Origin of the sequence: Streptomyces sp. NPDC005803 (assembly GCF_040630435.1) — a bacterium.
Lineage (GTDB): Bacteria > Actinomycetota > Actinomycetes > Streptomycetales > Streptomycetaceae > Streptomyces.
This window is the reverse complement of record NZ_JBEXXO010000003.1, coordinates 57,672-172,487: the sequence shown is the minus strand read 5'-3', so window position 1 is coordinate 172,487 and position 114,816 is coordinate 57,672. Positions and strand designations below refer to the sequence as shown.

The following is a 114,816-nucleotide window of genomic DNA, read 5'->3' as shown; positions in this document are numbered from 1 at the left end:
CGGCACGGAGTGCACCGCCCACAGGCCCGACGCGGTGAGGGTCAGAGCCGCGTACCCGGCGATGAGCCGGCGGCGCGGACCGGTCTTCCAGGCGATGGCCCCGCAGGCGATCCCGGCCAGCATGTTGCCGGCCGCGAAGATCCCGTAGAGCAGGCCGTTCGCCCCCGGGCTGCCGATCTCCTCGGCGAAGGCGGTCAGCGAGACCTGCATCCCGCCGAAGACCGCGCCGATCCCGAGGAAGGCCACCGCGAGCACGCGCACGCCGGGGACGGACAGTGCGGAGGCGTGCCGCTGCGATCCCGCGGGCCCGGCGGCGCGCACCGCGGGCTGGGTGGCGCGCTGCGCCGCGAAGAGCAGACCGCCGGACAGGGTCAGGGCGGCTTCGGCGATCAGTCCCGCGGCCGGGTGCACACCGGTGCACAGCGCGGTGGCGAGGACCGGACCGATGACGAAGGTGAACTCGTCCGTCACCGATTCGAAGGCCGCCGCCGTCGACATGAGCGGCGAGGCCTCCCGGCCCGGCGCAGCGCCGAGCACGGCCGCCCAGCGGGCCCGCACCATCGGGCCGACCTGCGGGACGGAGGCGCCCGTCGGGACGGCGGCGGCGAACAGCGCCCACATCGGGGCGCCCGCCAGCGCGAGCGCGGTCAGGCCCGAGACGGACGCGGTGTGCACGAGGACGCCCGGCAGCAGCACGGCACGCTGGCCGAAGCGGTCGGCGAGCTTGCCGGTCTGCGGGGCGAACAGGGCCATGGAGACCCCGGTCACGGCCGCGACCGCGCCGGCGCTGCCGTACGAACCGGTGGTGTGCTGCACGAGCAGGACGATGCCGATGGTCAGCATCGCGAAGGGCTGCCGTGCGGCGAAGCCCGGCAGGAGGAAGGTCCACGCACCCGGGGTGCGCAGCAACTGCCCGTATCCGGGGCGGTCGGAGACCGTGGACGCCACGGTCCATGCCTTTCTGCCGCCTGGTGGCCGTGCCCCCGCGGAGCGGGCCGGCACGGGGGTGCGGACCCGGTCAGGAGCTGCCGAGAGCTGTCCTCTGCGCGCGGAACTGCGGTAGATGCCGGGCGCTCGCAACTGAGGCGGAGGACGCCACGACCGCCATACGGTCGCGCCAGCTCTGCGTCAGGCAGAGTTGGTGGATCAAACAGGTCGATCTAGGTTCCCTTTATGCTACAGGCAAAGGTCCCGGGGCACCTACGATCGTGGGTGGGACGGCCTCTGCCACCCGATGAACGCGGTGTGCTTCAGCGATGGGCCTTGGTATCCCGGGAAGCCCGGCCCTCGTGCTTCCTGACGTCGTCGGTCCTGCCCAGCTTCTTCACCGCCTTCAGCGCGTTGCTCACGTGGGGTCCGGCGAGGGTCTCGTCGCCGGGGACGCCGGTCCCCAGCCAGCCGGCCAGCTTGCCGCCCTCGCCGATCGCGCGCAGCCGGGCCTCGGCCGCGTCGCGTACGGGGTCGGTCGTCACGACCAGCAGTTCGTCGCCGCGGCGCAGGACGGTCGAGGGCCCGGGCACGAAGCTCTTGCCGTCCCGGACGACCAGCGTCACCGCCGCTCCCGCCGGCAGGCGCAGTTCGCCGACCTCGACCCCGTGCATCTTCGACTTCGCGGGGATGGCCACCGAGAGCAGATGCCCGCGCAGCCGCTCCAGGGGCGCCGACTCGATGCCCAGGTCGGCCGTCTCGGACGGGTCCTCGGCGATCTTGAGGGCCTTCGCGAGCCAGGGCAGGGTGGGTCCCTGGATGAGCGTGTAGACGACGACGAGCACGAAGACGATGTTGAAGACCCGGGTCGAGCCCTCGATCCCGGACACCATGGGGATGGTCGCCAGGATGATGGGCACCGCGCCGCGCAGCCCGGCCCAGGACATGAGGGCCTTCTCCTGCCAGGGCAGCCGGAAGGGCGCCAGCGAGACGAACACCTCCAGCGGCCGCGCCACCACGGTCAGGACCAGCCCCACCACGACGGCGGGCCAGAAGTCGTCGAGCAGGTCGTGCGGGGTGACCAGCAGGCCGAGCAGGACGAACATGCCGATCTGGGCCAGCCAGCCGAGCCCGTCGGCGAAGCCGCGCGTGGCGGGCCAGTGCGGCAGTTTGGCGTTGCCGAGGATCATGGCGGCGAGGTAGACGGCGAGGAAGCCGCTTCCGTGGAGCATCGCGCCGGCCGCGTAGGCGGAGACCGCGATGGCCATCACGGCGATCGGGTAGAGGCCCGAGGCGGGCAGGGCCACATGCCTCATCGCGTACGAGCCGAGCCAGCCCACGGCGATGCCGAGCGCGGCGCCGATCGCCAGCTCCAGGGCTATCTCGCCGACCAGCATGTACCAGCTGTCGACGGGCCCCACGGTCGAGAAGGCGACGACCAGGATCACCACGGGGGCGTCGTTGAAGCCGGACTCGGCCTCCAGGACACCGGTGATCCGGGCGGGCAGGGGCACCTTGCGCAGCACGGAGAAGACGGCGGCGGCATCTGTGGAGGAGACGACCGCGCCGATGATCAGCGCCTGCCGCCATTCCAGACCGACCAGGTAGTGGGCTCCGGCCGCGGTCACGCCCACGCTCACGCCGACGCCGACGAGTGAGAGGACGACGGCCGCGGGCAACGCGGGTCTGATCTCCTTCCACTTCGTGCCGAGGCCGCCCTCGGCGAGGATCACGACGAGGGCCGCGTATCCGATCACCTGCGTCAATTCGGCGTTGTCGAACTTGACGTCGAAGAACCCGTCCTGCCCCAGGGCGATACCGATGCCGAGGTACAGGAGCAGGCTGGGGAGCCCGCTGCGCGACGAGATGCGTACCGCCGCCACCGCGACGAGCAGGACGAGTGAGCAGACGAGCAGGAGTTCGTTGAGCGCGTGGACAGTCAGTGGCCGGTCCTTCCCTGCGTACGCCTGCCGGATCGACTTCCGGCGGCCGGTACTTCGTTACCTTACCTAATCTTTAACGTTTTCTTGATGCGTTCGCCCATCCGTGCGATCGCTACGCAATTCGAGCCATCCTGATACCGCGTCGGAGTGGCCTCGGCGCTGCGCCTATGGTTGCTCCTGCACTCCCAGGACCACCCTGCCCCTCGAAGGACAGCGATGCCCGCCAACACAACCGCCTCTTCCGGCTCCACCGGTACCGCCGGCGGCGGGCCGCACAAGAAGAAGAAGGGGCGACGCGCCCGCCTGATCGTGCTCGTTCTGGTGCTGGCGCTCGTCGCGGGTGTCGGTTACGGAACGTACTGGTCCGTATCCACCGTGCGCGCCTCGTACCCGCAGACCAACGGGACCGTCCACCTCGACGGACTCGACGGCAGCGTCGAGGTCAAGCGCGACAGCTACGGGATCCCGCAGATCTACGCGGACTCCGACGCCGACCTCTTCCGCGCCCAGGGCTTCGTCCAGGCGCAGGACCGCTTCTGGGAGATGGACGTCCGCCGTCACATGACGGCCGGCCGGCTCTCCGAGATGTTCGGCTCCGGCCAGGTCGAGACGGACTCCTTCCTGCGCACGCTGGGCTGGCGCAAGGTCGCCCAGGAGGAGTACGACACCGTCCTGTCGGACGAGACCAAGAAGAACCTCCAGTCGTACGCGGACGGCGTCAACGCCTACCTCGAGGGCCGCGACGGCAAGGACATCTCCGTCGAGTACGCGGCCCTCGGCTTCACCAACGACTACAAGCCGACCGAGTGGACCCCGGTCGACTCGGTCGCCTGGCTGAAGGCCATGGCCTGGGACCTGCGCGGCAACATGCAGGACGAGATCGACCGCTCGCTGATGACGAGCCGGCTCGACGCGAAGCAGATCCAGGACCTGTACCCCGCCTACCCGTACGACAAGCACGAGCCGATCGTCGGCGAGGGCGCGATCTCCCCGGCCACCGGGAAGTTCGACCCGGAGGCGGCCCCGTCCGACGGCACCGGCTCGTCGACCGCCCAGGGCGCCACCGAGGGCCTCACCTCGCAGCTCGGCGCGCTCTCCGACACCCTCGACGAGATCCCCGCGCTGCTGGGCCCGAACGGCACCGGCATCGGGTCGAACTCCTGGGTCGTGTCGGGGAAGTACACGACCACCGGCAAGCCGCTGCTCGCCAACGACCCGCACCTGGCGCCGCAGCTTCCCTCGCTCTGGTACCAGATGGGGCTGCACTGCCGCGCGGTCTCGGCGACCTGCAAGTACGACACCGCCGGCTACACCTTCTCCGGCATGCCCGGTGTGATCATCGGACACAACCAGGACATCGCCTGGGGCTTCACCAACCTCGGCGCCGACGTCACCGACCTCTTCCTGGAGAAGGTCTCGGGCGACGGCTACCTGTACGACGGCAAGGTGAAGCCGTTCGTCACCCGCGAGGAGACCATCAAGGTCGCGGGGGGCAAGAGCCGGCACATCACCGTGCGCGAGACCAACAACGGCCCGCTGGTCTCCGACCGCAGCGGAGAGCTGGAGAAGGTCGGCCAGAAGGCCCCCGTCAGCAATGCCGCTCCCGACCGGGCGGACGGCTACGGGGTCGCGCTCAAGTGGACCGCGCTGGAGCCGGGCCACTCCATGGACGCGGTCTTCGAGCTCAACCGGGCCAAGGACTTCACCACCTTCCGCAAGGCGGCCGAGCACTTCGAGGTCCCCTCGCAGAACCTCATCTACGCCGACACCAAGGGCCACATCGGCTACCAGGCACCCGGCAAGATCCCGGTCCGCAGGTCCGGTGACGGCACGCTGCCCAGCCCCGGCTGGTCCTCGTCGTACGGCTGGAAGAAGGACCCGGTCCCGTTCGACGAGCTGCCCTACGAGTACGACCCGGAGCGCGGCTACATCGTCACCGCCAACCAGGCCGTGATCGACGAGGACACGTACCCGCACCTGCTCACCAAGGACTGGGGCTACGGCAGCCGCAGCCAGCGGATCAACGACCTCATCAAGTCGAAGACCAAGGGCGGCGGGAAGATCTCGACCGAAGACATGCAGAAGATGCAGATGGACAACACCAGCGAGATCGCCGCGCTGCTGGTGCCCGAGCTGATGAAGATCAACATCTCGGACAAGAACATCCGCGAGGCGCAGAAGCTGCTGGAGGGCTGGGACTACACCCAGGAGGCCGACTCGGCGGCCGCCGCGTACTTCAACGCGGTCTGGCGCAACATCCTCAAGCTCGCCTTCGGCGACAAGCTGCCCAAGGAGATGCGCGTCGAGGGCGAGTGCCTGAACGTGCCCCCGGCCAAGAGCTCGGGCCCGGTCGACGAGCAGAACCGGCTGGTGCGCGAGTGCGGCCAGCGCGACCCCGACTCGGCGCAGCCGGACGGCGGCGACCGCTGGTACCAGGTCGTCGCGAACCTCATGGAGAAGCCGGACAGCGACTGGTGGAAGGCGCCGGCGAACCGCAAGGACAAGGCGACCGAGAACCGCGAGGAGCTCTTCGCCCGCGCCATGGAGGATGCCCGCTGGGAGCTGACGGCCAAGCTCGGCAAGGACATCACCACCTGGAGCTGGGGCCGGCTGCACCAGCTGACCCTGAAGAACCAGACCCTCGGCACGGAAGGTCCCGGACTGCTCCAGCGGGCGCTCAACCGGGGCCCCTGGAACCTCGGCGGCGGCGAGGCCGCGGTGAACGCCACCGGCTGGAACGCGGCCGGCGGTTACGAGGTCGTCTGGGTCCCGTCGATGCGGATGGTCGTCAACGTGGGGGACTGGGACAAGTCCCGCTGGATCAACCTCACCGGCGCCTCCGGACACGCGTTCAGCGCGCACTACACCGACCAGACCGACAAGTGGGTCAACGGTGAACTGCTCGACTGGTCCTTCGGGACGAACGCGGTGGCCGGCGCGACGAAGGACACGCTGACGCTGAAGCCGTAGGGGCCCTCGGGCTCCAGGGGCCGCCGCGGAGCGGGTACTCAACGCTCCGGGCGGCTCCCCGGATCTTCGCCCGCCGTGGCAGCCCCGGCTCCCCGGATCTTCAGCCGCCGCCGAAGCGCCGGGGGCCGGCCGGTGTCACCACGGCGTGCACGGGGTGGTCGTGCGGTTCCTCCGGGACCCGCCCGGCCACCTCGTCGTCGTACAGCAGCACGATCAGCGCGGGATGCGCCCCGGCCGCCGCGAGGCGTGCCAGCACCCGGTCGTAGCTGCCGCCGCCGCGGCCGAGCCGCATCCCGCGCCCGTCGACGGCGAGGCCCGGCAGCAGCACCACGTCCGCGTCCAGGACGGCGTCGGGGCCGAGCCGGGCCCCGGTGGGCTCCAGCAGCCCGCGGCCGGCCTTCTCAAGGCTCCCGGCGCCCTCGTACGGCGCCCAGTCCAGGTCGTTGTCCGCGAGGAGCACCGGCAGCAGGACGCGTACGCCCCGCGTGCGCAGCGCGTCCAGCAGGGCGCGGGTGCCCGGTTCGCTCCCCACCGAGACGTACGCGGCGACCGTACGGGCCCCGGCGACCTCCGGGAGTTCCAGTGCGCGACGGGCCAGTACCGTGGCGGCCTGCGCGACGGCCTCGGCGGACAGGAGGCGACGCGCGGCGAGCAGTTCGCGTCGCAACAGGGCCTTTGCGGACATGTCGGTGTTCAACGGGGCACCCACGGATCTCCTGTATCGGCATATTTAAGTACGAAGTTAACCGGAGGCTCATCTTCCGCCCATGTGCGCCGGTTAGGGTTCTGCGCATGACTCAGTCGAACCTCAGGATCAGCAAGGCTGTCATTCCGGCGGCGGGCCTCGGTACCCGCTTCCTGCCGGCCACCAAAGCCACTCCCAAGGAGATGCTGCCTGTCGTCGACAAGCCTGCCATCCAGTACGTCGTCGAGGAGGCGGTCGCCGCCGGGCTCTCCGACGTCCTGATGATCACCGGTCGCAACAAGCGCCCCCTGGAGGACCACTTCGACCGCAATTACGAGCTGGAGTCGGCGCTGACCCGCAAGGGGGACGCCGAACGGCTGCGCAAGGTCCAGGAGTCGAGCGACCTCGCCACCATGCACTACGTCCGCCAGGGTGACCCCCGGGGGCTCGGCCACGCGGTGCTGTGCGCGGCTCCGCACGTCGGCGACCAGCCGTTCGCGGTCCTCCTCGGCGACGACCTGATCGACCCGCGCGACCCGCTGCTCGCGCGCATGGTGGAGATCCAGGAGCGTGAGGGCGGCAGCGTCATCGCGCTCATGGAGGTCGCGCCGGAGCTGATCCACCAGTACGGCTGCGCGGCCGTCGAGGCGACCGCCGAGGACGACGTGGTGCGGATCACCGGCCTGGTCGAGAAGCCCGAACCCGCCGACGCGCCCAGCAATCTCGCCATCATCGGCCGTTACGTCCTGGACCCCGCCGTCTTCGGCATACTGCGCAGGACCGAGCCGGGCCGCGGCAACGAGATCCAGCTGACGGACGCCCTCCAGCTCCTGGCGGAGGACGAGAAGGCCGGCGGCCCGGTGCACGGCGTCGTCTTCAAGGGCCGCCGCTATGACACCGGTGACCGGAGCGACTACCTCCGTGCCATTGTCAGACTCGCGTGCGAACGTGAAGACCTGGGGCCGGAGTTCCGAACCTGGCTCCGCAGTTACGTCACCGAGGAGATGTAGCACCTTGAGCAGCACGATCTGGTCGGTGGACGAGCACCTGGAAGACATCCTCGCCGCGGTGAGGCCGCTCGAACCCATCGAGCTGCAACTGCCCGAGGCCCAGGGCTGCGTCCTGGTCGAGGACGTGGTGGTGGAGATCGCCCTGCCGCCCTTCGACAACAGCTCGATGGACGGTTACGCGGTCCGCGTCGCCGATGTGGAGGGCGCGACCGAGGAGTTCCCCGCCGTTCTCACCGTCATCGGGGATGTCGCGGCGGGCGACGCCGGCCTGCTCGGCGACCAGCGCGTGGGCCCGGGCGAGGCCGCCCGCATCATGACGGGCGCCCCGCTCCCGGCCGGCGCCGAGGCCGTGGTCCCGGTCGAGTGGACCGACGGGGGCACCGGTGGCGGGCCCGCCGCCACCATGCGCGCCCACAGCGACGCCCCCGAGGGCGCGCACGGCGAGGTCCGCGTCCACCGGCCGGCCGAGGCCCGCGCCCACGTCCGGGCCCGCGGCAGTGACGTGCGGCCGGGCGACCTGGCGCTGCGCGCCGGCTCCGTGGTGGGGCCGCCCCAGATCGGCCTGCTCGCCGCGATCGGCCGCTCCACGGTGAAGGTGCGGCCCCGGCCACGGGTCGTCGTCATCTCCACCGGCAGCGAACTGGTCCAGCCGGGCGAGGAACTGACCGGCGGCCAGATCTACGACTCGAACAGCTTCGCCCTGACGGCCGCCGCGCGCGACGCCGGGGCGATCGCCTACCGGGTCGGCGCCGTCTCCGACGACGCGGAGACGCTCCGGTCCACGATCGAGGACCAGCTGATCCGCGCGGACATCGTCGTCACCACCGGCGGCGTCAGCGTGGGCGCGTACGACGTCGTCAAGGAGGCCCTGTCCACCGTCGGTGACGAGGACGAGCCGGGCGGCGGCGTCGACTTCCGCAAGCTCGCCATGCAGCCCGGCAAACCGCAGGGCTTCGGCTCCATCGGCCCGGACCACACCCCGCTGCTCGCGCTGCCGGGCAACCCGGTCTCCAGTTACGTCTCCTTCGAACTGTTCGTACGGCCCGCGATCCGCACCCTGATGGGCCTTCCCGAGGTGAACCGCCCGACCGTCAGGGCGTCGCTGGCGGTGGACAAGGCCCTGTCCTCGCCGGCCGGCAAGCGGCAGTTCCTGCGCGGGACGTACGACCCCGAGGCGGGCACCGTCACCCCCGTCGGCGGTGCCGGATCGCATCTGATCGCCGCTCTCGCCCAGGCGGACGCGCTGATCGTGCTGCCCGAGGACGTCACCTCCGCGGAGCCCGGCGCGGACACCGAGGTGATCCTGCTCCGCTGACCGGCCTCCGGTGGCGGTACGGTATCTGCCGCTGTGCCTTCCGGGGGACACCCCCCGGGCCCCGGGCCTGCACCCCGGTGCAGCACCGGGGCAACCGGCGCCCTACCGCTAGGCGGAGTTAGTTGAGTACGCAGAACAGGCTGACGCACATCGACGAGGCGGGGGCCGCCCGCATGGTCGACGTCTCCGCGAAGGACGTCACCGCGCGCGTCGCCCGCGCCAGTGGCCGGGTCCTCGTCTCGCCGCGTGTCATCGAGCTGCTCCGTGGCGAAGGGGTTCCCAAGGGCGACGCCCTCGCCACCGCGCGCATCGCCGGGATCATGGGTGCCAAGCGCACCCCGGACCTGATCCCCCTCTGCCACCCCCTCGCCGTCTCCGGCGTCGTCGTCGACCTGAACGTGGCCGACGACGCGGTGGAGATCACGGCCACCGTGCGGACGACGGACCGCACGGGCGTGGAGATGGAGGCCCTGACCGCGGTGTCCGTCGCCGCGCTCACCGTCGTCGACATGATCAAGGCGGTCGACAAGTCCGCGGTCATCACGGACATCCGGGTCGAGGCGAAGTCGGGCGGCAAGTCCGGCGACTACCGGCGCACCGCGCCCGGCGGGGCGGACGCGTGAGCGCCCCCGGGGCACGTTCCGACGGCTACCGCGCCCTCGTGGTGACGGCCTCCAACCGGGCCGCCGCCGGGGTCTACGCGGACAAGGGCGGCCCCCTGATCGCCCAGGCGCTGGCCGGACTCGGCTTCACCGTCGACGGGCCGCAGGTCGTCCCCGACGGCGACCCGGTCGAGCAGGCGCTGCGGGCCGGGGTGGCCGCCGCGTACGACGTCATCGTCACCACCGGCGGGACGGGCATCTCGCCCACCGACCGCACCCCCGAGGTCACCCGGCGCATCCTGGACCACGAGGTCCCCGGCATCCCCGAGGCGATCCGTGCCGAGGGCCGGGACAAGGTCCCCACGGCCGCGCTCTCGCGTGGTCTGGCGGGCGTGGCCGGCCGCACCCTCGTCGTCAATCTGCCCGGTTCCACCGGCGGGGTGCGCGACGGCCTCGCGGTCCTGACCCGACTCCTGGTGCACGCCGTCGACCAGCTCCGCGGCGGCGATCACCCCCGACCCGGGAGCCCGAGCTGAACGTCCCGACCTGGCCGGTGATCCTGGTGGACGGCGACGTCGCCCTCCGGCCGATAAAGGCGCGCGACCAGCGCATGTGGCGCGAGGTCAACCGGCGCAACCGGGACTGGCTGCGCCCCTGGGAGGCGACCGTGCCGCCGCCCGCCCCCGGCGGCCCGGTGGCGCAGCGCCCCACGTACCGCCAGATGGTCCGCCACCTGCGGGCCGAGGCCAACGCGGGCCGGATGCTGCCGTTCGCGATCGAGTACCAGGGCCGGCTGGTCGGGCAGCTGACGGTGGCGGGGATCACCTGGGGCTCGATGTGCTCGGGCCACGTCGGCTACTGGGTGGACCAGGAGGTGGCGGGCCGTGGGGTGATGCCGACCGCGGTCGCCCTCGCCGTCGACCACTGCTTCCGCGTGGTCGGACTCCACCGCATCGAGGTGTGCATCCGCCCGGAGAACGGGCCCAGCCGGCGGGTCGTGGAAAAGCTCGGATTCCGCGAGGAAGGGCTCCGGCCGCGCTATCTGCACATCGACGGCGCCTGGCGGGACCATCTCATCTACGCGCTGACCGCCGAGGAGGTGCCCGACGGGCTGCTCCGGAGGTGGCACCGCACGCGCCCGGAGCCACGGGACCGGCCGGAGGCAACGGCGCGTCCGGAGGGAACGGAGCGGCCGGGGCGATCGGAGTGGCCTAACCGCCCGGAGCCCGGCACGAAATAAAATATGTGTTCGAAATTGATCGGGTGAGAACCGCTAACGACCGCCCACATGCCGACTGCTGATCCGAACAATCACAAAAAAAGTCCGTGATATCAGCCGGATCGTGCGACACACCGCGCCAATTGGCGGATGCCCCCATGCAAACCCCTCTACGGTGTGAGATGTGAGCAGCAGCGGCCTCATCTACGCAGTCATTGTCGGGGCCTGGGCCGCCTACTTGGTACCGATGTGGCTCCGCAGGCAGGACGAGCTCAACGAAGCCCGTCCGACGGAACGCTTCAGCACCGCCATCCGGCTGCTGTCCGGACGGGCGGCGATGGAGCGCCGGTACGCCAAGGAGCTGCGGGAGCGCACCGACGAGGAGGCGGCGCCCGACGCCGACCCGGAAGCAGTCACGGACCGAATGGATTCCGTCGACGTCCGGGCCTTTTCCGCGCCTCCGGCGCACACCGAGCTCCGGGTGCACGACCCGGCTCGGCCGCCGGAGCATTCCGCCGAGGAGCGCGCGGCGCAGAAACGCCCGCCCCGCGAACGCCCCGAATCGACCTCCGATTCATCCGCCCCCGCAGCCGACCGGCGCTCGCGCCCCGGTGGGATCGACGCTGAGCGCGCCCGGCGTGCGCAGCGCCTGCAGGTCCTCGCGCGCCGGCGCCGCACCACCGTCGTCCTCTTCCTCGCGTTCACGCTGGGCGCGGTCGTCGCGGCGGTCGGCGGCCTCCGCCTCCTCTGGGCGCCCGCGGTTCCCGCGGTGCTGCTGAGCACGTACATCGTGCATCTGCGGGCCCAGGAGCGGCGCAGGTTCGCCTTCACCATGGACCGGCGCCGGGCGGAGGTCGCGGCGCAGCGGCTCCGCGAGAGCCGCCCCCGCCGTCACCAGCCGGCCGCGACGGTCCCCGCCGAGTCCGACGAGGACCCCGAAGCCCGCCACCCCGCCCCCGAGCCCGCCCCCACGGTCTCCCCGCAGGAGGCGGGCCGACGCGCCCTGGTCGAGCAGACGGACCACGCGGAGTGGGTCGACCAGCAGCGCGAACGCGGCCGGGTCCAGGGCGACAGCTGGGAGCCCGTCCCGGTCCCCCTGCCGACGTACGTCACCGCCCCGGTCGCCCCGCGCGCCACGGGCGGCATCGAGGTCGGCAACCCGGAGACGTGGAGCGCCGCCCGCTCCTCCGCCGCCGAACCCACCCAGCCGGCCGGCCCGCAGACCGCGACCACCCCGGTGGACCCGGCCCCGCGCCAGCGCTCCGCCCAGTCCCGCCGCTCCCGCGACCGGGGCCGGACGCCGCTCTTCGACCAGTACGAGGACGGCGACCGTCCACGTGCCGCCAACGAGTGAGACCCCGTGCCGCCCGCTGCGACGCCGACTCGGCTGACCAGCACGGAACGGATTTCAGAGCACCCCGGTCGAGGTGCTAGAGTTTCACTCGTTGCAAGGGCCTGTGGCGCAGTCTGGTAGCGCACCTCGTTCGCATCGAGGGGGTCTGGGGTTCAAATCCCCACAGGTCCACCGCACAACGAAGATCCCGTCCGATCGCAAGATCGGGCGGGATCTTCGTCGTTCACGGGTGTTCGGCCTCCGCGGCCGATGAACGCGAAGCGCGGAGACCGTGCCGCGCGGCTGTGCCGCTGACCGGTCAGGGGCCGGTCGGAGATCGGCCGGAGGGCGGTCGGAGAATCGGCCGGCCGGTGGCGGCCGGTGGCGGGCCGGGCCGAGAGCCCGGACCTTCTGGCCGTGGCGGTCGTCGAAGCGGAGGCGTGGCGAAAATCCGTTTGGTGGACCGTCGCGACCGCTGCTACGTTGCCGGAGGCCGTGCGAGAAACGAGGAGGTGGTACCCGTGAACGCAGTATCGACATGGGTGCTCCTCTCCGGGGTCACGGTCGGGCGATAGGTCGTCCGGGAGCGCCGTTTCTGAGCCCTCCCGAAAGGCACGACCATGCACGTCACTTCCGAGCAGCGCCTCGACGACGGCGTCCTCGAACGCGACTTCACCCTGGGCGAGATCCCCGGCATCCTGTGGACGCCCGTATCCGCGTCCGCGTCCGCACCGGTTCCGCTGATCCTGCTGGGCCTTCCCCCGCTCGGGCTGCGCAGGATGTACCCCCGACTGGTGGCGCGGGCCCGGCGCGCCGCGGCGGACGGGTTCGCCTCGGCCACCATCGAACTCCCGGGGAGCGGTGACCGGCCCCATTGGCCCGCCCTCGATCAGGCCCGCGCCGACCTGCGCCGGGCGATGCAGGCCGGCGAGCCGGTCAGCGACGAGATCACCGACGCCCTCGTCCTCCCGCTCGTCGACCGGGCGGTCCCGGAATGGCAGACCGCCCTTGACGCCCTCCTGTCGCTGCCCGAGATCGGCGGCCCGGTCGGATACTCGGGGGGAGTGATCTCCATCGGCGTTCGCCTTGCGGTGGTCGAGCCGCGCATCGTGGCCGCCGGCTTGTTCGCCGGCAGTTTCGTGCCGCGCGCCACATTCGAGGAGGCCCGCCGGGTCACCATTCCGCTGCACGTCCTGCTGCAGTGGGACGACGAAGGCAACGACCGGCAGGCGGCCCTGGACCTCTTCGAAGCCTTCGGCTCCGAGGAGAAGACGCTGCACGCCAATATGGGCGGGCACACCGGCGTCCCGGAGTTCGCCGGGGAAGACGCGGCCCGGTTCTTCGCCCGGCACCTGAAGTGAGGCCCGGGCCGTAGGACCGGCAGCGGACGGCAGGCAGCGGAAGGCAGGCGGCGTCGGCACGCGGCGTCGGCAGGCGGCCAGGATGCCGCCGACGGAGGGTGAACGGCGGGTCTCCTCCGCCGTTCGCCGCGGCGGGCCCCCGCCCGCTCGGCGGGGGCGGCGGGTCCGCGCCGGCCTCAGTGCGCCCGGTCGAGCCGCTGCCGCTGTTCGCCCGTCAGTTCCACGTCGACCGCCGCCAGGTTCTCCTTCAACTGGGCGACCGACGACGCCCCGGCCAGGGGGATGACGGGAAGCCGGCTGCCGATCTGCCAGGCCAGGACCACCTGGTTCACGCTCGCCCCTGTCTCGGCGGCGACCTCGCGCAGGACCGCGAGGCGGGCGGGCGTGCCGGGGTGGTCGTAGTCCTGGGGGAGCGGCTTGTCCGGGCGGGTGTACGCGCCGGCCAGCAGGGGCGAGTAGGCGATCAGGGTCAGGTCCGGTTCGGCGCGCAGGTAGCTGAGCAGTTCAGGACCCGCGTGGCCCAGGCTGCCGTCCTCGAAGAGGGGGCTGGGCACGTCGAAGCGGGGACGCAGGTGGCTGTGCTGGTACTGCAGCACCTCGTAGCCGGGCAGTCCGGCCGCGGCGGCCAGTGCGCGGGCGCGTTCCACCCGCCAGACGGCGTGGTTGCTGGCGCCCAGGAGGCCGACCGCGCCGGACGCGCTCAGCTCGCTGAGCGCCTCGACGGTCTCGGCGAGCGGAACGGTCCGGTCCTCTATGTGGGCGTAGAGGAGGTCGAGCCGTTCCACCCCGAGGCGCTCGCGGCTGCGCTCGACGGCCTCGCGGACCGCCTTCGCCGACAGGCCCTCCGGGTTGTCGACGAACCCGGTGCCGGGCGCGAGCGGTTCGGCGCCGAGCTTGGTGGCGATGACGATCTCGTCCCCGATGCCGCGGCTGCGCCGCCAATCGCCGAGCAGCCGCTCGCTCTGGCCGCCTAGGCCTCCCTCGACCCAGTACGCGTAGTTGTCGGAGGTGTCGATGAAGGTGCCGCCGGCCTCGACGAAGTGGTCCAGGATCGCGAACGACGTCTTCTCGTCGGTGACCGAGCCGAAGAGCATCGCGCCGAGCGCGAGGACGCTCACCTCGCGGCGGGTGGCGGGATCTGTGCCGATGGTGCGGTACTTCATGACGTTCCCCTCCGGGTGCGGTCGCCGTCGTTCGGTGGCCGTGGGAGGCAGTGTTCTTGTTGAAGTGCACTTCAACGCAAGGGCGTCGGCGGGCTCAGCGGTCCGCGGGCCGGGCACCGTCGCTTAGGCTGCACGCGTGTGAAGCGTTTACCCGATCATGAAGTTCCGCGCACCGAGGAGTGACCTGTGACGGCAGGCATACCCGAGCCCCAGCCCCGTATCGACACCAGCAAGCCGCATCCCGCCCGCGTCTACGACTGGTTGCTCTGCGGCAAGGACAACTACCCGGTGGATCAGCAGGTGGCGGAGAGCCTGCCGGAGGAGGCGCGCGGGAACGCCGCGCGGAACCGGGCGTTCATGCACCGGGCCTCCGCCTGGCTTGCGCGCGGCGGGATCGACCAGTTCCTCGACATCGGCACCGGCATCCCCACGGAGCCCAATCTCCACCAGATCGTCCAGGCGATCACGCCGACGGCCCGGATCGTCTACGCGGACAACGACCCGATCGTCCTGCGCCACGCGGAGGCCCTGCTCGTCAGCGCTCCCGAAGGGGCCACCGACTACCTCCACGCCGATGTGCGGGAGCCGGAGACGATCCTCGAACGGGCCAGGAAACTGCTGGACTTCGAGCGGCCCATCGCCCTGTCGCTGATCGCGCTGATGCACTTCCTGCCGGACGACCAGGACCCGTACGGCATCACCCGCACGCTGGTCGACGCGCTGCCCACCGGCAGTTACCTCGTCCTCTCGCACGGCACCGCCGACCAGCACCCGGAGTTGAAGCAGGAGACGGAGACGGCGTACAAGAAGGGCGCCATCGCGCTCCGGATGCGTACGCGTGCGGAGGTCGAGCCGTTCTTCGAGGGGCTGGAGCTCGTCGAGCCGGGGCTCGTCCCCGCGACCGAGTGGTACCGGGAGGAGCCGGCGCCGGTCGTCGAGCGCAGCGGCTTCTACGTGGGGGTCGGACGGGTGGTCCGGTGAGCGTCCGGTACACGGCGGTGGACGGTACGGCCCTGGCGTACGACGACCTGGGGGCGCCCGGAGATCCGCCGCCCGTCGTGCTCGTCCACGGGCATCCGTTCGACCGGACCATGTGGCAGCCGCAGACCACCGCGCTCGTCGCGGCCGGGTACCGGGTGATCGTGCCCGATCTGCGGGGGTACGGAGAAAGCGGCGTCGTCCCCGGGCGCACCCTGCTCGCGGACTTCGCCGACGACATCGCCGCGCTGCTGGACCACCTGGGCCTCGCGCGGGCCGTGGTCGGCGGGGTGTCCATGGGCGGGCAGATCGCGATGGAGTTCCACCGCTCGTACCCGGGGCGGGTGGCGGCGCTGGTCCTGGCCGACACCTCCCCGGTCGCCGAGACCGAGGACGGCAAGGCGTTCCGCAACCGGCTCGCCGACCGGCTGCTTGCCGAGGGGATGGACGGGTACGCGAGCGAGGTGATCGACAAGATGCTGGCCCCGTACAACGTCACCGCCTTGCCCGACGTCGCCGCGCAGGTGCTGGGGATGATGCGCTCCACCGCTCCCGAGGGGGCCGCGGCGGCGTTGCGGGGCCGGGCGGAGCGGCCCGACTACCGGGAATCGCTCGCCGGGGCGGGGGTGCCGGTCCTCGTGGTCGTCGGCGCGGACGACGTCTACACGCCCGTCGCGGAGGCCCGGGTCCTGCACGGGCTGATTCCGGAGGCGGAGCTGGCCGTCGTCGAGGGGGCCGGGCACCTGCCGAACCTGGAGCGGCCCGCCGTGTTCAACGACGCGCTGACGGGGTTCCTGGCCAAGCGCGGTTAGAGCGGCTTGGCGAAGCAGAGACTGCTGTCGTACGTGCGGTAGTGGCCGAACTTCTCGCAGAGCGCGTAGCCGCTGGAGCGGTACAGCGCGATGGCCTCGGGCTGCTGGTCGCCGGTCTCCAGCACCATGCGGGTGCGGCCCGCCGCGCGGGCGTCGGCCTCCAGGGCGGCCAGGATGCGGCGGGCGAGGCCCTGCCCGCGCCCCTCGGGTATCACGAACATGCGCTTGAGCTCGGCATCACCGTCCGAGTAGCCCTCGGCGTTGCGCTCCTGCGAGCGCCAGCCGCCGGTGGCGACCGGGCGGTCGGACGCGTCGTAAGCGAGCAGGTACAGACCGTGCGGCGGGTCGAACATCGTGGCGTCCAGCGGTGTGATGTCGCCCTCGTCCCCGTAGCGCTCGGCGTATTCGAGCTGGACGAGATCGTTGAGTTTGACGGCGTCGGGGTGATCGAACGGGCGAGGCTGGATAAGCATGCGATAGATGGTACATGTATGCGCGCGGCAGGGTCGATATCGTGCCGGAATGCTGACTGTGACCTCCGTGAATGTAAACGGTCTCCGCGCCGCCGCGAAGAAGGGCTTCGTCGAGTGGCTGGCGCGGACCGACGCCGATGTGATCTGCCTCCAGGAGGTACGGGCCGAGCCGCAGCAGCTGCCCGAGGAGGTGCGGGAACCCGAGGGCTGGCACACCGTCCACGCGCCGGCCGCCGCCAAGGGCCGGGCCGGCGTCTCGCTCTACTCCCGCCGGGCGCCGGAGCGTGTGCAGATCGGGTTCGGCGGCTTCGGGGGCGCGGGCGGCGAGGAGTTCGACGCGAGCGGCCGGTACGTCGAGATCGACCTGCCGGGTGTCACGGTCGCGAGCCTGTATCTGCCCTCCGGCGAGGTCGGCACGGAGAAGCAGGACGAGAAGGAGCGCTTCATGGCGGCCTTCCTGCCCTACCTCACGGGTCTGAAGGCGCGGGCCGCCGCCGGGGGCCGCGAGGTCGTGGTGTGCGGTGACTGGAACATCGCGCACCAGGAGGCCGACCTCAAGAACTGGAAGGCCAACCGGAAGAGTTCCGGCTTCCTCCCCGAGGAGCGGGAGTGGCTGACCCGGGTCTTCGACGAGGCCGCGTACGTCGACGTCGTACGCGCCCTGCATCCGGGCGTGGAGGGGCCGTACTCGTGGTGGTCCTACCGCGGGCGGGCCTTCGACAACGACACGGGCTGGCGCATCGACTACCAGGTGGCGACCCCCGGGCTGGCGGCGCGCGCCGTGAAGGCCCTGGTGGAGCGCGCCGCCACGCACGGGGAGCGGTGGAGCGACCACGCGCCGGTCACGGTGGTGTACGAACGCTAGGGTTCGGGCCCTGCGCCGGTGGTGTGCGAGCGCCAGGGCGCGGGTCCTGCGCCGGTGGTGTGCGAGCGCCAGGGTTCGGGCCCTGCGCCGGTGGTGTGCGAGCGCCAGGGTTCGGGCCCTGCGCCGGTGGTGTACGAGCGCAAGGGTTCGGGCCCTGCGCCGGTGGTGTACGAGCGCCAGGGTTCGGGCCCTGCGCCGGGGGTGTACGAGCGCCAGGGCGCGGGGCCTACGACGGTGGCTGCGACGCCTCCGCGTCGCGGCGCAGCCGCCGGTCCAGGGCCATGGACAGTTCCGCGTCCACCACCGCGCGGGCCAGCGGGCGCAGTTGGGGCGGTTCGGACTCCGTGCTGTGGGCGCGCAGCGCGGTGACGAAGAGGTCGGCCAGTGCGTCGGCGTGCTCGCGGACCCGGCGGCCGGAGGCGAGCACCTCGGCGAGCGGGACCCCTTCGCGTACGAGCTCGGCCGACACCTCCAGCAGGCGGCGGCTGATGTGCACGATCTCGTCGCCGTCCGTTCCGAGGTAGCCCAGCTCCATGGCCGTCGCCAGGTTCTCCGGGGTGGACTCGCCCTCGAAGTGGTCCGCCAGCTGCTCGGGCGTGAGCCGGACCGGGGTCTCCTCGGTCGGCTCGCCCAGGCCCAGCACCTCGGCGACGTCGCGGCCGCTCTCGAAGGTGCGGGCCAGGTCGGCGATGCCGGTGAGGGTGTGGCCGCGCTCCAGCAGGCCGGCGATGGTGCGCAGGCGGGCCAGGTGATGGTCGTCGTACCAGGCGATGCGGCCCTCGCGCCGGGGTGGCGAGATCAGGCCGCGTTCCCGGTAGAAGCGCAGGGTCCGGACGGGGATGCCGGCCTCCTTGGCCAACTCCTCCATGCGGTATTCGCGGTGCTCGCGTCCTTCTGCCACCCCCGCACCCTACCGGCCGCCCTCGCGCCGGGGCGGCAGGTTGTACCGCCGGTAACTTTCTCTCGCGGCCCCCTACCCATCGGTACGAAGCTGCTCTAGTCTCCCAACAACGCCAGTGATTGCTGGCAGAGTCGTGTGACGTACCGCGGGAGGCGGCAGCATGGCCCAGCACGAGCACGTACGAGTGGCGGTGATCGGATCCGGGTTCGGGGGCCTCGGGGCTGGTGTCCGGCTGCGCCGCGAAGGCATCACCGACTTCGTCATCCTGGAACGGGCCGGCGCGGTCGGCGGCACCTGGCGGGACAACAGTTATCCGGGCTGCGCCTGCGACGTACCGTCCCACCTCTACTCGTTCTCCTTCGCGCCCAACCCCGAGTGGCCGCGCACCTTCTCCGGGCAGGAGCACATCCGCGCCTACCTGGAGCACGTCGCGGACACCTTCGGGCTCCGGCCGCACCTCAGGCTCAACCATGAGGTGAGCGTGATGCGTTGGGACAACGACGAACTGCACTGGGTCATCGAGTGCGCGAACGGCGCGACGGTCGTCGCCGATGTCGTCGTCTCCGCGACCGGCCCGCTCTCCGATCCCAAGACCCCCGGCATCCCGGGGCTCGCCGACTTCCCAGGCAAGGTGTTCCACTCCGCCCGCTGGGACCACGACGCCGACCTCACCGGCAAGCGCGTCGCGATGATCGGCACCGGCGCCTCCGCGATCCAGATCGTGCCGTCGATCCAGCCCCAGGTGGGCAAGCTGACGCTCTTCCAGCGCACCCCGCCCTGGGTCATGCCCCGGATGGACCGCAAGATCAGCGGCGTCGAACGCTGGCTGCACCGCGCGCTCCCCGTCACCGGCACCGCGCGCCGCGGACTGCTGTGGGGCATACGGGAGTTGCAGGTCAGTGCCTTCACCAAGCACCCGAACGAACTGGGCCTGGTCGAGCGGATAGCCAAGTCCAACATGGCGCGGGCGATCAAGGACCCGGCGCTCCGGGCCAAGCTGACGCCCTCGTACCGCATCGGCTGCAAGCGCATCCTGCTCTCCAGCACGTACTACCCGGCGCTCGCCCGGCCCAACGTGGACGTGGTCGCCTCCGGCCTGGCCGAGGTACGCGGTTCCACGGTCGTCGCCTCAGACGGCACGGAGGCCGAGGTCGACGCCATCGTCTTCGGCACCGGATTCCACGTGACCGACATGCCCATAGCCGAGCGGGTGGTGGGCGCGGACGGCATCACGCTCGCCGAGTCCTGGAAGGACGGCATGCAGGCGCTGCGCGGCGCGAGCGCGGCCGGCTTCCCCAACTGGATGACGATCATCGGTCCCAACACCGGGCTCGGCAACTCCTCGATGATCCTCATGATCGAGGCCCAGTTGAACTACATGGCCGACTACATGCGGCAGTTGAACGTGCTGGGCGGCCGCGTCGCACTCGACGCCCGCCCCTCGTCCGTCGGCGCCTGGAACCGCCGCGTCCAGGAGCGCATGAAACGCACGGTCTGGAACACCGGCGGCTGCGACAGCTGGTACCTGGACGCCAACGGCCGCAACACCACGGTCTGGCCCGGCACCACCGCGGAGTTCCGCAAGGTGACGCGGGACGTCGACCTCACGGAGTACCAGGTCGTACGGGTTCCCGCGCAACGGCACGCGGAGAAGGCCGTCGCCGAGGAGGTGGCGGGATGAGCTGGCCGCCGCGCAGCGCGCACCCCCGCCCCGTGCCCGCCCGCGAACTGATGGCCGTCTCCGCCGACGGCTCCCGCCTCCACGTCGAGGTGCACGGACAGGACGGGGCCCCGGCCGTGGTCCTCGCCCACGGCTGGACCTGCAACACCCACTTCTGGGACGCCCAGATCCGGGACCTCGCCGTGGACCACCGCGTCATCGCCTACGACCAGCGCGGCCACGGCACGTCGCCCGCGGTGGGGCGCGCCGGGTACAGCACCGACGCGCTGGCCGACGACCTCGAAGCGGTGCTCGCGGCCACCCTCGCCCCGGGGGAGAAGGCCATACTGGCCGGGCACTCCATGGGCGGCATGACGATCATGTCCGCCTCGCGCCGGGCCGGGCTGCGCGAGCACGCGGCCGCCGTCCTGCTGTGCAGCACGGGCAGCTCCCGGCTGCTCGCGGAGTCCCTCGTCGTGCCGCTGCGGCCCGGCGCCGTGCGGACCCGGATGACGCGTGCGATCCTCGGGGCGCGGGCGCCGCTCGGGCCGGTCACCCCGATTTCCCGGCGGATCCTCAAGTACGGGACAATGGGGGCCGGTTCGGCCCCTGATCGGGTCGATGCCTGCGCACGGATCGTGCACGACTGCCCGCGAGCGGCCCGGGTCGCCTGGGGGCATGTGCTCGCGGACCTCGATCTCGAAGAGGGCGTACGGGAGTTGCGGGTGCCCACCGCGGTGATCGCGGGGACGGAGGACCGGCTGACGCCGCCCGTCCACGCCCGGGCCATCGCGGCGGCACTGCCCGACTGCCTCGGCCTCACCGAACTGACGGGCATGGGCCACATGACGCCGGTCGAGGCGCCGGAGGTCGTCACGGCGAAGATCCGGGAACTGGTGACCACGTACCTCCCGGTGCGGGGCGCGGCCGATGTCGAGGGCAAGGAGGAGGTCGTATGAGCGGCAGGGGCAGTCTCGAAGGACAGGTCGTCGTCGTCACGGGCGCGGCGCGCGGCGTGGGTGAGCTGCTGGCGCGCAAACTCTCGGCGCGCGGGGCGAAGCTGGCGCTGGTCGGCCTGGAGCCGGACGAGCTGAAGAAGGTCTCCGAGCGGCTGCACGGGGACAGCGACCACTGGCACGCCGACGTCACCGACCACGAGGCGATGGAGCGGGTCGCGCAGGAGGTCAAGGAGCGGTTCGGGAAGGTCGACATAGTCGTCGCCAACGCGGGCGTCGCCACGGGCGGCCCGTTCGTCGACTCCGACCCCGTCGCCTGGCGGCGGGTCATCGAGGTCAACCTGATCGGCGGCGCGGTCACCGGCCGGGCGTTCCTGCCGGTCCTGATGGAGAGCCGCGGCTACTTCCTCCAGATCGCCTCCCTCGCCGCGATCACCCCGGCGCCCATGATGACGGCGTACTGCGCCTCCAAGTCGGGCGTCGAGGCGTTCGCGCACAGCCTGCGGGCGGAGGTCGGCTACCGGGGCGTGAAGGTCGGCGTCGGCTACCTCTCCTGGACCGACACGGACATGGTGCGCGGCGCGGACGAGGACGACGTGATGCGGGAGCTGCGTCAGCGGCTGCCGTGGCCCTGCAACCGCACCTACCCGCTGGGCCCGGCCGTCGACCGCATCGTGGCCGGCATCGAGCGGCGCTCGGCGCACGTGTACGCCCAGTGGTGGCTGCGCGGGATGCAGTCCGTGCGCGGCTACCTGCCGAGCCTGATCGGTGCGGTCGGCCAGCGGGAGATGCGGCGTTTCGGACCTCGCCTGGAGGGCGTCAGCAAGGGCCTCGTGGGCGCCGGAGGGGCCGCCGACCAGGACGAACGGGCGTCCAGGGCCGCGTCGCCTACGGAGCGTAAGTGATCGAAATGCGGTGAATGTGCCCCCGTGTAACTCTGGTCGAGGCCCCGCCGGGGCCATCCCCCACGCACCACATAGGAGTGAACAGCATGGGCATCGCCGACCAGTTCAAGGACAAGGCGCAGGAGCTTGCCGACCAGGGTCAGAAGAAGATGAAGGGCGGCAAGGGCGAGGACCAGCGTCAGGGTCAGCGCCAGGGCCAGGGCCAGGGCCAGCGCCCGGGCCAGGGTCAGGACCGTCGCCAGGACGCGTCCGACCGGGCCCGCCAGGCGTCCGAGCAGGGTCGCGACCGCGCCCAGGGTGCGGCGGACGACATGCGTGAGCGCTTCGACCGCTGACGTACGCACGACTGACGCGTTCCGCGCGTCGCACGGTGAGGGGCGCGCCCGGTTCGTACCGGGCGCGCCCTTTCCGCTGGGCGGGTGCGCGCGCCGCGGGGCGCTGCGGGGCGTGGGCGGCCCGGGACCGGGCTCGCGCGGTGGTCAGGCGGCACTCCAGTGCTGGTTGTCACGGCCGTTGCACTCCCAGAGCACGATCTGGGTGCCGCTCGCGCCTCCGAACAGATCCAGGCATTTGCCGGTGGACGCGGACACCAGCGCCGTACCGGAAAGGCTGATGCGCTGGACGGAAGACCGGTCGCAGGGGGCCAGGACGACCGGGGTCCGGTCCTCGGTTCCGGTGACGGTCACGCAGAGGCCGCCCTGGCGCAGACTGCCGTCGGGCTGGGGACTCCAGGACTGGCCGGCCGAACCCCCGCAGGCGGATGCCAGCAGTTGTGATCCCGAGCCTGCGCCGGTCAGGCACTTGCCCGAGGCCTGGACGGTCAGAGCGACGCCGGTCACCGTGGTCGAGCCGCCGGGGCCGTCGCTGCCCGGTTTCGCGACGCTGTCGGTTGCGGGATCGTCCGCGGCCGGCGACGAGCCGGACCCCGCGGAGGCGGTACTCCTGCCCGGGCGGGGCGTGCCCTCGGCTCTCTTGCCCGACGACGAAGAGGGGGCGGCGGACGGGGTGATGGAGGGGGATGCTGACCGCTCCGCCGTCGGAGTTCCCGGCAGGAGCGACTGCCCCCCGGCACCTTCGTCCTCCCCGTCGGACCGGACGAGCCCGCCGGCGGGCGCGTCGGCCTGGCGGCCGGAGCCGTCGGAGCCCCCGCCGACCGTGACGGCCACCCCCGCGACGACAGCGACGACGGCCACGCCGGCGGCCGTGGCCAGGACCCACCTCCGTCGTAGTAACGCCCAGCGGCGGGGGGAAGAGGTCGGCGCTATCTCGTGCGTCGACTCCGCGGCGCCCGCGAGGCCCTGCGCCGGTGCGCTCCGGGCCGCCTCGGCTTCCGCGCTTCCGGCGCTCTCGGCCCGCTGCGCCGCGATGGCGCGAGCGAGTGCGGCACGGGCGGAATCGAGGTTCAACGCATCGTTGCTTCGAGGGGGCTTGGCCGGCCGTGAGCTGTCGGGCCTGTTGACGTTGCGCTTCGGCAGCTCTGGCATTCGGTTGTGCTCCTTGGAATATGAGGTCGAGCCCTGAGGAGTGCCCGGGAACGGAGAGGCGACCAACGGCGCGTGCCTCCCCCTGACGCGGCAGGCGGTTCACAGGGCGCTTTCCCGGCGGGCAGAGGCCCTCGGGGCGCGTGAGGAGGAGCGCAGTGGATCAATCCCATCTCATCGCTGCACACCCTGCCGAGGGAAGGTGAACACGCCGATGGGAAGACGGTGAGTTGGGGGGATCGGTTCGCGATGCGTTGTACGGGCTTCGGCCGGCGACTCCTGGACCGTCCCCGGCATCGACGCCCGCCCGTGCCGCCCGGCCCCCGCCCACATGCGTACGGGTACGTGCCGCCGGCGCCTACCGCGGCGGCAGCGGCGGCCGCCGTCGGTTCGGGGCGGTGTCGTACGTCGGGGCCGTCGCCGGCGGGTGCGCCGCCAGCAGGTCCAGGGCGACGCGGACCGCGTCGTCCAGCACCGCGTGGCGGCCCTCCGCCCAGTCGAGCGGGGTGCGCAGGGCCTCCAGGTCAGGTTCGACGCCGTGGTTTTCCACCGACCAGCCGTACGTGTCGAACCAGGCGGCGTTCATCGGGACCGTGATCACGGTGCCGTCGCCCAGGCGGTGGCGGCCGGTCATGCCGACGACGCCGCCCCAGGTGCGCTGGCCGACCACCGGGCCCAGTTTGAGGAGCCGGAACGCGGCGGTGATCATGTCTCCGTCGGAGGACGTCGCCTCGTCGGCCAGGGCGACCACCGGGCCGCGGGGGGCGTTGGAGGCGTACGACACCGGCTGGGCGTCGCGGGTGAGGTCCCAGCCGAGGATCGTGCGGGTGAGCTTCTCGACGACCAGTTCGCTGATGTGGCCGCCCGCGTTGCCGCGTACGTCGACGATCAGGGCCGGCCGGGAGACCTCCAGGCGCAGGTCGCGGTTGAACTGGGCCCAGCCGGAGCCGCCCATGTCGGGGATGTGCAGGTAGCCGCAGAGGCCGCCGCTCAACTCCCGTACGACCTCGCGGCGTTTGGCCACCCAGTCCTGGTAGCGCAGCGGGCGTTCGTCGACCAGCGGGACGATCGCGACGCGGCGGGAGCGGCCCTCGCCCTCGGCGGGGCGGAAGGTCAGCTCGACCGTGGTGCCGCCCGCCGCGGACAGGAGGGGGTAGGGGCCGGTGACCGGGTCGACCGGGCGGCCGTCGACATGGGTGAGGACCGCGCCCTCGCGGATGCCCGTACCGGCCAGCGGGGAGCGGGCCTTGGAGTCCGAGGAGTCGCCGGGCAGGATGCGCCGCAGGGTCCAGTCCCCGTCCCGGCACACCAGGTCGGCGCCGAGCAGGCCGATCGCGCGCTGGTAGTGCGGCGGGCCCTCGTTGCGGCGGGCGGGGGAGACGTAGGCGTGCGAGGTGCCCAGTTCGCCGAGGACTTCGCGGAGGAGGTCCGCGAACTCGTCGGGGGTGGCGACCCGTTCGACCAGCGGGCGGTACTGGTCGAGGATGGCCGGCCAGTCGATGCCGCACATGTCCGGCTCCCAGAAGTAGGAGCGGATGAGGCGGCCCGCCTCGCCGTACGCCTGCCGCCACTCCGCCGCCGGGTCGGCCTCGTGCAGGACGCGGCGCAGGTCGAGGTAGACGGTGGAGTCGTTGTCGCCGGGCTCGGTGGCGGGGACGGCGCGCAGTTCGCCGTCGTCCATCACCACGAGGCGGGAGGCGTCGCCGCTGACGGCGAACCAGTCGAGGTGGTCGACGAGTTCGGTCTTCTTCGCCTTCGCGATGTTGAAGTGCTCCAGGGTCGGCCGGCCCGACATGTCGGCCGGGTTGGCGAACGTCTCGCCGAGCGCGCCGGAGATCGGCCAGCGCAGCCAGACGAGGCCGCCGCCGCTGACCGGGTACAGCGCCGAGTACTTGGAGGCGGAGACCGGGAACGGCGTGACCCGGCTCTCCAGGCCCTCGAACTCGACGCTGACCGTGGAGCCTTCGGCGGTACCGGCCTCGGCGGAGTCCACCGGATCGAGGCCGCCCGCCGCCGGCCGGCCGTCGGGCAGGAGGGCGAAGGGGGAGGGGGTCGCCGAGGACAGCGGGACGAGGTAGGGGCGGCAGCCGAGCGGGAAGGAGAGGTCTCCGGTGTGCACGTCGTACACCGGGTCGAAGCCGCGCCAGGAGAGGAAGGCGAGATAGCGGCCGTCGCCCGTGAAGACGGGGTTCTCGTCCTCGAAGCGGCCGTTGGTGACGTCGACGATCACGGGGGAGCCGGTGCCTTGGATGCGGGCCAGCTTGATCTTGCGCAGCGAGCGGCCGATGCCGGGGTGCGACCAGGTCAGCCAGGCGCCGTCCGGGGAGAACGCCAGATCGCGGACCGGGCCGTTGACGGAGCGGATCAGTTCGGTGGGCTCGCCGGTGGACGTCTCCTCGTCCGTGTCCAGGAGGAGCAGCCGGCCGTCGTGCGCGGCGATGGCGAGCCGTTCGCCGTCCGGGTCGGCGATCAGCTCCTGGACCCGGCCGATCCGGCCGGAGGCGAGCCGGCGCGGTGGGCGGTCGCCGCTGGCGCGCGGCAGGGAGGCGATCTCGATCGCGTCCTCGCCCTCCGCGTCGGTCACGTACGCGACCTGGCCGCCGCTGCCGAGCATCTCCGGCAGCCGGACCCGGACGCCGGGGGTGTCGGCGATGGTGCGGGCGGGGCCGTCGCGGTGGGTGAGCCAGTAGAGGCTGCCGCGTACGGCGACGGCGCTGGCCCGGCCGGTCTCGTCCACGGAGAGGGAGTCGATGTTGCTGGCGGCCGGTACCTGGTAGGTCCGGCGTCCGGCGCGCGGGCCGCCGAGCCGGACCTCCAGCCTGCGGGGCACGGCGTCGGGCGAGGCGAGGTCGTCGACCAGCCACAGTTCGCCCGCGCACTGGTAGACGACCCGCCGCCCGTCGCTGGAGGCGTGCCGGGCGTAGAACGCGTCGTGGTCCGTGTGGCGGCGCAGATCGCCGCCGTCGGGCCGGCAGGAGTAGAGGTTGCCGACGCCCTCGTGGTCGGAGAGGAAGGCGATGCGGCCGGCGACGAACATCGGTGAGTCGAGGTGCCCGCCGATGTCCGGGAGCAGCCGTTCGCCGTGCAGCCACAGGCGCCCGGTCGCGCCGCCCCGGTACCGCTTCCAGGCGGCCGGCTCGTGCGGCGGCTTTCCGGTGAGCAGCAGGGTGCGGCGTTCGCCGTCGATGTCCGCGACGGCGATGTCGGAGACCGGGCCCCAGGGCAGCCGGCCGCCGGGGCTGCCGTCCGTGGGCACGCTGTAGGCCCAGGAGAAGTACGAGAACGGCTGGCGGTGCGAGGACACGGCGAGGATCTGCGCGCCGTCCCCGGGGTCGCAGGTCCAGCCGCAGACCCGGGCGTCCGTCGACCCCCAGTAGGTGAGCCGGCGCGCCGGTCCGCCGTCGACCGGCGCCAGATGGATCTCCGGGTCCAGGCTGCGCCAGGTCGTGTAGGCGATCCGGGTGCCGTCGGGCGAGAAGCGAGGATGGCTCACCCGGGTGCGGTCCACGGTCACGCGCCAGGCGCGTCCGGGCGCCTCGCCCTCGGGGGCGAGGGGGGCCACCCAGAGATCGTCCTCCGCCGCGAAGCAGAGCAGATCCTCGTGGAGGTGCGGGAACCGGAGATACGAGACGTCGTCACTCACCCCCCAATGCTTTCCGTGCGAGGGGGCAGCGGCAACTTGTGGTGCGGAACACAAGCGAAACGGTTTCGTTTCGCTGGGTGCACGGGGTAACGTCCTGGTGTACGAAACAGTTTCGTTCGATTGACTGACGTACGCATCGCACGCGAGCTCAGGAACAGGAGGTCGACCCATGGCACGCACACGGCTCACGCCCGAGCGTGAGAGCGAGCTGTACGCCGCCGTACTCGACCTGCTGCGCGAGGTCGGCTACGACGCCCTCACGATGGACGCCGTCGCCGCGCGCACCCGTTCCAGCAAGGCCACCCTCTACCGCCAGTGGGGGAGCAAGCCCGAGCTCGTCGTCACGGCCCTGCGGCACAACAAGCCCGTGAGGCTGGGCGAGGTCGACACCGGGTCCCTGCGCGGTGACTTCCACGCCGTCCTGGGCCGCAGTGACGACTGTCAGATGGAGAAGGACGCCGCGCTGATGCGGGGTCTGAGCCATGCCGTCCACACCAACCCCGATCTCCTCCAGGCCCTGCGCGAACTGCTGGTCGAACCGGAAATGACCGGTCTCGACGTGCTGTTGCGCCGTGCCGTGGACCGAGGGGAACTGCGTCCGGACAATCCGGCGCTGAAGTACGTACCGCACATGCTGATCGGCGCCTTCGCCGCCCGGCAACTGGTCGAGGACCGCGCCGTCGACCAGGCGTTCCTCTTCGATTACGTCGACTCCGTGATCCTCCCCGCTCTCGGAGTCTGACCGCCGTCCCCACGGCACCCGCACGGCCCTCTCCCCAAGCCCCACCTGACACGCCGCTCTCGTCGTCGGGCTGGTTCCTCACGCCCTTTTCCACTCAACGACCTGACCGGGAGTACGCCCCCGTGGCCACATTCCTCTACAAGCTCGGACGGCTCGCCTTCCGGCGCCGCCGCTACGTCGCCCTGATCTGGGTGGCGCTGCTGGCACTCGCCGGATTCGGCGCGGCCACCGCGTCCACCGCCACCTCGAGCTCCTTCTCGATCCCGGGTACGGAGGCCCAGAAGGCCTTCGACCTGCTGGAACAGCGATTCCCCGCGGCCAGCGCCGACGGCGCGACCGCGCGCATCGTCTTCAAGGCCCCCGAGGGCGAGAAGATGACGGACCCGGCCCACAAGGCCGACGTCCAGAAGTTCACCGGCCAGCTGAAGGCGGGCTCGGACCAGATCGCGTCGGTCGCCGACCCGTACACCGGCAACGCCGTGTCCAAGAACGGCACGACGGCGTACGTCTCGGTGACCTACAAGGTCAACTCCATGGAGCTGACCGACGCCACCCGGGACGCCCTGGAGGACGTGGGCGAGTCCGCGCAGAAGACCGGGATGACCGTGGAGATCGGCGGTGACGCGCTCCAGGTGATGCCGGAGACGGGCGCTACCGAGGTCATCGGCATCGCGCTGGCCGCGGTGGTGCTCGTGATCACCTTCGGCTCGCTCATCGCGGCGGGGCTCCCCCTGCTCACCGCCCTGATCGGGGTCGGCATCGGCGTCTCGTCGATCACCGCGCTGGCCAATGTGCTGGACCTGGGTTCCACCACCTCCACCCTCGCGATGATGATCGGCCTCGCGGTCGGCATCGACTACGCGCTCTTCATCGTCTCCCGCTACCGGGCCGAACTGGCCGAGGGCCGGGAGCGGGAGGAAGCGGCCGGCCGTGCGGTCGGCACCGCGGGATCCGCGGTGGTCTTCGCCGGGCTCACCGTGGTCATCGCCCTGGTCGGCCTGGCCGTCGTCAACATCCCGATGCTGTCGAAGATGGGCTTCGCCGCGGCCGGCACGGTCGCGATCGCCGTCCTCATCGCCCTCACCCTCGTCCCGGCCATGCTGGGCTTCGTGGGCAAGCGGGTCGTGGGACGCAGGGCGCGCAAGGCCGCCGAGGCGGAGAACAAGCCCGAGGCCAAGCCGAACATGGGCACCCGCTGGGCGCGGTTCGTGCTGCGCAAGCCGGTGTGGGTGCTGCTGGTCGGTGTGATCGGACTGGGCACCATCGCCGTACCGGCCGCGTCCCTGGAGATGGGCCTGCCGGACGACGGCTCGCAGCCCACCAGCACCACCCAGCGCCGCGCCTACGACCTGCTCTCGGACGGATTCGGCCCCGGCTTCAACGGGCCGCTGATGGTGGTCGTCGACACGGCGAACAGTTCGGACGGCAAGGCCGCCGCCAAGCAGGTCACCGACGAGATCTCCGCCATGAAGGGGGTCGTCGCGGTCTCCCCGGCCAACTTCAACAAGGCCGGCGACGCGGCGATGGTCACGGTCGTCCCGAAGGACCGGCCGAGCTCCGTCGAGACGGAGAACGTGGTCCACGCGATCCGCGACGCGGGCAAGGACATCAAGTCCGACACCGGTGCGGAGGTCCTGGTCACCGGTGCCACCGCGATGAACATCGACTTCTCGCAGAAGATGAACGACGCGCTGCTGCCGTACCTGGCGCTCGTCGTCGGCCTCGCCTTCCTGCTGCTGATGGTGGTGTTCCGTTCGGTGCTGGTACCGCTGAAGGCGGCGCTCGGCTTCCTGCTCTCGGTCGTCGCGGCCCTGGGCGCGGTCGTCGCGGTCTTCCAGTGGGGCTGGCTCGGCTCGCTCTTCGGGGTCGAGCAGACCGGTCCGATCATGTCGATGATGCCGATCTTCATGGTGGGTGTGGTCTTCGGTCTCGCGATGGACTACGAGGTCTTCCTCGTGACCCGGATGCGTGAGGCGTACGTCCACGGGGAGAAGCCCGGCCAGGCCATCGTCACCGGCTTCAAGCACGGGGCCCGGGTCGTCACGGCCGCGGCCGTGATCATGATGGCGGTCTTCTCCGGCTTCATCGGGTCCAGCGAGTCGATGATCAAGATGATCGGCTTCTCGCTCGCCATCGCCGTCTTCTTCGACGCGTTCGTCGTCCGCATGGCCATCGTGCCCGCGGTCCTCGCGCTGCTCGGGAAGCGGGCCTGGTGGCTGCCGCGCTGGCTGGACCGGGTGCTCCCCAACGTCGACGTCGAGGGTGAGGGCCTGCGCAAGGAGCTGGCCGGTGCCCCCGCCGGCGGCGCCGGCCCGGACGCCGGCGGTGAGCGCGAGCTGACCCGCGTCTGACGCGCGAACGCGAGCCGACCCGCGTCGAGCCGGTCGGTGAGCCGCTGACCTCCGGGGCCGCGTCTGAGCGGAGCGCGGCCCCGGAAGCGCCGGTTACCTGTGGGGACGGGGGACCGGGGCGACGAGAGCCCCCGTGCACCTGGTGCACGGGGGCTCTCGGCATGCGGGGGAGCGGGCCCGGGGGTCAGGTGCGCGCGGTCTCGGCCCCCGCCCGGCTGTGCGTGCGCCCCAGGAAGCGGATCAGGGGCGCGCAGTCGAACTGCACCACCTCGACGCCGTCCGCCGCATGACGTTCGACGATCAGCTGGGCGCGGCCGCACGGCCAGATCCGGTAGCCGTCGCGTTCGGCGGGGGAGCGCAGGCCGCGCTCCAGCAGATCGCGGGCGACCACCCACTCCGTGCCGCCCGGGAACGCGACGTGGATCGTGGCGGGGCCGTCGGCGGGGTCGTAGCGCAGCTCGACGGGCACCACGGGCAGGTCGCCGGCGTCGGTGACGAGCCGGGCTCGGGCATGTTCTCTGATCACGGGGGACATGGGCCGGCTCCTCCTGTGTATGCGTCTTCGTCATCTAATGTCCCATATTTTCGCAAAAGAGCACTGTGAGAGGCCGGGGCAGTTGTGACACCCCTGCTCTTGCGAACGATTTGCAACAAGGCCCTATCCTTGAGAGGTTCATGACCCCGCGCAGCAACGCAGGAACGCAGGAAGCGGAGCCTCCCCCATGCATGTACCCGACGGATTCATCAACGCGCCTGTATCCGCCGTCGCCGGAGTCGTGGCCGCCGGCGCGGTGGCCGTCAGCCTGAAGGGGGCCCGACGCGAGCTGGACGAGCGCACCGCGCCGCTGGCCGGGCTGGTCGCCGCCTTCATCTTCGCCGTGCAGATGCTGAACTTCCCCGTCGCCGCCGGCACCAGCGGGCACCTGCTCGGCGGGGCGCTGGCCGCGATCCTGGTCGGGCCGTACACCGGAGTGCTCTGCATATCCGTCGTCCTGCTGATGCAGGGCATCCTCTTCGCCGACGGCGGGCTCACCGCGCTCGGCGTGAACATCCTCGACATGGGCGTCGTGACCACCGTCGTCGCGTACGCGCTGTTCCGCGGGCTCGTGCGCGTGCTGCCGCGCACCCGCCGCTCCACGACCGCCGCGTCCTTCGTCGCCGCACTGGTCTCCGTGCCGGCCGCAGCTGTCGCCTTCACGCTGATGTACTGGGTCGGCGGCACCACCGACATCCCCATCGGTAAGGTCTTCACCGCCATGGCCGGCGTGCACGTCCTCATCGGCATCGGCGAGGCCGTGATCACCGCGCTGACCGTCGGCGCCGTCATCGCCGTCCGGCCCGACCTGGTCCACGGCGCCCGCGGCCTCACCGCCCCGCTCAAACTCCGCGTCGACGGCGAACTCGTCGACGCGCCCGCGCCCGCCCGGGAGCCCGTCGCGGCCGCCTCCCGCTCCCACCGGGGCGTGTGGGCGACCGGCCTGGCCAGCGCCCTCCTGCTGGCCGGCGTCGTCTCCTTCTACGCCTCCGCGAACCCGGACGGCCTGGAGAAGGTCGCCACCGACCAGGGCATCGACAAGCAGGCCAAGGACCACGCGGCCAAGGACTCCCCGCTGGCCGACTACGGCGTCAAGGACGTCTCGGACGCCCGGCTCTCCGGCGGACTGGCCGGAGTGATCGGCGTCGGCGCCACCCTCGTCGTCGGCAGCGGCGCGTTCTACGTCGTCAGCCGCCGTCGGCGCACGAACGACGACCCCGTCGGCAGTGACTCCGGCAGCGGCTCCCGCAGCGGCGAGAAGGTCTGATGGGCGCCGGGCACGCCCACAAGCTCTACCGGCACGGGCACTCGCCGGTCCACGACCTGCCGCCGCACTGCAAGCTCGCCGCGGTCTTCTGCTTCGTCGTGATCGTCGTCACCACCCCGCGCGAGGCGGTGTGGGCCTTCGGGCTGTACGCGCTGCTCATCGCCGGCGCCGCCGCCGCGGCCCGCGTCCCGGCCGCCTTCCTGCTGAAGCGGCTGCTGATCGAGGTGCCGTTCGTCGCGTTCGCCCTGCTGATGCCGTTCGTCGTACCCGGCGAGCAGACGCACGTCCTCGGGCTCTCCGTCAGCGTCCCCGGCCTGTGGGGGGCCTGGAACGTCCTCGCCAAGGGCACCCTCGGCGTCGCCGCTTCCGTGCTCCTCGCCTCCACCACCGAGCTGCGCTCCCTGCTGCTCGGTCTCCAGCGCCTCAGGCTGCCGCCGCTGCTCGTCCAGATCGCCTCCTTCATGATCCGGTACGGCGACGTGATCACCGACGAGATGCGCCGGATGTCCATCGCCCGCCGCTCGCGCGGCTTCGAGGCGCGCGGGGTACGGCAGTGGCGCGTCCTGGCCACCTCGGCGGGGGCCCTGTTCATCCGGTCGTACGAACGCGGCGAACGCGTCCACCTCGCGATGGTCAGCCGCGGCTACACCGGCTCCATGCCGGTCATCGACGAGGTGACGGCCTCGCGCGCCCAGTGGGCGTACGCTTCCGCCCTCCCCGTGCTCGCCCTCGTCGTGTGTCTGCTGGGATGGACCGTATGAGCCCCACCACCGACCCCGTACCGCCCTCCCTGGAGGTCAGCGGCCTCGCCTACGCCTACCCCGACGGTCACCAGGCGCTCTTCGGCGTCGACCTGACCGTCGCACGCGGCGAGCGCGTCGCCCTGCTCGGCCCGAACGGGGCCGGCAAGACCACCCTCGTCCTCCACCTCAACGGCATCCTCGACGCGGGGGCAGGCACTGTCCACGTCGCCGGGCTCCCCGTAGCCAAGCGCAACCTCGCCGAGATCCGCCGCCGCGTCGGCATCGTCTTCCAGGACCCCGACGACCAGCTCTTCATGCCGACCGTCCGCGAGGACGTCGCCTTCGGGCCCGCGGCCGGCGGGATGCGCGGCGCCGAACTGGAGGAGCGGGTCACCGACGCCCTCAGGCAGGTCGGCATGGAGGAGTACGCGAACCGGCCCCCGCACCACCTCTCCTTCGGCCAGCGCCGCCGCGTCGCCGTCGCCACGGTCCTCGCCATGCGCCCGGAGATCCTCGTCCTGGACGAGCCCTCCTCCAACCTGGACCCGGCCTCCCGCCGGGAACTCGCCGACATCCTGCGCTCGTTGGACGTCACCGTGCTGATGGTGACGCACGACCTGCCGTACGCCCTGGAACTCTGCGGCCGGGCCGTCATCCTCAGCGACGGGGTCATCGCCGCCGACGACCGCACCCAGGACCTCCTGTGCGACGAGGAACTGATGCGCGCCCACCGGCTGGAGCTCCCCTTCGGGTTCGATCCACGTTCCGTGACGGTGAACTTGGGGTGACCCGCCCCACCCGCGACCTGCGGCGCAATGCACCATGGAGGGATGAGCGGCAGCGCAGGAGCAGGCGTGGACGTACGGGGCACGGCGGCGCCCGGATTCGAACCGGTCCGGGACGCCTTCATCCGTAACTTCGAACAGCGCGGGGAGCGCGGGGCAGCGGTCACCGTCTACCGGCACGGGACCAAGGTCGTCGACCTGTGGGCCGGCACCAGAGACGTGGACGGCGCCGAACCGTGGGCCGTCGACACCGTGCAGATCGTCCGCTCGGCCGGCAAGGGCATCGCCGCCGCCGTCCCGCTGCTGCTGCACCAGCGCGGGCAGATCGACCTGCACGCCCCGGTCGGCACGTACTGGCCGGAGTTCAAGGCGAACGGCAAGGAACGCGTCCTCGTCCGCCACCTCCTCGCCCACCGGGCCGGCCTGCCGGCGCTGGACCGGCCGCTCACGCCCGACGAGGCGGCCGACGGGATGAGCGGCCCGCAGGCGGTCGCCGCCCAGCGCCCCCAGTGGGAGCCCGGCGCCGACCACGGCTACCACGCGCAGACCTACAGTTGGCTCGTCGGCGAACTGGTGCGGCGCGTCACCGGGCGGACCATCGGCCGCTGGGTCGCCGAGGAGATCGCCCGCCCGCTCGGCCTGGACTTCTGGTTCGGCATCCCGGCGGACGAGGCGCACCGGGTGGGCCGGATCGGCCCGGTCGAGGCGCCGGCCGGGGACGGCACGGGCGCGCTGCGGGTACGCCCCAAGCGCTCGGTGGCCGACGCCTACCGCGACCCGGAGTCACTGACCCGACGGGCGTTCGGCGCCATCGACCCGTTGCCCGACGAGAACGACCCCGGCTACCGGGCCGCCGAACTCCCCGCGTCCAACGGCACCGCCACCGCCCGCGGCCTGGCCCGCTGCTACGCCGCGATGATCGGCCCGGTCGACGGCCACCGGCTGTTCGCCCCGGCCACCCTCACCCTGGCCCGCACGGAGGAATCGGCGGGTCCGGACCGGGTCCTGATCGTCTCCACCCGCTTCGGCCTCGGCTACATGCTGCACGGACCGGCGGCCCCGCTGCTCGCCCCGGGTTCCTTCGGCCACCCCGGCCGGGGCGGATCGCTGGGCTTCGCCGACCCCGAATCCGGTATCGCCTTCGGCTATGTGACGAACGGTCTGCAGAAGGGAGTCACCGCCGACCCCCGTGCCCAGGCACTGGTGCGCGCAGTACGTTCGGCGCTATGACTTCTGCCGCTCTCTCGCGATTCGACGGATACCACGTTCTCGTCACCGGTGCGGGCCAGGGCATCGGCGCCGCCACGGCCCGCCGCCTGGCAGCCGAGGGCGCCCAGGTCCTGGTCACCGACCTGGACGGCGAACGGGCGGAGGCGGTGGCGGCGCAGATCCGGGGAAGCGGCGGCGTGGCCGAGGCCCGGCCCTGCGACGTGGCCGACCGGGCGGCGGTCGACGCGGCGGTGGCCCACGCCGTCTCGGCGCTCGGCGGGCTCGACGTCCTGGTCAACAACGCCTACGCGTGCACACCGGACGCCGCGCTCTTCGAGGACGAGCCGGACGAGAGCTGGCAGCGCGACCTGGACATCACGCTCTCCGGCGCCTACCGGTGCGCCCGCGCCGCGCTCCCGCACCTCGCCGCGTCCGGCCGGGGCGCGATCGTGAGCATCGGCTCGGTCAACGGGGTGCAGGACTTCGGCAACCACGCCTACAGCGCCGCCAAGGCGGGCCTGGCGAGCCTCACCCGCACCCTCGCCGGCCACGCAGGACCGCGCGGCGTGCGGGTCAACCTGGTCACACCCGGCACGGTCCGCACGGACGCCTGGGCGGGCCGGGACGCCGAACTGGCCCGGGTGAGCGGCCTCTACCCGCTCGGCCGGGTCGGCGAACCGGAGGACATCGCGGCCGCCGTCGCCTTCCTCGCCTCGTCCGACGCGGCCTGGGTCACCGGCACGACGCTGTGCGTGGACGGGGGTCTGACCGCGGTGAACACGGGCTTCCGGCAGGCACTCATCCGGGACTGAGTCCTCGGCTCCGGGCGTGACGTCCCGGCGCGATGTCCGAGCGTGACGTCCCGGCGCGGCGTCAGTGCGCCACCTGAGGCCGGCCGCGGCTCAGCTCGTGTGCGGCATCAGACGCCCTCGCCGGAGCCGCGGATGCCCCGGAGCAGCTGTCCTTGATCGCGTGAGCGATGGCGTTCCAGCCGGCGTGCGTGAAGGCGGGCGGTCAGGGCGACGAGCGGTGTCACGCGGTCTGCTCGCGCACGTCCACGAGTGTTCCGCCGGCGTGCTCGATCAGCGTCCGCGGGGCGAGCGGGAAGACCGTGTACGGGGTGCCGGCAGCCGCCCACACCACCTCGTGGGCGAGCAGCCCGCGGTCGGCCAGGACCCGGGTCCTGGTGCGGTGCCCGAAGGGCGGCACACCGCCGATCGCGTAACCGGTGGCCTCCCTGACCACGTCCGCTCCGGGCCGCCGCACCTTCGCCGCTCCCAACTCCTGCCGTACGAGCTCCACATCGACGCGGGAGGAGCCGTCCATCAGGACCAGTACCGGCACCCCGTCGGCCTCGAAGATCAGCGACTTGACGATCTCGCCGAGCTCGCAGCCGAGGGCTGCCGCGGCCTCGGCCGCGGTCCGGGTGGCCTCCGGGAAGCGGCGGATCTCGACGTCGAGGCCGAGTTCGCGCAGCGCCTCGGCGAATCGGGGATGGGCGGCGGTGTCGTTGCCCGCCGGGGCATGGGCGTCGGAAGTGCTCATGCCCCGCACGCTATCGGCCGGGCTCCGGGGCGTGCGACCGAGTTCGGCGGGACGGACGGCACGGGCTGCCGGGGCCATGGCCCCGGACCGCGGGCGGTCCGGCCCCCCTCGTCACGGTCCCGCGCGCAGGACTTCCGCGACGACCGGGCCGGCCGCGGTCCCGCCGTGGCCGCCGGACTGGACGAGGGCCGCCGCCGCGAGGTCGTTGCTGAAGCCGGTGAACCAGCTGTCGGACGTGGCGTGGCCGTCGATCTCGGCCGAACCCGTCTTGCCGCCCTTGTCGCCGCCCACGCTCGCCATCGCCTGGGTGGCCGTGCCCTCGCCGCTGTTCGCGGTGTAGCGCAGCATCTGCTTCAGCTGCGCCGACACCCCGCCGGGCAGCGGGGCGGCGGTGGCGAACGTCCTGCCGTCCAGGTCCTTCGGGACGATGTAGGGCTGCAGGAACCGGCCGTTGACCGCGGTGGCGGTGATGGACGCCATGTTCAGCGGGTTCATCCGGATCTTGCCCTGACCGATGTACGAGGCGGCGGTCTCCGCGCCTTGCGAGGCGGGCACGTCACCGTCGAAGGTCTTCACGCCCGCCTGCCAGTTCCGGCCGATCCCGAAGTACTGCGAGGCCTCGTCGACGAGGGCCGTATCGGCCTTGTCCTTCTGGTCCAGCGGCCCTATCGCCTTGATGAACGCGGTGTTGCAGGACCGGGCGAACGCGGTCTTCAAGGTGGGGTGCGGCATCGAGAAGTTGTCCAGGTTGTGGAAGGGCACGCCCAGCCACGTCACGTCGGAGGGGCACTGGACCGGCGAGTTCGCGCTGCCCAGTCCGTTCTGGATGATCATCGCGGCCGTCACGATCTTCATCGTCGAGCCGGGGGCCACCGCGGCGAACCGGGCCGACTCGAAGCCGCCCGCCGGGTTGCCGGCGATGGCCCGGATCGCGCCGGTCGACGGTTCGACGGCCGCCACGGACGACTTGTCGTACTTCTTCACCGCCGTCTCGGCCGCGGCCTGCACCTTCGCGTCCAGCGTGGTCGGGACCCGGCCCGGCTTGCCCTCGACCAGGGTCAGGAGCGTCTGGTCCGCGCCGTCGGCGTTCGCGTTGTTGATCCACGTCTCGATGCCCGTGGTGCCGCCGGCCTTCTGGCCGTACTTCTCGCGCAGCTCGTCCAGGATGCCGCCCAGCGAGGGGTACTTCTCCTTGCTGAGCACCTCGCCGTTGCGGTCGACCGCCTCGATCGACGCGGTCTTCGACTCGCCCGTCTCCAGCGACTCGCCCTTGTCCAGGTCCGGGTGGATCACGGAAGGCGCCCAGTCGACGAGCGCGTGACCCGTGGTCAGTCCCCGCACCACGGTCAGCTTGGAGGCGTACGACCAGGGCTTCGTCTTCCCGCCGTAGGAGACGGTCGCCTTGACCGTGTACGGGACCGTCGAGCCGGTCGCCCGGCCGGGGGTGATCACGGCCTGGGTGACGTGGGCCGATTCGCTGAAACCGGTCAGGGCCGGCCCGGCGTCGCCCTCGTTGTTGGTGAGCTGGGCCGCGGCGGCCGCGTCGCCCTTCGCCCACGCCGCGAGGAACTTCTCGGACGTCTCGGCGATCTCGTCCTCGGTGACAGGACCGGTCCGCACCTCGGACGAGGTGGCCTTGCTGTCCGTACCGCCCCCGACGCCGCTGTCGCCGAGGCCGTCCAGGACGTTGTAGGCCCCGTAGCCCACCCCGCCGACCACGACCGCGAACACCCCGCCGACCACGGCGACCTTCACTCCGCTGCGCATTCCTGCTGTCCCCCTCCCCAGGAGGCCACCTTGAACATGTTCAAGGAGGCTCTTCCCGGCACCCTACGGGAGTGCCGTGACAGCGGAGCCGGTTGTTATCGGAATGCGATCAGGCGGGGTGCGAACAGACCGGTCAAATCCAGGTATCCAGCCACATGCGATCACGCCAGGAATCCTCAGGAATGGATGTTCCGGTATACAGCGGCCAGAAATAGATGAAATTCCAGATGATCAGGAGGACCAGTACACCGGCCGCCACGGCCCCCACGGTCCGGCGTCGTTCACCCGAGGGATCGCTCTTTTCCAGACCCAGTCGATGGGCCGTTCCGGTGCCCGCCGCCGGGCCCAGCATCGCACCGATCATCATCGAGACCGCGAGACAGAGGAAGGGAACGAACACGACCGCGTAGAAAAGGAAAATGGTGCGTTCCTGGTACAGGAACCACGGCACCCACCCCGCGGCCACCCCGCACGCGATCGCGCCCGCCCGCCAGTCGCGGCGGAAGAACCAGCGCCACAGCACGTACAGCAGGGCGAAGCACGCGGCCCACCACAGCAGCGGCGTGCCGAGCGCCAGCACCTCGCGCGCGCACTTGCCGGTCGACGAATCGGTGCAGCCGTTCTGCTCCTCGTAGAAGTACGAGACGGGCCTGCCCAGCACGATCCAGCTCCACGGATTGGACTGGTAGGTGTGACCGGACGTCAGGTGCACGTGGAAGTCGTAGACCTGGTTCTCGTAGTGCCACAGGCTGCGCAGCCAGTCCGGCAGCCAGGTCCAGTGGCCGCCCTTGCCGTCGGTTGCCGCCCAGTCCCGGTAGTAGCCGTGCCGCTCCGGGTCGTCGTGGATGATCCAGCCGGTCCACGAGGCGAGGTACGTGAGGACGGCGACCGGCACCGTCGAGACGAACGCCGGCACCAGGTCCCGCTTCAGCACCGCCTTGTACGGCCGCACCGCCCCCGCGGTCCTGCGCGCCCCCACGTCCCACAACACCGTCATCAGGCCGAACGCGACCATGATGTACAGCCCGTTCCACTTGGTGGCGAAGGCCAGCCCCAGCGAGATCCCCGCCGCGATCCGCCACGGCCGCCAGCCCAGCCGCAGCCCCTCCGCGACCCCGGCGTCCGGGCGCAGCACGCCCTCCTCGTCCACCGGCAGCGCGGCCGCCAGCCGGCGCCTCGCCCAGTCCCGGTCGATCAGCAGACAGCCGAACGCGGCCAGCACGAAGAACATCAGCACCAGGTCGAGCAGCGCGGTGCGGCTCATCACGAAGTGCAGCCCGTCCACCGCGAGCAGCGCGCCCGCCAGACAGCCGAGGAACGTCGAGCGGAACAGCCTGCGGCCGATCCGGCACAGCATCAGCACCGACAGCGTGCCGAGCACGGCGACCATGAACCGCCAGCCGAACGGCGTGAACCCGAAGATCTGCTCACCGATCCCGATGATCCACTTGCCGACCGGCGGGTGCACCACATAGCCCGGATCGGTCGGGACGGGCACCTGCGACGGGTCGCTGAGGATCAGCTTGTCGACGTCCTTGGGCCACGCCCCCTCGTACCCCTGCTTGACGAGCGCCCAGGAGTCCTTGGCGTAATACGTCTCATCGAATATCACCGCGTGCGGGCTGCCCAGTTTCCAGAACCGCAGCACCCCGGCGACCGCCGCCACCAGCAGCGGACCGCCCCACGCCGACCAGCGCACCAGCCGGTCCGCGAGCAGCGGGGGAATCCCGAGCACCGCCCACAACTGCCCCCCGGGGCGGGTGTACGGCGGAACCAGCCGCTCCCGCAGCCCGGTACCGGGGCGCGGGACATGGCCGAAGCGGCGCAGCCGCTGCTGCCAGGAAGTCGGCTCCGGGCCGTGCTCTTCCCCGGCGTCTTGGCCCTGCCGGGCTTCGGGCGCAGTACTCGTCACCGCGCCATCGTAGGGAACGCATCTGTGCGAGTGCTGCCGCCCGTGCTGGGAGGATGGACGTTGTGACGGAGACGACTGGAACGCTGGTACTCGCAGGGACCCCCATCGGCGATGTGGCGGACGCCCCGCCACGCCTCGCCGCCGAACTGGAGACGGCCGATGTCGTCGCCGCCGAGGACACCCGCCGGCTGCGCCGGCTGACCCAGGCGCTGGGCATCCACACCACGGGGCGTGTCGTCTCCTACTTCGAGGGCAACGAGTCCGCCCGTACGCCCGAGCTCGTCGAGGCGCTCATGGGCGGGGCCCGGGTGCTGCTGGTCACGGACGCGGGGATGCCGTCCGTGTCCGACCCCGGCTACCGGCTGGTCGCCGCGGCCGTGGAGAAGGACATCAAGGTCACCGCGGTGCCCGGTCCGTCAGCGGTGCTCACCGCACTCGCGCTGTCCGCCCTGCCGGTGGACCGGTTCTGCTTCGAGGGCTTCCTGCCGCGCAAGGCCGGTGAGCGCCTCGGCAAGCTCCGCGAGGTCGCAGACGAGCGCCGCACCATGGTCTTCTTCGAGGCCCCGCACCGGCTCGACGACACCCTCGCCGCGATGGCCGAGGTCTTCGGCGCCGACCGGCGCGCCGCGGTGTGCCGGGAGCTGACCAAGACGTACGAGGAAGTGAAGCGCGGTCCGCTGGGCGAGCTCGCCGTCTGGGCGGCCGAGGGCGTACGCGGCGAGATCACCGTCGTCGTCGAGGGCGCGGCGGACTCCGGAGCCGAGGAACTGGACGCGCAGGAGCTGGTGCGCAGGGTGCGGGTGCGCGAGGAGGCGGGGGAGCGGCGCAAGGAGGCGATCGCCGCCGTCGCCGCGGCGGCGGGGCTGCCCAAACGCGAGGTGTTCGACGCGGTCGTCGCAGCAAAGAATGCGGAGCGGACCGGCCCAGCGGACGGCAAAGGACTATCGTGAAAGGCAAAGCGCGAGCCGCGTTCCGGCCCCTTTTACCACGGCAAGGCCAAAACCGCTCCAACACTCGACAGGGCCCGGTGCGCTCCCGCCGGTAAAGGCGTCCACTGGATCCAGGACGCATTCTCCGGAGTGCTTGTCCGGCGGACAAGAGGAGCAGGCATGAGCGAGATCGCAGCAACCACCGTCCACGAGGCATATGCCTTCGCCTGCATGAGGTGTGGACACGGCTGGGAACAGGCCTACGAAATAGAGCACCACGTCGACGCGTCGAACCACGCATTCGTGGTCTACAAGGCCGACGGCGAACGCGTGCCGTCCCCGCTCTCGACGCCGACCTGCGCGAACTGCGGCGGGCACGTCGTGCGGATCATGCGGGCCGGCCGCGTCTCCGGGGTGCAGCAGCTCCTCCAGAAGAGCCGCGCGCAGGCGCCGGCCGGGCCGCTGCCCGCGCAGGAGCCGCAGGACGAACCCGTGGCCGCCACCGCCGCCCCCAGGGCCGACCACCACTGGCACCTGGCCGACCTCCTGCACCCCTTCCACCGCAAGTGACGTTCCCGGCCACGGTCCTCGTACGATCGTGGCCATGAGCCGTACCGAAGCCCCGCCGCTGCCCGAGCCCCTGCGGGTGCCGGTCGCCGATGCGCACACCCACCTGGACATGCAGGACGGCACCGTCGAGGAGGGCCTGGCCAGGGCCGCCGCGGTGAACGTGACGACCGTGATCCAGGTGGGCTGCGACGTGAAGGGCTCCCGCTGGGCGGCCGAGACCGCCGCCGCGCACCCGAATGTGTACGCGGCGGTCGCGTTGCACCCCAACGAGGCGCCGCGGATCGTCCACGGGGAGCGAGGGGGCGCCTCCCAGCCCGCTGCGTCGCTGCCGGGCGCCCGCGAGGGCGGCGGGAGCGCCGCGCTCCACGAGGCGCTCGCCGAGATCGACGCGCTGGCCGCACTCGACCACGTACGCGGGGTCGGCGAGACGGGTCTCGACTACTACCGGACCGGTCCCGAGGGCATGGCGGCCCAGGAGGAGTCCTTCAGGGCCCACATCGAGATCGCCCGACGGCACGGCAAGGCGCTCGTCATCCACGACCGCGAGGCGCACGCCGACGTGCTGCGGATCCTGGCCGACGCGGGCGCCCCCGAGCGGACCGTCTTCCACTGCTACTCCGGCGACGCCGACATGGCCCGGATCTGCGCGGAGGCCGGGTACTTCATGTCCTTCGCGGGCAACGTGACGTTCAAGAACGCCCAGCCGCTGCGCGACGCGCTGGCCGTCGCCCCCATGGAGCTGGTCCTGGTCGAGACGGACGCCCCCTTCCTCACCCCCGCCCCGTACCGCGGACGGCCTAACGCGCCGTACCTGATTCCGGTCACGCTGCGCGCCATGGCGGAGGTCAAGGGCGTCGACGAGGACACCCTGGCGTCGGCGATCGCCGACAACACGGCCCGCGCCTTCGACTACTGACCACGCACCGGCGACGCTGGGTAGTCGCGCCGCTTTGGAGAGTGACGCGCGCTCCGCTATCGTCCCGGGCGCCGAGAGTGAGCCGGGCCGGTACGGACCTTCTGGAGCGAGCGTCGTGAGCAATTCGCAGGGCAGTCACCGCGCGGCACGCGGCAGGGGGCGCACGGCGGCCGCGACGCGCGGGCCCGCCACCGTCGTGGTCCCGGGCCCGTCCCCCGTACCGCCGCACGAGGCGCTGACCCTCGCCGCGTGGCCCCGGCGCACACCGACCGCCGTCGACGTGCCCACGGGGCGGACCGCGACGGCGTCCGGCTCCGCGGGCCGCACCGCGCAGGCCCCCACCGTCACCGCTCTCACCGCGCCGGGGCCCGGGAACAGGCCCGGGGCGCGGCGGGGCGCCCGCAGGCGACGGGCCCCCGACCGTCCCGAGCAGCTGCGCCGCCTGGTGCCGCAGGCCCTCGTGGTCGCGTTCCTGGCCGGCGGGACGACCGCCTTCGTCGCCGAGGACAAGGCGGTGACGCTGGACGTCGACGGGGAGCCCCGCACCCTGCACACCTTCGCGGACGACGTGGGCGAACTCCTCGCCGAGCAGGGCATCGACCCCGGCGACGGCACGGCGGTGTCCCCCGCCCCCGGCACCCGCCTCGCCGACGGCGACGTGATCACCGTCGGCGGCCCCCGCCCGGTGACGCTCACGCTCGACGGCGTCCGGCGCCGGGTCTGGACCTCCGAACCCACCGTCGGCGCCGCCCTGCGCCGGCTGGGCGTGCGGGCCGAGGGCGCCTACCTCTCCGTCTCCCGGTCGGCGCCGATCGGGCGCACCGGGCTGACCCTGGACGTGCGCACCGAGCGCACGGTCACGGTGATGGCCGACGGCCGCGAGCACACCGTCCGCACCACCGCTGCCACCGTCCGCGAGGCCGTCGCCCGGGCCGGGGTCGTCCTGCGCGGCGAGGACACCACGTCCGTGGCCCCGGAGAGCTTCCCCCGTGAGGGCCAGACCGTCTCGGTGCTCCGGATCGCCACCACCAGGACGGTGCGCGAGGAACTGCTGCCCTACGCCGTGGAACGGACCGGGGACGGGTCCCTGCCCGCCGGGACGGAGGTCGTCGAACGCGAGGGACGGGACGGCTCGCGCCGGGTCATGTACGCCGTGCGGACGGTCAACGGCGTCCGGCAGAAGCCCCGCGTACTGGCCACCGAAGTCGTACGGGAACCGGTCAGCCGGGTCGTGAAGGCCGGCACCGCCCCCCGGACGGCCGGGCGGGAGGAAGAACCCGGACGTCCGGCGGAGGACAGCCCTTAGGCTTGACGGGTGAGCACCACAGAGCCCGACGCCCTCCTGGGCCCCGCAGACATCCGCGAGCTGGCCGCGACGCTGGGCGTACGCCCCACGAAGCAGCGCGGCCAGAACTTCGTCATCGACGCCAACACGGTCCGCCGGATCGTGCGCACCGCGGAGGTCCGCCCGGACGACGTGGTGGTGGAGGTCGGCCCCGGTCTGGGCTCGCTGACCCTGGCGCTGCTGGAGGCGGCCGACCGGGTCGTCGCCGTCGAGATCGACGACGTGCTGGCGGGCGCCCTGCCGGCCACGGTCGCCGCCCGGATGCCGGAGCGCGCCGGCCGTTTCTCCCTCGTCCACTCGGACGCGATGCTGGTGCGGGAGCTGCCGGGACCGCCGCCGACCGCGCTGGTCGCCAACCTTCCGTACAACGTCGCGGTGCCCGTGCTGCTCACCATGCTCGACCGCTTCCCCAGCATCGAGCGGACGCTGGTCATGGTGCAGGCCGAGGTCGCCGACCGGCTGGCCGCCAGGCCCGGCAACAAGGTCTACGGCGTGCCGTCGGTGAAGGCCAACTGGTACACCGACGTCAAGCGCGCCGGCTCCATCGGCCGCAAGGTCTTCTGGCCCGCGCCGAACGTCGACTCCGGGCTGGTGTCGCTGGTGCGCCGGACCGAGCCCGTCGCGACCACGGCGAGCAAGGCCGAGGTCTTCGCGGTCGTCGACGCCGCCTTCGCCCAGCGCCGCAAGACGCTGCGCGCGGCCCTGTCCGGCTGGGCGGGCTCCGCGCCCGCCGCCGAAGCGGCCCTGGTCGCCGCCGGCATCTCGCCGCAGGCCCGTGGCGAGGCGCTCACGGTCGAGGAGTTCGCCGCCATCGCCGAGAACAAGCCGGAGCCGTCCGCATGAGCGGGAGCGTCACCGTCCGGGTACCCGCCAAGGTCAACGTGCAGCTCGCGGTCGGCGCCGCGCGCCCCGACGGCTTCCACGACCTCGCCAACGTCTTCCTCGCCGTCGGCCTGTACGACGAGGTCACCGTCACCCCGGCCGACGCGCTGCGCGTGACCTGTTCGGGCCCGGACGCCGACCAGGTGCCGCTGGACGCCTCCAACCTCGCCGCCCGCGCCGCGGCCGCGCTGGCCGAGCGGCACGGCATCGCACCCGCCGTGCACATCCACATCGCCAAGGACATCCCCGTCGCGGGCGGCATGGCCGGCGGCAGCGCGGACGCGGCCGGGGCCCTGCTGGCGTGCGACGCGCTCTGGTCCACCGGCGCCGGCCGCGAGGAGCTCCTCGCCCTCTGCGCCGAGCTGGGCAGCGACGTGCCGTTCAGCCTGGTCGGCGGGGCGGCCCTCGGGGTCGGCCGCGGCGAGCAGCTCACCCCGGTCGAGGCCGGCGGCACCTTCCACTGGGTCTTCGCGGTCGCCGACGGCGGCCTCTCCACCCCGGCCGTCTACCGCGAGTTCGACCGGCTCACCGCGGACACGCGGGTGCCCCCGCCCGCCGCGTCCCCCGCACTGCTGGCCGCACTGCGGGCCGGTGACCCCACCGCCCTCGCGGGAGCCCTCAGCAACGACCTCCAGGCCCCCGCGCTGTCGCTGCGGCCCTCACTGGCCGCCACCCTCGCGGCGGGCACCGCCGCGGGTGCGCTGGCCGCGCTGGTCTCGGGCTCGGGGCCGACCACCGCGTTCCTGACCGAGGACGAGGCATCGGCCCACAAGGTCGCCGACGCGCTGACCGCCTCAGGGACCTGCCGCACCGCCCGGATCGCGACGTCCCCGGCGCCGGGGGCCACGATCCTGCGTCCGTAGGAAGACGTACGGAACGCTGTGCGTACGGGTACGGGTACGCGCGGCGTTCCGGGAGTGGACGCGTACGCGTACGCACGGTGTTCCGGGGCGGAGGCACGGCCGAGGCGCGCGGCCCGCGGCCGCCACAGCCCGGGCCGGCTCCGGCGGCGTGACAGCCACCGGGCACCCTCCGGCCGACGGCTCAGCCGAGCCGCACGCTCCGCTTCGCCAGCTCGAACGCCGGCAGCATCCCCTCGTGCTCCTGGGCGTCCAGTCCGCCCAGGTGCACCACGACCGGCCCGTCCGGGGTGGCGACGGCGAAGGCGCGGGCCGGGCGCGACTCCTCCATGATCTTGCTGTAGACGGTGTAACCGGCCTCGGTCACGGACAGCTTCCCCACCGTGGTCTGCGTGTACGTGATCTTCGAGGCGTTCTCGTCGGCCTTCACGAAGCCCTCCAGCGCCTGGCGCGCGGTGGTCCCCTTGCCGTCGCCCTGCCACACCCGCAGGAAGCCGATGTGCCCTGCGGGCTTCGCGTCGATCTCGCAGACCATGCTGACCGGGCCCTGCCTGCTGAGGGCCGCGAACTCCGAGTCCGGCTCCACCGGGGCCACGGCCTTCGCCTTCCAGGACCGCGCCAGGTCGAAGGAGACCGGCAGCTCGCACCCGGAACCGGCGCCGCCGACCGTGCCGCCCTTGGCGGCGGCCTGCGCGTCCGCGCCCTGTGTGGCCGCCCCGCCGCCCGGCTCGGTGTCCACCCGCGCACCCTCGCCGGACCCCGACGAGCAGCCGGTCAGCGCGACGGCCGCCAGCAGGAGGGGCGCCAGGCCGCGAACCGTACGTCGTGTCATGAAGTTACCCACCCCGGTGAGAGCCGGGGACCGCCCCGGGCCTTGATCGATCCGGGCAAGGTACCGCACGGATGTGCCGGCGCGAAGTCCGTGCCCGGCCCCGTCCCGCACGGGTGAGCGGGCGCTCGTGAGGAGCCCGGCGCCGTGGCGACTACGCTGAAGGTCAGTGTTTCTCCTTCGAGCTGGAGCGTTCGTGGCCGTCAACCTCGTCAATGTCGAGCAGGTCAGCAAGGTGTACGGCACCCGTGCACTGCTCGACGGTGTGTCCCTCGGCGTGTCCGAGGGGGACCGGATCGGTGTCGTCGGCCGTAACGGAGATGGCAAGACGACCCTCATCCGGATGCTCGCCAAGCTGGAGGAGGCGGACACCGGCCGGGTCACCCACAACGGCGGACTGCGTCTCGGCGTCCTGACCCAGCACGATTCGCTCGACCCGAAGGCCACGATCCGCCACGAGGTCATCGGCGACCTCGCCGACCACGAGTGGGCGGGCAGCGCCAAGATCCGCGATGTGCTGACCGGACTCTTCGGCGGCCTCGACCTGGCCGGCTTCGAGCAGGGTCTGGACACCGTCATCGCCCCGCTCTCCGGTGGCGAGCGCCGCAGGATCGCGCTGGCCAAGCTGCTCATCGCCGAGCAGGACCTGATCGTCCTCGACGAGCCGACCAACCACCTCGACGTCGAGGGCATCTCCTGGCTGGCCGGACACCTGCGCGCCCGCCGCTCCGCACTGGTCTGCGTCACCCACGACCGCTGGTTCCTCGACCAGGTCTGCACCCGCATGTGGGACGTCCAGCGCGGCACGGTCCACGAGTACGAGGGCGGTTACAGCGACTACGTCTTCGCCCGGGCCGAGCGGGAGCGGATCGCGGCCACCGAGGAGTCCAAGCGGCAGAACCTGATGCGCAAGGAGCTGGCCTGGCTGCGGCGCGGAGCCCCCGCCCGCACGTCCAAGCCGCGCTACCGCATCGAGGCGGCCAACGAACTGATCGCCGACGTGCCGCCGCCGCGTGACACGAGCGAGCTGATGAAGTTCGCCAACGCCCGGCTCGGCAAGACCGTCTTCGACCTGGAGGACGTGACCGTCCAGGCAGGCCCCAAGACGCTGCTCACCCACCTCACCTGGCAGCTCGGCCCCGGCGACCGGATCGGTCTCGTGGGCGTCAACGGCGCGGGCAAGACCTCGCTCCTGCGGGCCCTGGCCGAGGCGGCCCGTACGCAGGGCGACGAACAGCCCGCGGCCGGGAAGATCGTCGTCGGCAAGACCGTCAAGCTCGCCTACCTCTCCCAGGAGGTCGCCGAGCTCAACCCGAACCTGCGGGTGCTGGAGGCCGTGCAGCAGGTGCGCGACCGGGTCGACCTCGGCAAGGGCCGGGAGATGACCGCCGGCCAGCTCTGCGAGCAGTTCGGCTTCTCGAAGGAGAAGCAGTGGACCCCGGTCGGCGACCTCTCGGGCGGTGAGCGCCGCCGGCTGCAGATCCTGCGGCTGCTGATGGACGAGCCGAACGTCCTCTTCCTCGACGAGCCCACCAACGACCTCGACATCGAGACCCTGACCCAGCTGGAGGACCTCCTCGACGGCTGGCCCGGGTCCATGATCGTGATCTCCCACGACCGGTTCTTCATCGAGCGGACCACGGACCGGGTGATGGCGCTCCTGGGCGACAAGGCGCTGCGGATGCTGCCGCGCGGGATCGACGAGTACCTTGAGCGCAGGCACCAGCTGGCCGCGTCGGCGCCGCCCGCCGCCGCTCCCGCCGCGAGCGCCCAGGCCGCCGCCCCGGCCCCGGGCGTCTCGCCGCAGGCCGCCCGCGCGGCCAAGAAGGAGCTCCAGAAGGTCGAGCGCCAGCTCGACAAGATGTCGACCCGCGAGACGACCCTGCACGCGCAGATCGCCGACAACGCGACCGACTTCGAGAAGGTCGCGAAGCTGGACGCCGAACTGCGCGAACTGGTCGCGGAACGCGACGTGCTGGAGATGCGCTGGCTGGAACTGGCCGAGGACGCCTGACCGTCCGGGGCCGCCGTCGGGCGTCCCGCCGCGTGGTCCGTACAACTTCCGTGACCGGTGTGGCCGATGAGGCACGTGGGGCGGGTGGTAGAAAGAAACCGCGCCCCGCGTGAGCCGGGCCGCCTCGCACCACCGGCACCGACGGAACGACAACGGAACAGGGGGACGGGCCGATGAGCCAGCCGCCCGGACAACAGCCGCCGCAGGGCGGGTTCGGAGCTCCTTACGACCCGCCGCCCGGGGCGTACCCGCCCCCGGCCGCCCAGCCGCAGCCGACCGGCCCGTACGGACAGCCGGCCGGGCCGTACGGCAACCAGCCAGGCCCGTACGGCAGTCAGCCCGGCCCGTACAACCAGCCGGCGCAAGGCTCCGGGTACGGCTATCCGCCCCAGCAGCAGCCGGGTTACGGCTATCCGCCCCAGCAGCAGCACCACCAGCCGGGTTACGGCTACCCGACGCAGCCTCCGCAGCCCGGCGGGCCGCGGGGCGGCGGCCGGTTCCGCGGCCGGACCGGGATGCTCATCGGCGGCCTGCTCGCGGTGGTGCTCCTGGCGGGCGGCGGCATCTGGCTCGCCACCGGCGACGACGGGGACGACCCGAAGCCCACGGCGAACGGCGGCCACAGCTCCGCGCCGCCGGCCCCTTCCCCCACCGGGAGCGGCGGCAAGGGGGACGACGAGGGCGGCGACACGACCGACCTCCGCGCCGAGGCGGACGCGATCAACGCGAAGCGCAAGGCGGGGGAGGCGAAGGTCCTCTGGCTCCGGAAGGGCGGCGTCGACCTCCCGGAGGGCGGCAGGGACGTCTACGGTCCGTGGTTCGCCGGCGACACCGTCGTCACGGCCATGTACCACACCGTCACCGGCTACTCGGTCACCGACGGCACGGTCAAGTGGAGCGCGCGGCTGCCCACCGAGGCCTGTGCGGCGCCCACGCGGCCCACCGCCGACGGCAAGATCGTCGTGGGCATCGCGCACAGCACCGCGGACGACGCGACCTGCGACAACCTGCAGATGGTCGACCTGCGGACGGGCAAGCTGGGCTGGCGCAAGGGCTACGTCCGCGAGGGCGCCTGGGACGGGCTCTCCGACCTTGCGATGTCGATCAACGGCGACACCGTGACCGTGGGGCGCACCAGCAGGACCGACGCCTTCCGGGTCAGCGACGGCAAGGTGCTGTTCGGGAAACTGCCCGGCAACTGCCAGCCGTTCGGCTTCGCCAGCGGCCCGGTGGCGATCGCGGCGGCCAGTTGTCAGACCGCCGCGGACGACCACAAGGAACACCAGGTGCAGCGGATCGACCCCGCCACCGGCAAGGTGCAGTGGACGTACAAGGTCAAGAAGGGCTGGCAGGTCGAGCAGATCTACTCCGCCGACCCCATCGTGGTCTCGCTCACGCAGGGGAACGCCAAGTGGGGCGTGCTCGTGCTCAACGCCGACGGCACCTACCGCACCCAGCTCTCCGGCGGACCGGCCAACTACCTGCGCAGCTGCGACAAGGACCTGCGCGTCCAGGGGTCCAACCTCGACAGCTGCGTCGGGGTGGCCGCCGGTGGGAACACCTTCTACATGGCGACCGGGCCGGTCGACGCCAAGGCCGGCGCGGGCAACAAGGTCGCCGCCTTCGACCTGTCGACCGGCAGGTTCAAGTGGGCGGTCGCCTCCCCGGCCGACCAGCCCCTGACGCCGCTGCGGACGGAGGGCGGCAAGCTGTTGATGTCGCTCGCGGCGGCCGGGAACAAGGGCGGCGGCATCGCCTCCCTCCCGCCCACGGGCGGCGACTGGGACATGGTGCTGCGGCACCCGGTGGCGGCGGCCCCCCTCGAACGCGACTTCCTCACCCCGTTCGTCTCCTATGTGGACGGACGCTCCTTCTTCACGCACAAGAGGATGAGCGGGATGGACGACGACGAGGTGGAGGCGCGATCCATCGCGGCGTTCGGCGACTGACGGCCGATGAGGCGTAACGGCGGCATCACGGGGCGGTTCTCCCTTGGGAACAGGGGCGGACCGAACCGGAGCCGGTGACGTGCCGGGTGGTAGAAAGAAGCCCCGCTCGACTGACGTGACACTGCGGGATCCATGCCCGATTCGCTCCATTTCGCCGGTGGTTCAGGGGTCTTCGCCGACTCCCGGAGCCGCCGGTGCGATCGCGGGGGAGTCCGGACCGGGCACCGGACCGCATGAAGGGGGACGCGCTGATGACCCAGCCGCCCAGCCAGCAACCGCCGCAGGGAGGCTTCGGCGCTCCGCAGGAGCCGCCGCAGGGGGTTCCTCAGCCGCCGCAGGGCCCGCCGCAGACGCCGCCGCCGGCGCAGCCGCCCCAGGCGCCGGCCGCCCAGCCGGGCTACGGCTACCCCCAGCAGCCGGGTCCGTACGCCCAGCAGCCCGGCCCCTACGGTCAGCAGCAACAGCCCGGCCCCTACGGTCAGCCCCAGCAGCCGGGCCCGTACGGTCAGCAGCAGCCGGGCCCGTACGCCCAGCAGCCGGGGCCCTACGGCCAGCCGCAGCAGCCCGGTTACGGATATCCGCAGCAGCAGTACCCCGGCGCGCCGGCCCCGGTGGGCGCCGGTGGCCGCGGCCCCTTCAAGGGCAAGCCCGCGGTGATCATCGGCGCGGCGGTCGCCGCGCTCCTGGTCGTCGGAGGCGGCGTCTTCCTGCTGTCGAGCGGGGGCGACGACGACAAGAAGCCCGTCGCGAAGAAGAGCGACGAGGCCGTGCAGCCGACCGCCTCGCCCACCGTCGACGAGGGCGACGGCAACGGCACCGGCCGGGAGGGCGACGACGACCTGAACGGCGGGCGCAAGCCCGGCGAGGCGAAGGCGCTCTGGCTCCAGAAGAACGACGTCGACCTGCCGCGCAACGGCGCGGACGTGTACGGGCCGTGGATCGTCGGCGACACCCTCGTCAAGGGCATGTACCGCGCCGTCTCCGGTTACTCGGTGGCCGACGGCAAGCAGAAGTGGACGCTGAAGCTGCCCGCGGACATCTGCTCCGCGCCGGCCCAGACCACCACGGACGGCAAGATCGTCATCGCGGTCAAGAACGGCACGACCGACAAGGCCGACTGCTCCGACCTCCAGCTGATCGACCTCAACACCGGCAAGGCCGGCTGGAAGAAGCCCGTCAAGAGCAGCGGGCTCTTCGACCTGATGTCGGACATCTCCCTGGCCATCAGCGGTAACACCGTGACGGTCGGCCGCACCGGCGCCTCCAACGCGTTCCGGGTGAGCGACGGCAAGGAACTGTTCGGCAAGCGCGACGGCATCTGCCAGCCGTTCGCCTTCGCGGGCGGCCCCCGGCTGATCGCCGCCACCAGCTGCCGCACCGACGACCTCGACAACCCGCAGCACCAGATCGAGCGGGTCGACCCGAACACCGGCAAGCCCCTGTGGACCTACAAGCCCGCACGCGGCTGGGAGGTCGACAAGGTCTACTCGGTGAACCCCCTCATCGTGTCGCTGACCAAGGGCAGCAGCGGCGACGACAAGCAGTGGAGCATCCTCGCGCTCCGGGAGAACGGCACGCTCCGCTCGCAGATCGTCAGCGACAAGGGCGACAAGTTCGCACCTGACTGCGGCGGCGCGTTCGCCGTCTTCGGCCAGCGCCTCGACGGCTGCACCGGTGTCGCGGCCGACGCCAACACCTTCTACATGGCGACGCAGGACGACACCAGCGGCTCCGCCCGCACCAACCAGGTCGTCGCCTTCGACCTGAACACCGGCAAGACGAAGTGGAAGGCGAAGGCCCCGGCCGAGCAGACCATGAAGCCGCTGCGGATGGAGGGCGCGGACGTGCTCCTCTACGTGGACGCCGGTTACAACAAGGGCGGCGGGATCGCCACCCTCGCGCCCTCCGGCGGCAGCCCGAAGATGCTGCTCCAGCACCCGGCGTCGACGGCGCAGATCGAGAGCTCCTTCTGGGACGAGAAGGTGCTCTACGCGGACGGCCGCTCGTTCATCGCGAGCGGGCGGATCAGCGCGAGCAACGACGAGGAGGAGCTGGAGACCAAGACCGTGATGGCCTTCGGCAAGTAACCGCTCCCCACGGCATCCGCAGGAACACCCCGGTCGCGGGCGGCGGCAGACCCGCCCGCGCCCGGCTCCGGCCCACCGACCGACTCCCCTTCTCCCGAGGTACGCAACGCCATGACGCAGCCGCCCCAGCCGCCGCCCCACGACCCGCCGCCCGGTGGTTTCGGCGCCCCGCAGGACCCGCCGCCCGGTGGTTTCGGCGCGCCCCAGGACCCGCCGCCCGGTGGTTTCGGCGCCCCGACACCGCCGCCCGCCGCCCCGTATGGCACGCCACCCGCCACCCCGCCGGCCCCGGGCGGCTACGGCTCGCCGCCCCCTGCGGGCCCGCCCCCGCAGCAGCCCGCCTACGGCTACCCGCAGAGCCCGCCGCAGCAGCCCGGGTACGGGTTCCTGCAGGCGCCCCCGCAGGGCCAGCCGCAGCAGGGATACGGTTTCCCGCCCGGCCAGCCGCCCCAGCAGGGCTACGGCTACCCGACCACCCCGATGCAGCAGCCGTACCAGCCGCAGCAGCCGGGCGGCAACGGGCCGAAGAAGTTCTCCACCCAGTCCCGGATCATCGTCGCCGCGGTGGTCGCCGTGGCGCTGATCGTCGGCGGCGGTGTCTGGTTCGCGTCGAGCGGCGACGACGACAAGAAGGAGGAGGCCTCCAGTTCCGCCGGCACCACCGGGGGCGGGGGCGAGGACAAGGGCGGTTCGGACACCCCCGGCGGCGGGGGCAAGGAGAAGGCCCCGGCCGACGTCAAGGCCCAGGTCGGCTTCCAGCTCCCACAGCCCAAGGTCACCGACGTCACGACGGTCGCGGGCTCCTGGCTCACCGACAAGGCGTACGTGAAGACGGGCGTCAACGAGATCGTCGGCTACGACCTGGCCAAGGGCACGAAGCTCTGGTCGATCCCGCTGGCTGGTCAACTGTGCGCCGCCTCACGGCACATGACCAAGGACTTCAGGACGGCCGTCGCCTTCGAGGAGGGCAAGCGGTCCGCGACCGACAAGTACCCCTCCTGCAACCAGGTGGGCGCCCTCGACCTGAACACCGGCAAGCTCCTGTGGAGCAAGTCGGTGACCGCGGCCACCGGCGGTGACCGCCCGGTCCGCTTCGACGAGGTCACCCTCAGCGGCACCACGGTCGCGGCCGGCGGCACCGAGGGCGGCGCGGCCTTCGACCTGAACACCGGCGCCGAGCGCTGGAAGCCGAAGGTCAGCACCGACGGCTGCTACGACAAGGGGTACGGCGGCGGCGAGGCACTCGCCGTGGTCCGCAAGTGCGGTACGTACGACGACCCGCAGCTCATCATCCAGGCCCTGAACCCGACCACGGGGGCCCCGCTCTCCTCGTACAAGATGCCGCCCGGCGTCGACTACGCGAGCATCGTCTCCACCAAGCCGCTGGTCGTCGCCGCCGACGTCGGTGACACCGCGGGTGACGGCAGCGGCATCTCGGACTTCTTCTCGATCGACGCGGCCAGCGGCAAGCTGCTCACCCGGATCGCGGCGGACGGCGACAAGTACGCGGCGAGCTGCCGCTCCACCAAGGTGGAGAGCTGCCAGCACCTCGCCGTCGGCAACAACCGCGTCTACGTGCCCACCGAGGAGCACGAGGGCACCGGGGACTACGGCAACACCAACGAGATCGTGTCGTTCGACCTGACCACCGGCAAGCAGACCGGTGACCGGGCCGACGCCGGTGACCGTTACTCGATGTTCCCCGTCCGCATGGACGGCGGCAACATCATCGCGTACAAGGAGCCCCCCTACGACAAGGGCGGCCAGGTCGTCTCCATCGACGGCGCCACGTTCAAGCAGACCGTGCTGATGGACAACCCCGGCGACGAGTCCGTGCGCGACGCGGAGACCAGCTTCTCCTCGGATTACGCCGAATACCTGTACGCCGGCGGCAAGTTGTTCATCTCGGAGACGATGGTCAGCAAGCCGCGGACGAGTTCGCTGGACGACAAGGAGTACCTCGTCGTCTCGTTCAGCACGAGCTGACCGCCCGCGACACGCGTGAGGGGGTGGAGCCGGCCGGCTCCACCCCCTCACGCGTGTCCTGCCCGAAAAGGATCAGGAGTTGGTGCTGTCGTCGAACGCCGGGTACATGATGCCGGACGAGACGCACTTCAGGATCGTGCTGCCCTCCATCTGGCACAGCTCGATCCGCGCCGTGCTGATCCAGCCACCCGGGTTGGCGTAACTGGTCGCGCCCCAGGCCGTTCCGGCGCCGGTGGAGACCCGGTGGATCGGGAAGTAGTGGGTGCCGGCGTCGCCGGTGGTGATCAGACGCACGCCCACCGAATGACCGTCGGCGTCCTTGTCCTTCACGTACAGGTAGAGCGGGTCGAGCTTGTACGGGTTGAGCCGCCAGGCGGCCTGCACCTCGGCGTATCCCCACGTGGTGGAGACGTCCTCGGCGGTGACGTTGGAAGCGGCGGCGGCCGTACCGGTGAACGCGGGCCCCGCCAGAACGGCACACGCGGCAGCGGAGACGAGCAGAGTCTTCTTGAAGCGCAAGGTTCCCCCAGGAGGTGATCCGTAACGGACAGAGTGCAGGTTACAACAGGCTGAATTCGGCCATGATGAGCCATCAACTCGCCCTGAAGGCAACCGAAGTCAGCTATCTCGATCCTTCTGTCCGCTAAGACACCCGCCGCCTCGAACAAGCGTGTAACTTGCCGGGTCTAGAGAGGGCCGGGGGGCCTGCCGGTGCTATGGGGGGTTGCTCGATGGGCGTGCGGCTCATGGTGATCGATGACCACCGACTGCTCGCCGAGGCGCTCGCCTCGGCACTGAGACTGCGCGGGCACCGGGTGCTCGCCGCCGCCGCGCCCACCTCGGGGGCGGCGGATCTGGTCGTCAGCAGGGGACCGGAGATCTGCCTGTTCGGTACGGCGGCACCCGCCGAACCGGGCACCTTCGACCCGGTCGTCAGGATCAGGCGTGAGCGCCCGCAGACCGCCGTGGTGGTCCTCGGCCCGGTGCCCAGCCCGCGCGGCATCGCGGCCGCCTTCGCGGCCGGCGCCGCCGGGTACGTCCGGCACGACGAACGCATCGAGGGCGTCGAGCGGGCGATGGTCAAGGCGCGCGCCGGTGAGACGGCGATCGCGCCGCAGCTGCTCCAGGGCGCCTTCGCCGAGCTGCTCAACCCGGCGGCGCAGCCGGACGACGAGGGCAGGCGGCTGCTGCTGATGCTGACCCCGCGGGAGGTCGAGGTCCTGGTGCGGGTCGCCGAGGGCGAGGACACCCGGCTGATCGCGGCCGGGATGCGGATCGCACCCAGCACCGCCCGTACCCATGTGCAGCGCGTGCTGATGAAGCTCGGCGTCGGCTCCCGGCTGGAGGCGGCGGCGCTCGCCGCCCGTACCGGGCTGCTGGACCGGGCGGCCCTCGGGACGCCGCAGGGGCCGGACGCCGTCGGCTGACGGTGTCCGGCCCCTGCCGGTGGTCACGGGCGCTTCAGCTGCCGGGCGCGTCCGTGGTCTCCGGCGCGGCGGCCGGCGGCTGGACCGGGCGCAGCTTCAGCCAGACGAGGAAGAACAGCCCGAGGACCAGCATGGCGAGCCCGGTCCACAGGTTGATGTGGACGCCCTCGGCCTTCTTCAGGTCCGCGTCGGACGGGTTGATCCCGGCGATGGTGACGATGATCCCGTAGACGACGAAGAGGCCGCCGATGATCCGCCGGATGTCGAACAGCCGGGCCGCCGTGGCGGACTTCTGCTCCAGGTCGGAGACTTCCTTGTGCAGGTCGGACATGGTGGGTGACTCCGATCAGAACGAGTAGGGGACGTAGCACAGGGCGGCGAGCACGATCGCGCCCCAGCCCAGCAGCGCGGGCCTGCGGTACCAGGCGTCGTCGCCCTCCTCGGGCACCTCGTCGGCGTCCGGGGTCTCGGTTCCGTAGACGAGCCCGGCCAGTTCGGCCTCGGGCTTGGGAGCCGTGAACAGGGTGACGGCGACCATGACGACCGCGCCGGCGACGAAGCCGACGATCGCGGAGACGAAGTTCGCTCCCTGGTCGGTCGGGATGTCGATGACACCCTGCTTGTAGATCACGAAGTAGTTGATCATCGCGGCGGTGGTGCCCGCGACCAGACCCCAGACGCCCGACTTCATCGAGGCGCGCTTCCAGAACATGCCGATGATGAAGACGACGAACATCGGGACGTTGAAGAAGGAGAACAGCGTCTGGAGGTAGCTCATGATGTTGGAGAAGCTGGCGGCGATGAACGCCGTGCCGATGGAGGCCAGCACCCCGAGCGCCGTGATCAGCCGGCCGAAGCGCAGGTAGTACGCGTCCGGGCGGTCCTTCTTCACGTAGCGGGCCCAGATGTCCGTGGTGAACACGGTGTTGAACGAGGAGACGTTGGCGGCCATGCCGGCCATGAACGCGGCCAGCAGACCCGTCACCGCGATGCCGAGCACGCCGTTGGGCAGCAGCTCCTGCATCAGCAGCGGGATCGCGTCGTTGTAGGTCAGGTCCGAGCCCGGGGTGCCGATCTTCGGTACGAGGACGGCGGCGACCAGGCCCGGGATCATCACCAGGAAGACGATGAAGATCTTCGGGAACGCGGCGATCAGCGGGGTGCGCTGCGCGGCCGAGAGGTTCTTCGCGGACAGGGCGCGCTGCACCTCGGCGAAGTTGGTGGTCCAGTAGCCGAACGAGAGCACGAAGCCGAGGCCCAGGATGATCGTCAGCCAGTTGGCGCCGAGCGGGTTGGCGTCACCGATGCCCGTGCCGCCCCAGGCGGACAGGAAGTCCTGGCCGTGGCTCTTCTCCAGCGAACCGGTCAGCCCGTCCCAGCCGCCGACGCGCTTGAGACCCAGCAGGGTCAGCGGGATCAGTGCGGCGAGGATGACGAAGAACTGCAGGACCTCGTTGTAGATCGCGGAGGAGAGCCCGCCGATCGTGATGTAGATCAGCACGAAGAGGCCGGCGACCACGATCGCGACCCACTGGGGCCAGCCGAGGAGCGCCTCCACGACGATCGACAGGGCGTACAGGTTGACGCCCGCGATCAGGATCGCCGCGAAGGCGAAGAGTATGGAGCTCAGCAGGTGCGCCGACCTGTCGAAGCGCTGGAGGAGGAACTCCGGTACGGAGCGCACCTTCGACCGGTAGTAGAAGGGCATCATCACGAGGCCCAGGAAGACCATGGCGGGGATGGCGCCGATCCAGTACCAGTGGACGACCGCGACGCCGTACTGCGCGCCGGTCGCCGCCATGCCGAGGATCTCGGTGGCGCCGAGGTTCGCCGCGACGAAGGCCAGACCGGTCACCCACGCGGGCAGCGACCGACCGGACAGGAAGAAGTCGAGGCTCGTCTTCACGCTCGCCCGGGCGGCGAAGCCGATGCCGAGGACGACGGCGAAGTAGATCGCCAGGATCGTGTAGTCGAGCCCGTTCGTGGGGAGCCGGAGCCCTGCAGCCAGATATTGCATGTGGGGGTACTCGCTTCTTTGCGCGAACTGAACCCGAAGGAAACTACGCTCTTGTGTTCAGAAACTGAACACTTCCGATGCAGTTCTTTGTTGGATTGTGATCGTATTGCCTCGTACTCCGTCCTCAACCCCGCGAGATTCCCGGCACGGCCACCGACGGCGACTCATTGACGCGTCTGTTGATTTGTGGTTCATTGTGTTTGGTTCTGTTTGGGAGGAGTCTGGTGAAGAAGACGGTTACGACGCTCGCCGACGGCCGGGAGCTGATCTACTACGACAGCCGTGACGACGTCGTGCGCGACGCGGTCGACCGGCGTCCGCTGGACCCCGTCTCCACCTCCTCCGAGGTGCGCCGGGACCCGCTCCTCGGCGACAGCGTCGCCATCGCCTCGCACCGCCAGGGCCGCATCTACCACCCCCCGGCCGACGAGTGCCCCCTCTGCCCCTCGCGCGAGGGCCGGCAGAGCGAGATCCCGGAGCCGGACTACGACGTCGCCGTCTTCGAGAACCGCTTTCCCTCGCTCGCCGGCGACTCCGGCCGCTGCGAGGTCGTCTGCTTCACCTCCGACCACGACGCGTCCTTCGCCGACCTCACCGAGGAGCAGGCCGCGCTCGTCCTGGAGGCGTGGACCGACCGCACCGCCGAGCTCGCCGAGCTTCCGCAGGTCACGCAGGTGTTCTGCTTCGAGAACCGGGGCGCCGAGATCGGCGTCACGCTCGGCCACCCGCACGGCCAGATCTACGGCTACCCCTTCGTCACCCCCCGCACCCAGCTGATGCTCCGCTCCGCGGCGGCCCACCGCGCCGAGACGGGCGGCAACCTCTTCGACGACGTGGTGGCCCGCGAGGAGGCGGACGGTTCGCGGATCGTGCTCGCCACGGAGCACTGGGTGGCCTTCGTGCCCTACGCGGCGCACTGGCCGTACGAGGTCCATCTCCACCCGCGCCACCGCGTCCCCGACCTGCTGGGACTCGACGAGGCGGCCCGCACGCAGTTCCCACAGGTCTATCTGGAACTCTTGAGGCGATTCGACCGGATCTTCGGCCCCGGCGAGCCGCCGACCCCGTACATCTCCGCCTGGCACCAGGCGCCGTTCGGAGTCGACGGCCGGGAGGACTTCGGGCTCCATCTGGAGCTTTTCACCATCCGACGCACCTCCGGCAAGCTGAAGTTCCTCGCGGGTTCCGAATCCGGCATGAGCGTGTTCATCAACGACGTGCCGCCGGAGACCGCGGCCCAGCGACTGCGAGAGGTAGCGAGCGAGTGAGCAAGTCCCCGAAGAAGTACCTGGTGACCGGCGGCGCGGGATACGTGGGCAGCGTGGTCGCCCAGCACCTGCTGGAGGCGGGGCACGCCGTCACCGTCCTCGACGACCTCTCCACCGGCTTCCGGGAGGGCGTTCCGGCCGGCGCCGGCTTCATCGAAGGCCGCATCCAGGACGCGGCCAAGTGGCTGGACGCCTCCTACGACGGGGTGCTGCACTTCGCCGCGTACTCCCAGGTCGGCGAGTCCGTCACCGACCCGGAGAAGTACTGGGTCAACAACGTCGGCGGGTCCACCGCGCTGCTCGCCGCGATGCGCGACGCCGGGGTGCGCACCCTGGTCTTCTCCTCCACCGCCGCCACCTACGGCGAACCGGTCTCCAGCCCCATCACCGAGGCCGACCCCACCGCCCCGACCAGCCCGTACGGCGCCACCAAGCTCGCCGTCGACCACATGATCACCGGTGAGGCGGCCGCCCACGGCCTGGCCGCGGTCTCGCTGCGCTACTTCAACGTGGCCGGGGCGTACGGCAGCTGCGGTGAGCGGCACAGCCCCGAGTCCCACCTCATCCCGCTGGTCCTCCAGGTCGCGCTCGGGCAGCGCGAGTCGATCTCCGTCTACGGTGACGACTACCCCACCCCCGACGGCACGTGCGTCCGCGACTACATCCACGTCGCCGACCTCGCCGAGGCCCACCTGCTGGCCCTGGAGGCCGCCACCGCGGGCGAGCACCTGATCTGCAACCTCGGCAACGGCAACGGCTTCTCGGTCCGCGAGGTCATCGAGACGGTCCGCCGGGTCACCGGCCACCCGGTCCCCGAGACCGTGGCCCCGCGCCGCGGCGGCGACCCGGCCGTCCTCGTCGCCTCCGCCGCCACCGCCCGGGAGCGCCTCGGCTGGCAGCCGTCCCGCGCCGACCTGGCCGCCATCGTCTCCGACGCCTGGACGTTCGCCCGCCGAGAGGAGCCCACCGCACCATGACCGACCTCACCGAGCCGGTAGCCGCAGCCACCGAGCCGACCGACGCTTCCGCCGACCTGACCGCCTCCTTCACCGCGCTGTACGGGGCCGCGCCCGAGGGGGTCTGGGCCGCTCCCGGCCGGGTCAACCTGATCGGCGAGTACACCGACTTCAACGACGGCTTCGTGATGCCGCTCGCGCTGCCGCACACCGCACGGGCCGCCGTCGCCCGGCGCACCGACGGCGAGCTGCGGCTCCACTCCACCGATGTGCCCGGCGGCGTCGTCCAGCTCCGCGTCGACGAGCTGACCCCGCGTTCCGGCCACGGCTGGGCCGCCTACCCGGCCGGCGTCGTCTGGGCGCTGCGCGAGGCCGGACACGCGATCACCGGCGCCGACATCCAGCTGTCCTCCACCGTCCCCACCGGCGCCGGGCTCTCCTCGTCCGCCGCCCTCGAAGTGGTGACCGGGCTCGCCCTGAACGACCTCTTCGGGCTCGGCCTCGCCCCGGCCGAGCTAGCGGTCCTCGCCCAGCGCGCCGAGAACGCGTTCGTCGGCGTCCCCTGCGGCGTCATGGACCAGATGGCGTCGGCCTGCTGCACCGACGGCCACGCCCTGCACCTGGACACCCGCGACCTCACCCAGCGCCAGGTCCCCTTCGACCTGGCCGCGCACGGGCTGCGGCTCCTGGTCGTCGACACCCGCGTCAAGCACGCGCTCGGCGACGGCGCGTACGCGGAGCGGCGGGCCGGCTGCGAGGAGGGCGCCCGCCTGCTCGGACTGCGGACCCTGCGCGAGCTTCCGTACGAGGGCCTGGGCGCCGCGCTCGGCCGGCTGGCCGACGCCGGCGCGGACGAGTCCGTCGTGCGCTACGTACGCCATGTGGTCGGCGACAACCAGCGCGTCGAGCAGGTCATCGCCCTCCTCGACGCGGGTGACGTGCGCGCGGCCGGCCCGGTCCTCACGGCCGGACACCTCTCGCTCCGCGACGATCTGCGGGTCTCCTGCGTGGAGTTGGACCTGGTCGTCGAGACGGCGAACGCGGCCGGGGCGCTCGGCGCGCGCATGACCGGCGGCGGCTTCGGCGGCTCGGCGATCGTGCTCGTGGAGGAGGCGCGGGCGGACGCGGTCACCAAGTCCGTGCACGAGGCGTTCGCTTCGGCGGGCTACTCGGCGCCGGGCGTCTTCCCCGCGGTGCCGTCCGCGGGGGCCCGCCGGCTCGTCTGATCCCGGGCGGTCCGGTCAGGGGTGCGCCCCCGGCCGGACCGGCCCGAGCTCCTTGACGAGGGTGAACTCGGTGATGCCCGGCGGGTAGTTCTCGACCCGCCCCCGCTCCTCGTACCCGTGCTTGCGGTAGAAGCCGGGGGCCTGGAAGTCCCAGGTCTCCACCCGGGAGCGGGCACAGGAACGGTCCGTGCGGGCCACCCGTTCCGCCTCGGTGAGCAGGCGTGAACCCAGACCGGACCCCCGGTGGCGGGTGTCGACCCAGAGCAGGTCCACATGGAGCCAGTGGGCCCAGGTACGGCCGGTCAGCCCCGCGGCGACCACGCCGTCGGTGTCCAGCGCCCAGACCTCCAGCGGTACTTCGAGCGCGGCGGACGTGTCGCGCAGGGCGCGGAGCCGCGGTGAGCGTGCCGTGTTGTCGTCACGCAGCCACTTGGTCAGCAGCTGACGTCGTTCTTTGTCCACTTCTGTCTCAAGACGGAACATGGACCACACACTAGGACCCGACTGACCGTCAGTTCTGCGATTCTCCTTCCCCCCGGGGCCGCCGCCCGTACCCTGATGCACAGCACCGGTGGGGGCCGGTGCTGATTCAGGGGTACGAGACAGCCGGGTGCGACGCCCGGGCGGGGTGGCAGTCGGTACACGGCGGCGGCCGTGGACTGCGGTTCGACTCTCCGTCCGGGCGCCGCACCCGTGCCGGTCCGCCCCCGCCGGGCGCCGCGGGTCGCGAGCGCCCCAGAACGCACAGCATGGGGGTGCCTGTGGCCCGTATCCGGGTTCTCGTCGTCGACGACCACCGCATTTTCGCCGAGTCGCTCGCCGCGGCGCTCGCCGCCGAGCCGGACGTCGACGTGGCCGCGGCGGGCAGCGGACCGGCGGCCCTGCGCTGTCTGGAACGCGCGGCGACCGAGGGACGCGGTTACGACGTGATACTGGTCGACGCCGAACTCGGCGTCCCCCGCCCGCCCGGCCACCAGGCCGTCGCCCTGGTCCCGGCGCCCGCCGCGCCCCCCGGCGAGAACGGCCTGGCCGACGGCATCTCCCTGGTCGCCGGCATCCGGTCGCTGCGGTCCCCGGTGCGCATGGTGGTGCTCGCCGAGAAGGACGATCCGCGCCGGGCCGCGCGCGCACTCCAGGCGGGCGCCTGCGGCTGGGTCGCCAAGGACAGCTCGCTGCAACGACTGCTCGCGGTGATCCGGGGGGTGCTGCGCGACGAGACGCATCTGCCGCCCGCGCTCCTCACGGGGGTGCTGCGGGAGCTGATGGCGGACCGCAAGCACCGCACCGAGAGCGAACAGCTCGTCGAGTCGCTGACCCCGCGCGAGCGGGAGGTGCTGCGCTGCATGGTGGCGGGGCTCGGCCGCAAGGCGGTCGCGGAGCGGCTCTTCCTCTCCCCGCACACGGTGCGCACCCACATGCAGAACGTACTGGGCAAGCTGGGTGTGCACTCCACGCTGGCGGCCGTCGCGCTGGCCCGGCGGGCGGGCGTGGGCCCGGCCGACCTGGACGCACCGGCCCCGGTGCCGGCCCTAACCGGGGACGTTGTCGAACGGGGCGGTCAACTGGCGTAGCAGACCCGCCAGTTCGCCCCGCTGCTGGCGGGACAGCTCGCCCAGGATGGCGCGCTCCTGGGCGAGCAGGCCGGCCAGCGACTGGTCGGCCTTGTCGCGGCCCTCGGCGGTGAGCCGGACCAGGACGCCACGGCGGTCGCTGGGGTCGGGGAGCCGCTCGACGAGGTTCTTCTTGGTCAGCCGGTCGATGCGGTTGGTCATCGTGCCCGACGTGACGAGGGTCTGGGTGAGGAGCTGGCCGGGCGAGAGCTGGTACGGGGCGCCGGCGCGGCGCAGCGACGTGAGGACGTCGAACTCCCACGGCTCCAGCTGATGCTCGGCGAAGGCGATTCTGCGGGCCCGGTCGAGATGGCGGGCCAGGCGGGAGACGCGGCTGAGGACCTCGAGTGGTTCCACGTCGAGGTCGGGGCGCTCCCGGCGCCATGCAGCGACCAGTCGGTCGACCTCGTCCTCCATGTGGATCAGTGTAGAGGGTCTGTCGACATGAAGTCTCTTGAATTCAAGTGTCTTGACATCAAGATACTTTTTCGCCGATCCTGATCCCATGACCGCACCCACCTGGGATCCGCAGCAGTACCTGCGCCACGCGGACCATCGCACCCGCCCCTTCCACGACCTCCTGGCCCGCGTCCCCGAACTTCCGGACGCCGCCGCTCCCCGTATCGCCGACCTCGGCTGCGGTGCGGGCAACGTCACCGTCCTGCTCGCCGAGCGCTGGCCCGGGGCCCGTATCACCGGCTACGACAACTCCCCGCAGATGCTGGAACGGGCCCGCGCCCACACCACCGCCCTGCTCGGCTTCGCCGAGGCCGACGCCGCGACCTGGACCCCCGACCGGCCCCACGACCTGATCATCTCCAACGCCCTGCTCCAGTGGGTCCCCGGCCACGCCGACCGCCTCCCCGACTGGCTGGACGCCCTCACCCCCGGCGGGATCCTCGCCCTCCAGGTCCCCGGCAACTTCGACCAGCCCTCGCACGTCCTGATGCGCGAGCTCGCCGACTCCCCGCGCTGGCGCTCCCGCCTGGGCGGCCGCCTGCGCCACACGGACGCCGTCCTCAGCCCCGCCGGCTACCTGGACCGCCTCACGGCCCCCGGCCGCACCGCCGACGTCTGGGAGACCACCTACCTCCACCTCCTGCACGGCGAGGACCCCGTCCTCGACTGGGTGAAGGGCACCGGACTGCGCCCGGTCCTCACCGCCCTCGCCGACGACGAGGAGGCCCGGAGCGCCTTCCTCGCCGAATACCGCGACCGGCTGCGCGCCGCCTACCCGGCGGGCCCGCACGGCACCGTCTTCCCGTTCCGCCGCATCTTCGCCGTCGCCCGCCGGGAGAAGTGATGATCGCCGCCGTCGACCACGTCCAGCTGGCCGCCCCCGCGGGCGCGGAGGAGGCGCTGCGCACGTACTACGTGGCCGTTCTCGGGATGACGGAGATCCCCAAGCCGCCGGTCCTCGCCGCCCGCGGCGGCTGCTGGTTCCAGGCCGGCCCGGTCCAGCTCCACCTGGGCGTCGAGGCGGACTTCCGCCCGGCCCGCAAGGCGCACCCGGGCCTGCGGGTGCGGGACATCGAGGCGTACGCGGCCCGGCTGGCGGAGCGCGGCGTTCAGGTGCGGTGGGACGGGGACCTGCCCGGCCACCGCCGCTTCTTCAGCGAGGACCCGGTGGGCAACCGGCTGGAGTTCCTGGAACCGGACGGGGCCCCGCCACCGGAGAACCGGTGACGGGGCCCGTCGGACGCGGTCACGGCCGTGGCGACGGCCGCGCGCCGTGGATCAGCTGAGGCTGCTGTACGTGCTCCAGCCGCCGCCGAGCCCGACCCGCGGGGGGAACTGACCCGCCCCGTTCGAGGTGTAGAGGTAGAGACCGCCGCTGCGGTCGACGCCGACCAGGTCGGCCTTGCCGTCCCCGGTGAGGTCACCGGGAGCGGCCAGCTTCGCGTAGGTGTTCCAACCGCCGCCGATGAGGTACGACGACCCGAACGGCTTGGCCGCCTGGCCCGTGCCCCGGTACATGTACAGGTTGCCGGCCGAGTCGCGGGCCACCAGGTCGGTGCGCCCGTCCCCGGTGAAGTCGCCGGCGCCGACGATGGCGGTGTACGCGTTCCAGCCGCCGCCGACCTTGACCCGGGCGCCGAGGGCGCCGCCCGTGCCGTTGCCGGGGTGGAGGTACAGGGAGCCGCCGCTGTCACGGGTCAGCAGGTCGCCCTTGCCGTCGCCGGTCAGGTCGCCGGGGCCGACGGTGAGGTTGTAGCCGCCCCAGCTGCCGCTGATCCGGGGGGCGTCGCCGGGGGCGTAGCTGTAGTTGTAGAGCCCGCCGTCGTACACCTCCATGAGGTCCACCAAGGCGTTCTCGTTGAGCGAGGACGAGTAGAACGGCTTGGCGCCCTTCCACCCGCCGACGTCGCTCATCTGGGAGCGCGGGCTGAGCTTCCCGTTGTTCAGCGACCAGTAGGCCCAGAGCGTGCCCTTGGTGTCGAGCCCGAGGAGGTCGTTCTTGCCGAAGTCGGGCGCGCCGCCCGCGCCGGCGAGGAGCGAGGCCACGTTCAGGCCGGTGCCGCCCGCGACGCGCGGCGCGAGCGCGCCGCTGTCGCCGGTGGCGAGATAGACGTAGACGTCGCCGTTGACCGCGCGGGCGAGCAGATCGCCGCGGCCGTCGCCGTTCAGGTCGTCGGCGCCGACGACCTGGTTGTAGGTCTGCCAGCCGTGACCGACTTTGACGCTGTGCGCGAACGGGGCCGCCGCGGACCCGGTGCCGGCGTAGAAGTACAGGTCGCCGGACGTGTTCCGGCCGTAGAGGTCGGCGATGCCGTCCCCGTTGACGTCGTTCGCCCCGATGAGGTGGTCGAACAGCTGCCAGCCCTTGCCCACCAGGACCCGTGCGGAGAACGGGGCCGAGGCCGTGTCGCCGGTGGCCGCGTACAGATACAGCTCGCCCGCGGGCGTGCGGGCCAGCAGGTCGGAACGTCCGTCGCCGGTCAGGTCGCCGGGCGTCAGGACCTTGTTGTAGATCTGCCAGCCCTTGCCGGTCCAGATCGCGCCGCTCGCACCGGAGACGGAGTAACCGGTGTGCAGCGAGAGCTCGCCGTACGGCGACAGGGTCAGGAGGTCCGCGATGCCGTCGCCCGTTCGGTCACCGGCCGGAATGATGTCCTTGAACGCGGACGGAGGCCCACCGGGGATGTCGAACGCCGACTCCCCGGCGTTGTTCGGCGTGATGTACAGCTCCGAGTCGTACGACCGGTAGATCAGGTCGGAGTAGCCGTCACCGTCGAAGTCCGCACGGGGCTTCGCCGCGACGGCGGCGTCGCCCGCGCCCGGAGCGGCGGCCGCCTTCTGCTTCCGGGCGGTGTGCTCCGGCAGGGTCAGGGCCGGCCGCGGGCCCGCCGATGCCGTGGGCCGCTCGGCGACCGAGCGGTGCGGTGCGGTGTCATCGGCCGAGGCCGGGGCGGCCAGCAGCATGCCGGCCGAGAGGACGAGAGCGGTGCAGGCAGCTATGCGGCCCGCGCGCTTCGAGCGCGCGGGCAGGGCACGACGGCCGGGTTCCACAGAAGACAAAGCCCCCCCAGGGGTACGTGTGGGAACCGGGAGAAACGTCTTCACAGGTGCGATACATGCGCACGGAAGCGTTCCCGGGATGCTCACAGACTCTACAGCTGTGACCAGTGGGACTGAAGTGATAAAGAACTGAACGATCTCCTGGACCGGCCGCCCGACGGACGGGGCCCCGCCACCGGATGACCGGTGACGGGGCCCCCCGCGCGTGGGTGCGGTCGTGCCGTGGATCAGTACAGGTTGACGTAGGTCTGCCAGCCGCCGCCGACCTTGGCCCGGGCGCCGAACTTGCCGGTGCCGGTCGAGGCGTAGCGGTACAGGTCGCCCTTGCCGTCGACACCGAGGACGTCGGCCTTGCCGTCGCCGTTGATGTCGCCGGGCGCTGCCAGCTTCTTGTACGAGTTCCAGCCGCCGCCGATGGAGACGCGGGACTTGAACGGCTTCGACGCGACGCCCGTACCCGGGTACAGGTACAGCGTCCCGCCGGAGGTGCGGGCGAGCAGGTCGGTGAGGCCGTCGCCGTTGTAGTCACCGGCGCCGAGCAGCTTGTTGTACGCGTTCCAGCCGGCGCCCACCTTGATCCGGGAGGCGAACGCGGTGCCCGTGCCGTTGCCCCGGTACAGGTAGAGGTTGCCGGAGCGGTCGCGGGCCAGCAGGTCGCCCTTGCCGTCACCGCTGAGGTCGCCCGGGCCGACGAGGCTGTTGTAGACGCCCCAGCCGTTGCCGATGGGGCTGCCGTTGTTGTACAGCGTGCCGGCGTAGAGCTCCATCAGCTCGGCCCGGCCGTCGTTGTCGAGGGACGACGGGGTGGTGATGTCGGCCCCACCCCAGTTCTCGCCGACCAGCTGGCGTGCGGCGAGCAGGCCGTTGTTCTTCGGGTAGTACCAGAACAGGTTGCCCTGGGTGTCCAGGCCGAACATCTCGTTCTTGCCGAAGTCGGGGTTGCCGCCCGCCCCGACGAACAGCGACACCGCGTTCCAGCCGGTGCCGCCTCCGGAACGGGTGAGGAAGCTGCCCACTCCGGTCGACTCGTAGTAGTACAGCGCGCCGGCCGTCGTCCGCGCGAGGATGTCACCGAAGCCGTCACCGTTGGCGTCGTCGACGCCGATGATCTGGTTGTAGCTGTTCCAGCCGCTGCCGACGTGCACCCGCCCCGCGAACGGCGCGGCCGCGTTGCCGGTGCCGGGGTAGAAGTAGAGATCACCGCCGGGCGTGCGGGCGAAGAGGTCGGCGATGCCGTCGCCGGTCACGTCGTTCGCACCGACCAGCTGGTCGTAGACGCCCCAGCCGTTGCCGACCTTGACCCGGGACTTGAGCGGGCTGCCGGTGACCGCGCCGGTGGTGACGTACAGGTACAGCTCGCCCGACGGCGTGCGGCCCAGTACGTCGCCGCGGCCGTCGCCGTTCAGGTCGCCGGCGCCGACGAGCTTGTTGTACACCTGCCAGCCGTTGCCCGACCAGGTGCGGGAGCCGGTGTAGGAACCGACCGGGCTCTGGAAGAGCGAGAGCGTGCCGGTGGCGGACAGCGCCAGGATCTCGGGGCTGCCGTCCCCGTTCAGGTCGCCGGGGGCGACGAGGTCCTTGTACTGCTCCGCTGAGTCGCCGCCGCTGAGCGTGTACTCGTAGGCGTCCGCCCCGCTCGACGGCTCGACGTACACCGTGCCGTTGATCGCGCGGTACATCGTGTCGCTGAAACCGTCGCCGTCCACATCGAGGCGCGGCTTCGCGGGCACCACCGCGTCCGCCGCGCCCGCGACACCGGCCGCACGCGACTTCTGGGCCGAGCGCTTCGGAAGGGTGAGGGACGGCAGCCGGCCGAGAACCGGCGCGGGCTGCTCGACGGCGGTGCGGTGCGGTGCGGTGTCATCGGCCGAGGCCGGGGCGGCCAGCAGCATGCCGGCCGAGAGGACGAGAGCGGTGCAGGCAGCTATGCGGCCCGCGCGCTTCGAGCGCGCGGGCAGGGCACGACGGCCGGGTTCCACAGAAGACAAAGCCCCCCCAGGGGTAAGTGGTGGAACCGGGAGAAACGCCTTCACAGGTGCGATACGTGCACACTGAAGCATTCCCGGGATGGTCACAGACTCTACAACTGTGACCAGCGGGACTGAAGCGATTTAGCGATGAACAATCTCCCGGTTTTCCGGGTCTCCCGGATGCCGGGACGCCGCCTGTCCGCGGGGGGACGCGCCGCGGACAGGCGGCCGTGGGCCGCCGCCCCTCAGCTCCTGCGGTGCCCTATCAGCCGCGGCTTCGACTCCAGGTTCTCCAGACCGTGCCACGCCAGATTCACCAGATGCGCGGCGACCTCCGCCTTCTCGGGCTTACGGGCGTTCACCCACCACTGCCCCGTCAGCGCCACCATCCCGACCAGCGCCTGCGCGTACAACGGCGCCAGCTTCGGATCGAAGCCCCGGGCCTTGAACTCCAGACCCAGGATGTCCTCCACCTGCGTGGCGATGTCGCTGATGAGGGAGGCGAACGTACCCGTCGACTGGGCCACCGGCGAATCACGGACCAGAATGCGGAAACCGTCCGTGGAGGTCTCGATGTAGTCCAGCAGCGCGAACGCCGCCTGCTCCAGCAGCTCACGCGGATGACCGGCGGTCAGCGCACCGGTCACCATGTCCAGGAGCTGACGCATCTCCCGGTCCACCACCACGGCGTACAGCCCCTCCTTGCCGCCGAAGTGCTCGTACACCACCGGCTTCGAGACCCCGGCACGCGCCGCGATCTCCTCCACCGAGGTGCCTTCGAAACCCTTGTCGGCGAAGAGGGTGCGACCGATGTCCAGCAGCTGCTCGCGGCGTTCCTTCCCGGTCATCCGCACCCGGCGGGTCCGCCGGGCGGAGGGTGCACGGGTGTTCTCGCTGCCTGCGCTTGAGTCGGTCGCCACATCGTCAATCATGCCGCGTCGGCCCGCGCGGGGTAGCGCCGGGACTCGATACGGGCCGCGTCCGGCCAGCGCACGTCGTGCGCCCAGCCCAGCTTCTCGAACCAGCGGATCAGCCGGGCACTCGAATCGATCTGACCCCGCATCACCCCGTGCCGCGCACTCGTCGGGTCCGCGTGGTGCAGGTTGTGCCAGGACTCGCCGCACGACAGGACCGCCAGCCACCACACGTTCCCGGACTTGTCACGGGACTTGAACGGGCGCTTGCCGACCGCGTGACAGATCGAGTTGATCGACCAGGTCACATGGTGCAGCAGCGCCACCCGCACGAGCGAACCCCAGAAGAACGCCGTCGCCGCACCCCACCACGACATCGTGACCAGGCCGCCCACCAGCGGGGGAATGGCCAGCGAGACGATCGTGAAGGAGAGGAAGTGACGCGAGATCCCGCGGATCACCGGATCCCTGACCAGGTCGGGGGCGTACTTCTGCTGAGGCGTCCGCTCCTCGTCGAACATCCATGCGATGTGCGCCCACCAGAGCCCCTTCATCAGGGCCGGCAGCGTCTCGCCGAAACGCCACGGCGAATGCGGATCACCCTCCGCGTCCGAGAAACGGTGATGCTTGCGGTGATCGGCCACCCAGCGGACCACCGGACCCTCCACGGCCAGCGAACCGGCCACGGCCAGAGCGATCCGGAGCGGACGCTTGGCCTTGAACGAACCATGGGTGAAGTAGCGGTGGAAGCCGATCGTGATCCCATGGCAGCCGATGAAGTACATCGCCACCATCAGACCCAGATCGAGCCAGCTCACACCACGGCCCCACGCCAGCGGCACCGCCGCGACCAGGGCCACGAACGGCACGACGATGAACAGCAGGAGCGCGATCTGCTCGATGGACCGCTTGTTGTCCCCGCCGAGCGTGGCGGAGGTAAGGACCTGACCATCGGCCGTCTGAGCGGCCTCGATCACTTCGGGGCTGGACTTCATGGGGAGTCCCCTGTGGAGTGAGAATGCGGCGGACAGGCAGGGCCCCGAACGAGGGACCCCAGGGCTACGCACCCGTAACCTACGGCGTCGTAAGTATGGCAGCGAGGAGGCCCGCCACACGCGAAGACGACGGACCGCGCACGGACGGACGCCATACGGGGTAGGGCACCTCTCGTGTACCCGCACATCCCCCGTACGAACAACGGGCACCTCTCGGGGCGCGAACAGCGCCGACAGCACGGACACCTATCCTGGGGAGGTCGGACAGCGCGGTCCGCACCCTGCCACCCGGGGGGTCGCGTCGGCACCGCAGCCGGCCGCGGGCCCCGGATCCCGTGCTCAACCACTGCAAGGAGCCGCACACTGTGAGCAGTGCCGACCAGACCCCTGCCGCCAGCCCCGAGCTGCGCGCCGACATCCGCCGCCTCGGCGACCTGCTGGGCGAGACCCTCGTACGCCAGGAAGGCCAGGAGCTCCTCGACCTCGTCGAGCGCGTCCGCGCCCTGACCCGCACCGACGGCGAAGCCGCGGCCGAACTCCTCGGCGACACGGACCTGGAAACCGCCGCACGACTCGTGCGCGCCTTCTCCACGTACTTCCACCTCGCCAACGTCACCGAGCAGGTCCACCGCGCCCACGAGATGCGCGACCGGCGCGCCGCCGAAGGCGGACTCCTCGCCCGCACCGCCGACCGGCTCAAGGACGCCGACCCCGAGCACCTGCGCGAGACCGTCAAGAACCTCAACGTACGGCCCGTCTTCACCGCACATCCCACCGAAGCCGCCCGCCGCTCGGTGCTCAACAAGCTCCGCCGCATCGCCGCGCTCCTCGAAACCCCCGTCATCGAGGCCGACCGGCGCCGCCACGACCTGCGGCTCGCCGAGAACATCGACCTCATCTGGCAGACCGACGAGCTCCGCGTCGTCCGCCCGGAACCCGCCGACGAGGCCCGCAACGCCATCTACTACCTCGACGAACTCCACGCCAACGCCGTGGGCGACGTCCTGGAGGACCTGGCCGCCGAACTCGAGCGCGTCGGCGTCGAACTTCCCGCCGGCACCCGCCCCCTCACCTTCGGCACCTGGATCGGCGGCGACCGCGACGGCAACCCCAACGTGACGCCCGCCGTCACCTGGGACGTGCTGATCCTCCAGCACGAGCACGGCATCACCGACGCCCTCGACCTCGTCGACCAGCTGCGCGGACTGCTCTCCAACTCCATCCGCTACACCGGGGCCACCGAAGAGCTCCTCAACTCCCTCCAGGCCGACCTGGAGGCGCTCCCCGAGATCAGCCCCCGCTACAAGCGGCTGAACGCGGAGGAGCCCTACCGGCTCAAGGCCACCTGCATCCGGCAGAAGCTCGTCAACACCCGCGAGCGCCTCGCCACCGGCACCCCCCACCGCCCCGGCTGCGACTACCTCGGCACCTCCCAGCTCATCGCCGACCTCGCCCTCATCCAGACCTCGCTGCGCGCGCACAAGGGCGGCATCGTCGCCGACGGCCGGATGGACCGCACCATCCGCACCCTGACCGCCTTCGGCCTCCAGCTCGCCACCATGGACGTGCGCGAGCACGCCGACGCCCACCACCACGCCCTCGGCCAGCTCTTCGACCGCCTCGGAGAAGAGTCCTGGCGCTACGCCGACATGCCCCGCGACTACCGGCAGAAGCTCCTCGCCAAGGAACTCCGCTCCCGTCGCCCCCTCGCCCCGACCCCGGCCCCGCTGGACGCCGCGGGCGAGAAGACCCTCGGCGTCTTCCACACCATCAGCCAGGCCTTCGAGCGCTTCGGCCCCGAAGTCATCGAGTCCTACATCATCTCGATGTGCCAGGGCGCCGACGACGTCTTCGCCGCCGCCGTCCTCGCCCGCGAAGCCGGACTCCTCGACCTCCACGGCGGCTGGGCCAAGATCGGCATCGTCCCGCTCCTGGAGACGACCGACGAGCTCAAGGCCGCCGACGTCATCCTCGACGAGATGCTCGCCGACCCCTCCTACCGCCGCCTCGTCTCCCTCCGCGGCGACGTCCAGGAGGTCATGCTCGGCTACTCCGACTCGTCCAAGTTCGGCGGCATCACCACCTCCCAGTGGGAGATCCACCGCGCCCAGCGACGCCTGCGCGACGTGGCCCACCGCTACGGCGTACGCCTGCGCCTCTTCCACGGCCGCGGCGGCACCGTCGGCCGCGGCGGCGGCCCCTCGCACGACGCGATCCTCGCCCAGCCGTGGGGCACGCTGGAGGGCGAGATCAAGGTGACCGAGCAGGGCGAGGTCATCTCCGACAAGTACCTCATCCCGGCGCTCGCCCGCGAGAACCTGGAACTGACCGTCGCCGCCACCCTCCAGGCCTCCGCGCTGCACACCGCGCCCCGCCAGTCCGACGAAGCCCTCGCCCGCTGGGACGCGGCCATGGACACCGTCTCCGACGCGGCCCACAACGCCTACCGCAAGCTCGTCGAGGACCCGGACCTGCCCGCGTACTTCCTCGCCTCCACCCCGGTGGACCAGCTCGCCGACCTGCACCTGGGCTCGCGGCCCTCCCGCCGCCCCGGCTCGGGCGTCTCGCTCGACGGACTGCGCGCCATCCCCTGGGTCTTCGGCTGGACCCAGTCCCGGCAGATCGTGCCCGGCTGGTTCGGCGTCGGCTCCGGCCTCAAGGCCCTGCGCGAGGCCGGACTCGGCTCCGTCCTGGAAGAGATGCACGAACAGTGGCACTTCTTCCGCAACTTCCTCTCCAACGTCGAGATGACCCTCGCCAAGACCGACCTGCGCATCGCCCGCCACTACGTGGACACGCTCGTCCCCGACGAGCTGAAGCACGTCTTCGACGGCATCGAGGCCGAACACGCGCTGACGGTGAAGGAAGTCCTCAAGGTCACCGGTAACAGCGAACTGCTCGGCACCAGCCCCGTGCTCCAGCAGACCTTCGCCATCCGCGACGCCTACCTGGACCCGATCTCCTACCTCCAGGTGTCCCTCCTGGCCCGCCAGCGCCAGGCAGCCGAACGCGGCGAAGAGCCCGACCCGCTCCTCGCCCGCGCCCTGCTGCTCACCGTCAACGGCGTCGCCGCGGGCCTGCGCAACACCGGCTGATCAACGCGACCGCGGGCGGGGTCCCCTCACAGGGCGAAGAACGTCGCCACGAGCAGGACCCCACCCGCGATCCCGGTCCCCCAGCCCGTCCGCGGCAGCCGCAACCCGCCGCCGATCACCAGCCCGGCCAGGACCAACGCCCCGCCCAACGGCACCCACGCATGCAGAAAACCCGGCACGCCGGTGCGCACGACCTCGAAGGTGTCCGGCTTCACGACGACCGGGAAACGATCCCCCTTCTTCGCCGCCACGGACTTGACGACCGACACCCGCGAGCGCGCGGCCCCGCCGTCGGACGGCGCGTAAGGGCCCGTGCAGACCTCGCTGCCGCACCCCGTCACCGTCATCGTCCCGTGCTCACGGCCCTTCGCCAGCACGATGTGCTGCGCCGACGCCCACGAGGACCACACACCCGCGACGAGCACCACCAGGACCACGCAGCCGAGCGCCGCGCCGCGGCCGTACCGCAGGGCACGGTGGGAAGAGCTGTGTTTCATGGGGGCCGATCCTTGGTCAGGCCCCCGCACCCGGTCAAGCCGTGGCTGAAAACAGCCCGGTTACCGGTAGGTATGTCGGTTTCGGCGCAGACCGGGACTCATGCGTTGTACGCGCTCTGCGCGCGCTCCAACCCCTCCGCCAGCAGACACTCCACCGCGTCCGCGGCCCGGTCCACCACGAAGGCGAGCTCCTTGCGTTCCGTGGAGGAGAAGTCCTTCAACACGAAGTCCGCCACCTGCATCCGCCCCGGCGGACGCCCGATCCCGAACCGGACCCGGTGGTACTCCGGCCCCATCGACTTCGTCATCGACTTCAGCCCGTTGTGGCCGTTGTCGCCGCCGCCCAGCTTCAGCCGCAGCGTGCCGTAGTCGATGTCCAGCTCGTCATGGATCGCCACGACATGGTCCAGCGGCACCTTGTAGAAGTCGCGCAGCGCCGTGACCGGGCCGCCCGACAGGTTCATGTACGACATCGGCTTCGCCACCACCACCCGGCGGCTCAGCGGCCCGGGCGGACCGATCCGCCCCTCCAGCACCTGCGCCTGGGCCTTGGGGGCCCGCTTGAACTTCCCGCCGATGCGCTCCGCGAGCAGGTCGGCGACCATGAAACCCGCATTGTGCCGGTTCGCCGCGTACTCGGGACCAGGATTGCCCAGGCCCACGATCAGCCAGGGGTCGGTGGCGTCGGACATCGCGCAGGGTCTCCTCGCGTACGAACGGGCGGCGAAAGGGAAAAACGGGGCGGCGGATCCCCCGGAAGGAGACCGCCACCCCGTCAGTCAAGCAGGTGGGGCAAGGCTCACGCCTCGGCGGGAGCCTCCTCCGCGGGGGCCTCCTCGGCCTGCGCGGCGACGACCTGCAGCACGATGGCGTCCTCGTCGCCGGCCAGCACCGAACCCTTGGGCAGCGGAACGTCCTTGGCCAGGATCGAGTCACCGGCGTCCAGGCCCGCGACGGAGACGGTGACCGACTCGGGGATGTGCGTGGCCTCGGCCTCGACGAGCAGCGTGTTCTGCACGTACTCGAGCAGGTTGCCGCCCGGGGCCAGGTCGCCCTCGGCGTGCACCGCGATCTCGACGTTGACCTTCTCGCCGCGCTTGACGGTCAGCAGGTCGACGTGCTCGATGTTGCCCTTGAGGGCGTTGCGCTGCACGGCCTTCGGGATGACCAGCGCGTCCTTGCCGTCGATCTCGAGACCGATCAGGACGTTGGCGGTACGGAGCGCGAGGTGCAGCTCGTGGGCCGGCAGCGTGACGTGGACGGCCTCGGCGCCGTGGCCGTAGACGACCGCGGGAACCAGGTTGGCGCGACGGGTACGGCGGGCAGCGCCCTTGCCGAACTCGGTACGGACCTCGGCGTTGAGCTTGATCTCGGCCATGACTGCACTCCTCGTAAGGTGAAGAACTACGGATGGTCACCCGGCCCACGACAGGCCTGCTACGAAGAGCGCGCCGATAACGGATCGCCGTACCTATGAGTACGGCCTCCCTCGCCGAGCAACTCGCTGAGTCTACCCGGCGGGGAGGCCGCACCCAAAGTGGATCTTCCGTGACCCTCTTCGCCTACTGCGAGAGGTCCTACTGCTCCTCGAAGAGGCTCGTCACCGAACCGTCCTCGAACACCTCACGCACCGCACGCGCGATCGTCGGCGCGATGGAGAGCACCGTGATCTTGTCGAGCTCCAGCTCGCCCGGGGTGGGCAGGCTGTCCGTGAACACGAACTCGCTGACCTTCGAGTTCTTCAGCCGGTCCGCGGCCGGGCCCGAGAGCACACCGTGCGTCGCCGTCACTATGACGTCCTCGGCACCGTGGGCGAACAGGGCGTCCGCGGCGGCGCAGATCGTGCCGCCGGTGTCGATCATGTCGTCGACCAGGACGCAGACCCGGCCCTTCACGTTGCCCACGACCTCGTGGACGCTGACCTGGTTGGGCACGTCCTTGTCGCGACGCTTGTGCACGATCGCCAGCGGAGCGTCCAGGCGGTCGCACCAGCGGTCGGCGACGCGGACGCGGCCGGCGTCCGGGGAGACGATCGTCAGCTTCGAGCGATCGACCTTCGCACCGACGTAGTCGGCCAGGATCGGCAGCGCGAAGAGGTGGTCGACCGGGCCGTCGAAGAAGCCCTGGATCTGGTCCGTGTGCAGATCCACCGTGAGGATGCGGTCCGCGCCCGCCGTCTTCATCAGGTCCGCGATCAGACGGGCCGAGATCGGCTCACGGCCACGGTGCTTCTTGTCCTGACGGGCGTAACCGTAGAACGGCACGATCACCGTGATGGAACGTGCCGACGCGCGCTTCAGCGCGTCCAGCATGATCAGCTGCTCCATGATCCACTTGTTGATCGGAGCGGTGTGGCTCTGGATCAGAAAGCAGTCGGCCCCGCGGGCCGACTCCTGGAAGCGGACGTAGATCTCACCGTTGGCGAAATCGAAGGCCTTCGTCGGCACGAGGCCCACACCCAGCTGGTGCGCAACCTCCTCGGCCAGCTCGGGGTGGGCGCGGCCGGAGAAGAGCATCAGCTTCTTCTCGCCGGTCGTCTTGATCCCGGTCACAGCACAGTCTCCTCAGACGTGTTCCTGGCGCTGCACGCAGATGTCCCGAAGTGCAACGAGCCAGCCGAAATGGGGTGAGCATCTATCACGGTACGCCGTGCGCGACGCACCTGTTTCCGGTCAGCTTTCGCTGTCGGTGTCCTCCGCCACGGCCTGGGCCGCCTGCGCGGCCGCACTCCCCGGACGCTTACGGGCGACCCAACCCTCGATATTCCGTTGCTGGCCACGGGCCACGGCCAGCGAGCCGGCCGGCACGTCCTTCGTGATCACCGAGCCCGCCGCGGTGTAGACGCCGTCCCCGATCGTGACAGGCGCCACAAACATATTGTCCGAACCGGTACGGCAGTGCGATCCGATCGTCGTGTGGTGCTTCTTCACCCCGTCGTAGTTCACGAAGACGCTCGCCGCACCGATGTTCGTGTGGTCGCCGATCGTCGCGTCCCCCACGTACGACAGGTGAGGAACCTTCGTCCCCTCCCCGATCGTGGCGTTCTTCATCTCCACGTACGCACCGGCCTTGGACTTCGGACCCAGCTTCGTGCCCGGCCGCAGATACGCGTACGGACCCACCAGCGCGCCCGGACCCACCTCGGCCCCGTCGGCCACCGTGTTGCTCACCCGCGCGCCCTCGTGGACGACGGTGTCCGTCAGCCGCGAGTTCGGACCCACCTCGGCGTCCTCCGCGACGTGCGTCGCACCCAGCAACTGCGTACCCGGGTGCACGACCGCGTCCCGCTCGAACGTCACGGTCACGTCGATCAGGGTCGACGCCGGATCCATCACCGTCACGCCCGCCGTCATCGCCCGCTCCAGCAGCCGCTGGTTCAGCAGCCGACGGGCCTCGGCGAGCTGCACCCGGTTGTTGATCCCGAGGATCTCCCGGTGGTCGGCGGCGACCGACGCCCCGACCCGGTGTCCGGCCTCCCGCAGGATGGACAGCACGTCGGTGAGGTACTCCTCGCCCTGGCTGTTGTCCGTACGGACCTTGCCGAGCGCGTCCGTGAGCAGCCGGCCGTCGAACGCGAACACCCCCGAATTGATCTCCCGGATCGCACGCTGCGCGTCCGAGGCGTCCTTGTGCTCGACGATCTCGGTGACCGCGCCGGTCGCCGGGTCGCGGACGATGCGGCCGTAACCGGTGGCGTCGGGGACCTCGGCGCTGAGCACGGTGACGGCGTTGCCGTCGGCGGTGTGGGTGGCGGCCAGCGCGGCGAGCGTCTCACCGGACAGCAGCGGGGTGTCGCCGCAGACGACGATCACGGTGCCGTCGACGGTCCCGCCCAGCTCGTCGAGCCCGACGCGCACCGCGTTCCCGGTGCCCTTCTGCTCGGGCTGGAAGGCGGTGCGCACCTGGGCGTCCGCGGCGGTGAGGTGGGCGGTGACCTGCTCGCCGGCGTGGCCGACGACCACGACGAGGTGCTGCGGGTCCAGCTCACGGGAGGCTGCGACGACATGTCCGACGAGCGAGCGCCCGGAGATTTCGTGCAGGACCTTGGGGGTCTTCGACTTCATGCGGGTGCCCTCACCCGCTGCGAGGACGACGACGGCTGCCGGGCGAACGGAGCTCACGGATATGCCCTTCGGCTTCGGGTGGTGGACATCCGCAGGATACCGGGGGGCGTTGAGGCGGACATGAGTGCGGGCCCCGACCGGTTGGTCAGGGCCCGGCGCGCCGAGCTCCCCCACCAGGACTCGAACCCGGACAAATAGCACCAAAAGCTACTGTGCTGCCAATTACACCATGGGGGAATGAAGGCGAACAGACCGGACATCGCGTCAGGTCGCCGGATGGCACCCAACACTATGCCGTACCACCGGCCCTCGACGCGACGGTACAGGTCCGCGCTTTCGTTCACGCGGACCCCCGCCTATTCGAATCCGTTCGACGCCACGACGTGCTGTGCAGGTCACCCGAAAATGAGGTGCGCCCGCCCGTACGCTGGATGCCATGACCGCAACGGGGGCAGACCGGGAGGCGGCGGGTCTGACCACCCGCGGCTACTGGTGGTGGGAACGGCGACGGAGTGTCGCACTGGACGGGGGACTGGCGCTGGCATCGGCGCTGGAGTGCGCGCTGGAAGGCGTGGCGTTCGCCGGGGACACCGGGCTGCCGGTGCCGCTGGGAGTGGTGTTCGGGCTGCTGGCCGGGTCCGTGCTGCTGGTGCGCCGGAAGTGGCCCATCGCCGTGGTGCTCGTGTCGATCGCCACGACGCCGGCCGAGATGGGCTTCCTGATGGGCCTGGTCGGCCTGTACACGCTGGCCGCGTCCGAGGTGCCGCGGCGGATCACCGCGGTGCTGATGAGCATGGCGCTGGTGGGGACGTTCCTCGTCACGTACGTGCGGCTGCGGCAGGGCGTCGACGCCGACGCGGACTTCGGTCCCGGCGACTGGTACGTGCCGATGCTGTCCCTCTTCATGGCGGTGGGCCTCACCGCGCCGCCGGTGCTGTTCGGCCTCTACATAGGGGCGCGGCGCCGGCTGATGGAGAGCTTGCGGGAGCGGGCGGATTCCCTGGAGCGGGAGTTGTCGTTGCTCGCGGACCGGGCGGAGGAGCGGGCGGAGTGGGCGCGTACCGAGGAGCGGACCCGGATCGCGCGTGAGATGCATGACGTGGTGGCGCACCGGGTGAGTCTCATGGTGGTGCACGCGGCGGCTCTGCAGGCGGTGGCGCCGAAGGATCCGGCGAAGGCGGTGCGTAACGCGGCGCTGGTCGGTGACATGGGGCGGCAGGCGTTGACGGAGTTGCGCGAGATGCTCGGCGTGCTGCGGACGGGGGAGCCGATGGTGACGCGGGTGGCGAAGGTGCCGCTGGCCTCGGTGGGCCGGGTGGTGCCGGCGGCCGAGGACGGGCCGCGGCTGGACGAGATGGAGACGCTGGTCGGGGAGTCCCGGGCGGCGGGGATGACGGTGGAGCTCTCGGTGGAGGGCCGCTCGCGTCCGTACGCGCCGGAGGTCGAGCAGACGGCGTACCGGGTGGTGCAGGAGGCCCTGACGAACGTGCACAAGCACGCGGCGGGTGCGAAGACGTGGGTGCGGCTGGCGCACCGGGACTCCGAGGTCGCGATGCAGGTGGAGAACGGTCCGTCGGACGCGGCCACCGCGGATGCGGGGCTGCCCAGTGGGGGTAACGGTCTGGTGGGGATGCGGGAGCGGGTGCTGGGGCTCGGCGGTGTCTTCGTGTCGGGTCCGACGGACGCGGGCGGGTTCCGGGTGTCGGCGGTGCTGCCGGACGGGGAGGCGGTGTAGGGCGGCCCCGCCCCGGCCGGTCCGGCGTGTAGGGGCGGGCCCTTGTGCCGGCGGGCGGACGGCCGTTCGGCCGGGCGTCGGGGCGTCGGCGCCCTCGCTCAGCCCGAGACCAGGCGTTCCGGCTGCATTCCGGTGATCAGGGTGGCGAGGGCGTGGTCGATGTCGGGTCCGAGGTACCAGTCGCCGGTGTGGTCGATGCTGTAGACCCGTCCCTCGCTGTCGATGGCGAGGACGGCCTGTCCGTCGCCCTCTTCGCCCAGGGGGGCGACCTCCGTCTGCAGGGCGCGTCCCAAGTCGCCCAGGGTGCGGGCGAGGTGGAGTCCGCTCAGCGGGTCGATCCGCACGGGCGCCGGTGCGATCTGGCGCCCCGGTGCCGTCGCGGTGATGAGCAGTCCGCCGAATTCCGCCCATGCCTCCACCGCCGCCGGGAAGACGGCGTGCTGGTGTCCGGCGGGGGAGGCGTGCGAGCGCAGGGCGTCGGCCCATTCCTCGGCCTGGCGGATGTCCCAGCGGCCGGGGTGCCAGCCGGCGGTGCGCAGGGCGGCGTCGATGGCGACGGGGAAGCGGGTGGAGCTGTGGCGGTCGTGCTGGGCGCGGCCTGTTTGTGCGGGCAGTTCGGTGCGGTCGTGCATGGGGGCGGGGTCAGCCCTTCTCGGCGGTGGTTGCCGTTCCGGTCGTGGTGAGGTCGACGGGACGTACGCCGAAGTGGGCGAGCATGACGGTGCAGGAGCGGCAGGGTGCGGCGTAGCTGCCGTGGAGGGGGTCGCCGTCCTCGCGGATGCGGCGTGCGGTGAGGCGGGCGTGCTTCAGCGCGCGGCGGGCCTCGCCGTTGGTGAGCGGTTTGCGCTGGGCCCGCTTGGAGCGGCTGCTCTCCGCGGCGGTGAGGTGCCGGGAGAGCAGTATGGCTTCGGGGCAGCGGCCGGTGAAGCGTTCGCGCTGGCCGGTGGGGAGGGTGTCGAGGAAGTCCTGGACGAGGTGGTGGAGTACGGGGGGCTGGTCGCCCTTGCCCGCGGTGCAGGTGAGGGTCTCGCCGCGTACGGACAGTGCCGCGGCCACGGCGGGCAGGATGCCGTCGCGGCGGTGGGTGAGGCGGGGGGTGTGGCCGCTCTCGTTGCTGCTCCAGCTGAGTCGTGGGTCCCCGGTGGTGACGGTCTGTGCGGAGTGTGCGGTGTGCATGGTGCTTGTCCCTCCCGTGCCCGCAGCGGCTGGTGCCGGATGGGCACGCCCCCGTGTATGCGGGTGACAGCCTGCCAAATGTGCCGGGTTCTGTGAAAGCTGGGTCGGTGAAACGTGTCTGCGTGTCGCGTATCAGAAGCCTGTTCGTCGCTCGTGCGTCACGTTGTTGTGACGGTTGGTGACGGAAGTGGCTGGGGGGCGGAGGGGCGGGGTGTGTGACGGGCTCACCGCATAGGCTGTGCCTGGACCGCCCCCATGGGCAGGTCGGTCCTCATCAGCCAGACGCAGCAGGGGGCAACCGCCATGACGACAGGTCGGCTCGGGCAGCAAGCCGCGCCACCGAACGCGGCCTACGCCGGGCAGCTCGTGCACTTCCCGGATCCGGTCCGGGCGTCCCGCCACCCGAGGGGTGTGCGCATGGACGGGAACGGCTGTCCGGACTTCGCGCCGTACGCGCGCGCCGCCGCTGAGATCGCGGAGCCTCCGCAGGGGTTCGGTGTGGATGAGCTGCGGCTCACGGACTACGTGTCGGCGAACGCGGCGTCGGCGGCGAGCGGCCATGAGCTGTGGGACACGATTCCGGCGGTGGCGACCCCGCACGGCTGGACCTGGCATCACGTGCCGGGTGGCCGGCGGATGGAGTTGGTGCCGGTCGAGGTGAAGGCGTTGCTGCGGCACCACGGTGGTCTGGCGACGACCGCGGTGGACCAGAACAAGCGGGGTACGCGGCCGCTGCAGGAGACGCGGCCCGCGCACTTCCGGTTGCCGAAGGGCGCCGTGGCGGTGAGCGAGCAGCAGATCCAGGGGGTCGAGGAGGACCTCGGCTACCGGTTGCCGGGTGCGTACCGCTCGTTCCTGAAGGCGGCGGGTGGTTCGGCTCCGGTGGGTGCGGCGCTGGACGCGGAGCTGGGGCTTCTGGTCGATCAGCCGTTCTTCACGGTGCGTGAGGAAGCCGGCGTGAACGACCTGGTGTATGTGAACAAGTGCCTGCGGGATCACCTGACGAAGGACTACCTGGGGGTCGGTTTCGTCCAGGGCGGCATTCTGGCGGTGAAGGTCCGTGGGGACGGCGTCGGTTCGGTCTGGTTCTGTGCGTACGACGACGCGCGCGACCAGGACGGCTGGAGCGTTCAGGAGCGGGTGGAGCGGCTGTTGTTGCCGTGCGGCGCCGATTTCGACGCGTTCCTCCAGCGTCTGGCGGGTAATCCGCCGGAGCTGGAGACGGTGGCGAACCTGATGGTGGACGGCGGCTTCGCGCGTGCTGTCCCGGTGGAGGGGTGAGCGCGATGGTGACCTTTGCGCAGGCGCAGGAGCGCGCGGACGAGTGGGTCAACGGCGATGTCGCGGCGTATCAGCACCGGGAGGTGCGGGTGCGTGAGTTCGAACTGGGTTTCGTGGTGTGGGCCGAGGACCGTGCCGAGGGTCCGGTGTCGGACGGCGGGCGCCAGCGGTTGGTGATCGCCCGGGACAGTGGCGAGGCCACGCTGTGGCCGGGGTTGCCGGTGGGCGAGGTGATCCGGCGGTACGAGGAGGAGTACGGCTCCGCGGTCGGCGCGCCGTCCGCGCCCGAGCCGCCGCAGCGTATCGACCTGAACCAGACGTCTTTCCTGCTGAGCCCGCCGGAGTGGCTCCAGGAGGCGGCGGACAAGCTGGGTATTCCGGACCGGCGGGCCGAGGCGGCGGGCCAGGCGCCCGCTCCCGCCGTCCCTTCCCCGTCTTCTCCCTCTTCCCCTTCGTCCCCCTCCGCGCAGGGCGGGCCGGTGCCGTACGAGCCGACGGCTTCCCCGGGTGTGCGGGCGTCCGCGCCGCAGCCGCCCGTCGGGGCCACTCCGTGGGCGGGTACCGACACGAACGCGGGTTCCGACGAGGGTGAGGTGGGGTTGCCCGCCACGGTGTTCGCGCCGCCGCTCTCGGGTGCGGACGACGAGGGCGTGCCTCCGCGGGTGGTGTCGGCCGACGCTCCGACGGCGCTGATGTCGGGTGGCAGTCAGCTGCCCGCGACGGCGATCGCACCGGGTCTGCCTCCTCGGGGTCCCGGGGCTCCGGGGCCCGTGTCCGGTGGTCCTGGTGCTCCGGGGCCCTCGGCTCCGGTGCCGGGCCGTCCGGCCGGTCCCGGTGACATCGCGGACGAGGCCACCAGCAAGGCGGTGGTCCGGCCGCGCGGTGCGCGTGGAGGCGGTGCGACGACTCCGCCGCCGCCGGGTGCTCCCGGTACACCGGGCGCCCGGCCGGGCGCGCCGCTGCCGCCGCCTTCGGGTCCGGCCGTGCCTCTGCCGCCGCCTTCGGGGCCGGGTGCTCCGGGTGCTCCGGCGGGGGGTTACGTGCCGACGCAGCTGGTGTCGCAGCTGGGCCCGCCCGGTGCTCCGCAGCCGCCGGCGCCACCGCCGCCGCCCGGTTCCACACCGCCGCCCGGCGACGGCCAGGTGCACCACGCGGCGACGATGCTCGCGGGTCCGGGCCCGGTGGGGCCGTCGGCTCCGCAGCCGCCCGGTCCGCCGGGCAGGCCCGGTGCGCCCGGTGTTCCGCAGCCTCCGGCGCCACCGGCGCCGCCCGGTTCCACGCCGCCGCCCGGTGGCGATGTGCACCATGCGGCGACGATGCTCGCGGGTCCGGGGCCGGTGGGGCCGTCGGCTCCGCAGCCGCCGGGTCCGCCCGGTCCGCCCGGTGCGCCGATGGGCCAGGGCGGGTCGCTCGGCGGGGCCCCCGGTCCCGTACCGCCGCCCGCGTACGGGTATCCGCAGGCGCCGGCCGGTCAGCCGACCGTCGGTCCGGGCTACCAGGCCGTGCTGCGGTACCGCGGGCCGGACGGCAGTGAGCAGCAGCTGATCCGTCGTTCGGCGCCGGGCACTCCGCATCCCGAGTGGCAGATGCTGCACGAGTTGCGGGCGATGAACGTGCCGCCGCAGCAGGTCATCGAGCTGCACACGGAGCTGGAGTCGTGTGAGCTGCCGGGTGGTTACTGTGCCCGGATGATCCGGGAGACGTGGCCGCAGGTGCGGATCACGAGCGTCGCTCCGTACGGCACCGACCACGCCAGCCGGCAGCAGGGCATGCAGCATCTGCTGACGCACCAGGGGGAGCTGCACCAGGTCGCTGACGGCCCGGCGCGGCCGGCGCCGGTGCGGGCTCCGCTGCCGCAGGTGCCGCCGGCGATGCAGGTTCCGCCGGAGGCGATCGCGGAGGAGATGCTGCAGACGTTCGGGCCGCAGGGCGTGCTGCGTTTCGATCAGCGTGCCGTGTCGCGCCAGGGTGTGCCGGAGATCGTGGCGCGGACCTTGGTGTGGGCGGGGCTGCCCGCTGATTTCGGGCCGTTCTTCTGGGCGCAGCCGGGTCAGCCGGTGGTGCCGACGCTGGCGGAGCTGGCCGCGCAGCGGCAGGTGCAGGCGGCTCCTGACGCGGGGTCGTACCTGGTGATGGGTTCCGACTTCGGCCGGGCGATCTGTGTGCAGTACGGGACGGCGCACATGGTGGCCGTGCCGGTGGAGGCGGGTCCGGGCGGGCAGTCGGTGCCGCCGCAGTTCGTGAACACGGGGCTGCCGGAGTTCGCGCGGTGCATGGCGTTGCTGGGAAGGATGTGGCGGCTGCGGTTCGGGTTGAACCCCGAGCAGGCGGGTCGTTGGACGGTCGACTTCCAGGCGCAGCTGGTGGCGCTGGACCCGGCGGCGTTGGCGTCGCCGGAGAGCTGGTGGTCGGTGCTGCTGGAGCAGATGTGGGACGGGCTGATCTGACGGCCGGTCTTCGCGGCGGTGCCGGGGTGTGGCGCTCCTTCCCTGCGGGGGAGGGGCGCCACACGTCTTTCCGTGGGCTGTGATGCCTGTCGCTTCCGTCCGGAAAGCGTCGAAACGATTCCGACTTCTTGGCCAATTGCCGCATCCTTGACGGAGTGCTGGATGGGTCGGTGAGTCGGAAAGAGGCGTCAAGGATGAGTTCTGCACCGGTGTCCGCGCACGGCTTCGTCGGGGTGCGTGGCCGTGGTTACCGTCCGGACCAGGTGGACCGGACGGTGGCCGCGCTGTCGGCGGAGCGGGACGGGGCGCGGGAGCAGGAGGCGCGGCTGGCGGCGCTGGCGGAGCGGCTGGTGGCCGAGTCGGCCCGGCTGGACGCGGCCGTTGCCGCGCTGGCGCCGCAGGACTACGCGTCGCTGGGGGAGCGGGCGCAGCGGATTCTGGCGCTGGCCGAGGAGGAGGCGCAGTCCGTGCGGTCCGCCGCCCAGGAGGAGTCGCAGGCGCTGCGGGACGAGGCGGATGCGGCGGCGCGGGCCTTGCGCGAGTCGGCGCGGGCCGACGCGGAGGCGATGCGTGCGGCCGCGACGGGCCATGCGGAGCAGGTGCTGGCGGCTGCCGAGCGGACGGCCGGTGAGGTGCTGGCCGCGGCCCGGCTGGAGGCGGCGAAGGTGCGGGAGGAGGCGGAGGCCGCGATGGCGGCGACGCGGAGCCGCACGGCGAGTGTGCTGGCGCACCAGGAGCAGGAGCACGGGGAGCGCTGGAAGGCTGTGGAGCAGGAGCTGTCGGCGGCCGAGGCGGCGCAGTCGGCGGAGCACGGGGAGTGGACGGAGCGGGCGGAGGCGGTGCTGGCCGCGGCGCGGCGGGCGCTGGCGGAGGCCGAGGAGGCCGCGCGGCACGGCCAGGAGGACGCCGAGGCGCGGGGGGCCGAGCTGATCGCGGAGGCTCGGGTGCGTGAGGAGCGGGTGGTGCGGGAGACGGAGCGGATCCTGCGCGAGCACGAGGAGGGGCGCGAGGACGTGCAGGCGCACATGGCGCACGTACGGAACTCGCTGGCGGCGCTCACCGGGCGGGCGGCTCCGTCGGAGGACTGAGGCGGTGCCGCGTCCGGCGGGTCACGGGCGTGGCCAGGGGCGCTTGGAGAGTTGTTCGATGCTGCTGTTGAAGCGCTTGAGGTAGCCGGCGAAGGCGGCGATGTCGGCGTCGGGCCAGTCGTGCATGACCTGGTCCAGGGACTGGACGACGCGGTCGCGTTCCGCGTCGAGGAGCTTGGTGCCCTTGTCGGTGATGCGGAATTTGCGGGCCATGCCGCCGTCGGGGTCGGGGATGCGGTCGGCGAGTCCGGCGCGGGTCACCGCGGCGGTCTGGCGGTTGAGGGTGGAGGTGTCGAGGCCGAAGGCGTCGCTGAGTTCGCCGTTGGACATGGGGCCCTGGACGCGCAGGCGGCTCAGCAGGATGTAGGCGCTTCGGTCCAGGAGGGCGTACTTGTGGCGTCCGCCCCGGTGGTCGGCGAGGCTGTGGCGTCCGAGCAGCATCTGCTCGTACTCCACTTCTTCGGTGGGCCTGGGCACGTCGGCGGCCTCCTGTTTCTGTGCCGGGGTTCGGCCGTACGCCGGAATCCGGGCGGCGGCTCATGGTCTCACGTGGTGTGTATCAGACACGTGGTGTGTATGACACAACAGACATGTACGATGCACGTCGCTGTCCCGGTAGCCGGGATCACGACTTCGAGGAGTTCCCCTTCATGGATGCCCCCCAGCCGACCGCCAGATCAGGCGGTGTGGTCGCCACGCTGGCCTTCGCCGGCACCGTGGCGGCGGTCATGCAGACCCTGGTCACCCCGCTCATCGCGGAGCTGCCGCAGCTCCTGGACACGTCGTCGTCCAACGCCGCCTGGGTGATCACCGTGACCCTGCTGGTCTCGGCCGTGTGCGTGCCGGTCTCCGGGCGGCTGGGCGACCTGCTGGGCAAGCGCCGGATGCTGCTCGTGTGCTCGGTGCCGCTGTTCGTCGGTTCGGTGGTGTGCGCGCTCTCGTCCACCGTCGTCCCCATGATCGTCGGACGTGGCCTGCAGGGCATGGGCATGGGCATGGTGCCGCTCGGCATCGCCCTGCTGCGTGACGTGGTGCCGAAGGAGAAGCTGAGCTCCTCCATCGCGCTGGTCAGCGCCTCCCTCGGCATCGGAGGCGCCCTCGGCCTGCCGATCGCCTCGGCGGTCGCCCAGTACGCGAACTGGCGGGTGCTCTTCTGGGGCTCCGCGGTGCTGGCCCTCACCATCTCCGCGCTGATCTGGTTCCTGATCCCGGACGTGCCGGCCGCCGCCAAGGGGCAGCGCTTTGACGTGCCCGGCGCCCTCGGCCTGGCCGTCGGCCTGGTCTGTCTGCTGCTCGCCGTCTCCAAGGGCGCCGAGTGGGGCTGGACCTCCGCGACGACCATCGGCCTGTTCGCCGCCTCCGTCGTGGTGCTCATCGGCTGGGGCTTCTGGGAGCTGCGCACCACGGACCCGCTGGTCGACCTGCGCACCACGGCCCGCCCCCGCGTCCTCATCACCAACCTCGCGTCGCTCTTCGTCGGCTTCGGCATGTACGCCGGCATGCTGATCGCGCCGCAGCTGCTGCAGTTCCCCGAGGCGACGGGCTACGGCCTGGGCCAGTCGATGCTCCAGGCGGGCCTGTGGATGGCCCCCGGCGGCATCATGATGATGATCGTCTCCCCGTTCGGCGGGAAGCTCACCGACGCGCGCGGCCCGAAGTTCACACTGATCTCCGGTGTGCTGGTCATCGCCGCGGCCTACGGCATCGGCATCCTCCTGATGGGCTCCGCCTGGGGCCTGATGCTGTTCCTCATGGTCAGCAGCAGCGGTGTGGGTCTTGCCTACGGTGCGATGCCCGCCCTGATCATGAGCGCGGTCCCGGCGTCCGAGACGGCCGCCGCCAACGGGTTCAACACCCTCATGCGTGCTCTCGGCACCTCGATCGGCGCCGCGGTGATCGGTGCGATCCTCGCGCAGATGACCACCGAGACGGCCGGCTTCACGTTCACCTCCGAGGCCGGATTCCGTACCGGCCTGGTGTTCGGCTGCGGTGTCGCCCTCGTCGCCGTGGCCATCTCCGCCTTCATCCCGGCCGTGCGCGGCGCCGCCGCCACCGGCGAGAAGGCCGACGCCGCCGCCTCGCCGGAGGTGGCCGCGGCCAAGGGCTGACCTGGCCCGCGCCCGCGTACGACGACGGCCCGGCTCCGACCCCTGAGGGGGTGCGGGGCCGGGCCGTTCGCCTGCGGCGGTGCCGACGGGCCAGCTGGGCCGGCCGGTGACGGTCCGGCGCGGGGGCGACGGCGGCCGTCCGTGCCGCGAGATCCCGGCAGATCGTTGTCGGAGGGAGCCCGCTCCGTCGGAGAGCAGCACCTCGGGCAGCGCGAGATCTGGGTCGGACTCGGCGATCACCGCGTTGGACGGGCGGATGGCCGGTCGAAAAGCGGGCCGGCCGATTCAGCCTTGACCGGGAAGTACCGGTGGAAAGGGGTGGTCGGTCGATGCGGTTACGTACCGGGGGGGCAGGGTCGGGTGGTAAGTGCATCAACTTGCCTCTCAGGGTGGGCGGGGCTATGTTTCAAAGGTGAGTCGATCGACTTACCATTCGCCGTAAGGAAGTAAGGCAGTGACGAATCGTCTGGCGGGCAAGCGCGCCCTCATCACCGGTGGCACGAGCGGAATCGGTCTGGAGACCGCGCAGCGTTTCGTTGCGGAGGGGGCTCGTGTACTGGTCACGGGGGTCACTCCCAGGAGCATCGAGAAGGCGCGGCAGATCCTGGGGGAGGGTGTGCCGGTGGTGCGGGCGGACGCGCGTGATCTCGACGCGCAGCGCGCTCTGGTGGAGCAGGTGCGTGAACACTTCGGGCAGCTGGACGTCGCGTTCCTCAACGCCGGCGTCTCGGACTGGCGGCCTTTCGAGGCGCACACGGAGGAGAGCTTCGACCGCCTCTTCGACATCAACGTCAAGAGCGTCTTCTTCCTCACCCAGGCCCTCGTACCGGTCCTCGCCCATCCGGCGTCGGTGATCCTCAATTCCTCCAACAGCGCACACGGCGGCTACGGAGCGTCGAATGCCTACGCCGCCACGAAGGCGGCCGTCAGCTCGTTGATGCGGTCGTGGAACGCGGACCTGCTGACCTCGCACGGCGTCCGCTTCAACGCGATCAGCCCGGGGCCGGTGGACACGCCGCTGTACTCCTCTGCCAAGCTCGGGATCGAGGACCCCGCGCAGCAGGCCGCGGTTCTGGACGGGATCAGTTCCGGCATCCCGCTGGGGCGCATGGGCCGGCCCGAGGAGATAGCGGAAGCCGTCGTCTACCTCGCGTCCGACGCCTCCGCGTTCACCGTGGGCCAGGATCTGGTGCTGGACGGCGGTCAGACGATTCTCTGACGTGGGAGTGGAGGGAGCAGGAGTGGAGACGGGTGCGGAGGTAGGCGTCGCTTCCTGTGGCGGGAAGGGACAGACCGGGTACCACGAGCGGGTCAAGGCCCAGAACCTTGAGCGCATCATCTGCGCTGCGCGGGACCTGTTCCTGGAGCAGGGCTACGACCGGACCTCCCTCGCACAGATCGCCAGGAAGGCGGGCGTCTCCACCGGCACCCTGTTCAAGCGTCACCCCTCCAAATCCGCCCTGTTCAAGGCTGTCGCGGCCCAGCAGTGGCAGCTGGACGTGCAGTACGCCGAACCGCCCGCGCCGGGCGATCCCCAGGACGGGCTCACCCGGATCGGCCGCGACTACGCCTGCCTGCTCGGGCGGCCGGGCACCGCGGCCCTGTTCCGTCTGGTCGTTGCCGAGCTCCCCCGTCTGCCGGAACTCGCGGACAGCGTCGGCACCGGTTTCGCCATCGACCGCGGCCCGTTCTTCGAACGGCTCCGCAGCTATCTGGAGGCCGAGGCGGAGGCCGGCACGCTGCACTTCCGCTCGGCTGACGGCCGAGGTCTGACGGCGGCGGAGGTGGCCCAGCAGTTCCTGAGCCTGATCGGCGGACAGCTCATGTGGCCCCAGATGATCCAGAACGACTTCATCCCGCCCGGCCCCGAGGAAACCACGATCGTGGACGAAGCTGTCGCCCTCATGGTCAGCCGCTACGGCACCGTCGTCTGACGCACGGAGAACTTCACCCGGGAAAGCACGATCGGCAGGTGTGAACGGCGGCGATTCTCTCCACCCGCGGCGTCACGCGATGGGCCATGGGATCGAGGAGCCGATGCCGCGCTCATGTCCGGCCCAGGTGACGAAGGCGCGGCGAGGGGGGATTTCCGCCACCCGCTCACAGGCCTCGTCGGTGGCAGTCATCTTCGGACCGCGCGCCGGCCACGTTCGCCTCATGCCCGCCTGCGACAGCGTCCACGACGCCGTGCTCGCGGGCCGCGCGGGCGTCATGGACGGCCCGAGGCCGTCGATATCCTGGCCGCGCTCGCCCCGACTCTCGCCGGCAGAGCTGGACACGTCCAGCCCGGACGGATAGACAGGGCCCTGCTCGGTCCCGCAGTGCGGCCGAATCCGCGATCGCCGCCATCGGCGAGCATCACTGCCAGATCGGTGGCGATCCGGCCCGGATCATGCCCGGTCCCGCGCGGCCGAAGCGGCCCGGGCGCGGTGGAAGACGCGGCGGTGAGCCCCGTGGCATCAGCGAGATCCGCCGGCAACCGTGCCCGGCGTGAGCGACCACCCCCGAACCATCGGCAGTGACCTGGCTCTTGGGACGCAACCCCATAGCCTGCACGTGGGAAGGGCCCTCCGCCTGGACCGACAGAACCCCTCAGCAAGGTTCATCGCCCCAGTTCAGGAAGGCGCTTTCGCGTTTCCGCCCCGTAGACAGCCGTCCTCAAGAGAAATGGCGCGGCTGAGGGCCCGCACCAGAGCCGTGACCTCCGCACGGGCGCGGCGGTGACCGGTCGTGGCCACCCCGATGTGGCGGACCGGAGCCGGCGGCCTGACGGGGACGGTGCTCAGCCCCGGCACCGGTGGGGTCAGCGCGATGGACGGGATCAGCGAGACGCCCATGCCCGCGGCGACGAGCGAACGGGCGAAGAAGTAGTCGCTCGTCGTGCCGCGCACCTCGGGATCGAAGCCCGCCCGCTCGGCGTAACGGCGCAGGTACGCCTCGGTCTTGAGGCAGCCGAGCACCCAGGGTTCGGCCGCGAGTTCGGCCAGGTCGAGTGCGTCGCGGCCGGCCAGGCGGTGCCCCTGGGGCAGGACGACGTGCAACGGGTCGTCCATGAGCGCGGTCCACTCCAGAGCGGGGCTGCCGCCCGCCCGGCCGGGCAGCGGGCCGTCGAAGTGGTAGGCGAGCGCGAGGTCCACGGCGCCCTGGCGGACCAGTGGCAGGCTGTCCTCCGGCTCGAACTCCCGTACATGCAGCACGATTTCGGGATGGGCCGCCGCCAGTTCGGTGAGGGCGCCGGGGAGCAGCAGCCTGCCGCCGCTGGTGAACGTGGCGACGGTGAGCTGGACCCGGCCCGTGCCGAGCTCGGTGACCTGCCGCCTGGCGTGCTCGATCTCGGCGGCCACCGATTCGGCCGCGCCGACCATGATCCGGCCGGCCGGGGTGAGGGTGACTCCGCGCGTGCTGCGCGTGACGACCAGGGAGCCGAGCCCGCGCTCCAGAGCGGCCACGTGCTGCGAGACGGCCGAGGCGGTGAGGTGCAGGGCCGCGGCCGCCCGGTTGAAGCTGCCGTGCTCCGCCACCGCCCGCAGGACCCGGAGCCGCTGCACATCGATCAACAGTTTCCCTTACTACGTGTCCAGTCAGTGGCCACTTCTGCCGGCGACCGTACGTCTCCAGGATGGGGGCATGCAAAGGATCTGCGTCATCGGCGGTAGCCGGTACTTCGGGAAGCTCCTGGTCCAGCGGCTGTGTGCCGCCGGACACCAGGTCACGGTCGTCAACCGCGGCTCGGCCCCGCCGCCGCCCGGCGTCGAGCACCTCGTCGTCGACCGCGACGACGAGGCCGCCCTCCTCGCCGCGCTCGGGACGCGCACGTTCGACGTGGTCGTCGACCAGGTCTGCTACACCCCGGTGCAGGCCGAGATCGCCGTCCGCGCCTTCTCCGCCCGTACCCGGCGCTACGTGATGACCTCCACCATCGAGGTCTACGACCCGGCGACCACCGCCCTGCCGGCCCTCACGCGGGAGGCACCGGTGCCGGAGGAGCGCGTCGACCCGGCGGTCTGGACGGTGCGGACGGATCTCCCCTGGCACGACGGGGCGTACCGCGAGGCCCACTACGCGGAAGGCAAGCGGCAGGCGGAGGCCGTCTTCACCCGGGGCGCGCCGTTCGGTTTCGTCTCCGTGCGCAGCGCCCACGTACTCGGCGGCGGCGCGCGGGAGTTCACCGGCCGGCTGGCGTACTACACCGAACGCCTCGCCCGGGGGCTGGAGATCGCCGTGCACGCGCGGGAGATGCCGACGGTGTTCATCCACTACGAGGAGGTGGCCGGCCTGCTCCTGTGGGCGGCGACGGCCACCGGCTTCACCGGCCCGCTGAACGCCTGCTCCGACGGTCTGCTCGACGTGCGGGACGTGACCGGAGCCGTCGCCGCGCAGTGCGGCCGGCAGCCCGTGTACCGGACCGCGGCCGCGGGCGAGCCGGTCGGCCCGTTCTCCTTCGACCGGTACTACGCCATGAGCAACGACCGGGCGAAGGCACTGGGTTTCGTCTTCTCGCGCACCGCCGACTGGCTGCCCGGAGCGGCCGCCGCCTCCCTCCCCGCGCCCACCACCCCCGCGGCCTGAGGAGCGCATCCGCCATGCGACGACGCACCATCGGAAACAGCACGGTCGGAGCCATCGGCCTGGGCGCCATGCCGCTCTCCATCGAGGGGCGCCCGGACGAGCGCCGGGCCGTGGCCACCGTCCACGCCGCCCTCGACGCGGGCGTCACGCTCATCGACACCGCCGACAGCTACCACTGGCACGCCGGGGAACGGGGCCACAACGAGCTCCTCGTGGCCCGGGCGCTGCGGAGCTACCGCGGCGACACCTCCGGCGTCCTGGTCGCGACCAAGGGCGGGCGCGGACGGCCCGGTGACGGCAGCTGGACGGTCACCGGCACCCCCGAGCACCTCAAGCGCGCCGCCGAGGCGTCCGCCGAGCGCCTGGGTGTGGAATCCCTCGGCCTCTACCAGCTGCACAAGCCGGATCCGGCCGTCCCCTGGGCCGATTCCGTCGGCGCGCTGCGCGACCTGCTCGACGCCGGCACGATCCGGGCCGCCGGAATCTCCAACGTGAGCAGCGGCCAGATCCGCGAGGCGCACGCGATCCTCGGCGACGGCCTGGTCTCCGTACAGAACCGGTACTCGCCCGCGGTGCGCGACAGCGAGCCCGAGCTCCGGCTGAGTACGCGGCTGGGCCTCGCCTTCCTGCCGTGGAGCCCGCTGGGAGGCATCTCCCGGAGCGCGCTCGAAGGCCGTCCGGGACCGGCCTCCACGGGCACCGCCTTCCACCGCGTCGCGGCCGAGCGGGGCGTCAGCCCTCAACAGATCGCCCTGGCCTGGCTGCTGACCCGCTCCCCGGCCCTCGTCCCGGTGCCGGGAGCAAGCCGGCCGGCCTCGGTCCAGGACTCCGCCCGGGCCGCCGAGATCGAGCTGAGCGAGGCGGAGCTGGTGCGGCTCGGGGACGCCCCGTAGCGGGGCGCTCAAGCAAGGCTCAGGACGCGGTCGACGGCGATCTCGATGACGACCAGGTCCGGCGGGGAGGGCGGGGCCGCGCGGTAGCGGGCGGTGTAGCGGTGGACCGCCTCGGCCAGGCGCACGGGGTCGGCGCTGACCGTGGCCCGGCCTTCGAGGGTGATCCAGCGGAAGCCGTCGGCCTGGCAGAGCGCGACCCGCGCCTCCCTCCCGCCCGCCGACACGTGCCGGGTCTTGCGGGCTTCGGCCCTGGTGGTGACCCGGGCCAGGCAGGCGGACGCGTCGAAGGTGAAGCGGACGGGCGTGACGTGCGGGGTGCGGTCCGGGCGCAGAGTGGTGAGCGTGGCGGTGCGGGGGAGGGCGAGGAACGCGCGCTCGGCGGCGTGGAGTTGGGCGGGGTCCCGGCTCACTTCTTCTTCACGCCCTCGTTCCAGATCAGCTTGGCGAGGTTCGGCTTCACGGCGGTGGTGATGACGCCCATGGCCGTACGGACGTAGCGCCGCTCCTCCAGTTCGCGCAGCATGCTCGCGGCGAGGTCGGCGCGGGCGGTGAAGACGCCGTCGGCGCTGGTCGGCGCCGTGCGGTAGTCCGTGACGACGGGGTGCTCGAAGAGGCCCGAGGGCCGCACGAGGGTCCAGTCGAGGCCGGTCGCGCGGATCACGTCCTCCATGCGGCGCATGTCCTCGTGCAGGGTGCGGCCGAGACGCCGGTTCACCAGCGGGTCGAGCACATGGTTGAAGAAGTGCGCGCCGGTCGGGCGCCAGCCGGGGTCGGCGATGCTGGAGCTGATGGTGAGCAGCCGCTTGACGCCATGGCGGACCATGGCCTCGGTCATGACGGTGGCACTGGCCGAATAGGTGGTGACGGTCTCCTTGCTGAAGCGTGCGCCCAGCGCGGAGAGGACGGCGTCCGTCCCGTCGATCGCCGCGTCGACGGCTGCCGGGTCGGTGGCGTCGGCGACCGCCACGGTGAGGCCGGGGCGTGCGGGCAGGGAGCCGGGGCGGCGGGTCACCGCGACGACCTCGTGGCCGGCGGCGAGGGCCTGCCCGGTGAGGTGGCGGCCGGTCGGTCCGTTGGCGCCGAAGACTGCGATGCGCATGGTGTCGGTCGTCCTTCGTGTGGTGGCGGGGAACGCCCTTGACTGTGCCGAGCGCGAAAAGCAGGCTCAACGCTGATGAATAAAGCCGCCCCCGCCCCCGCGCGCACCCGAGGCCGCCCCCGCGGCAATCCGCCGACCCGCGAGTCGATCGTCCCGGTGGCCCGTGCGCTGTTCCTGGAGCGCGGCTACCGGGCCACCACCCTGCGCGCGGTGGCGGGCGCCGCCGGGGTCGATCCGGCGCTGATCGCGTACCACTTCGGGTCGAAGAAGGGCCTGTTCGCGGACGTGATGCAGTTCCAGTGCGCCAACGCCCTGGCGGTGGACGAGGTCCTCGGCGGTGACCCGGCCACGCTTCCCGGCCGGCTGATCGACGCGGTCACGGACCTGTGGGAGGACGCGGACTTCCGCCGGCTGACCACCCGGGGCGACGAGGCCGCCGACGTGATCCGCGAATACCTGGAACGCGAACTGCTGGCCCGGCTCGTTGAATTCCTCGGCGGCCGGGACGCGACCGCCCGCGCCACCGCCGTCGTGACGATCCTCGGCGGACTCGTCTACACCCGCTACCTCAATCCGCTCGCCACCCCCGCGGCCCTCACCCCGGCCGAGACGCGCACCGTCCTCACGCCGGCGCTGCGCGCGGCGCTGGCCCCGAGGCCGCGCACCGCACGTTAGGGCCCGTCCCCAGCCCGGCCGCCGGCGCGGGACACCGGCGCCGAAGGCCCTCGCCGGGAGGTCAGCGGGTCTTCTCCGCACCGCCCGGCCCGGCCCGCTCCACCCATCGGTGTGGACCCTTGGGCGCAGCCCCTGAGAGATCTGTCCACCCGGGGGCGCACCCCCCTAGGGGTAGCTCCCCATTCCGGGCCAGGGGCCGTTCCTCCCGGCGGAGGACGTGCCCCGCCCCGCCCGCTCCGTAGCGTGGTCATGCACCGAGATTGCGGCAGACCGCAGGGGACGGGGTGGGGAAAACCCCACCCGAAGACTGCGCTGGGCACCAGCGCGCCGGACCCCCTCCAGCGACCAGACTTCACAGCAGAACGGCGACAAGCCGTCGTCGACCGACATAGGAGAAAAACCGTGACAACGGCTGTAACCATTCCCAGGCACGGGGGCACTGGAGGGCGTACGGCCGTCGCTGCGCGGGCGCGGCAGGTCGTCAAGGCGTACGGCGTCGGGGAGACCCGGGTCGTCGCGCTCGACCACGTCGACGTCGACATCGCGCGTGGCCGGTTCACGGCCATCATGGGGCCGTCCGGCTCCGGCAAGTCGACTCTGATGCACTGCCTCGCCGGTCTGGACACCGTGACCTCCGGGCAGATCCATCTCGCGGAGACCGAGATCACGGGTCTCAAGGACAAGAAGCTCACCCAACTGCGCCGCGACCGCATCGGCTTCATCTTCCAGGCGTTCAACCTCCTGCCGACGCTGAACGCGCTGGAGAACATCACGCTGCCGATGGACATCGCGGGCCGTAAGCCGGACGCCGCCTGGCTGCGACAGGTCGTGGAGACCGTCGGGCTCGCCGAGCGGCTCAAGCACCGGCCGACCGAGCTCTCCGGCGGCCAGCAGCAGCGCGTCGCCGTGGCGCGGGCGCTCGCCGCCCGGCCGGAGATCATCTTCGGTGACGAGCCGACCGGGAACCTGGACTCGCGGGCCGGCGCCGAGGTGCTGAACTTCCTGCGCAAGTCGGTCGACGAGCTGGGCCAGACCATCGTCATGGTCACCCACGACCCGGTCGCCGCCTCCTACGCCGACCGGGTGCTGTACCTCGCGGACGGGCGCATCGTCGACGAGATGCTCAACCCGACCGCCGACCAGGTGCTGGACCGCATGAAGGACTTCGACGCGCGCGGGCGGACGTCATGACCGTCTGGAAGACCTCCATGCGCAACTTCTTCGCGCACAAGGGGCGTATGGCGCTGTCCGCCGTCGCCGTCCTGCTGTCGGTGGCGTTCGTGTGCGGCACGCTCGTCTTCACCGACACGATGAACACCACGTTCGACAAGCTCTTCGCCGCCACGTCGGCCGACGTCACCGTCAGCCCGAAGACCGCGAAGGTCGACGACACCCCCGAGAACGGCAAGCCGCAGTCGCTGCCCGCCTCCGTCATCGCCCAGGTCGAGAAGGCCGACGGGGTGAAGAAGGCGGAGGGCGCCGTCAGCAGTTCGGCGGTCACGGTCGTCGACAGCCACAACAAGAACATGGGCTCCGACACGGGCGCTCCGACGCTCGCGGGCAACTGGACCTCCAACGACCTGCGGTCCATGGAGATCACCTCCGGCCACGCCCCGCGCGGCCCGACCGAGGTGATGGTCGACGCCGACACCGCGGACAAGCACCACCTGAAGATCGGTGACGAACTGCGCACCATCGCGGTCACCGGCGACATCAAGGCCCGGATCAGCGGTATCGCCACCTTCAAGGTCACCAACCCCGGCGCGGCCGTCGTCTACCTCGACACGGCCACCGCCCAGCAGAAGCTCCTCGGCCGCTCCGGCGTCTTCACCCAGATCTCCATCACCGCCGAACCGGGCGTCAGCGACGCGCGGTTGAAGCAGAACGTCACCGCCGCACTGGCCGGCTCGACCGCGTACAAGGTGCAGACCCAGAAGGAAGCCGCGGAGGCCAACAAGGACTCGATGGGCTCCTTCCTCGACGTGATGAAGTACGCGATGCTCGGCTTCGCCGGGATCGCCTTCCTCGTCGGCATCTTCCTGATCGTCAACACCTTCTCGATGCTGGTCGCCCAGCGGACCCGCGAGATCGGCCTGATGCGGGCCATCGGCTCCAGCCGCAAGCAGGTCAACCGGTCGGTGCTGCTCGAAGCGGTGCTCCTGGGCATCGTCGGATCGGTCCTCGGCGTCGCCGCCGGGGTGGGCCTCGCCATCGGGCTGATGAAGCTCATGGGCGCCATGGGCATGGAACTGTCCACCGAGGACCTCACCATCGCCTGGACGACACCGGTGATCGGTCTCGCGCTCGGCATCGTCGTGACCGTCCTCGCCGCCTACGTCCCGGCCCGCCGGGCGGGCAAGGTCTCCCCGATGGCCGCCCTGCGCGACGCCGGGACGCCGGCGGACGCCAAGTCCGGCTGGGTCCGGGCGGGTATCGGCCTGGTCCTCACCGGGGCCGGCGCCGCGTCCCTGTGGGCGACGACGCAGGCGGACGAGGCGAGTGACGGCTCGCTCTTCCTGGGCCTGGGCGTGGTGCTCACCCTCATCGGGTTCATCGTCATCGGCCCGCTGCTCGCCGGGGTCGTCGTACGGGCGCTCAGCGTCGTCGTCCTGCGGCTGTTCGGTCCGGTCGGCCGGCTGGCCGAGCGCAACGCCCTGCGCAACCCGCGCCGGACCGGTGCGACCGGGGCGGCCCTCATGATCGGCCTGGCCCTGGTGGCCTGCCTGTCGGTGGTGGGTTCCTCCATGGTCGCCTCGGCCACGGACGCGCTGGACAAGTCGGTGGGAGCGGACTTCATCGTGCAGGTGGGCGGCGGTGACGGGAGGCCGCTCACCGCGCAGACCAGCGCGGCGGTCGACGGGGCGCCGCACCTCGCCCACGTCACCCACGCGAAGGACGTGCCGGTCAGGCTCACCCTGCCGGACGGCTCCACCGCGAAGGTGGGTCTGAGCGCCACCGACCCGACGTACACACAGGACCTGGCACGCGACACGCTCTCGGGAGACCTCTCCGCCGCCTACGGCAAGGACGCGATGTCCGTCGGTTCGAAGTTCGCGAAGAGCCACGGGGTCAAGGTCGGGGACGAACTGACGGCCGCCTTCGAGCACGGCAGGACGGCCCGGCTGAAGATCGCCGCCATCACCACCGACGACTCCGCGCTCGACTCCGGGGCGATGTACACGAACCTCAGCACGGCCGCGCGGTACGTCCCGGCCGACCGCATGCCCCTGGACTCGATCCTGTTCGCGAAGGCGGCCGCGGATCAGCAGGACGAGGCGTACGAGTCGCTCAAGGCCGCCGTGGCCGCCGACCCGACGGTCAAGGTGTTCGACCAGACCGACTTCAAGCAGGAACTGAAGGACCAGATCGGCCAGCTCCTGAACATCGTGTACGGCCTGCTCGCTCTGGCGATCATCGTCGCGGTGCTCGGCGTCGTGAACACCCTGGCCCTGTCGGTCGTCGAGCGGACCCGCGAGATCGGCCTCATGCGCGCCATCGGCCTCTCCCGCCGCCAGCTGCGCCGGATGATCAGGCTGGAGTCCGTGGTCATCGCCCTGTTCGGCGCCCTGCTCGGCCTGGGCCTGGGGATGGGCTGGGGCACCTCGGCGCAGAAGCTGCTGGCGCTGGAAGGGCTCGGCGTCCTGGAGATCCCGTGGCCGACCATCGTCACGGTGTTCGTCGCCGCGGCGTTCGTCGGACTGTTCGCGGCACTGGTTCCCGCGTTCCGGGCCGGCCGGATGAACGTCCTGAACGCGATCGCGACGGACTGACGGGAAAGAAACGCGCAGTCGGCGAAAAGCACCACGCAGCCGACGGTCCGAAGGGGCCGTCGACTGCGTGTTTTTCGCTTTTCAGTGCGCGCTCCGGCCCGTCACCGGAACGCCCGGACGGTGTCGTAGTACTTCTTGGCGGTCTTGTTGCATGCCGCCTTCAACTTCTTGCGCTGGGCCTTGGTGAAAGGATCGGCCCAGAAGGTCCGCCCGCACGCGCGGTTCATGTCGTGCAGGAAGGCCTTGTCGATGCGCGCCTTGTGCGAGGCGCGGAATTTTGTCGCGCCGACGGTCTGCTTGTAATTCCGGTAGCCGAAGTCATGGCGCCAGCACGAGAGGTGGAAGTCGTATCCCCCGGGGATACTGTCCGAAGCCCAGGAGCAGCCATCGGTTTTCCACGTGAACTTGTACTTCTTGATGGACGCCTTGTTGCGGGCGCCGAGCGCCGAGAACCAGCGGTTCTGGGACGCGGACGAGTCGCCCGTGATGGAGGCCATCTTCGACAGCTTCTGGGACTTCGTCACCGTGGCGGACGCGGAGGCGGGGGCCTGCGCCGAGTCGGCGAGCGAAGGTGCGGCTGCGCCGAGTACGAGAGTTCCCGTAATGGCGATGGTGGAAATCGAATGACGCAAGGTGGTCAAGGTTGCGTTTCCTTCCCGTTTGATTGCGGCGGCCACCATGGCATGGGCCGGACCGGGCGGGCAACCATGTTGAGGGCTTCCTGAGGCTTTCCCGAGATGCTCGCGAAGCGGAGTAGACAATTCCGAAGTCCTGGCCAGGTGCTTTCACTTGACGGGCATCCGATATGCCATTCCAGGTATGCGCATTCCGTCGCCCCGCAAGATGGTGTGCGGGCGAGCGGACCGGTGCGGGGACTTCTCATGCCTGAAGCTCAGATTCTGCTCAGATTCTGCTCGACCGAAGGATGACTGCGGGCCCCGGCTGGTTACGCTCCCGATTGCCGTACTTCAGCACCGGAGTACGGCGGGGGTGAACACCGACGGGAGCCGGGCCGGATGAGGACTGTGGAAAGCGGGAGCCGTCGGCCGGGGCTGGAGGAGTCCTTCGGACGTGCCGTACGCGACCGGCGCCGCGAGGTCGGCATGACACAGGCCAGGCTCGCCGAACTCGCCGGGATGTCCCAGGCGGCGATATCCCGGCTGGAGCGCGGCAGGTGCATGCCGACGCTGTATCTGCTGGAGAAGCTCGCCTCGGCGCTCGATTCGGTGCTCTTCGTGGCGATGGGACCCAGCCGCCGGGTGGCCGTCGACTTCCGGGCGTGTCCCGAGCGTGCGGAGCCGGCCGGATGAGCACAGCCGAAGCGACCGGAGGGGACGGGCGGCGCCCCGTAGACTGACGGTTCCGGCCCCGGGGCGTTCCTCCAAACGCCCCGGGGCCGGATTTCGTGCGTGAGGGCTCCCGCCCGGCGGCGCGCAGCCCCGTCGCGGGGGCGACTGTCCCCCCGGAGTCGTAGGCTTGAAGGACCCCCGGCCCGTCTGACGTGTCGGGCCCTTCGCGTTGCCCCTGACAGCAGCCGGCTGTCAGCCCTCGCCCTCGTTACCGGGACGGAAGCCCTTCATGAGCCTGCACGGTCTGCTGGATGTCGTCGTACGTGATCCGGCGCTCGACGAAGCGGTGAAGGCCGCCGGAGACGGCCACCGGATGCACATCGATCTGGTGGGCCCGCCCGCCGCGCGGCCCTTCGCCGTGGCGGCGCTGGCCCGGGACGCCGAACGGACCGTGCTGGCCGTCACCGCGACCGGGCGTGAGGCCGAGGACCTGGCCGCCGCGCTGCGCACCCTGCTGCCGCCGGACACGGTCGCGGAGTTCCCGTCCTGGGAGACCCTGCCGCACGAGCGGCTGTCGCCGCGCTCCGACACCGTGGGGCGCCGGCTGGCCGTGCTGCGGCGCCTGGCGCACCCGAGGGCGGACGACCCGGAGACCGGGCCCGTCTCCGTCGTCGTCGCGCCGATCCGTTCCGTGCTCCAGCCGCAGGTCAAGGGGCTCGGTGACCTGGAGCCCGTGGCGCTGCGGATCGGGCAGAGCGCGGATCTCGGCAGGACGGTCGAGGCGCTCGCGGCAGCCGCCTACTCCCGGGTCGAACTGGTGGAGAAGCGCGGCGAGTTCGCGGTGCGCGGCGGCATCCTGGACGTCTTTCCGCCGACCGAGGAGCACCCCCTGCGGGTGGAGTTCTGGGGCGACGACGTCGAGGAGATCCGCTACTTCAAGATCGCCGACCAGCGGTCGCTGGAGATCGCCGAGCACGGGCTGTGGGCGCCGCCCTGCCGCGAGCTGCTGCTGACCGACGAGGTCCGTGAGCGGGCCGCCGCGCTCGCCGAGGCCCACCCCGAGCTGGGCGAACTCCTCGACAAGATCGCCGAGGGCATCGCGGTGGAGGGCATGGAGTCCCTCGCCCCGGTCCTCGTCGACGACATGGAACTGCTGATCGACGTGCTGCCCAAGGGCTCGATGGCCGTCGTGTGCGACCCCGAGCGGGTCCGCACCCGGGCCGCGGACCTGGTCGCCACCAGCCAGGAGTTCCTGGAGGCGTCCTGGGCGGCCACCGCGGGCGGCGGCGAGGCACCCATCGACGTCGGCGCCGCCTCGCTGCGCGGCATCGCGGACGTCCGCGACCGGGCCCGCGAGCTGAACATGATGTGGTGGTCCGTCTCCCCGTTCGCCGCGGACGACGAGCTGGACGAGGACACCCTCAAGCTCCGCATGCGCGCCCCGGAGGCGTACCGCGGCGACACCGCGCGCGCACTCGCCGACACCAAGGGGTGGCTGGCCGACGGCTGGCGCACGGTGTACGTCACCGAGGGCCAGGGGCTCGCCTCCCGTACCGTCGAGGTGCTGGGCGGCGAAGGCGTTCCGGCCCGTCTGGACCCGGACCTGGCGGAGATCTCGCCGTCCCTGGTCCATGTCTCCTGCGGCGCCATCGACCACGGCTTCGTCGACCCGGAGCTGCGGCTCGCCGTCCTCACCGAGACGGACCTGACCGGCCAGCGCACCGCCACCAAGGACCTGGGCCGCATGCCGGCCCGCCGCAGGAAGACCATCGACCCGCTGACGCTGGAGACGGGCGACTACATCGTCCACGAGCAGCACGGCGTGGGCCGCTACATCGAGATGGTGCAGCGCACGGTCCAGGGCGCCACCCGCGAGTACCTCCTCGTCGAGTACGCCCCCGCCAAGCGCGGCCAGCCCGGCGACCGGCTCTACATCCCGACGGACCAGCTGGAGCAGGTCACCAAGTACGTCGGTGGCGAGGCCCCGACCCTGCACCGGCTCGGCGGCGCCGACTGGACCAAGACCAAGGCGCGCGCCAAGAAGGCCGTCAAGGAGATCGCCGCCGACCTGATCAAGCTCTACTCGGCCCGGATGGCGGCCCCCGGCCATGTCTTCGGCCCGGACACCCCCTGGCAGCGGGAGCTGGAGGACGCCTTCCCGTACGCGGAGACACCCGACCAGCTCACCACGATCGCCGAGGTCAAGGAGGACATGGAGAAGTCCGTCCCCATGGACCGGCTGATCTGCGGCGACGTCGGCTACGGCAAGACGGAGATCGCCGTCCGGGCGGCCTTCAAGGCGGTGCAGGACGGCAAGCAGGTCGCCGTCCTCGTCCCCACCACGCTCCTCGTCCAGCAGCACTTCGGCACCTTCACCGAGCGCTACTCCCAATTCCCGGTCAACGTACGGGCGCTGAGCCGATTCCAGTCCGAGTCCGAGTCCAAGGCGACGCTCGAAGGGCTCCGCGAGGGCTCCGTCGACCTGGTCATCGGCACCCACCGCCTCTTCTCGTCCGAGACGAAGTTCAAGGACCTGGGCCTGGTCATCGTCGACGAGGAGCAGCGCTTCGGCGTCGAGCACAAGGAGCAGCTGAAGAAGCTCCGCGCCAATGTGGACGTCCTCACCATGTCCGCGACGCCCATCCCCCGTACGCTCGAAATGGCGGTGACCGGCATCCGCGAGATGTCGACGATCACCACCCCGCCCGAGGAGCGCCACCCGGTCCTCACGTTCGTCGGCCCGTACGAGGAGAAGCAGATCGGCGCGGCCATCCGGCGCGAACTGCTCCGCGAGGGCCAGGCGTTCTACATCCACAACCGCGTCGAGTCGATCGACCGCGCCGCCGCCCGGCTGCGCGAGATCGTCCCCGAGGCGCGGATCGCCACCGCCCACGGCCAGATGTCCGAACAGGCCCTGGAACAGGTGGTGGTGGACTTCTGGGAGAAGAAGTTCGACGTCCTGGTCTCCACGACGATCGTCGAGTCCGGCATCGACATCTCGAACGCCAACACCCTGATCGTGGAGCGCGGTGACAACTTCGGCCTCTCCCAGCTCCACCAGCTGCGCGGCCGCGTGGGCCGTGGCCGCGACCGCGGCTACGCCTACTTCCTGTACCCGCCGGAGAAGCCGCTCACCGAGACGGCCCACGAGCGCCTGGCCACGATCGCGCAGCACACCGAGATGGGCGCGGGCATGTACGTGGCGATGAAGGACCTGGAGATCCGCGGCGCGGGCAACCTGCTGGGCGGCGAGCAGTCCGGCCACATCGCGGGCGTCGGCTTCGACCTGTACGTGCGCATGGTCGGCGAGGCGGTCGCGGACTACCGGGCCTCCCTCGAAGGCGGGGTGGAGGAGGAGCCGCCGCTGGAGGTCAAGATCGAGCTCCCGGTCGACGCGCACGTCCCGCACGACTACGCCCCCGGCGAGCGGCTGCGCCTGCAGGCGTACCGCTCCATCGCCTCGGCCTCCTCGGAGGACGACATCAGGGCGGTCCGCGAGGAGCTCACCGACCGCTACGGCAAGCTCCCGGAGCCGGTGGAGAACCTGCTCCTGGTGGCGGGCCTGCGCATGCTGGCCCGCGCCTGCGGGGTCGGCGACGTCGTGCTCCAGGGGCCGAACATCCGCTTCGCGCCGGTGGAGTTGCGCGAGTCGCAGGAGCTGCGCCTGAAGCGCCTGTACCCGAAGGCGATCATCAAGCCGGCCCTGCACCAGATCCTGGTGCCGCGACCCACCGGCGGCAAGATCGGCGGCAAGCCGGTCGTGGGGCGTGAACTCCTGTCGTGGACGGGGGAGTTCCTGACGACGATCCTGGGGTCGTAGGGGGGCGGCCGGGGGCGTGCCGGCCGGGACGGCGCGGCGCGCACTGAGAAGGGCAGCTCTTGGGCCCACCAGACGCCCAGGAGTTGGGCAGGAGTGAGTGTCAGGTCCACGGGCCCATGCGGCGTGCGACGTCTGCCTGCCTTCGTCGGCGCCTGCCTCAGCCGGTGCCGCGCATCCGCTCGCCGGATGGGTCATCCTGCGCCCCGGGCCGGTTACCGAGGCTCGCTCCGGCTCGTAGCTCGACGGGACGTCGATATGAGAGTTGACTCTCACGAATTATGAGAGGAAGCTCTCACGTCATGGCAGCCAACAATCGCATGGGCGACGTCGAGATCACCGATCCGCAGGCGATGCGCGCCTTGGCGCATCCGGTGCGACTGGCGATCCTCGACCACCTGAACAGGAACGGCCCGGCGACCGCGACCGAGCTCGCACCGGATGTGGGCGCGACTCCCTCGGTGACCAGCTGGCATCTGCGCCATCTGGCGACCTTCGGGCTGGTCCGCGACAGCGAGCCCGGCCCGGACCGCCGGCAGCGGCGGTGGGAGGCGGTGGCGCGCGGTTTCCGGTTCGAGGCGTCGCAGGACCCGGCGGACGAGGAAGGCCGGTCGGCCGCGCGTGAGCTCTCGCGCCAGATGTTCCTGCGCTATGCGGACGTCCCGTCCCGCTGGGCCGCCGAGGTGGAGCCCGGACTCGATCCGGCATGGAGCGGTCCGGCCGGGCTGGCGTACACCCGCGTCACGGTTTCCGCCGACGAACTCGCTTCCATCCAGGACGAGATGGAGCGTGTGCTCGCACCGTACGTCAACCGGGAGGCGGCCGACCGGCCCGCGGGCAGCCGTGGAGTCCGGCTGATGCGGTACGTCCTGCCGGAGGGCGCCGCGGAACAGGGCGAGGGCCGGACGGGGCAGCCGTCGTGAACGGTGGCCCGGACGGGCCGCCCGCGATATCGCTGTGGCGGGACCGGCGGTTCTCCCGCTTCTGGGCCGGTCAATCGGTCTCGCAGGTCGGCGACCGCATCACCGAACTGGCCCTGCCCCTGATAGCCGTCGGCGCGCTGAACGCCTCGGCCAACCAGGTGGCATGGCTGACCGCACTCATCTGGACCCCCAACCTGCTCGCGATCGTCCTGGGGGCCTGGGTCGATCAACAGGTGCGCAAACGCCGGCTGATGATCCTCGCCGACCTCCTGCGCGCCGCGGGCATGCTGAGCCTTCCGGCGGCCTACGTTCTCGGGGCGGTGACGCTGACGCAGTTGTACGCCGTGGCGATCCTGGCGGGTGCGGCCGGGGTGCTGTTCAACACGGCCTACCCGCCGTTCTTCGTACGCCTCGTACCGCGCGCTTCCTACGTCGACGCGAACAGCAAGCTCAGCGCGAGCCGTTCGGTCTCCCAGGTGGCGGGCCCCGCGATCGGCGGAGCGTTGGTCCAGGCGCTCACCGCGCCCGTGGCGATCGTGGTGGACGCCCTGACGTTCCTGGTCTCAGCGGTCCTGATCGGCCGGATCGCGGTGGAGGAACCGCCGGTGGCCGCCACAGCCGACGCGCCCTCGCTGTTGCGGCGCGCCAGGGAGGGCCTCGTGTTCGTCGTGCGGCACCCGGTGCTGCGGGCGACGCTCGGCTGTGCGGCCACCGTCAACTTCTTCACCTTCGTGGCGGGCAGCGGACTCATCGTGCTCTTCGCCAGCCGGAGCCTGGGGCTGTCCGCCGGAGTGATCGGGGCCGCGCTGGGCGTCGGCGCGACCGGAGCCCTGCTCGGTGCGGTGCTCGCGCCGGTGATCTCGCGGCGGCTCGGTGTGGGGCGCAGCATCGTCGTGGGCGCCGTACTCTTCCCCGCGCCGATCGCCATCGCCGCCGCGGCAAACGGCCCGCTCTGGCTCGGCGCCGGGGCGCTGGCGGCGTCCGAGTTCTTCTCCGGCTTCGGCGTCATGCTGTTCGACGTCAACCTCAACTCCCTCCAGGCGTCCGTGATCCCCGACAAGTTGCGCAGCCGTGTCGCCGGTGCGTACAGCACGATCAACTACGGCGTGCGGCCCGTCGGCGCCGTGGTCGGTGGCGCGCTCGCCACGCTCGCCGGACTGAGGCCGACGCTTCTCGTGGCCGCGGTCGGAGGAGCCCTCTCGGTGTTGTGGCTGCTGCCCTCACCGGTGCCCCGCATTCGCTCCCTGGCTCCGGCCCCGGCCGGGCGTGCGGCCGGGGACGCGGACGAGGACACCCGGCCCGTGCGCAGTTGAGCGGCCGGTGGCCCGGGCAGGCCATGAGGCTGCCCGGGCCACCGGGGCCACCGGGGCCACTGGGGCCACTGGGGCCACCGGGGCCACCGGGGCCACCGGGGTCATCCGGGCGACGGGATCAGAGCCTCCGCAGGTCCAGCGCCTCCGCCATCGCCCGGTAGCCCGCGTCTCCCGGGTGCAGGTGGTCTCCCGAGTCGTAGGCCGGGGCGATGCTGTCCGGGTCCTCGGGGTCGGCCACGGCGCGGTCCAGGTCGACCACGTCGTCGTACGCGCCCGAAGTGCGGATCCAGTCGTTGACCGCGTCGCGCTTCGCCTCGTTGACGGGGCTGTCGTAGAACGAGCCCTTGATGGGCGTCAGCGTCGCACCGATCACCTTGAGCCCCTTGGCGTGCGCCTGACGGATCAACGACCGGTGGCCGGCGATCAGCTGCGCGACGGACACCTCAGGGGTGGGTGCGCCGACCGCGCCCGCGCCGCTCGCCCCGATGTCGTTGATGCCCTCCAGCACGATGACCGTGCCCACGCCCGGCTCGTCGAGCACGTCCTTCCCGAAGCGGACCACGCCCTTCTCCCCGGCCCAGTCCGTGTCGTTCGTGACCTGGTTGCCGCCGATCCCGTGGTTGAGGACGCTGCGCGGCCGGCCGGTGGCCGCGAAACGCTCGGCCAGTTCGTCGGGATAGCGGTTGTTCGTGTCCGGCGTGGATCCGACGCCGTCGGTGATGGAGTCGCCGAACGCCACCACCCCGTTCCTGCGCGGCGTGCCGCCGCCACTGACCTCGAGGCCGGTGAGGTAGTACCAGGATGCGCTGGTCTCGCTGAACGCCGCGCCGTCGCGGTCGGCCCGGTGATCGCCCCGCGCCCGGTAGCTCGTGGCCGACGACATCATGTGGAAGGTGGCGGGGCCGGTCGGCTCCGCGAGATACAGCGTGACGGTCAGGGACTCCAGGGCCCGGGTCCTGAACGGCACCGCGTCACTCGTTGCGTCGGAGCCCGCGGGAATGGTCACCGACCGGTCTTTGCCGAAGGACAGCCGGCGGACCGAACCCTCCTTGACCGACGCCCCGTGCTCCGTACGCGCCACCGTCGCTCCGGTGATCCGCAGCGGCGTGCTCCCGTAGCGGTTCGACAGTTCGATGCGGGCCCGGGTGCCGCCGGTGCTGACCCGGACCACCTGGCGGACCGTCTGGTCCGCGAAGCCCTGCCGCGACCAGTTCGGCGTGAAGACCTCGGTCGGTGCCTGCGGCGAGGCGGCCCAGCCGCCCTGCCATGCCCCGCGGTCCGGCTGCGGCGTCGTGCCGGTAGCGGCCGTCGCGGCCTGCGCGGAGCCGCTGGTGACCTCTCCGCCGACGATCGGCAGCGCCACCAGTGCGAGCGCCGATAACAGCGCGACGCCCGTACGCCGTGTCCCGTGCGTGGTTCCCATGATTCCCGCCCTCGTTCTCTTCGGATGACCGTTTCGTGGATCACATGCGCACGACAGGGCCAATCACGCGGAGGCGCCGGCTATTCCCCATGGGTGTGCGTCAGTTGGACCCCTGCGGCCCGAAAACCGGCGTGGCGAGTGCCCGGAACACCTCTTCCGGGTCCCGGTCGCCCACCGCCCCGCTCAGGTTTCCGCTGAGCAGCAGGGTGGCGAAGCCGTGGGCCAGGGACCAGGCGGCCACGCCGGTGAGCCGGGCGTCGTCCCCGCCGCCGGAGGGGAGCCCGGTGACGCCCGCCCGCAGCTCCACCGACGCCCGCTCCTTCGCCGCGAGCAGCGCGGGGTCGTCGGCGCGGTGGAGGTCCGGCTGGAACATCACCTGGAAGTGGGCCGGGTGCCCGGCGGCGAACCGTACGTACCGCACGCCCCGCTCCCGAAGGTCCGGGGCGTCGGCGAGGGCGTCGGCGAAGAGTTCGTAGCCCTCGGTGGCGATCGCGGTGAGCAGGCCGGTGCGGTCCTTGAAGTGGTGGGCGGGGGCGGCGTGGGAGACGCCGGCCCGGCGGGCCAGATCGCGCAGGCTCAGCGCGGCGGGGCCCTCGGTGCGGATGACGTCGAGGGCGGCGGTGAGGACGGCCCGCCGCAGGTCGCCGTGGTGATAGGTGCGGTCGCTGCTCATGGACAGCACAGTACGCAGAATCTAGTCATTGACAAGTTCGCGGGACGGGGGCACGCTGGCCCTCGCTGGACATCTAGTCAATGACAAGACGCACGCTGCTGCGAAAGGCGGAGACATGTCCGACGAACTGGGCCGTGTACGGCAGATGTGGCACCTCCTGGAGCCCCTGCACGCCGTCCTGTACTACGCGCCGGAGGCCTACGAGGAGGCCTCGGCGCTCGGGTACGCGGTCGACGTGCGCTGGCCGAGCTACTTCGCCTGGCGGGCGGCGCCGCTCGGGGAGGCCGGGGCCGGGCGGGTCACGGAGACCTTCTACAGCTTCAGTCCGCGCATGGTGGGGGAGCACGTCCCGGGCATCTGGTCCGTCGCCTCCCCCGACGCCGTGCTCGCCGCACGGCGCCGGGCCGTCGACCGCGCGTACCGGACGCTGCTGGGGGATTCGGTCACCGCTCCGGAGACGGCCGGGGCCGCGGCGCTCCTGCGACGGGTCGCGGAGGCCGCCGACACGACGGGCCGCCCGCTCGCCGCGGCCAACGCCGCACTGCCCTGGCCGGACGAACCGCACCTCGCGCTCTGGCATGCGGCGACCGTCCTGCGCGAACACCGCGGCGACGGCCACCTCGCGGCGCTCGCCGGCGCGGAGCTCGACCCGGTCGAGGCGCTCGTCTCGTTCGCCGCGATCGGCGCGGCGCCGCCGGCGGTGTTCGCGAGCCGGGGGTGGGGTGACGAGGCGTGGTCGCACGCCCTCGAACGGCTGGTGAAGCGCGGCTTGGCGGCGGACGACGGTACGGCGACGGAGGCGGGCAGGGCGCTGCGGGCCGAGGTCGAGCGGCGCACGGACGAGGCGGCGGCCGCCCCGTGGCGGGTGCTCACCGATGAGGAACGGGAGCGGCTCGTAGAGCTCCTGGGGCCCCTGTGGGTGGCGGCGATCGGCTCCGGGCTGCTGCCTTCGGAGACGACGCTGGGCATCGGCAAGGTGTGATCCGGGCCGCATCCGGGGCGGGCGGAGGTCTGGAACGCCCCCGGGCGGGGAAGACGTCCGTAGGATTCCCGGGTCGGTTCGGCTTTCTCCCCGTCAGGACGGCTACGAGTGATATCTCCCCGCGATTGCCGAGTGATCGTTCCCGCCCTGAGCGTGGTGGCGGCGCTCGCCCTCACCGGCTGCGACCCCGACCAGGTGTCCTCCGGGGGCGGAGGGGCGAGCGCCAGCGCGAACGGCGGCGGCCGGTCCCTCACCGGCTTCGGTGCCAGCCCGCTGGACAACCCCGACGGTACGAAACCGGGCCTCGCCCCCCTCACCTCCGACGCGGACCGGGCGGCGGCCCGGAAGGTCATCGCGAAGGTGGCGACCAAGGGGCGTGGTCCCAAGACCGGCTACGAGCGCGACAAGTTCGGGTCCGCCTGGAAGGATTCGGTCGACGGCGTCCCGCTCTCGCGGAACGGCTGCGACACGCGGAACGATCTGCTGAGTCGCGATGGCCAGAAGGTCCGGTTCCGGGACGGCTCGGACTGTGTGGTCGTCGCCATGACGCTCAAGGACCCGTACACCGGCTCGGCCATCGAGTGGCGCAAGCAGCAGGCCGCCAAGGTCCAGATCGACCACGTCATGCCGCTGTCCTACGACTGGCAGATGGGCGCCGCCCACTGGAACGAGGCCAAGCGGCAGCAGATCGCCAACGACCCGCTGAACCTCCTCCCCGTGGACGGCCCGGCCAACAACGCCAAGCGCGACTCGGGCCCCGCCTCCTGGCTGCCGCCGTACAAGCCGGTGCGCTGTTCGTACGCGTTGCGCTTCGCCCAGGTCTCACTGAAGTACGCGCTCCCCGCCACCGACGCCGACAAGAAGGTCATGCTGGAGCTGTGCGGCGGGTGACCGGCCCCGCCCCCAGGGGCGATGAGCCCGCTGGGCCGTACCTGTGGAAGGAGCGGTGTACTCTACGGCGTCCGAATCCATCGGGCGTCTGTGCGAACGGTCCGAGCCGCTCTCTGCACGGCCGCCCGCGTCGCTCCCCTAAGGAACAAAGCGTGAAGCCTGCTGTGCCCCACGCCGTCGAGGCAGGTCCGCGCTCACCGCTCGCGATGGTGATGACAGTGACGCCCCGCGCCCTGCTGGCCGCGGTGCCCGTAGTCACGCTGGGCATGCTGTCCTTCGTGCCCTCTCTCGTCATCGCGGCGCGGCGGGGGCGGGCCGGCGACTGGGCGGCGTGCGCCGGTTTCGCCGCCGCCAACGTGGCCTGGGTGCTCTGGGCGGCCCTGACCCCGGAGGAGACGCGGGGGGCGGAGTTCGCGGCGGACCTGCTGCTGGTGCTGGTCACCACGCTGGGGGCCGCGGCCCACGCCCTGTTCGCCGGCGCTCCCTGGCGGACGCACCGTGCCGGCGCGGACGGCACAGCATGAGGACCCGGCGTACCTGGCGGGGCAGGACACCCGCGCCCCGGCGGCGAATGCCTCGTGTGCGGCTGATCCTTGAGCGGACGGCGGCCCTGTCGCGCGGGCGTCGTGGCGCGTGGGCGGCCGCAGGGACGCTGCTGGTCGTCTGCGCTCTCGTGGCCGTGTGGGTGTTCGGCGGCGACGACGAAGCGGCGGGCCCGCCGGACGCCAGGGCGCGCCAGTACCAGGACGTGGACGCGTGCCTGCTCACCGGCGAGGACGGCATCAAGGCGGGCACCCCCGCTGCCGCTGTCTGGCAGGGCATGGAGGAGGCCTCCGGTGACACGCGGGCCCGGGTCACCCACGTCCCGGTCATGGGCGAGCAGACGGCGGCGAACGCGCTGCCGCACCTGAACGGGCTGATCCAGCGGGACTGCGAGGTCGTGCTGGCCACCGGTCCGGCCCAGACGGAGACGGTGCGCAAGGCGGCGGCCGGCCATCCGCGGGTGCGGTTCGTCGTGGTCGGCTCCGGGACGGGGGAGCGCGGCGCGGAAGCCGGCAACCTCACGGTGATCGCACCGGGGGACGAGGTGCCGGACGAGGCCGCCGACGCCGTCCGACGAGCAGTCAAGGCCGTGCAGTAGCAGTCGAACTGGCAGGAAGCGTGCGATGAGATAAACATCGCATAAGATCGAACGAGAATTGGTAGATCTCGTGTCGGCGTATAGGGCAATCTCGCGAGGCCATATGTAGGCCTTGTGAAGAGAAAGCAGCCCCGATGCGTGCTCGATGGCGAAGTCCATCATCGTTGTTCCCCCCAGGCCCCGTCGGGCGACGCAGGGCGCGAGGCACGGCAGTTGCCGTGCTCGTCTCGCTCTCGTGCATGCTCACGACCGAGACGGCGTCCGCCACGGGTGCGACCCTTCCGGCGCTCTCGATGCCGAAGATGTCCCTGTCCGGGCTGTGGAAGTGGCTGGACGAGTCCCCCCTGCGCACTCCCGACCAGGAGAGCGGCACCGCGCGCGGCAAGAGCCACACCGCCACCGCGGACCAGACCAGCAGCAAGAACGCGGTCGGTCACAGCGCCGGCAAGGGCAAGGGCGAACTCGACGCCTACGCCCGGGCCGACGACCGCCCCCGCACGGCCGTGACCGACGCCGCCGCGGGCAACGCCAAGAGCTTCGACGCGAAGACCAGCAAGCGGAACGCCAAGAAGTCGACGGCGACCTCCGACTACTACGTCAACACCGACGGGTCGACCACCGTCCGGCACTACGCCGGCCGGTCCAACTTCAAGGGCGCCGACGGCGCCTGGAAGCCGATCGACACCGACCTGACCGAGGACAAGGACGGCAGGCTCCAGCAGGCCGCCAACTCCCTCGACGTCGAGTTCGCCCCGGACGCGGGCGACCAGCGGCTCGCCTCCGTCGACTTCGGTGCGGGCCGCAGCCTCGCCTACTCGCTCCGTGGGGCGAAGAAGGCCGACGTCACCGTCGACGCCGACAACACGGCGACGTACGCCGACGTCCTGCCGGACACCGACCTGCTGCTCTCCCCGCTCGCCGAGGGCTTCAAGGAACGGCTGGTCCTGCGGTCGGCCGACGCCCCGAACTCCTGGCTGTTCCCCCTCGATGTCCAGGGGCTCACCCCGCGCATCGCGGACAACGGCGACGTGGTGTTCACGGACGGGGACGGGGAGGTGACCGCCACCATTCCCCACGCCTTCATGGAGGACTCCCGGATCGACCCCCGCTCCGGCGACGCGGCGATGTCCCGCGCGGTGACCTACGAACTGACCACCACCGCCGACGGCAAGCCCGCCCTGCGGCTGACCGCCGACCGCGACTGGCTGGACGACCCCGCCCGGGCCTACCCCGTCACCGTGGACCCCACGGTCACCGCCGGCAATTCGACGTACACGCAGAACACCATCGGTGGTGACCACTCCACCGAGAACCAGATCAAGGTCGGCAGCTACGACTCCGGCACCAACAAGACGAACTCGTTCCTCCAGTTCTCCTCACTGGGCACCACGCTCAAGGGCCAGCGGGTCACCGCCGCCACCCTGAACGTGTACGCGGTCTGGTCCGCGACCTGCACCGCCGAACCGTTCTCGGTGCACCCGGTGACGCAGTCCTGGACCCCGGCCGGCGTCACCGCGTACCCCGGCCCGGCCTACGGCACCGCGATCGGCACCGCCACCGTCGCCCCCGGAGCCTCCTGCAGCAACAGCGCCAACAGCCTGAGCGTCGGTACGAAGATGCCGGTCCCGCTGTCCACCGGATGGTTCGACGACGTCGCCACCGGCAGCGCCAACTACGGTCTGGCCCTGACCGCGCCGACCGACGACGGGCTGCACTGGAAGAAGTTCCACTCCGACAACAGCACCACGGCGGCCTTCCGGCCCGCACTGGACCTGACGTACACGGCCAACAAGGCGCCGCAGATCAACGCCCAGTACCCGCCGGAGAACCACCAGTCGAACACCCTCCAGCCGGAGCTGCTCGTCTACGCGAGCGACGCCGACAAGTGGCCGATGGCTGCCCTGACGTACGCCTTCGAGGTGTACGACGCGGACAGCGACAGCACCACGCCCGTCGCCACCTCCGGGATCATCACCAAGAGCAGCTGGAAGATACCCGCCGGCAAGCTCAAGTGGAGCAAGAACTACGCCTGGTACGTCAGCGTCACCGACGGATACGACTCGGTGATGTACTCGGCCAGCCGGTTCGCCACGGCGGTGCCGCAGCCGCCGGTGACCTCGGGCCTCTCCCAGAACACCGACGGCCACGAATTCGACCCCAGCGACGCCAACTACACCACCGAGGACACCGACGCCGAGATCGAGGTCGTCGGCCCGTCGCTGTCCGTGGAGCGCTCGTACAACAGCCGTGACCCGCGCACCGACGGTGCCTTCGGCGCCGGCTGGGCGACGGTCACCGACATGACGGCCGTGGAGGTGAAGGACGGCGCGGGCACCCTCACCAGCGTCGTGATCACCTACCCGGGCGGCGAGCAGGTGGCCTTCGGCCGCAACGCCGACGGCACCTTCGTACCTCCGATGGGGCGGTACGCCAGGCTGGCGGCGGCCGCGTCGGGCGGCGGTTACACGCTGACCGACAAGGACTTCACCACCTACAGCTTCCAGCAGGCGGTGACCGGCCGGACCGGCGCGTTCGCGATCTCGTCGATCAAGGACTACGCGAACCGGGCGGAGACCTTCACCTACACGAGCGGCAAGCTCAGCAAGGTCACCAACACCACGTCCAACCGGTCGCTGTCCTTCACCTGGCAGACCCCCTCCGGGGCCACCGCCCCGCACGTGGCGACCGTGACCACGGACCCCGCCAAGGCCGGGGACGCGAGCACCGCCCAGATCTGGAACTACGGCTACACCGGCGACCAGCTCACCAAGGTCTGCCCGCCCGCCGACCCCACCAAGTGCACCGTCTACGGCTACGCCACGGGCAACCACTACCGCACCACCGTCCTGGACGCGGACCCGTTCGCGTACTGGCGGCTGGGGGAGACCGGCGGCACGGTCGCGAGCGACACGGTCGACCTCAACCAGGGCAAGTTCAACGGCCTCTACCGCAACGTGACCCTCGGCGGGACCGGTCCGCTGACCGGGTCCACGCAGAAGGCCGCCACGTTCAACGGCACCACGTCGTACGTCGAGATCCCGAGCGCCCCGGGCGCCACGCCCTCGTACACGACGGTGTCGCTGTGGTTCAAGACCACGCAGGCGGGCGGTGTCCTCTTCTACTACGGGGACAAGCCGCTCAGTGACGCCGACCCGGTCACGAACACGAAGAAGAACACCCCGGCGGTGTACGTCGGCACGGACGGCAAGCTCCGTGGCTGCCTCGCCATGTCCCCCGGGTGCATGACCACGATCGCGTCCACGGCCACCGTGACGGACGGCAAGTGGCACAACGTGGCCCTCACCGGAGCGGCGACCACCCAGACGCTCTACCTCGACGGCGCCAAGCAGGGCACCCTCGCCGGCACCATCAACGACTGGGAGCAGCCCTACATCTCCTTCGGAGCCGGGGTGAACACCGACGGCTGGCCGGCCATGAACGCCTCCGACAAGCTGGGGCACTACTCCGGACAGCTCGCCGAGGTCGCCGTCTACACCGAGGCGCTCGACCCGTCGGTCATCACCGCGCAGTACCTCGCGG

97 protein-coding genes, 2 tRNA genes and 1 pseudogene (2 of these 100 running past the window's edge) are annotated in these 114,816 nt (G+C 71.6%); 62 read left to right on the top strand and 38 right to left on the bottom strand.

What is annotated here, in order from left to right:
* Both ABZ454_RS06115 and ABZ454_RS06110 read right to left on the bottom strand, forming a co-directional pair.
* Positions 1-948 carry the 5' portion of an MFS transporter gene (locus ABZ454_RS06115; protein WP_359536287.1) on the bottom strand. 336 nt of this gene lie to the left of the window's left edge, so the window shows 948 of its 1,284 coding nt (coding positions 1-948); the start codon lies at positions 946-948; the stop codon falls past the left edge of the window.
* Positions 949-1,250: 302 nt separating this feature from the next.
* Complete coding sequence (locus ABZ454_RS06110; RefSeq protein ID WP_356317842.1) at positions 1,251-2,810, bottom strand: potassium/proton antiporter; 1,560 nt, start codon at positions 2,808-2,810, stop codon at positions 1,251-1,253.
* A gap of 276 nt (positions 2,811-3,086) precedes the next feature.
* Here ABZ454_RS06110 and ABZ454_RS06105 point away from each other — a divergent pair, with 276 nt between their 5' ends.
* A complete protein-coding gene (locus ABZ454_RS06105; protein WP_359536286.1) occupies positions 3,087-5,840 on the top strand; it encodes a penicillin acylase family protein in 2,754 nt (917 codons plus the stop codon).
* 100 nt (positions 5,841-5,940) lie between these two features.
* Here ABZ454_RS06105 and ABZ454_RS06100 read toward each other — a convergent pair whose 3' ends face one another.
* A complete protein-coding gene (locus ABZ454_RS06100) occupies positions 5,941-6,525 on the bottom strand; it encodes a 5-formyltetrahydrofolate cyclo-ligase (protein ID WP_359536285.1) in 585 nt (194 codons plus the stop codon).
* A 107-nt stretch (positions 6,526-6,632) separates the two neighbouring features.
* On the opposite strand from ABZ454_RS06100, the gene galU reads away from it, so the two are divergent.
* From galU to ABZ454_RS06060, 8 genes are all read left to right on the top strand, one after another.
* Positions 6,633-7,535: a UTP--glucose-1-phosphate uridylyltransferase GalU gene (gene galU / locus ABZ454_RS06095; RefSeq protein WP_356317849.1), complete on the top strand. Its 903-nt coding sequence runs from the start codon at positions 6,633-6,635 to the stop codon at positions 7,533-7,535.
* A gap of 4 nt (positions 7,536-7,539) precedes the next feature.
* Positions 7,540-8,850: a gephyrin-like molybdotransferase Glp gene (glp, locus tag ABZ454_RS06090; protein ID WP_359536284.1), complete on the top strand. Its 1,311-nt coding sequence runs from the start codon at positions 7,540-7,542 to the stop codon at positions 8,848-8,850.
* A gap of 122 nt (positions 8,851-8,972) precedes the next feature.
* Positions 8,973-9,473, top strand: coding sequence for a cyclic pyranopterin monophosphate synthase MoaC (gene moaC, locus ABZ454_RS06085; protein ID WP_356317854.1), 501 nt, complete (start codon positions 8,973-8,975; stop codon positions 9,471-9,473).
* A complete protein-coding gene (locus tag ABZ454_RS06080) occupies positions 9,470-9,988 on the top strand; it encodes a MogA/MoaB family molybdenum cofactor biosynthesis protein (RefSeq protein ID WP_359536283.1) in 519 nt (172 codons plus the stop codon). Before moaC ends, ABZ454_RS06080 begins: the two co-directional genes overlap by 4 nt.
* Before the next feature lie 17 nt (positions 9,989-10,005).
* Positions 10,006-10,692, top strand: coding sequence for a GNAT family protein (locus ABZ454_RS06075; RefSeq protein WP_359536282.1), 687 nt, complete (start codon positions 10,006-10,008; stop codon positions 10,690-10,692).
* A gap of 163 nt (positions 10,693-10,855) precedes the next feature.
* A complete protein-coding gene (glpR, locus tag ABZ454_RS06070; RefSeq protein ID WP_356317860.1) occupies positions 10,856-12,025 on the top strand; it encodes a gephyrin-like molybdotransferase receptor GlpR in 1,170 nt (389 codons plus the stop codon).
* 97 nt (positions 12,026-12,122) lie between these two features.
* Positions 12,123-12,196, top strand: a tRNA-Ala gene (locus ABZ454_RS06065).
* Positions 12,197-12,624: 428 nt separating this feature from the next.
* Complete coding sequence (locus ABZ454_RS06060) at positions 12,625-13,365, top strand: alpha/beta hydrolase (protein ID WP_359536281.1); 741 nt, start codon at positions 12,625-12,627, stop codon at positions 13,363-13,365.
* A 176-nt stretch (positions 13,366-13,541) separates the two neighbouring features.
* Here ABZ454_RS06060 and ABZ454_RS06055 read toward each other — a convergent pair whose 3' ends face one another.
* Complete coding sequence (locus tag ABZ454_RS06055) at positions 13,542-14,528, bottom strand: aldo/keto reductase (RefSeq protein ID WP_359536280.1); 987 nt, start codon at positions 14,526-14,528, stop codon at positions 13,542-13,544.
* 186 nt (positions 14,529-14,714) lie between these two features.
* Here ABZ454_RS06055 and ABZ454_RS06050 point away from each other — a divergent pair, with 186 nt between their 5' ends.
* Both ABZ454_RS06050 and ABZ454_RS06045 read left to right on the top strand, forming a co-directional pair.
* Positions 14,715-15,509, top strand: a complete 795-nt coding sequence (locus ABZ454_RS06050) for an SAM-dependent methyltransferase (RefSeq protein WP_356317909.1) — start codon at positions 14,715-14,717, stop codon at positions 15,507-15,509.
* Positions 15,506-16,318, top strand: coding sequence for an alpha/beta fold hydrolase (locus ABZ454_RS06045; protein ID WP_359536279.1), 813 nt, complete (start codon positions 15,506-15,508; stop codon positions 16,316-16,318). Before ABZ454_RS06050 ends, ABZ454_RS06045 begins: the two co-directional genes overlap by 4 nt.
* Here ABZ454_RS06045 and ABZ454_RS06040 read toward each other — a convergent pair.
* The gene (locus ABZ454_RS06040; protein ID WP_356317914.1) at positions 16,315-16,791 is read right to left on the bottom strand and encodes a GNAT family N-acetyltransferase; all 477 of its coding nucleotides are present in this window, start codon (positions 16,789-16,791) and stop codon (positions 16,315-16,317) included. The genes ABZ454_RS06045 and ABZ454_RS06040 overlap by 4 nt on opposite strands.
* A gap of 49 nt (positions 16,792-16,840) precedes the next feature.
* Between ABZ454_RS06040 and ABZ454_RS06035 the strand changes: the two genes are divergently transcribed.
* Positions 16,841-17,656 (top strand): exodeoxyribonuclease III, encoded by an 816-nt coding sequence (locus tag ABZ454_RS06035; RefSeq protein ID WP_359536278.1) that lies wholly within the window; start codon positions 16,841-16,843, stop codon positions 17,654-17,656.
* 226 nt (positions 17,657-17,882) lie between these two features.
* On the opposite strand, the gene ABZ454_RS06030 is transcribed toward ABZ454_RS06035, so the two are convergent.
* The gene (locus tag ABZ454_RS06030; RefSeq protein ID WP_359536442.1) at positions 17,883-18,524 is read right to left on the bottom strand and encodes a MerR family transcriptional regulator; all 642 of its coding nucleotides are present in this window, start codon (positions 18,522-18,524) and stop codon (positions 17,883-17,885) included.
* Between the two features lie 193 nt (positions 18,525-18,717).
* Between ABZ454_RS06030 and ABZ454_RS06025 the strand changes: the two genes are divergently transcribed.
* The 4 genes from ABZ454_RS06025 to ABZ454_RS06010 all read left to right on the top strand — a co-directional run bounded on the left by ABZ454_RS06025 (position 18,718) and on the right by ABZ454_RS06010 (position 22,413).
* Entirely contained in the window at positions 18,718-20,238 is a 1,521-nt protein-coding gene (locus ABZ454_RS06025) for an NAD(P)/FAD-dependent oxidoreductase (protein WP_359536277.1), read from the top strand.
* A complete protein-coding gene (locus ABZ454_RS06020; protein WP_359536276.1) occupies positions 20,235-21,176 on the top strand; it encodes an alpha/beta fold hydrolase in 942 nt (313 codons plus the stop codon). Before ABZ454_RS06025 ends, ABZ454_RS06020 begins: the two co-directional genes overlap by 4 nt.
* Positions 21,173-22,078, top strand: coding sequence for an SDR family oxidoreductase (locus tag ABZ454_RS06015; protein ID WP_356317922.1), 906 nt, complete (start codon positions 21,173-21,175; stop codon positions 22,076-22,078). Before ABZ454_RS06020 ends, ABZ454_RS06015 begins: the two co-directional genes overlap by 4 nt.
* 86 nt (positions 22,079-22,164) lie before the next feature.
* Positions 22,165-22,413 (top strand): hypothetical protein, encoded by a 249-nt coding sequence (locus ABZ454_RS06010; protein ID WP_359536275.1) that lies wholly within the window; start codon positions 22,165-22,167, stop codon positions 22,411-22,413.
* A 144-nt stretch (positions 22,414-22,557) separates the two neighbouring features.
* Here the strand turns inward: ABZ454_RS06010 and ABZ454_RS06005 are convergent, their stop codons facing one another.
* Complete coding sequence (locus tag ABZ454_RS06005; protein WP_359536274.1) at positions 22,558-23,562, bottom strand: RICIN domain-containing protein; 1,005 nt, start codon at positions 23,560-23,562, stop codon at positions 22,558-22,560.
* A 355-nt stretch (positions 23,563-23,917) separates the two neighbouring features.
* Positions 23,918-27,202: a S41 family peptidase gene (locus ABZ454_RS06000; protein WP_359536273.1), complete on the bottom strand. Its 3,285-nt coding sequence runs from the start codon at positions 27,200-27,202 to the stop codon at positions 23,918-23,920.
* A gap of 169 nt (positions 27,203-27,371) precedes the next feature.
* Between ABZ454_RS06000 and ABZ454_RS05995 the strand changes: the two genes are divergently transcribed.
* Both ABZ454_RS05995 and ABZ454_RS05990 read left to right on the top strand, forming a co-directional pair.
* Positions 27,372-27,944, top strand: coding sequence for a TetR/AcrR family transcriptional regulator (locus ABZ454_RS05995; RefSeq protein WP_356317928.1), 573 nt, complete (start codon positions 27,372-27,374; stop codon positions 27,942-27,944).
* Between the two features lie 122 nt (positions 27,945-28,066).
* A complete protein-coding gene (locus tag ABZ454_RS05990) occupies positions 28,067-30,295 on the top strand; it encodes an MMPL family transporter (RefSeq protein WP_359536272.1) in 2,229 nt (742 codons plus the stop codon).
* A gap of 184 nt (positions 30,296-30,479) precedes the next feature.
* Here the strand turns inward: ABZ454_RS05990 and ABZ454_RS05985 are convergent, their stop codons facing one another.
* Complete coding sequence (locus ABZ454_RS05985; RefSeq protein ID WP_356317932.1) at positions 30,480-30,830, bottom strand: SsgA family sporulation/cell division regulator; 351 nt, start codon at positions 30,828-30,830, stop codon at positions 30,480-30,482.
* Between the two features lie 187 nt (positions 30,831-31,017).
* Here ABZ454_RS05985 and ABZ454_RS05980 point away from each other — a divergent pair, with 187 nt between their 5' ends.
* The 5 genes from ABZ454_RS05980 (at position 31,018) to ABZ454_RS05960 (ending at position 35,646) form a co-directional block, all read left to right on the top strand.
* Positions 31,018-32,097 (top strand): energy-coupling factor ABC transporter permease, encoded by a 1,080-nt coding sequence (locus ABZ454_RS05980; RefSeq protein WP_359536271.1) that lies wholly within the window; start codon positions 31,018-31,020, stop codon positions 32,095-32,097.
* The gene (gene cbiQ / locus ABZ454_RS05975; protein WP_359536270.1) at positions 32,097-32,858 is read left to right on the top strand and encodes a cobalt ECF transporter T component CbiQ; all 762 of its coding nucleotides are present in this window, start codon (positions 32,097-32,099) and stop codon (positions 32,856-32,858) included. The genes ABZ454_RS05980 and cbiQ overlap by 1 nt, the downstream gene beginning before the upstream one ends.
* Positions 32,846-33,628 carry an ABC transporter ATP-binding protein gene (locus ABZ454_RS05970; protein WP_356317938.1) on the top strand — a complete coding sequence of 261 codons (783 nt, stop codon included), beginning with the start codon at positions 32,846-32,848 and terminating at the stop codon, positions 33,626-33,628. Before cbiQ ends, ABZ454_RS05970 begins: the two co-directional genes overlap by 13 nt.
* 66 nt (positions 33,629-33,694) lie before the next feature.
* Positions 33,695-34,855 (top strand): serine hydrolase domain-containing protein, encoded by a 1,161-nt coding sequence (locus ABZ454_RS05965; protein WP_356317970.1) that lies wholly within the window; start codon positions 33,695-33,697, stop codon positions 34,853-34,855.
* The gene (locus tag ABZ454_RS05960) at positions 34,852-35,646 is read left to right on the top strand and encodes an SDR family NAD(P)-dependent oxidoreductase (protein ID WP_359536269.1); all 795 of its coding nucleotides are present in this window, start codon (positions 34,852-34,854) and stop codon (positions 35,644-35,646) included. Before ABZ454_RS05965 ends, ABZ454_RS05960 begins: the two co-directional genes overlap by 4 nt.
* Before the next feature lie 220 nt (positions 35,647-35,866).
* On the opposite strand, the gene ABZ454_RS05955 is transcribed toward ABZ454_RS05960, so the two are convergent.
* The 3 genes from ABZ454_RS05955 to ABZ454_RS05945 all read right to left on the bottom strand — a co-directional run bounded on the left by ABZ454_RS05955 (position 35,867) and on the right by ABZ454_RS05945 (position 40,058).
* The gene (locus tag ABZ454_RS05955; protein ID WP_356317942.1) at positions 35,867-36,379 is read right to left on the bottom strand and encodes a YbaK/EbsC family protein; all 513 of its coding nucleotides are present in this window, start codon (positions 36,377-36,379) and stop codon (positions 35,867-35,869) included.
* 111 nt (positions 36,380-36,490) lie between these two features.
* Positions 36,491-38,146, bottom strand: a complete 1,656-nt coding sequence (locus tag ABZ454_RS05950) for a penicillin-binding transpeptidase domain-containing protein (RefSeq protein WP_359536268.1) — start codon at positions 38,144-38,146, stop codon at positions 36,491-36,493.
* A gap of 133 nt (positions 38,147-38,279) precedes the next feature.
* Positions 38,280-40,058, bottom strand: coding sequence for a phospholipid carrier-dependent glycosyltransferase (locus ABZ454_RS05945; RefSeq protein ID WP_359536267.1), 1,779 nt, complete (start codon positions 40,056-40,058; stop codon positions 38,280-38,282).
* 53 nt (positions 40,059-40,111) lie between these two features.
* On the opposite strand from ABZ454_RS05945, the gene rsmI reads away from it, so the two are divergent.
* The 6 genes from rsmI (at position 40,112) to ABZ454_RS05915 (ending at position 45,563) form a co-directional block, all read left to right on the top strand.
* Positions 40,112-41,008: a 16S rRNA (cytidine(1402)-2'-O)-methyltransferase gene (rsmI, locus tag ABZ454_RS05940; protein ID WP_359536266.1), complete on the top strand. Its 897-nt coding sequence runs from the start codon at positions 40,112-40,114 to the stop codon at positions 41,006-41,008.
* A gap of 159 nt (positions 41,009-41,167) precedes the next feature.
* A complete protein-coding gene (locus ABZ454_RS05935) occupies positions 41,168-41,557 on the top strand; it encodes a hypothetical protein (protein ID WP_359536265.1) in 390 nt (129 codons plus the stop codon).
* Positions 41,558-41,591: 34 nt separating this feature from the next.
* Positions 41,592-42,473: a TatD family hydrolase gene (locus ABZ454_RS05930; protein WP_359536264.1), complete on the top strand. Its 882-nt coding sequence runs from the start codon at positions 41,592-41,594 to the stop codon at positions 42,471-42,473.
* Between the two features lie 115 nt (positions 42,474-42,588).
* Positions 42,589-43,779: a ubiquitin-like domain-containing protein gene (locus ABZ454_RS05925; RefSeq protein WP_359536263.1), complete on the top strand. Its 1,191-nt coding sequence runs from the start codon at positions 42,589-42,591 to the stop codon at positions 43,777-43,779.
* A gap of 9 nt (positions 43,780-43,788) precedes the next feature.
* Positions 43,789-44,661: a 16S rRNA (adenine(1518)-N(6)/adenine(1519)-N(6))-dimethyltransferase RsmA gene (rsmA, locus tag ABZ454_RS05920; RefSeq protein ID WP_356317956.1), complete on the top strand. Its 873-nt coding sequence runs from the start codon at positions 43,789-43,791 to the stop codon at positions 44,659-44,661.
* Entirely contained in the window at positions 44,658-45,563 is a 906-nt protein-coding gene (locus ABZ454_RS05915) for a 4-(cytidine 5'-diphospho)-2-C-methyl-D-erythritol kinase (RefSeq protein ID WP_359536262.1), read from the top strand. The genes rsmA and ABZ454_RS05915 overlap by 4 nt, the downstream gene beginning before the upstream one ends.
* 181 nt (positions 45,564-45,744) lie before the next feature.
* Here ABZ454_RS05915 and ABZ454_RS05910 read toward each other — a convergent pair whose 3' ends face one another.
* Positions 45,745-46,392: a lipoprotein gene (locus tag ABZ454_RS05910; protein ID WP_359536261.1), complete on the bottom strand. Its 648-nt coding sequence runs from the start codon at positions 46,390-46,392 to the stop codon at positions 45,745-45,747.
* A gap of 193 nt (positions 46,393-46,585) precedes the next feature.
* On the opposite strand from ABZ454_RS05910, the gene ABZ454_RS05905 reads away from it, so the two are divergent.
* The 4 genes from ABZ454_RS05905 (at position 46,586) to ABZ454_RS05890 (ending at position 54,425) form a co-directional block, all read left to right on the top strand.
* Positions 46,586-48,403, top strand: a complete 1,818-nt coding sequence (locus tag ABZ454_RS05905) for an ABC-F family ATP-binding cassette domain-containing protein (RefSeq protein ID WP_356317962.1) — start codon at positions 46,586-46,588, stop codon at positions 48,401-48,403.
* A gap of 173 nt (positions 48,404-48,576) precedes the next feature.
* Positions 48,577-50,352 (top strand): PQQ-binding-like beta-propeller repeat protein, encoded by a 1,776-nt coding sequence (locus ABZ454_RS05900; protein WP_359536260.1) that lies wholly within the window; start codon positions 48,577-48,579, stop codon positions 50,350-50,352.
* 251 nt (positions 50,353-50,603) lie between these two features.
* Complete coding sequence (locus ABZ454_RS05895) at positions 50,604-52,439, top strand: PQQ-binding-like beta-propeller repeat protein (RefSeq protein WP_359536259.1); 1,836 nt, start codon at positions 50,604-50,606, stop codon at positions 52,437-52,439.
* Positions 52,440-52,550: 111 nt separating this feature from the next.
* Positions 52,551-54,425 (top strand): PQQ-binding-like beta-propeller repeat protein, encoded by a 1,875-nt coding sequence (locus ABZ454_RS05890; protein ID WP_359536258.1) that lies wholly within the window; start codon positions 52,551-52,553, stop codon positions 54,423-54,425.
* A gap of 72 nt (positions 54,426-54,497) precedes the next feature.
* Here ABZ454_RS05890 and ABZ454_RS05885 read toward each other — a convergent pair whose 3' ends face one another.
* Positions 54,498-54,944: a hypothetical protein gene (locus ABZ454_RS05885; protein ID WP_356322366.1), complete on the bottom strand. Its 447-nt coding sequence runs from the start codon at positions 54,942-54,944 to the stop codon at positions 54,498-54,500.
* A 212-nt stretch (positions 54,945-55,156) separates the two neighbouring features.
* Here ABZ454_RS05885 and ABZ454_RS05880 point away from each other — a divergent pair, with 212 nt between their 5' ends.
* On the top strand, positions 55,157-55,852 hold the full coding sequence (locus ABZ454_RS05880; protein ID WP_356322365.1) for a LuxR C-terminal-related transcriptional regulator: 696 nt from the start codon (positions 55,157-55,159) through the stop codon (positions 55,850-55,852).
* Positions 55,853-55,886: 34 nt separating this feature from the next.
* Here the strand turns inward: ABZ454_RS05880 and ABZ454_RS05875 are convergent, their stop codons facing one another.
* Together ABZ454_RS05875 and ABZ454_RS05870 are read right to left on the bottom strand one after the other, a co-directional pair.
* The gene (locus ABZ454_RS05875; RefSeq protein WP_359536257.1) at positions 55,887-56,183 is read right to left on the bottom strand and encodes a hypothetical protein; all 297 of its coding nucleotides are present in this window, start codon (positions 56,181-56,183) and stop codon (positions 55,887-55,889) included.
* A 15-nt stretch (positions 56,184-56,198) separates the two neighbouring features.
* Positions 56,199-57,869, bottom strand: coding sequence for a sodium:solute symporter family protein (locus ABZ454_RS05870; RefSeq protein WP_359536256.1), 1,671 nt, complete (start codon positions 57,867-57,869; stop codon positions 56,199-56,201).
* Between the two features lie 224 nt (positions 57,870-58,093).
* On the opposite strand from ABZ454_RS05870, the gene galT reads away from it, so the two are divergent.
* The 3 genes from galT to galK are packed head-to-tail and all read left to right on the top strand — an operon-like array spanning position 58,094 to position 61,319.
* Complete coding sequence (gene galT / locus ABZ454_RS05865) at positions 58,094-59,137, top strand: galactose-1-phosphate uridylyltransferase (RefSeq protein ID WP_356322362.1); 1,044 nt, start codon at positions 58,094-58,096, stop codon at positions 59,135-59,137.
* Positions 59,134-60,114 (top strand): UDP-glucose 4-epimerase GalE, encoded by a 981-nt coding sequence (gene galE, locus ABZ454_RS05860; RefSeq protein WP_356322361.1) that lies wholly within the window; start codon positions 59,134-59,136, stop codon positions 60,112-60,114. Before galT ends, galE begins: the two co-directional genes overlap by 4 nt.
* Entirely contained in the window at positions 60,111-61,319 is a 1,209-nt protein-coding gene (gene galK, locus ABZ454_RS05855; RefSeq protein WP_359536255.1) for a galactokinase, read from the top strand. Before galE ends, galK begins: the two co-directional genes overlap by 4 nt.
* Positions 61,320-61,334: 15 nt before the next feature.
* On the opposite strand, the gene ABZ454_RS05850 is transcribed toward galK, so the two are convergent.
* Positions 61,335-61,802 carry a GNAT family N-acetyltransferase gene (locus ABZ454_RS05850; protein WP_356322359.1) on the bottom strand — a complete coding sequence of 156 codons (468 nt, stop codon included), beginning with the start codon at positions 61,800-61,802 and terminating at the stop codon, positions 61,335-61,337.
* A 278-nt stretch (positions 61,803-62,080) separates the two neighbouring features.
* On the opposite strand from ABZ454_RS05850, the gene ABZ454_RS05845 reads away from it, so the two are divergent.
* Positions 62,081-62,890 (top strand): response regulator transcription factor, encoded by an 810-nt coding sequence (locus tag ABZ454_RS05845; RefSeq protein ID WP_356322369.1) that lies wholly within the window; start codon positions 62,081-62,083, stop codon positions 62,888-62,890.
* On the opposite strand, the gene ABZ454_RS05840 is transcribed toward ABZ454_RS05845, so the two are convergent.
* Positions 62,849-63,346 carry a MarR family transcriptional regulator gene (locus tag ABZ454_RS05840; RefSeq protein ID WP_356322358.1) on the bottom strand — a complete coding sequence of 166 codons (498 nt, stop codon included), beginning with the start codon at positions 63,344-63,346 and terminating at the stop codon, positions 62,849-62,851. The genes ABZ454_RS05845 and ABZ454_RS05840 overlap by 42 nt on opposite strands.
* Positions 63,347-63,434: 88 nt before the next feature.
* Between ABZ454_RS05840 and ABZ454_RS05835 the strand changes: the two genes are divergently transcribed.
* Both ABZ454_RS05835 and ABZ454_RS05830 read left to right on the top strand, forming a co-directional pair.
* Positions 63,435-64,232, top strand: a complete 798-nt coding sequence (locus tag ABZ454_RS05835) for a trans-aconitate 2-methyltransferase (protein ID WP_359536254.1) — start codon at positions 63,435-63,437, stop codon at positions 64,230-64,232.
* Entirely contained in the window at positions 64,232-64,615 is a 384-nt protein-coding gene (locus tag ABZ454_RS05830) for a VOC family protein (protein ID WP_359536253.1), read from the top strand. Before ABZ454_RS05835 ends, ABZ454_RS05830 begins: the two co-directional genes overlap by 1 nt.
* A 51-nt stretch (positions 64,616-64,666) precedes the next feature.
* Here the strand turns inward: ABZ454_RS05830 and ABZ454_RS05825 are convergent, their stop codons facing one another.
* From ABZ454_RS05825 to ABZ454_RS05810, 4 genes are all read right to left on the bottom strand, one after another.
* On the bottom strand, positions 64,667-66,439 hold the full coding sequence (locus ABZ454_RS05825; RefSeq protein ID WP_359536441.1) for a VCBS repeat-containing protein: 1,773 nt from the start codon (positions 66,437-66,439) through the stop codon (positions 64,667-64,669).
* A gap of 236 nt (positions 66,440-66,675) precedes the next feature.
* Positions 66,676-68,340: a VCBS repeat-containing protein gene (locus tag ABZ454_RS05820; protein WP_359536440.1), complete on the bottom strand. Its 1,665-nt coding sequence runs from the start codon at positions 68,338-68,340 to the stop codon at positions 66,676-66,678.
* Between the two features lie 323 nt (positions 68,341-68,663).
* On the bottom strand, positions 68,664-69,350 hold the full coding sequence (locus ABZ454_RS05815) for a TetR/AcrR family transcriptional regulator (protein ID WP_356322355.1): 687 nt from the start codon (positions 69,348-69,350) through the stop codon (positions 68,664-68,666).
* Positions 69,347-70,327, bottom strand: a complete 981-nt coding sequence (locus tag ABZ454_RS05810) for a fatty acid desaturase (protein ID WP_359536252.1) — start codon at positions 70,325-70,327, stop codon at positions 69,347-69,349. Before ABZ454_RS05810 ends, ABZ454_RS05815 begins: the two co-directional genes overlap by 4 nt.
* Before the next feature lie 365 nt (positions 70,328-70,692).
* Here ABZ454_RS05810 and ppc point away from each other — a divergent pair, with 365 nt between their 5' ends.
* A complete protein-coding gene (ppc, locus tag ABZ454_RS05805) occupies positions 70,693-73,422 on the top strand; it encodes a phosphoenolpyruvate carboxylase (RefSeq protein ID WP_356322353.1) in 2,730 nt (909 codons plus the stop codon).
* Between the two features lie 26 nt (positions 73,423-73,448).
* Here the strand turns inward: ppc and ABZ454_RS05800 are convergent, their stop codons facing one another.
* The 6 genes from ABZ454_RS05800 to ABZ454_RS05775 all read right to left on the bottom strand — a co-directional run bounded on the left by ABZ454_RS05800 (position 73,449) and on the right by ABZ454_RS05775 (position 78,220).
* Positions 73,449-73,919: a hypothetical protein gene (locus ABZ454_RS05800; protein ID WP_359536251.1), complete on the bottom strand. Its 471-nt coding sequence runs from the start codon at positions 73,917-73,919 to the stop codon at positions 73,449-73,451.
* Between the two features lie 98 nt (positions 73,920-74,017).
* Positions 74,018-74,611: an aminoacyl-tRNA hydrolase gene (pth, locus tag ABZ454_RS05795; RefSeq protein ID WP_359536250.1), complete on the bottom strand. Its 594-nt coding sequence runs from the start codon at positions 74,609-74,611 to the stop codon at positions 74,018-74,020.
* 107 nt (positions 74,612-74,718) lie between these two features.
* Positions 74,719-75,297 (bottom strand): 50S ribosomal protein L25/general stress protein Ctc, encoded by a 579-nt coding sequence (locus ABZ454_RS05790; protein WP_359536249.1) that lies wholly within the window; start codon positions 75,295-75,297, stop codon positions 74,719-74,721.
* A gap of 199 nt (positions 75,298-75,496) precedes the next feature.
* On the bottom strand, positions 75,497-76,471 hold the full coding sequence (locus ABZ454_RS05785) for a ribose-phosphate diphosphokinase (RefSeq protein WP_356322349.1): 975 nt from the start codon (positions 76,469-76,471) through the stop codon (positions 75,497-75,499).
* Between the two features lie 120 nt (positions 76,472-76,591).
* Positions 76,592-78,040 carry a bifunctional UDP-N-acetylglucosamine diphosphorylase/glucosamine-1-phosphate N-acetyltransferase GlmU gene (gene glmU / locus ABZ454_RS05780; RefSeq protein ID WP_356322348.1) on the bottom strand — a complete coding sequence of 483 codons (1,449 nt, stop codon included), beginning with the start codon at positions 78,038-78,040 and terminating at the stop codon, positions 76,592-76,594.
* 108 nt (positions 78,041-78,148) lie between these two features.
* Positions 78,149-78,220: transfer RNA gene (locus ABZ454_RS05775), tRNA-Gln, on the bottom strand.
* A 199-nt stretch (positions 78,221-78,419) separates the two neighbouring features.
* On the opposite strand from ABZ454_RS05775, the gene ABZ454_RS05770 reads away from it, so the two are divergent.
* Entirely contained in the window at positions 78,420-79,718 is a 1,299-nt protein-coding gene (locus tag ABZ454_RS05770) for a histidine kinase (RefSeq protein ID WP_356322346.1), read from the top strand.
* Between the two features lie 98 nt (positions 79,719-79,816).
* Here the strand turns inward: ABZ454_RS05770 and ABZ454_RS05765 are convergent, their stop codons facing one another.
* Both ABZ454_RS05765 and ABZ454_RS05760 read right to left on the bottom strand, forming a co-directional pair.
* On the bottom strand, positions 79,817-80,350 hold the full coding sequence (locus ABZ454_RS05765) for an SUKH-3 domain-containing protein (protein WP_359536248.1): 534 nt from the start codon (positions 80,348-80,350) through the stop codon (positions 79,817-79,819).
* 10 nt (positions 80,351-80,360) lie between these two features.
* Positions 80,361-80,894, bottom strand: coding sequence for a YwqJ-related putative deaminase (locus ABZ454_RS05760; RefSeq protein WP_356322344.1), 534 nt, complete (start codon positions 80,892-80,894; stop codon positions 80,361-80,363).
* A 303-nt stretch (positions 80,895-81,197) separates the two neighbouring features.
* On the opposite strand from ABZ454_RS05760, the gene ABZ454_RS05755 reads away from it, so the two are divergent.
* The 3 genes from ABZ454_RS05755 (at position 81,198) to ABZ454_RS05745 (ending at position 85,710) form a co-directional block, all read left to right on the top strand.
* Positions 81,198-82,175 (top strand): SMI1/KNR4 family protein, encoded by a 978-nt coding sequence (locus ABZ454_RS05755; protein WP_356322343.1) that lies wholly within the window; start codon positions 81,198-81,200, stop codon positions 82,173-82,175.
* A 5-nt stretch (positions 82,176-82,180) separates the two neighbouring features.
* Positions 82,181-84,622, top strand: a complete 2,442-nt coding sequence (locus ABZ454_RS05750; RefSeq protein WP_359536247.1) for an SUKH-4 family immunity protein — start codon at positions 82,181-82,183, stop codon at positions 84,620-84,622.
* Positions 84,623-84,816: 194 nt separating this feature from the next.
* Positions 84,817-85,710 carry a cellulose-binding protein gene (locus ABZ454_RS05745; RefSeq protein WP_359536246.1) on the top strand — a complete coding sequence of 298 codons (894 nt, stop codon included), beginning with the start codon at positions 84,817-84,819 and terminating at the stop codon, positions 85,708-85,710.
* Between the two features lie 21 nt (positions 85,711-85,731).
* Here ABZ454_RS05745 and ABZ454_RS05740 read toward each other — a convergent pair whose 3' ends face one another.
* A complete protein-coding gene (locus ABZ454_RS05740) occupies positions 85,732-86,187 on the bottom strand; it encodes a MarR family transcriptional regulator (protein ID WP_359536245.1) in 456 nt (151 codons plus the stop codon).
* 173 nt (positions 86,188-86,360) lie between these two features.
* On the opposite strand from ABZ454_RS05740, the gene ABZ454_RS05735 reads away from it, so the two are divergent.
* The 3 genes from ABZ454_RS05735 (at position 86,361) to ABZ454_RS05725 (ending at position 89,752) form a co-directional block, all read left to right on the top strand.
* On the top strand, positions 86,361-87,818 hold the full coding sequence (locus ABZ454_RS05735) for an MFS transporter (protein ID WP_359536244.1): 1,458 nt from the start codon (positions 86,361-86,363) through the stop codon (positions 87,816-87,818).
* Positions 87,819-88,272: 454 nt separating this feature from the next.
* The gene (locus tag ABZ454_RS05730) at positions 88,273-89,037 is read left to right on the top strand and encodes an SDR family oxidoreductase (protein ID WP_359536243.1); all 765 of its coding nucleotides are present in this window, start codon (positions 88,273-88,275) and stop codon (positions 89,035-89,037) included.
* Between the two features lie 22 nt (positions 89,038-89,059).
* Entirely contained in the window at positions 89,060-89,752 is a 693-nt protein-coding gene (locus ABZ454_RS05725) for a TetR/AcrR family transcriptional regulator (protein ID WP_359536242.1), read from the top strand.
* Between the two features lie 373 nt (positions 89,753-90,125).
* Here ABZ454_RS05725 and ABZ454_RS05720 read toward each other — a convergent pair.
* Positions 90,126-90,365, bottom strand: a pseudogene (locus tag ABZ454_RS05720) (IS1380 family transposase); the annotation flags it as partial.
* 68 nt (positions 90,366-90,433) lie between these two features.
* Positions 90,434-91,375, bottom strand: a complete 942-nt coding sequence (locus ABZ454_RS05715) for a LysR family transcriptional regulator (protein WP_359536241.1) — start codon at positions 91,373-91,375, stop codon at positions 90,434-90,436.
* A 70-nt stretch (positions 91,376-91,445) separates the two neighbouring features.
* On the opposite strand from ABZ454_RS05715, the gene ABZ454_RS05710 reads away from it, so the two are divergent.
* Both ABZ454_RS05710 and ABZ454_RS05705 read left to right on the top strand, forming a co-directional pair.
* Complete coding sequence (locus tag ABZ454_RS05710) at positions 91,446-92,387, top strand: NAD-dependent epimerase/dehydratase family protein (protein ID WP_359536240.1); 942 nt, start codon at positions 91,446-91,448, stop codon at positions 92,385-92,387.
* Positions 92,388-92,401: 14 nt separating this feature from the next.
* The gene (locus ABZ454_RS05705) at positions 92,402-93,280 is read left to right on the top strand and encodes an aldo/keto reductase (protein WP_359536239.1); all 879 of its coding nucleotides are present in this window, start codon (positions 92,402-92,404) and stop codon (positions 93,278-93,280) included.
* Between the two features lie 8 nt (positions 93,281-93,288).
* Here the strand turns inward: ABZ454_RS05705 and ABZ454_RS05700 are convergent, their stop codons facing one another.
* Together ABZ454_RS05700 and ABZ454_RS05695 are read right to left on the bottom strand one after the other, a co-directional pair.
* The gene (locus ABZ454_RS05700) at positions 93,289-93,690 is read right to left on the bottom strand and encodes a pyridoxamine 5'-phosphate oxidase family protein (protein ID WP_359536238.1); all 402 of its coding nucleotides are present in this window, start codon (positions 93,688-93,690) and stop codon (positions 93,289-93,291) included.
* A complete protein-coding gene (locus ABZ454_RS05695) occupies positions 93,687-94,379 on the bottom strand; it encodes an NAD(P)H-binding protein (protein ID WP_359536237.1) in 693 nt (230 codons plus the stop codon). Before ABZ454_RS05695 ends, ABZ454_RS05700 begins: the two co-directional genes overlap by 4 nt.
* Positions 94,380-94,454: 75 nt before the next feature.
* Between ABZ454_RS05695 and ABZ454_RS05690 the strand changes: the two genes are divergently transcribed.
* From ABZ454_RS05690 to ABZ454_RS05680, 3 genes are all read left to right on the top strand, one after another.
* Positions 94,455-95,054, top strand: coding sequence for a TetR family transcriptional regulator (locus ABZ454_RS05690; RefSeq protein WP_359536236.1), 600 nt, complete (start codon positions 94,455-94,457; stop codon positions 95,052-95,054).
* 402 nt (positions 95,055-95,456) lie between these two features.
* Positions 95,457-96,245 carry an ABC transporter ATP-binding protein gene (locus ABZ454_RS05685; RefSeq protein ID WP_356322332.1) on the top strand — a complete coding sequence of 263 codons (789 nt, stop codon included), beginning with the start codon at positions 95,457-95,459 and terminating at the stop codon, positions 96,243-96,245.
* Positions 96,242-98,824 carry an FtsX-like permease family protein gene (locus ABZ454_RS05680; protein WP_359536235.1) on the top strand — a complete coding sequence of 861 codons (2,583 nt, stop codon included), beginning with the start codon at positions 96,242-96,244 and terminating at the stop codon, positions 98,822-98,824. The genes ABZ454_RS05685 and ABZ454_RS05680 overlap by 4 nt, the downstream gene beginning before the upstream one ends.
* 101 nt (positions 98,825-98,925) lie before the next feature.
* Here the strand turns inward: ABZ454_RS05680 and ABZ454_RS05675 are convergent, their stop codons facing one another.
* Positions 98,926-99,465 carry a phospholipase A2 gene (locus tag ABZ454_RS05675; protein WP_359536234.1) on the bottom strand — a complete coding sequence of 180 codons (540 nt, stop codon included), beginning with the start codon at positions 99,463-99,465 and terminating at the stop codon, positions 98,926-98,928.
* A 375-nt stretch (positions 99,466-99,840) separates the two neighbouring features.
* On the opposite strand from ABZ454_RS05675, the gene ABZ454_RS05670 reads away from it, so the two are divergent.
* The 4 genes from ABZ454_RS05670 (at position 99,841) to ABZ454_RS05655 (ending at position 106,166) form a co-directional block, all read left to right on the top strand.
* A complete protein-coding gene (locus ABZ454_RS05670; RefSeq protein ID WP_359536233.1) occupies positions 99,841-100,134 on the top strand; it encodes a helix-turn-helix transcriptional regulator in 294 nt (97 codons plus the stop codon).
* A 268-nt stretch (positions 100,135-100,402) separates the two neighbouring features.
* A complete protein-coding gene (gene mfd, locus ABZ454_RS05665) occupies positions 100,403-103,933 on the top strand; it encodes a transcription-repair coupling factor (RefSeq protein WP_359536232.1) in 3,531 nt (1,176 codons plus the stop codon).
* A 299-nt stretch (positions 103,934-104,232) separates the two neighbouring features.
* Entirely contained in the window at positions 104,233-104,853 is a 621-nt protein-coding gene (locus ABZ454_RS05660) for a helix-turn-helix domain-containing protein (RefSeq protein WP_356322327.1), read from the top strand.
* On the top strand, positions 104,850-106,166 hold the full coding sequence (locus ABZ454_RS05655; protein ID WP_359536231.1) for an MFS transporter: 1,317 nt from the start codon (positions 104,850-104,852) through the stop codon (positions 106,164-106,166). The genes ABZ454_RS05660 and ABZ454_RS05655 overlap by 4 nt, the downstream gene beginning before the upstream one ends.
* Positions 106,167-106,284: 118 nt before the next feature.
* On the opposite strand, the gene ABZ454_RS05650 is transcribed toward ABZ454_RS05655, so the two are convergent.
* Positions 106,285-107,589, bottom strand: coding sequence for an SGNH/GDSL hydrolase family protein (locus tag ABZ454_RS05650; protein WP_359536230.1), 1,305 nt, complete (start codon positions 107,587-107,589; stop codon positions 106,285-106,287).
* Positions 107,590-107,689: 100 nt separating this feature from the next.
* A complete protein-coding gene (locus ABZ454_RS05645) occupies positions 107,690-108,262 on the bottom strand; it encodes a TetR/AcrR family transcriptional regulator (RefSeq protein WP_356322502.1) in 573 nt (190 codons plus the stop codon).
* A 115-nt stretch (positions 108,263-108,377) separates the two neighbouring features.
* On the opposite strand from ABZ454_RS05645, the gene ABZ454_RS05640 reads away from it, so the two are divergent.
* From ABZ454_RS05640 to ABZ454_RS05620, 5 genes are all read left to right on the top strand, one after another.
* A complete protein-coding gene (locus tag ABZ454_RS05640) occupies positions 108,378-109,244 on the top strand; it encodes a hypothetical protein (protein ID WP_359536229.1) in 867 nt (288 codons plus the stop codon).
* A gap of 132 nt (positions 109,245-109,376) precedes the next feature.
* Positions 109,377-110,135 (top strand): HNH endonuclease family protein, encoded by a 759-nt coding sequence (locus ABZ454_RS05635; protein WP_359536228.1) that lies wholly within the window; start codon positions 109,377-109,379, stop codon positions 110,133-110,135.
* 152 nt (positions 110,136-110,287) lie between these two features.
* A complete protein-coding gene (locus tag ABZ454_RS05630; protein ID WP_359536227.1) occupies positions 110,288-110,659 on the top strand; it encodes a hypothetical protein in 372 nt (123 codons plus the stop codon).
* Positions 110,660-110,715: 56 nt separating this feature from the next.
* Complete coding sequence (locus tag ABZ454_RS05625) at positions 110,716-111,276, top strand: BMP family ABC transporter substrate-binding protein (RefSeq protein ID WP_356322498.1); 561 nt, start codon at positions 110,716-110,718, stop codon at positions 111,274-111,276.
* A 239-nt stretch (positions 111,277-111,515) separates the two neighbouring features.
* Positions 111,516-114,816, top strand: partial view of a LamG-like jellyroll fold domain-containing protein gene (locus ABZ454_RS05620; RefSeq protein ID WP_359536226.1) — the 5' end (the start) only. 7,268 nt of this gene lie beyond the right edge of the window; 3,301 of the gene's 10,569 nt are visible here — the first part of the coding sequence; its start codon is at positions 111,516-111,518; its stop codon lies beyond the right edge, outside the window.

What these genes read in the sequence shown, in the direction of transcription:
- ABZ454_RS06105 (WP_359536286.1), top strand. Translation starts at nt 3,087, where the DNA reads ATGCCCGCCAACACAACCGCCTCTTCCGGCTCCACCGGTACCGCCGGC.
- ABZ454_RS06100 (WP_359536285.1), bottom strand. Translation starts at nt 6,525, where the DNA reads ATGTCCGCAAAGGCCCTGTTGCGACGCGAACTGCTCGCCGCGCGTCGC.
- galU (WP_356317849.1), top strand. Translation starts at nt 6,633, where the DNA reads ATGACTCAGTCGAACCTCAGGATCAGCAAGGCTGTCATTCCGGCGGCG.
- ABZ454_RS06060 (WP_359536281.1), top strand. Translation starts at nt 12,625, where the DNA reads ATGCACGTCACTTCCGAGCAGCGCCTCGACGACGGCGTCCTCGAACGC.
- ABZ454_RS06055 (WP_359536280.1), bottom strand. Translation starts at nt 14,528, where the DNA reads ATGAAGTACCGCACCATCGGCACAGATCCCGCCACCCGCCGCGAGGTG.
- ABZ454_RS06040 (WP_356317914.1), bottom strand. Translation starts at nt 16,791, where the DNA reads ATGCTTATCCAGCCTCGCCCGTTCGATCACCCCGACGCCGTCAAACTC.
- ABZ454_RS06035 (WP_359536278.1), top strand. Translation starts at nt 16,841, where the DNA reads ATGCTGACTGTGACCTCCGTGAATGTAAACGGTCTCCGCGCCGCCGCG.
- ABZ454_RS06030 (WP_359536442.1), bottom strand. Translation starts at nt 18,524, where the DNA reads ATGGAGGAGTTGGCCAAGGAGGCCGGCATCCCCGTCCGGACCCTGCGC.
- ABZ454_RS06025 (WP_359536277.1), top strand. Translation starts at nt 18,718, where the DNA reads ATGGCCCAGCACGAGCACGTACGAGTGGCGGTGATCGGATCCGGGTTC.
- ABZ454_RS06020 (WP_359536276.1), top strand. Translation starts at nt 20,235, where the DNA reads ATGAGCTGGCCGCCGCGCAGCGCGCACCCCCGCCCCGTGCCCGCCCGC.
- ABZ454_RS06015 (WP_356317922.1), top strand. Translation starts at nt 21,173, where the DNA reads ATGAGCGGCAGGGGCAGTCTCGAAGGACAGGTCGTCGTCGTCACGGGC.
- ABZ454_RS06010 (WP_359536275.1), top strand. Translation starts at nt 22,165, where the DNA reads ATGGGCATCGCCGACCAGTTCAAGGACAAGGCGCAGGAGCTTGCCGAC.
- ABZ454_RS06005 (WP_359536274.1), bottom strand. Translation starts at nt 23,562, where the DNA reads ATGCCAGAGCTGCCGAAGCGCAACGTCAACAGGCCCGACAGCTCACGG.
- ABZ454_RS05995 (WP_356317928.1), top strand. Translation starts at nt 27,372, where the DNA reads ATGGCACGCACACGGCTCACGCCCGAGCGTGAGAGCGAGCTGTACGCC.
- ABZ454_RS05985 (WP_356317932.1), bottom strand. Translation starts at nt 30,830, where the DNA reads ATGTCCCCCGTGATCAGAGAACATGCCCGAGCCCGGCTCGTCACCGAC.
- ABZ454_RS05980 (WP_359536271.1), top strand. Translation starts at nt 31,018, where the DNA reads ATGCATGTACCCGACGGATTCATCAACGCGCCTGTATCCGCCGTCGCC.
- cbiQ (WP_359536270.1), top strand. Translation starts at nt 32,097, where the DNA reads ATGGGCGCCGGGCACGCCCACAAGCTCTACCGGCACGGGCACTCGCCG.
- ABZ454_RS05970 (WP_356317938.1), top strand. Translation starts at nt 32,846, where the DNA reads ATGGACCGTATGAGCCCCACCACCGACCCCGTACCGCCCTCCCTGGAG.
- ABZ454_RS05960 (WP_359536269.1), top strand. Translation starts at nt 34,852, where the DNA reads ATGACTTCTGCCGCTCTCTCGCGATTCGACGGATACCACGTTCTCGTC.
- ABZ454_RS05955 (WP_356317942.1), bottom strand. Translation starts at nt 36,379, where the DNA reads ATGAGCACTTCCGACGCCCATGCCCCGGCGGGCAACGACACCGCCGCC.
- ABZ454_RS05950 (WP_359536268.1), bottom strand. Translation starts at nt 38,146, where the DNA reads ATGCGCAGCGGAGTGAAGGTCGCCGTGGTCGGCGGGGTGTTCGCGGTC.
- rsmI (WP_359536266.1), top strand. Translation starts at nt 40,112, where the DNA reads ATGGACGTTGTGACGGAGACGACTGGAACGCTGGTACTCGCAGGGACC.
- ABZ454_RS05935 (WP_359536265.1), top strand. Translation starts at nt 41,168, where the DNA reads ATGAGCGAGATCGCAGCAACCACCGTCCACGAGGCATATGCCTTCGCC.
- ABZ454_RS05930 (WP_359536264.1), top strand. Translation starts at nt 41,592, where the DNA reads ATGAGCCGTACCGAAGCCCCGCCGCTGCCCGAGCCCCTGCGGGTGCCG.
- ABZ454_RS05915 (WP_359536262.1), top strand. Translation starts at nt 44,658, where the DNA reads ATGAGCGGGAGCGTCACCGTCCGGGTACCCGCCAAGGTCAACGTGCAG.
- ABZ454_RS05910 (WP_359536261.1), bottom strand. Translation starts at nt 46,392, where the DNA reads ATGACACGACGTACGGTTCGCGGCCTGGCGCCCCTCCTGCTGGCGGCC.
- ABZ454_RS05900 (WP_359536260.1), top strand. Translation starts at nt 48,577, where the DNA reads ATGAGCCAGCCGCCCGGACAACAGCCGCCGCAGGGCGGGTTCGGAGCT.
- ABZ454_RS05895 (WP_359536259.1), top strand. Translation starts at nt 50,604, where the DNA reads ATGACCCAGCCGCCCAGCCAGCAACCGCCGCAGGGAGGCTTCGGCGCT.
- ABZ454_RS05890 (WP_359536258.1), top strand. Translation starts at nt 52,551, where the DNA reads ATGACGCAGCCGCCCCAGCCGCCGCCCCACGACCCGCCGCCCGGTGGT.
- ABZ454_RS05880 (WP_356322365.1), top strand. Translation starts at nt 55,157, where the DNA reads ATGGGCGTGCGGCTCATGGTGATCGATGACCACCGACTGCTCGCCGAG.
- ABZ454_RS05875 (WP_359536257.1), bottom strand. Translation starts at nt 56,183, where the DNA reads ATGTCCGACCTGCACAAGGAAGTCTCCGACCTGGAGCAGAAGTCCGCC.
- ABZ454_RS05870 (WP_359536256.1), bottom strand. Translation starts at nt 57,869, where the DNA reads ATGCAATATCTGGCTGCAGGGCTCCGGCTCCCCACGAACGGGCTCGAC.
- galK (WP_359536255.1), top strand. Translation starts at nt 60,111, where the DNA reads ATGACCGACCTCACCGAGCCGGTAGCCGCAGCCACCGAGCCGACCGAC.
- ABZ454_RS05850 (WP_356322359.1), bottom strand. Translation starts at nt 61,802, where the DNA reads ATGTTCCGTCTTGAGACAGAAGTGGACAAAGAACGACGTCAGCTGCTG.
- ABZ454_RS05840 (WP_356322358.1), bottom strand. Translation starts at nt 63,346, where the DNA reads ATGGAGGACGAGGTCGACCGACTGGTCGCTGCATGGCGCCGGGAGCGC.
- ABZ454_RS05835 (WP_359536254.1), top strand. Translation starts at nt 63,435, where the DNA reads ATGACCGCACCCACCTGGGATCCGCAGCAGTACCTGCGCCACGCGGAC.
- ABZ454_RS05830 (WP_359536253.1), top strand. Translation starts at nt 64,232, where the DNA reads ATGATCGCCGCCGTCGACCACGTCCAGCTGGCCGCCCCCGCGGGCGCG.
- ABZ454_RS05820 (WP_359536440.1), bottom strand. Translation starts at nt 68,340, where the DNA reads ATGCTGCTGGCCGCCCCGGCCTCGGCCGATGACACCGCACCGCACCGC.
- ABZ454_RS05815 (WP_356322355.1), bottom strand. Translation starts at nt 69,350, where the DNA reads ATGATTGACGATGTGGCGACCGACTCAAGCGCAGGCAGCGAGAACACC.
- ABZ454_RS05810 (WP_359536252.1), bottom strand. Translation starts at nt 70,327, where the DNA reads ATGAAGTCCAGCCCCGAAGTGATCGAGGCCGCTCAGACGGCCGATGGT.
- ABZ454_RS05800 (WP_359536251.1), bottom strand. Translation starts at nt 73,919, where the DNA reads ATGAAACACAGCTCTTCCCACCGTGCCCTGCGGTACGGCCGCGGCGCG.
- pth (WP_359536250.1), bottom strand. Translation starts at nt 74,611, where the DNA reads ATGTCCGACGCCACCGACCCCTGGCTGATCGTGGGCCTGGGCAATCCT.
- ABZ454_RS05790 (WP_359536249.1), bottom strand. Translation starts at nt 75,297, where the DNA reads ATGGCCGAGATCAAGCTCAACGCCGAGGTCCGTACCGAGTTCGGCAAG.
- ABZ454_RS05770 (WP_356322346.1), top strand. Translation starts at nt 78,420, where the DNA reads ATGACCGCAACGGGGGCAGACCGGGAGGCGGCGGGTCTGACCACCCGC.
- ABZ454_RS05765 (WP_359536248.1), bottom strand. Translation starts at nt 80,350, where the DNA reads ATGCACGACCGCACCGAACTGCCCGCACAAACAGGCCGCGCCCAGCAC.
- ABZ454_RS05760 (WP_356322344.1), bottom strand. Translation starts at nt 80,894, where the DNA reads ATGCACACCGCACACTCCGCACAGACCGTCACCACCGGGGACCCACGA.
- ABZ454_RS05755 (WP_356322343.1), top strand. Translation starts at nt 81,198, where the DNA reads ATGACGACAGGTCGGCTCGGGCAGCAAGCCGCGCCACCGAACGCGGCC.
- ABZ454_RS05750 (WP_359536247.1), top strand. Translation starts at nt 82,181, where the DNA reads ATGGTGACCTTTGCGCAGGCGCAGGAGCGCGCGGACGAGTGGGTCAAC.
- ABZ454_RS05745 (WP_359536246.1), top strand. Translation starts at nt 84,817, where the DNA reads ATGAGTTCTGCACCGGTGTCCGCGCACGGCTTCGTCGGGGTGCGTGGC.
- ABZ454_RS05735 (WP_359536244.1), top strand. Translation starts at nt 86,361, where the DNA reads ATGGATGCCCCCCAGCCGACCGCCAGATCAGGCGGTGTGGTCGCCACG.
- ABZ454_RS05710 (WP_359536240.1), top strand. Translation starts at nt 91,446, where the DNA reads ATGCAAAGGATCTGCGTCATCGGCGGTAGCCGGTACTTCGGGAAGCTC.
- ABZ454_RS05705 (WP_359536239.1), top strand. Translation starts at nt 92,402, where the DNA reads ATGCGACGACGCACCATCGGAAACAGCACGGTCGGAGCCATCGGCCTG.
- ABZ454_RS05695 (WP_359536237.1), bottom strand. Translation starts at nt 94,379, where the DNA reads ATGCGCATCGCAGTCTTCGGCGCCAACGGACCGACCGGCCGCCACCTC.
- ABZ454_RS05690 (WP_359536236.1), top strand. Translation starts at nt 94,455, where the DNA reads ATGAATAAAGCCGCCCCCGCCCCCGCGCGCACCCGAGGCCGCCCCCGC.
- ABZ454_RS05680 (WP_359536235.1), top strand. Translation starts at nt 96,242, where the DNA reads ATGACCGTCTGGAAGACCTCCATGCGCAACTTCTTCGCGCACAAGGGG.
- ABZ454_RS05670 (WP_359536233.1), top strand. Translation starts at nt 99,841, where the DNA reads ATGAGGACTGTGGAAAGCGGGAGCCGTCGGCCGGGGCTGGAGGAGTCC.
- mfd (WP_359536232.1), top strand. Translation starts at nt 100,403, where the DNA reads ATGAGCCTGCACGGTCTGCTGGATGTCGTCGTACGTGATCCGGCGCTC.
- ABZ454_RS05660 (WP_356322327.1), top strand. Translation starts at nt 104,233, where the DNA reads ATGGCAGCCAACAATCGCATGGGCGACGTCGAGATCACCGATCCGCAG.
- ABZ454_RS05650 (WP_359536230.1), bottom strand. Translation starts at nt 107,589, where the DNA reads ATGGGAACCACGCACGGGACACGGCGTACGGGCGTCGCGCTGTTATCG.
- ABZ454_RS05645 (WP_356322502.1), bottom strand. Translation starts at nt 108,262, where the DNA reads ATGAGCAGCGACCGCACCTATCACCACGGCGACCTGCGGCGGGCCGTC.
- ABZ454_RS05640 (WP_359536229.1), top strand. Translation starts at nt 108,378, where the DNA reads ATGTCCGACGAACTGGGCCGTGTACGGCAGATGTGGCACCTCCTGGAG.